This is a genomic window from Shewanella sp. AC34-MNA-CIBAN-0136, assembly GCF_040309945.1.
Taxonomy (GTDB): Bacteria; Pseudomonadota; Gammaproteobacteria; order Enterobacterales; family Shewanellaceae; genus Shewanella.
The window spans coordinates 1-95,350 of the sequence record NZ_JBEOPJ010000020.1; the positions used below are offsets into that span (position 1 = coordinate 1).

A 95,350-nucleotide genomic window follows, 5' to 3' on the forward strand; every position below is an offset into this window, starting at 1 on the left:
CCAAAACATGACAGCAGTTTGTCGAATATGCCCATGCGTCCCCTTCGGGGATAAAAGAGTAGGTCATTTCCAGGCGCTTAATTGATTTGAGAGAGTCGCGAAACAGCCCGCTATGATGTAGCGGGTTTTTTGTGTTCAAAATTTGAGGGTATGGTGATTGATAGCATCCATCATAATGCAAACGATATACCCATGCGTCCCCTTCGGGGATAATCAAGAGTAGGTCATTTCCAGGCGCCTAATTGACTTGAAAGAGTCGTGACCTGGCGTGATAATCAGGTATTTTTACTTCTGCCATTTACTGACATGCAGGTCTATAACAATATTTACTTCAGTAAACAAGATGCAAATTTTTTTCACCAGAGTCATTACTGCTAATTCATGGTGACAATGTAAAATATTGTGGAAGATATCATCATTTTTTACATGATATGTAGTAGGTATAAGGCTTTATTGTTTTTTTGCGAGCAATTATTAATCTTGAAACCAAATTTCGGTATCTGAAAATTGATATAATCTATTGTTAACATAAGTTGATTTCGTCTGCTGTATATTCCTACCACTTTAACCTTATTGATAATATGCTAGTGGTTTGAGCTGTGTGCCATACTTCATCTGTGTAAATAAAATAACACTTATCCGTTAAACAAGTTAAAGTGTGTAGATCTATTTAAAGTGTTTAATAAATAAAAAGTTTTTATGTCGTATATGCTATTAGGATTCATAACTATTTCTTTACTTATTGATAAGATTACCGCTAGCATATCTTCATATATTTAATTGGGTGGGTCTATTTTGCCTCGGTTGCCAAAACTTTCTCTGTCTCTACTTGTTCCTGCATGTATCTTTATCCTTTACCTTGGCTTGGTATGTGGGGAGTATTTCTATGAGCATGCAGAGCTAAATGATCAGCTTGCATTAAGACAGTCAGAGCAAATACAGAAAGATTTATTTCGAATGCGGCATGTCGTTGAATCATCGCTGTTGACGCATGATTTAGAACGAATAGAGCAGGAGGTTGCTTTAGTTTCAACAGATCAAAACATGATGGTGTATGTGATACTTGATTCGAGTAGTGAAATTCAATTCGCTAATCATATTATTTGGCGAGAAAGTAATGCCACTAACGTGCTAGAAGGTTATTCTGTTGATTTACATAGAATTGTTATCACCAATAATAAACCTTATTTAAAGGTGAATTTGGACCGTTTATCGATTCAGGCTTACTATCCTCTTAATGCTAATTCTCGTTATAGTTATTCAAATTCTGTAGAGCTTATTTATCTAGAATATGACATTGCCAATATTTTATCAGAAGCGGTTGATAGTCTGTTAAAGCGCTTTATAGAGATATGGGGGATTGGTGCTCTATTGTTGTCTTTATTCTGTGTCATGTTGCATTATTTACTGATTAGACCGTTAACTCAATTAAGCCAAGCCGCTAAAAACCTCGACTCTCCTGATTTCAATACTGATATCGTGTGCACATCGACCGAACTAGTTAACTTACGCGATTATTTGAATCAGGTTAATGGCCGGTTATCTCGCAGTAAAAAACGCCTCAATGATGCAGAGCAACGTTGGCTTTTTGTGGTTGAGGGTGCTCGTAATGGTATTTGGGATTGGTGTATTGCTACTGGCGATGTGTTTGTTTCTGATCGTTGGAAAGATATCCTAGGTTATCAACCTTATGAGCTCGATAATGATTATTCTGTTTGGGAGTCGCGTTTACATCGTGATGATAAGGCGCAGGTATTAAATACCTTACAGAATTACATCAGTAATCAACATGAATATTATGAAAGTGTGCATCGTTTACGTCATAAAGATGGCCGATATATTTGGATTCTAGATCGTGGCAAAATAGTTGAGTGGGATGAATTAGGACGGCCATTACGAATTATCGGCACAATAACAGATGTTTCTGGTGATGTAAAAAGCCAACATATTACAACCGATAAACAGGGTCATAGTGGTCTTACGGATTTAATTAATCGTGATGTATTAGCCGATCAGCTCTATGATTTACAGGTTCTTAGCCGCAAGACTGGTCAGTTTTCTGCACTGCTTATGATTAATTTAGATAATTTTAAATTAATTAATGATGCTTTGGGTCATCAACTTGGTGATAGATTATTAATGCAGATAGCAGCACGCTTATCTGGCACATTTTCTAGTGCTGGTTTGGTTGCTCGACTTGGCGCGGACGAGTTCGTTATTCTAGCCAAAAATTTTGGTAATGAAATTGATCAAGCAAGTAAACGTGCATTAGCATTGGCAAGTGAAGTGAGGCAGTTAATTGGCCGCGGTTACACCATTTCAGATCAAAACTTATCAATTTCAGCTCGGATCGGATTAGTTGTTTTTGATGGTATTGAGTCATTAGAACCTCAAATATTATTGGCCCGTGCAGATAGCGCTCTGGAGCAAGCAAAAGATAGTCGCTCTAATGGTTGCGCTATTTATCAACCGGAATTAGACCAGAATCAAGTGCAACCATTCAAATTACAAAACGAGTTGAAACTGGCTATCCAGAACAAGCAGATGTCATTGGTTTATCAACCCGTTGTTGATCAGGCCGGGCAGCTCAATAGCATTGAAGTACTAATGCGTTGGTATCACCCACAGTACGGATATATTAGCCCGCGTAAGTTTATTGCGTCAGCTGAACTGTCTGATTGTATCTTTGAATTAGAGCTGTGGGCATTAGATCAAGTCTGTGAACTTATTCAAACACTGCAACAGGCAAATGCGACAGTTCCTTTAATGTCATTAAATGTATCTTCACGTCACTTTCATCAAGATCATTTTGTAAACGTAGTGATGAACCGAATCAATGCAGCACATGTCTCTCCTACATTGTTTCAGTTCGAATTATCTGAAGATGTATTCGTGGTGAACGCTAATGTTGCCAGAAACAAAATAGCTGAGTTACAACGATTTGGTGTCAACATTGCGATGGATAATTTTGGTGGAGGTTCTTGCGCGGTCCATTTATTACAAGGTATTCGTTTTTCACAAGTGAAGTTAGCAGCTGTTTATATTGAGGACATCGAATATAACCCTGAAACCTTTAACATAGTGAATGCCATTGTTGAGTTTGCCACTAAGTTAAACTTCCCTGTAGTGGCTAAACAAGTCGAAAATAAGCAGCAACTCAATTTACTGACCCATGCAAAATGTACTTGGTTTCAAGGCTATATTATCAGCCGCCCATTAGCACATGACGACATTATTCAATTAATTAAGACACAGTTATCTTTGAGTGTTGTGCAATAAAGTCAATGGTATGAGATAGGGCGATATTACGCATGTTATCTTTTTCGATGAACACTTCGTGATATGCGCCTTCAATAATGACTTTATGGCAATGAGTACTTAGTGATAAGTTTTGCGCCTCATTGCAGACAATAGTGTCTCTTTCAGCTTGCAAAATTAGTATCGGAGTTTGGCTGTGCTTAGCGTAGTCGATGCATTTCTCCGCTGCATCCATTGCCTCTAGTAACCAATGGTTAGTCGGTGAGCCTAACTGTGCTTTAGTGGTTTCTTCAAAGATGTTGCGATAGTGCTTATAGCGTTGTTGGCTATGAGTGAGTCGGTTGCGTTTAAAGCTGTCTGGTTTGTAATGAGTTCCCCCTATTACAAATGTACTGTGTACTTTATTTGCTTCCAGACGATTATTATCAAGCTTTTGTGCTAGCCACCGAATGATGGGTTTTGTAAACGGTAATCGAATACCAAACATTGGAGCGGAGAAGATTGCTGCCGTAAACGTATTTGGGTGTTGATTAATGTAATCGCTGGCAATGGTGCATCCCATTGAGTGAGCGATGATAAATAGCTCATCATGCTGTTGTTGGCGTACTATCTGATTAATAAATTGAGTTAAGTCTTCGGTATAATCAGTAAAGCTAGCAACATAACCTTGATGTGGATTGTGTGTCAGCCGGTCTGATAACCCTTGTCCTCGATGATCTAAAGCGTAAACGCTAAATCCTTGTTGGTATAAATCAAACATCAATTCTTGATATTTTATATAGGATTCAACTCTGCCATTGCTTATCACGATTGCGCGCTGATTGTTTGGATGTTGGATCATCGCATAGGCAATATTTATACCGTCATCAGTACAGAAACTCGATTGGTGTACTTGTTGCCAAAAGTGTCGTTGCTCACTGGTATCGAGCTTTAGTTCTGATGAAAATTTCATGTAATGCATAGTTATTAAGCCAGCTCATTTATATCTAAAGTATTGTGTGTTCGATGTATTTATCTGTCTGATTATCAGGTACTTTCTTGTTTTATTATCGCCTTTTGGCTAGCAATAAACTCATCAACCATTTGTTCTAATACCGACATTGGGATAGAACCATTTTCTAAAATGGCATCATGAAACTTTCGGATATCAAAGTTTTTTCCTAATGCCTTTTCAGCCTTAGCCCGTAACCGTTTTATGGTTAATTCACCAATTTTGTATGACAACGCTTGGCCAGGCCAGGAAATATAGCGATCTATTTCAGTGGTAACGTTGTGCATTGAAAGTGCAGTATTACCGGCCATAAAATCTATCGCTTGTTGGCGGCTCCAACCTTTAGCATGCATGCCGGTGTCGACGACTAAACGCGCCGCACGCCACATCTCATAGGTTAGCCGGCCAAAGTTACTGTATGGGTCTTGATAAAACCCAGCTTCTACGCCTAAATATTCTGAATATAAGCCCCAACCCTCACCAAATGCAGAGATGTAACTGTAACGTCTAAAATTAGGTAAGTTAGTGAGTTCTTTATTGAGTGATATTTGTAAATGGTGCCCTGGTACTGCTTCGTGTAGGGTTAGAGCTTCAAGCTCATAGAGTGGTCGCTTGTCTAAGGCGTAGGTATTTACCCAATAATAGCCAGGCTCGTCGTCACGGTTTGAACCCGAGTAGCGCCCTGTGGTGTATTTAGGCGCAATTTCAGCAGGTACCGGTGCAATACCATAAGGTGTGCGCGGTAATTTGCCGAAATACTTAGGCAACATGGCATCTGCTTTTTTGGCAATAAATGCTGCTTCTTTAAGTAACTCATCAGCGGTTTTAGGATAAAACTGTGGATCCGTGCGTAAAAACATTAAAAAATCAGCAAAACTGCCTTTAAAGCCAACATCTTTAATTACCTGCTCCATTTCTGATCTTATACGAGCAACTTCTTGTAATCCAAGTTGATGGACTTGTTCAGCTGTCATTGGCAGCGTGGTGTAATACTCAACTCTGTTTTGATAAAACGTAGCGCCATCTGGTAAAGCCGAGGCCGCGATGTCTATTCGTGCGTTGGGAATATATTCTTGAGTCATGAAATCATAAAACTGTTGGTACAGAGGAAGCACGATTTGTTCTACGATTGTTCTACCTTGCTGGGTCAGCATATTTTTTTCTGCTGCGCTAAAATGGTCAGGATAGTGGGTAAACGGAGTAAAGTAGCCGCTGCTCTCAACCGGAACAATAAACGCGCTAATACTGTCTTCGAACCCATTCAGGGTGATTTTTGCTGGGGTAATACCGCTGGCTAAGCCTTGTTTGAGCCAATATGTTTGTTGGGCGAAATAGCGTGGTAATTGCTTAAGTTTAGCTAAATAGTGCTGATAATCTTCAATACTATTGAAGCGAGCTTTAGCAATAGACGCAATATAAGCATGAAAACCACTTTCAGCTGTTATCGGTAAATAGTGGTCATGAAACCGATACATGTCGACTTCGTTTTGTAGCTGGTCTTGTAAAATCTTAGCATTGATGACATCTGATTTGGATAAGTTTTTCCGGTCAAGCTGCTTAAGTGTATGGAGAATTTTGAGCGTCTGTTGGTTCTTTTCTGCTAATGTTTCTGCAGATAAATCGTCAAGCTTTGCAGCTACTGATGCATCTCCTAAACTGGCGGCTAACTCCGGTGAGTAAGCTAAATTAACCGCCCAACTCTGGTCTATAATCGCTTGTAAATCTCTATCTATCTGCGTTTGTTGGCCAGTGATTGGGGTATCAACCTGAGTCGTGGTTGAATGGCTACTACAACCCAATAAACTTAACATTATCAGTGCAGGTAGGATCAGCAAGCGCATCTATAGTCCTTTATGGTTTAATCTGTTTGTTAGCATTAGAGTATGCCCGATTTAAGTATAAAAAACACATTCCAAATTAGCGTTTGCTTTTTAGTGTGGTAGATTCCAGAAAAAAACATTGGCCATCAGAATTTGTATAAATACATGTTAAACTGAATACGATTCTCTGACCGACAAAATTAAACTAATGGCAGGGTAAGTTTATAGGGGTTAATTATGATAGATAAAACCATTCCGTTGGTTGATTTGCATCGACATTTAGACGGTAATGTTAATGTAAAAACTATTTGGGAATTAGGCCACCAACACGGTATTCAGTTACCCGCTAATTCGCTAGAAGAGCTTGCGCCATTTGTGCAAATCCAAGGGAAAGAGAACAACCTAGTCGATTTTTTGAAGAAACTAGATTGGATGGTCGCGGTATTAGCTGATCTAGATGCTGTAAAGCGTGTTGCTTATGAAAATGTTATTGATGCAGCATCGCAAGGGTTAGATTACGCTGAATTGCGCTTTAGCCCTTATTACATGGCGATGAATCATAATCTGCCCATTGAAGGTGTCGTTGAAGCCGTTATCGATGGTGTACGTGCTGGTGTAAAAGAGCAGGATATTAGCGTTAACCTCATTGGTATTATGTCGCGTTCTTTTGGACAAGAGAAATGCCGCTTAGAACTTGAAGGCATACTTGCTCATCGTGACAGCATTGTGGCGATGGACTTAGCCGGCGATGAACTTGGTTTCCCAGGCGATTTGTTTACTGAGCACTTTAAGCGTGTTCGAGATGCAGGGCTACAAGTTACCGCCCATGCTGGTGAAGCCGCGGGTGCTGAAAGTATGTGGCAAGCCATTAACGTACTGGGTGCAACCCGAATTGGGCATGGCGTGAATGCGATTCATGATCCGAAGTTGATGGAGTATTTGGCCAAGCATCGTATTGGTATTGAATCATGTCCAACTAGCAACTTACATACGTCTACCGTTCAAGATTACGATGTTCATCCACTGCGTAAATTTATGGATGCTGGTGTATTAATTGGTCTTAATACCGATGACCCAGGAGTGAGTGCTATTGATATCGCTCATGAATATCGTGTGGTTAAATCTGAAATGGGTTTCAGTGATAGTCAACTGGCGACATTGCAACGTAATGGGGTTGAAATGGCCTTTATGTCTGACAGTGACCGCAAAGCGTTATACGCTAAAAAAGCGAAGTAAATGGCGAATGTGAGTAAAAAAATAGCCAGCAAATACTGGCTATTTTTGTATTCTACTTTGCATAAATAGTGAGTTAAATAACCCTTGAAAACTGTTGCTGACGAGCTTTTTGACGATAATATACATCAAAGCACATACAGATATTTCGAATAAGTAGACGACCGGTCGTGCTAACGGTAAGTTTGCGGTCTGTGATATCAACCAATTTATCATTAATGAATGTTCGCAACAGTTTTAGATCTTCAGCAAAATATTCATCAAAGTTAATAGCAAACTTTTGTTCAATTTTATCCATGTCTAAATCAAAATGACAGATAATCTGTTTAATGACCGCGCGACGAATTTCATCATCGTGATTTAAGCTACAGCCTTTCCATAATGCATGACCATTAGCATCAATAGATTCGTAGTATGGACGAATATCTTTTTGATTTTGGGCATAGCAGTCGCCAATTTGGCTGATAGATGATACCCCTAACCCAAGCAAGTCACATTCTTCTTGGGTGGTGTACCCTTGGAAATTACGATGTAATTTGCCGGCATTTTGTAACTTTGCCAACTCATCATTGGGTTTGGCAAAATGGTCCATACCAATAAATTGATAACCCGCATCTGTTAACGATTCTATCGTTTGGCGAAGCATATCTAATTTCTGTTGTGGAGCAGGCATATCATGTTCTTTAATTTTACGTTGTGCAGCAAAACGCGATGGTAAATGTGCATAGTTAAAGACAGATAGACGATCAGGCGATAGCTCAATAATGCGTGCAATGGTTTTTGCAAAGGTTTCTGGCGTTTGCAGCGGTAAACCGTAAATTAAATCAACGTTAGTGGACACGAAACCGAGTTCTTTAGCTCTGGCAATTAAGTCGAAAATAAATTGTTCATCTTGCTCACGGTTAACGGCAATTTGTACTTCTTTATTAAAGTCTTGAACACCAATAGACACCCGGTTAAACCCAGCTTCTTTTAAAGTGTCTAACATGCTGAGTTCTATCTCTCGCGGGTCAACTTCAATTGAGTATTCACCCACGTCAGCAAAATTAAAGTGTTGTTTAATTAGTGCGGTCAGTTTAAGAATTTGTTCAGGGCTTAAAAATGTCGGTGTTCCGCCACCCCAATGCATTTGGGTTACGGTATAATTTTTGAATAATGGGGCGCGTTTAATAATTTCAGTGGCCAGATATTCAATGTATTGATCTGCTTTATGAGCATGGCGAGTAATAATTTTATTACAACCACAGTAGTAGCAAAGCTTGGCGCAAAAAGGAATATGCACATATAGCGACAGTTTGTCTGACTTACTGTTTTTAATAGATGTCAGTAGATTTTGCTCAGTAAAGGCATCGTCAAACTCTAGTGCGGTCGGGTAAGAAGTATAACGGGGACCGCTGTAATTGTACTTTTCGATCATCGACTGATCCCAACTAATCTGAGTGGGCTGCTTCAAGGCGTGTCCTCCGGGAGTAAATTAGCAACAGGCGAAGTATGCAATGTTCGTGATCAAATAACCTTGATCTAGGTTGTAAAAATGAATGTTGCCTATGGTGATTAGTGAGGTTTAGCGATAGCTGATATGAAATAATGACCAGACTGTGCAGCAGGTCACAGTTTGTGTTTGGCGATTATTTAAGTAAGGCTGGTTTCTAGCCAAGGTTAAAACGTTGAGAGCCTAAATTGCGCGCCTTACCATCGTATCTCACTTCAGTAAGTTGTACTTTACCGCTGCGGTGTTTCAACACAATGCTCGTTGAACGAGTGCCGTATTCCTCATGTTCGATAAAAATAGATGATAGACGCCGTTCCCACTCAAGACTAATGCCTGTTTGAGGTAAATCTTGATCTTTGGGTTGAGAAGTATCGCGCATGATATTGAGTAATTGGTCTATGCAAGGTGATTGCATTTGTTTGATATAGCTTTGCAGCTGTTGCTGACCTTTAGCCATTTTAGGCCATATATCATCCAGCGCACCGTTACTCACAGCATGAAAACCAGGCTTAAGCAAAGTGGTCGTTAAGGTTTTACTGTTAAAGCAATGGAGTTGATTGTGCTGTTCGAAGACTAAATTAAACGGATTGTAGTTTATCGAGTGTTCAGTTAACCATTGGCTATTGATGTGTTGTTTGGTTAGCGCGTCAACGACTAACTCTCCACGACTGCGAACGCCATCTTGCTGTTCGATTGCTCGAATATTGGTTAGCCCAGCAAATTGACCCTGTTCATTAATTCCTAACCAAGTACCGCCGGCTTGTTTATCTTGCCCAGCGATAATGATTGGTGTTGTTGCCCAACGATAGGCGGGTTCGGTTGCTCTGTGATGAAATTCATCGCGGTTAGCACAGACAATTAAGGGGTAATCTGGATGCGCCTCAACGGCAATAAATAAAATACACATGACTGCCCCTTAAAAGTATCGACACCGCCATCATAACCTAATAAATCGATTATGATTAATGATGATGCTTATGTGTCGAAGCTGACTCGTGATGATGTGCAGCTTTGGTGTCTGAATGATGGCCGTGGTCATGGCTATGTGGTGCTGATTTTAGGTTGATCATCAAACGGCTTAAAAATTTTCGAGGTCCAAGTCGCAATAAGCTGGCGCCAAACAATAAAACGATTGCCACTAGACCAAGTATATTGGCCGCCTCAGGTAACTGTAATGTTAATGATGAGCTCAGAGTGAGTTGATCTGCCACCATTAATCCTACCAGTAAAATCCCGCCTAACATGAGTCCTTGTTTCCAATTCATTAACTTCAACTGGCCGATGCTGAGTACCGGCGCAGCGAGTAAAGTAAATGCCACTGCAATTTGGCTCCAACCACTGTAAGCCAAGGCAAGCGCCAAAATTACCGTGCCTAAATTACAAAAACGCATCGGTAAAAAGACTAATAGCAAAATAAATACCTGTAATGCGGGGTTCTCAAGCGGAACAGAGGGATGACCTATTAGGTTTGCTAATACTAAGCTAAGGATAATCCAGGGGGCACTTCGGTCGACTAATTGGCTAAAGCCAAAGCGCCAAGGTGACTCAGAAAGTGTTGGGTGCGGATCTGTTATATCAACTTTTGTCAGCGTCATTAGTGCCCCAATAGCTAATAGCCCCAATATTTGGTAAAGCGCAAACCAAGGGCCCAATAGTAATAAGGTAATTAACAATGCTTCAGGACCCGCTAGACGCTGCAACCAACGTAACCCTAGGGAAGGATGAGATGGGCGTAATCCAGCAGCAAACCTAGCGGTGGCGATAAAATAACTGCCTAATAAAATAGGAGAAATAGTCAGCAACCAACTAACGAATTGCTCTGAACCATGGTCTTTATGAGCGTGTTCATGGCCACCAGTATCCATCAGTAGCAGTAGGGCTAATAACCCTAAACCTAATAGGCTGCCAATGCCTGCTTGGTATTGATATTGACCTTGCTTGTCTTCTTGTTGATGACCATGAGGTTGATGTAATACCACGTGTAAAATAGAACCGGTAACAAAGGCTTGCAAGTAAACCGTGTTTTCAAGACTTAATTGAGTTAACAAATGTTCGCCAGCAAAGTAGCCGACGCTGGTTAATACCATCATTGCAGCTAAAACGGCGCTAGCCCATCGAGTGCCGACTTGAGGTTTGAGTAACCACCAAATAGCGACGCCAACAGGTAGGCGGTGCATGATCACGCCTAAGGCTAGAAGTGTCGAATTACCCTCTTGTTGTGCCAATACCATCGCTCCACCGTCTGTAATGGTGTGTAGTAATAGTCCGCCAATGCCGAGTGTGAGGGTGATGTTGTGGGTGATTTCTGAATATCGATGAAACAGTTTTTCACTGGCTGTCGGGCCCCAAACGCCAAGCATGACAAACAATAGCGTGATAAACCCACCATGCTCCAACAGTTCTGGCAAAATATGAATGAGCACCAATCCGCCAAGGGAGACGAATATAAATCCATCTAGGCCTTTTTGTAATCCGCTACCTGATGAAAAGAAGCGATAAAAAAGTGGCCCAAACAGCAGTGCAATACAGCTAGCGATTAGATAGAGCATGTTATCCAGAAATAAATCGAAAAAAACAACGCAGTATACCATTTTAAACCAGTATTGTAGCGTGTGAATATCTCAAGCTGAAAAATTTACTTAGAACCTATAGAGAATGCAGATCTAGTCATTGACGTTAAAGCCAAAAACCTTTTTCAGGTCATCACTTTGGTAAGTGTATGTGGCTATTTCTGATGAGGCATTATTCACTATTATTAACAACTAACGCCTTGTAATCATCAATAAACTGGCTGTTTTCATCGCTTATGTTACTGCGTTGGGTATACAATGTAGCCCATATTTTGTTAATTAAAAGATTGTTGTCCATGGATATTTTTTCTGCAGCCGTCATGTTGTTCCTGATTATGGATCCGCTGGGTAATTTACCTATATTCGCTTCCATATTGCGGCATATTGATCCCAAAAAACGCCGTAAAGTCTTAATCCGCGAACTGCTGTTTGCGTTGGTTATCATGTTGTCGTTTTTGTATGCTGGTGAAGCTATTCTTAACTTTCTGAACTTACGTTCTGAATCCGTTAGCATTGCGGGCGGCATTATCTTGTTCTTAATCGCGATTAAAATGATCTTTCCTTCGCCGGGGGGCGTGGCTGGATTAGCCGCTGGTGAAGAGCCTTTTATTGTTCCGATGGCTATCCCGCTAATGGCTGGTCCATCTATTCTAGCGGCCTTGATACTATTGGCGCACACAGATAGCAGCCGCATGACCGATTGGACTATTGCGTTGGTCTCAGCATGGGGGATGAGTGCCGTTATTTTAATGTTCTATAAGTTGTTTACTCGTATCCTTGGTGAGAAAGGCTTAATCGCGGTAGAGCGACTCATGGGGATGGTATTGGTGATGATATCAGTACAAATGTTACTGGATGGAATATCAAATTATATCAACTCCACGGTAAATTAAGCTAAATTGTTATAGATAAACATGGTGCCAAGTAACTGCAGCAAGCCGACTCAACAGAGTCGGCTTGCTGCTTTTAGGCGCTGGGTTAATAGCCATTTGTATTAATTTTTAATCGAATAGATTTATTTACATTAAAGAATGTCTAATTTAATTGTAACCCCGTGGTTGCAACTGTTAATGTCATGTAATTATTGTTTGGGGTGAATTATGAAATATATTATCGTAATGTTGGGGCTTGTTTTTATGACCTTGCAAGGGTGTCAAAATCAGTCAGCAGCATCAAAGGTAGACGAACAAGCAACCACTGTAGTGGTAACCAAACCATTAATTAAAGATTGTGGTCCAAGTGCGATGCCACCTTTACGTGATCGCACCAAATTAACTGAAAATTTGCGCAAGAAAGGACTCATCACCGCGGACATGGATCAAGCACAAATAGATAAAATTGTTGCTGATTATATAACTAAACGCCAAAAAGCATTTGAAAAATGCCATAAACCAACACCAAATACAGGTAAGTCGTAATGAGTAAGTTGACTAAATATCAAGGGTTAGCCGTTTCATCTTTATTGCTTGCATGTAGCAGCATGGCTGTTGCTGCTCCACAAACAGGTACACCTGCAGATGCAGGGCTAATTAATGAACAACAAGTATTGTATTGGTTAATTAAACGTGGCGAAGTGAGTGTTGATGCCAGCGAAGCTGAAAAACAAGCTGCTGTAGATGCTTTTGTAAGCCGTGGTCGAAATGCTACTTTTAAACCTGCTGCCATTGAAGTGAAAGCGGAACAATTACGCATTAAACGCTCAGCGCAAAAAAACACTAAAAGTGTTCAATATGCCGCAGCAAATAACAAAGTTTTAGCCGATCAAGATATTACTAAAACGGTAAAGGTGTTAGCTGTGCTGGTGGACTTTCCTGATTTACCTCACGATGCTAACCAGCTTGAGGTGGGTGATACTGACATGTATTACAGCAGTTATCCTGCATCACATTATCAGCAACTGCTATTTTCAAAAACCGGTTTTACAGGCCCAAGTAATCAAACGCTGCAATCGGCACATCAGTATTTTCAGGCGGTGTCCGGCAATAGTTTTTATTTTACCGGTCAAGTACAAGACTGGGTTACCGCAGACAATAATGCCGCTTATTATGGTGGCAATGACTCCGATGACAATGATAATGCGGTACCCGAGCTAGTAAAAGAAGCCGTCACCAAAGCAGTAAGCGGTATGAGTGATACTGAACTTGAAAGCTATGATATTGAAGACCCTTTCGATATCGATGGCGACGGTAATTATGATGAAGCAGACGGTATTATCGATCACGTGATGCTGTTTCATTCAAGCATCGGTGAAGAAGCTGGTGGTGGAGTATTGGGTGAGGATGCCATTTGGTCGCATCGTTTTTATGTCGATTCAAATACCAATGGTTATATTATTCCTGGTCGCTCCCTTAAGGTATTCGGTTACACCGTGCAGCCAATCGATGCAGCGGCTGGAGTATGCACCCACGAGTTTGGTCATGACTTAGGCTTACCAGATGAGTACGACACCACTAATAGTGGTGATGGTTCACCTGTAGGTGCTTGGTCGTTGATGTCTGGCGGTAGCTGGACGGGTAGCATTGCTGGCGCTCAACCAAGTGGATTCAGCCCGTATGCAAAATCTTTCTTACAGCAAAAATACAAGGGTAAGTGGGTTAATGAGCAGCATATATCTCTGGCCGATTTAACCAGTAGCGGTACCGCTGTGCAACTTAACCATGCCGTCAATACTGATGCCGTAAACCAGCTATCTATAGCACTACCCGCTGAGGCTGTTGCTTTTAAAGCACCACTAACGGGTCAATATCAGTATTATTCGGGTCAGGGTAATATGATCAATAATGCCATGTCTTTTGATGTGACCTTACCATTAGATACGCCATTAGCATTATCATTTCAAGCCCATTGGGATATTGAAGACGATTATGATTATGTGCAGGTGTTGGTTGATAGCGTTGCTATAGAAGGTAACTACACAAATAGTACAAATTCAATTTACCCTACGGTAAAACACTCTATTAGCGGTAAATCGAGCGATATTGGTACCGCGTATGGAAGCGATGCCTGGGTTGATCTAATATTTGATTTGAGTGCATATGCCGGTCGTGATGTGCAAATCAGTGTGGTCTATAAAACCGATGAGGCCGTTGGTGATTATGGTATGGCGATTGATGATATTCAATTAACTAATCAAGGCACGGCATTTTATATCGATGGCGCCGAATCAAGCGGCATTGCAACGCTATCCGGTTTTAGCCGAATTGAAGACAGTCTTGCTGGTAAAGCGAGACGTTACATTGTGCAATTACGCAGCCACCAAGGTGTAGACGCTGGGCTGGTTTATGACAAATACGAACCCGGTGTATTGTTATGGTTAGAAAACTTTAATCAAACCGATAACAATGTGTCAGAACATCCTGGGAAAGGGTTAATTGGCGTGGTCGATGCAGACCAAAATTTGATTGGCAGTCAATCTACTGATGTGCAAATTCGCGATGCAGCATTTAGCTTATTTGCTCAAAGTACATACAGTGGTGATAGCCACTTAGCCGCCGAGCCGCTATTTGACGACAATCGTGATTACAGCGCGCCGCTAAAACCACAGGCTGGGCTGATATTGCCTGAGTTAGGCCTAACCATGCAAGTCACAGAGCAAGCAACAGACAGCAGTACTGCAACCGTTGAATTTGCTTTGTCTGACAGCAGCGTGCTACCACCGGTGACACTTGTCGCCGACATTAATGCACAAGCAACCGGTGCAGATGTTAGTTTTAATGTGGTCGTGAGTGGCGGCACTGATTACACTTATACATGGTCGTTTGGCGTGAATAATGCCACCAGTACCGATACTGCCCCTAGCTATACTTATTCCACATCGGGTGATTATAACGTCAGTGTGATTGTTACCGATGGCGCGGGTAATACCGTGACAGCAACTGAAGTCGTCCGAGTGGTTATTCTGCCAATAGCTGCTTTTACTTTATTACCGACTAACTTAACTGTGGCTCTGACAAACACCTCCAGCCAAGGTTTTGGTAACTTGACTTATCAATGGAATTTTGGCGATAGCAATACTAGTACCGCTCAAAACCCAAGTCATACCTATACAGCCGCTGGCAGTTATACTATTACCTTAAAGACCACAGATTCTCAGGGTAACGAGTCGACAGCCAGTCAAACAATCACAGTATCGTCGCCAATAGTGGCAGTGACTACCCCAACCACAACCACAACCACAACAGATAGTAGCGGTGGTAGTTTGGGTTGGTTAAGTGTATTAATGCTCGGTCTATTGGGCTATCAGCGCAAACGAGTTTAATCTCTCGTAGCAAACAACAGAAACGCCCATAAGGGCGTTTTTTATTTTGATTACTGAGTTAGGTTTACAAGATGCTGAGTAGCGTTAACCTTAAGTGCTTTGATTGATATAATCGACAGCCGCAGGCAGAAATATTTCGCTGACAATAAGCTGTGAACCGTGCAAGTTAAAGTAACGTCTACGCCCCCATAAACTACTGTTAACCTGTTGATTTAAGCTGGTGGCTAGTGCAGCTAAACGGCCACAGGTTTCAAACTGAGCGACTTCAATATTGCCGGGAGTAATGTCTGGGCTATTAAACAATAACTCACCTAAAGGTCGGGTGCCAAGGCGAGTAAAATCATTCTGTTGATTGCGAATCTGTTTATCATCAGCATTTTGATTATTAGGGGATTGAGTGCCTAAAATAGTCTGTGGGATCAGTGTGCGGGCAAATACCCAAGGGGTGCCGTCAAGACACAATAATACTTCGCGGACCCAAACAGGGTTAGTTTGAGCAGGAAATTCATCTGCTAGAGGCTCAAGTAAATGCTCGCCTAACACTTTCACTTCAAAGTGTTTGCAGTGTGTCTTGAGGCGCTGGGTCAAACTTCCGGTTGCTAATAGCCACTCTTTAAGTTGGCTATGAGGCAATGAATCGATCTTTTGTGGCGAAAACCAATGAATTGATTCACCATAAGGAAAGCTAATACTGGTCACGTTCATCTAAAACTCGTTACAATATATCTCAACGGCAGTAGTCTATCATGTCAAAGATGAGCAAACACTCTTAGGGAGTGGGCACGATGGCTTATTTAATTAACGTTCCACATTGAAAGGGTGTCTCTCACTATGAAAAAATTGGTTTCAACGTTAGTTATGCTGTGTTGTTTCGCATTTAATGTCCATGCAGCTGATGAACCAGCCCTCGAAGATTATGCTTATTACGGTTTTGAGCCTGATATTGTAACTAACTATATTTCTAACCGTAAAAAGTTAGGCTTTGTTAAAATCAGTGTCGAATTGATGGTAAAAGATCCGAACGATTTAATGAGCTTAGAACATCATGATCCTTTATTACGCTCGGCCATTGTTGAAATTTTGGGTAATCAGTCAGAAGAAAAGGTTAAATCCTTATCTGGTCGTGAAGAGATCCGCCGTGAATGCTATGAGACAGTCAACCGCCTTATGGAACAAGAAGTCGGTCGCTCTATTGTGGTTAACTTATTATTTACTAAATATTTATACGATTAATGACCCGTTCAACGACTCCTCCGATGCGAGCCAAGCATAATGCAGCTAAGCGCTCGCCAAGCCGATCCGCTACCAAGGTTAATCCTGTTTCTGTGAAGCCTAACAAGCCAGTGTTATCAAAATCATTGCATCCGCGTAATGCCCATCTACAGGGTTATGACTTTGCTGCATTGATCGTTGCTATGCCAGCACTAGCCGCTTTTGTTCGACCAAATCCTTATGGTAATCCTTCCATTGATTTTGCTGACCCAAAAGCGGTAAAAAGCCTCAATGCAGCATTATTGCTGAGCGAATATCATATTAACGGTTGGGATATTCCTGAAGGATATTTATGCCCTCCAGTACCTGGGCGTGTGGACTATTTGCATTACATTGCTGATTTATTAGCGGTTAAAGGCAAAGTAGTCAAAGGGGCAAGTATTCGAGGGTTAGATATCGGCACTGGTGCCAATGGAATTTATCCATTGCTGGGTATTCAAACCTACGGTTGGCAATTTGTGGCGTCGGATATTGATCCTGTGTCTATCGACAATGTTGCTAAAATTGCTCAGCAAAACGCCCAGATTACCACACATTTAAAGTTGAGATTACAGCCGCAACCTGAGCATATATTTAAGAATATCATCGCTGCAGATGAACGGTTTGATGTCACCATGTGTAATCCACCGTTTCATCGCTCACTCGCTGAAGCTTCCGAAGGTTCATTACGGAAAGTCAAAAATTTAGCCAAAAGCCAGCAACAAAAACATGGTCAACAATCGCGTAAGTTAGCGGTTAGTCAGGCTAAACCGACGCTTAATTTCGGCGGTCAAAAAGCCGAGTTATGGTGTGATGGTGGTGAGCAAAAATTCTTAGCCAACATGATCAAGCAAAGCCATGATTATGCCAACCAAGTGCTATGGTTTACGTCACTCGTGTCAAAGTCGGACAATCTCAAACCTTGTTATCAACTACTTAAACAGCTTAATGCTGTGGAAGTAAAAACTATCGAGATGACACAAGGTAATAAAGCGACCCGTATTTTAGCGTGGAGCTTTTTAGCCCCAGCAATACGCCAACAATGGGCCACATTACGTGCTTAATCTTTAGTGGCATCAAACTCAATCGTTTCACTGCCGTGATACACCAAAAAATGTCGCCCTTTAGCACGAGCTATCAAGGTAATGCCCATTTGTTTGGCCAAATCTAGGCCCATTTGGGTAACGCCACTGCGTGACAACAATACTGGTATGCCCATTTTGGCGACTTTGATGACCATTTCTGATGTTAATCTGCCTGTAGTGTAGAAAATCTTATCGTGTCCCGTTTGCTGATCTAACCACATATCTCCCGCCAACGTATCAACGGCATTGTGGCGGCCAACATCTTCAACAAATGCTAAAATTTGTTCGTCTTGGCATATTCCGCAACCATGCACAGCGCCGGCATTTTTGTAGGTTTCATTATAAGCATTGATATTGCCGAGTAAGGCATAAATAGTCGATTGTTTGAGTGATGGAGTAGGTAAATTAATCTCATCCAAGCCTTGTAAAAATCCACCGTAAACAGTGCCTTGGCCACAACCGGACGTCACTGTTTTTTCAGACAATTTCTGCTCAATATCTTCAGATATCTCTTGGGTTATCACCGCCGCTGAACTGACTTCCCAATCAACGATAACCGACTCTAATAGACTTAACTCGCTAATAAACCCCTGGTTTTTTAAGTAGCCAATAGTGAGTGACTCTGGTTTAGCCCCCAATGTCATTAAGGTTACGATAGGACGCCAATTTAAATATACGGTTAATGGTCGTTCGCAAGCGACAAATTTATCGACGACCTGGCCTTGTTCGTTGATGGCTTTAACTGCAATGGTGAGCGGAACCTGCGTGTTGGTTTTAACAAACTTTATTGCATTGCGCTGCAAAGATGTGGCTGAAACAGATTGAGTCATAAGCGAGATAGCCTCTTAGTGGGTCATTCATAGATTGAAAGAATAGGCAGAGTTTGCCTGCTTCAACACCTGATGATCATAGCAATTATTATTCCTTAAACTGAAAACAACTTGTCTAAGCGTGATCTGGCGCAAATCTTCACAAATTCAATGAATTTGGCGCGTATTAATGTCCCACCTAAAATTGCACTGTGGACATATTGTCCTATTCTTAGGAGGGATTTCGGGATCTAGTTCAAAGTTAATTTTACTTTTTAGTTGGCATCATTTTTGCTCCTATTTTAGTTATAAACAAATCAATCAAGTGTATTTCAATACACATATTCATGTCAGAGGTAAGCATTACCATGCAACACACCGACACGATTTGGCCAATGTATGTTTCATTGAAAAAGGTTCAAACCCAAGTAGGGCGCTGGACATCTGTTCGCTGGGAGCTAGATCAAATGGTTCCAGCAACAGAGCAGCAACCAGACAATTCTGTTTTGGTGCCACTGGAATTGTACAAAGATCAACGTGGTAGTTATCGCATCAATCTCGATATGGATAATGCAACACTCTTTATTGTGTGCGATGAATTGATTGATGGCACATGGGTGCCTGCGATGATCTCTGCCGATCAACACGTGAGTGCCGGTTGCCTAGAATCAGATACTCCAGTGCTTAATATTCCCATGCCTAGCGCCATTGCCTGTTGGATAGAGGCATTCATCACTCGTCACGGCGAAGTGGAAATCAGCGCTCATAGACGCAAGCATGTTAACCGCCGTAAAAATGAAGGGCCGAGCGCGAATCGCTCTGGAAATATGCAATGAGCGATAAAGCAGAAGGTCTTCTTAACCGTTGGGAAATTAGGCGTCAGCGGGTTGCTGAAGAGGCTAAACAAGAAGAGTTGTTGCAACAGGCACAAGAAAAGCCTGATGACTTCAACATACTAACAGCTGAACCAATCGAAGACGTTAGCGCTATAGATGCGGATGAGGTGGCAGAGCCAGAAGCATTACCAGACCCAAACTCGATTGAAGTAGGTGGCAGTTTTGCCCGCTTTATGGCCAAAAGTGTCGACCCAACGACTAAAGCTGCTGCGCTACGAGCATTATGGAAACAGCCACAATATGGTCATATCGATGGGCTGCTTGAATATGCATTGGATTATACCAATCAACCGCTATTGTCAGCGGATGTATCTGCAGAGTTGGCCAGTAAAGTGTTTCGATATGTCATTGAAAAAGAAAAGCCTGAGCCAGAATTAGATGCTGACTTAGCGCCAACTGACTTAGCTGACCCCGCTGAATTAGCACCAAACGAATTAGCCGAACAAACCGACTCGATAGCCGAAGAGGACTCAATCGATTTAGCCGATAATGATGCAACAACGATTGCGGCGTTATCGCAAGCAGAACAACCGCTTTACCAGGATGATGATCTGCTAAAGCAAGCTGTCGCCAATGATGAGGCGAAAGCGTAATAACGACACCGTCACAAGATGAATATGACATAAATAAAAGTCGTTAGTTACAGATTTAGAACAAGTTAATGTCAATCTATTACGTGCAATAAGCGTGAACAGTGAACTGAGCTATCACTGTTAATGAGGTATAAAAACCGATAATTGGGAACGCAATGAGTATAAGAAAAAACCAGCCACAGCTGAAACAAGCACGACAACAGGTGATGGCGAATACGCAGATTTTGCAAAATTTAATTCCGCCCACTGTTAGCTATATCACCCAGGGGCATGTGCTTATTATTGGGCCTGAAGATCTCGCGCGTTTAGCTGCGGACAAATTGTCCACAATGGCAAGCCGAGTCATTTTAGCCAATGAAGCGATCACTAACCAAGATGAAACTCACCTTGAAGCGGTGATGAATGCAGCCACTGATGTTGAAAGTTATTACAATAAATTGGCCAGCGTAAAAGGTTTTTTAGGCCAGTTTCAGGTCAAAGTTGATGGTGAAAGCGGTATTAGCGAACTAAGTGTGGTGGCCATACGCCAAGCGCACTTTGATATTGTGCTCGATTTAAGCCACAGCCCATGCATTAACCTTGAAATGCTTCCTCCTGGTTACTTTTATGTCGGCCAAGACAGCGATTTACTTGCCGATGCGATTGCCAGTATTCCAGAGTTAATCGGTGAGTTTGATAAACCGCGCTATGTCCGAGTTAACAGCGATATTTGCGCTCATGATAAACACGGTTTAAACGGTTGTAATCGTTGTTTAAACTTTTGCCCTGCTGATGCCATTAGTAGCGTTGCACATAAAATTGAAATTGACCCTTATCTTTGTCATGGCGCAGGCAGCTGTACTAATGCATGCCCAACTGGGGCGCTAAGCTATGATTTACCAACCCCAGCCTCACTGCATACTTACCTCGAAAAGTTAATTAGTCGTTATCGTCAAGAAGCGCAAACTGCCCCAGTAATATTATTTCATGACAATGAAGCTGGCGCAGAATGGATTAACGAGCAGCTAAGCGGTGACGTGTTACCTGTTGCAATGGAAGAGATCACTGTAGCAAGTATTGATCATTGGTTGGCTGCATTAGCCAATGGTGCACGCGAAATTTTAATTCTACACACTCCGGTTACGGCACCAACATTACTGCAAATGCTTAAAGGTGAGTCTACATTAGCCAATCGCATACTCGACCAAATGGGACAGCCACAACGGATTCGTTTAATTACCCCGTCAGAGCTAACCCAGTTAGATGAGGCGCTAGCCATTAGTTTAGCTTGGCCAGTGATAATGCCGATGACCTTGAACGCTATCGAACCTAATACCAATGTAAAACGCAATATTATGTTCCAAGCGATTGACCACCTAAATGGTCAAGCTGCAGGTGTTGATGACGTGTTAACCATGGCGAATATTCCCTACGGTATGGTTAGCATTAACAGTGACAAGTGCACATTATGTTTGTCGTGTGTGTCAACGTGTCCAACCCAAGCGTTAAAGGATGGCGGCGACGCTCCTGCTCTTAAATTTGTTGAGCAAGATTGCGTCCAATGCGGTTTATGTGAAGCGGCCTGTCCCGAAAACGTCATTAGTTTACTACCTCAAATCAACTTCAATCAGTCTACAAGACAACAAGTTCAAGTATTAAAACATGAGCCTCCGTTTGAATGTATTCGATGTGGTAGTGAATTTGCCACCCAATCTATGGTGAAAAAAATAATTGAGATGGTAGGTGAACATAGTGCGTTTAGCGCCAATATTGAACGTTTGAAAATGTGTGGCGATTGCCGTGTAAAAGACATGTTTGAAGACATCCTTGACGATCCAGAAAAGCAATTGCAATAAGAGATCTCCTATGACAGAAACAGGAAGACAAGTAAGTGAAAATGATCAGTTAAGAGCCGATATATATCAGTTGCTGGCTGCGTTATTTCGTCGCCAACCCAATACTGAGTTATTACAGTTTTTAGCTGGTTTAGAGGTAGAGGCCGAGGATGGCAATACCATGAGTCAAGCATGGAATGCGTTAAAACTGGCAGCAGAAAATAGTGATACCAACACCCTAGAAGATGAATACTTTGCCATTTTCTTAGGCGTAGGCAGTGGTGAGATTATGCCTTATGGCAGCTGGTTTATGACTGGCTCTTTAATGGATAAACCCTTAGCGGCATTGCGGAGTGACTTGATGCTACTAGGCTTTGAACGTGAAGAGAATGTTAAAGAACCAGAAGATCATGTCGCTGCATTATGCGAAGTCATGGGCTGCTTAATTTTAGAAGCACCAGGTTACCGTCAATTAGCGTTTTATCAACGCCATATTGGCAGTTGGATTATACGTTTTTGCGATAATTTGGCTAAAACACCTAGTGCTAATTTTTACCTAAACGTCGCGCAATTAGCTAAAGCATTTTTTACCGCTGAAGCCAATGAATTTGAACAACTGAGTTTGGATATTCCGGTGAATTGTCCAGGTAGTGCTGACTTAGATCCGCTTGAAGAAGAGGTTGTACAAATTAACTAAACTGGATGACGGCTTATTTAGCCCCATCTTTATTTTAACAAGGAGACCATATGAAAAAGCAAGCTTCCGACATGGGTCGTCGCCAAATGCTCAAAGCATTAGCGCTCGGCAGTGCGGCAGGTGCTGTGGCCAGTGTCAGTGCACCCGCACTTGCTCAAGTCACTAAACCGTCTACAGAAGAGCCTACGGGCAATAACTATCGCGAAACTGAGCATATTCGCAATTACTATGCTTCGTTAAGCAAATAACAAAGGAGAGTGTGTGATGCGATTAACCCGCAAAACAGACACGGCCACTAAAGCTGAAAAGTCAGGCCTAGGTCTTAACCGACGTCAATTCCTCAAGTCTGCCAGTTTGGCGACCGGTGGTATTGCAGCGGCTTCAATGCTTGGCGCAGGTATGATGCGTAAAGCAGAAGCTAAAGATGTACCGCACAATGCACCTACCGAAATAAAACGAACTATTTGTTCACATTGTTCAGTAGGTTGTGGTGTGTATGCTGAAGTTCAAAATGGTGTGTGGACAGGGCAAGAGCCTGCGTTCGATCATCCATTTAACCAAGGTGGACATTGTGCTAAAGGCGCAGCATTACGTGAGCATGGTCACGGTGAAAAACGCTTAAAATACCCAATGAAGCTAGAAGGTGGTAAATGGAAGCGTCTATCATGGGATCAAGCCATAAATGAAGTAGGCGACAAAATGGAGTCGATTCGTCAAGAGTCTGGTCCTGATTCAGTTTACTTTATGGGTAGTGCTAAATTTTCAAACGAACAAGCTTATATGTATCGCAAATTAGCAGCAATGTGGGGCACTAACAACGTCGATCACTCTGCTCGTATTTGTCACTCTACCACGGTAGCCGGTGTTGCAAACACTTGGGGCTACGGTGCGCAAACTAACTCGTTTAACGACATTCGCAATTCAAAATGCATGATGTTTATTGGATCTAACCCATGTGAAGCTCACCCAGTGGCGATGCAACACATTTTGATTGGTAAAGAACGCGGTGCCAAAATCATCGTAGTTGATCCACGTTTTACCCGTACAGCGGCTAAGTCTGATGAATATGTCCATATTCGTCCAGGTACTGACATTCCATTTATTTATGGTCTGCTATGGCACATTTTCGAAAACGACTGGCAAGATGATTCGTTCATTTCTCAACGTGTATACGGCATGGAACGTATCCGAGAAGAAGTGAAAAAATACACTCCAGAAGAAGTCGAACACATTGCCGGTGTGCCAAAAGCACAAATGTACCGTGTCGCTAAAATGATGGCAGAAACTAAGCCTGGCACTATCGTTTGGTGTATGGGTGGTACTCAGCATCACATTGGTAATGCTAACACTCGTGCTTACTGTATTTTACAGCTTGCCCTTGGCAACATGGGTATCGAAGGCGGCGGAACTAACATTTTCCGTGGTCACGATAACGTACAGGGTGCGACTGACTTTGGTTTGTTATTTGATAACTTACCTGGTTATTACGGCTTAACGTCTGGCGCATGGGACCATTGGGCTAATGTGTGGGACCTTGAACCAAAGTGGATCACCGAGCGTTTTGACCAAGGTGAATACTTAGGTCAATCGCCACAAACATCTGCGGGTATTCCTTGTTCGCGTTGGCATGATGGTGTGTTAGAAGACAAAACCAAGATTGCTCAACGAGACAATATTCGTCTGGGGTTCTTTTGGGGTCAGTCAGTTAACACCGAAACTCGCGGTCGTGAAATCCGTGAAGCACTGAATAAAATGGATACCATTGTGGTCGTTGATCCATTCCCAACCATGGCGGGTGTTATGCACGAACGCCAAGATGGAGTGTATTTATTACCTGCGGCAACTCAGTTTGAAACCTACGGTTCGGTTTCAGCCTCCAACCGTTCACTGCAGTGGCGTACGCAAGTTATCGAACCATTATTTGAGTCATTACCTGATCACACCATCATGTATAAACTGGCCAAAAAATGGGGCGTTGCGGATCAATTCTGTAAGCACATCAAGGTTAATGGCGATGAGCCATTAGTGGAAGACATTACCCGTGAATTTAACACCGGTATGTGGACTATTGGTTATACAGGCCAAAGCCCTGAGCGTTTGAAAATGCACCAAGAAAACTGGGGCACATTCGACGTTAACTCACTTGAAGCACCCGGCGGCCCAGCTAAAGGCGAAACCTATGGTTTACCTTGGCCATGTTGGGGTACACCAGAGCAGAAACACCCTGGTTCTCAAATCTTGTACCGCACCGGACGTGAAGTTAAAGACGGTGGTGGTAACTTCCGTGCACGTTATGGTGTTGAACACGAAGGCAATAACATTCTGGCTGAAGGCTCTTTCTCAAAAGGCTCTGAAATTGAAGATGGTTACCCAGAGTTTACCGCCGACATGCTTAAGCAGCTTGGCTGGTGGGACGACCTAACAGCAGAAGAAAAAGTCAAAGCTGAAGGTAAAAACTGGAAAACTGATATCTCTGGCGGTATTCAACGTGTGGCAATTAAGCATGGTTGTATTCCTTACGGTAACGCTAAAGCGCGTTGTATTGTGTGGAACTTCCCTGACGATATTCCATTGCATCGAGAACCGTTATACACCCCTCGTCGTGACTTAGTGGCTAAATACCCTACTTATGAAGACCGTATGGTGGCTCGTCTACCAACGCTTTATAAAACAATTCAAGACAAGGATTTTGCTACCGACTATCCACTTGCCGTAACAACCGGACGTTTGGTTGAATACGAAGGTGGTGGTGAAGAAACCCGTTGTAACCCTTGGCTTGCTGAATTGCAGCAAGAAATGTTTATCGAGATCAATCCAGCAGACGCTGCAGATCGCGGTTTACGTGATGGCGATGACGTATTTGTTCACAGTCCAGAAGGTGCAAAAATTACTGTTAAGGCAATGGTTACACCACGTGTTATTGCAGGTGAATGTTTTATGCCATACCACTTTGCAGGCGTATTTGAAGGCAAGAGTTTAGCCAAAAACTACCCTGAAGGAACCGTGCCTTATGTGATTGGCGAATCTGCCAATACCGTAATGACCTATGGTTATGATGTCGTAACGCAAATGCAAGAGACCAAGTCTAGCTTGTGTCAAATAAGCAAAGCCTAAACACTTGATGAGGAGATAAGCCATTATGGCAGTCATGAAATTTCTGTGTGACACCAAACGCTGCATCGAGTGTAACGGTTGCGTCACAGCATGTAAAAACGAAAACGACTCTGCTTTAGAGTGGGGTATTCAGCGTCGCCGCGTGGTAACGCTTAATGATGGTGAACCAGGAGAAGCGTCAATCTCAGTAGCATGTATGCATTGTACCGATGCACCATGTATGGCTGTATGTCCGGCCGACTGTTTCTACCGTACCGAAGACGGCATTGTGCTACATAACAAAGATACGTGTATCGGTTGTGGCTATTGCTTCTATGCCTGCCCATTTGGTGCACCGCAGTTCCCTAAGAAGTCTGCATTTGGTAGCCGTGGCAAAATGGATAAGTGTACTTTCTGTGCTGGTGGCCCAGAAGAAGATCATTCAGAAGCCGAGCGTCTAAAATACGGTTCAAACCGTATTGCAGAAGGCAAATTACCAATGTGTGCAGAGCTTTGTTCAACCAAAGCATTGTTAGCCGGCGATGCAGGCATAGTGTCTGACATTTACCGTCAACGTATGGCTGCACGCGGTAATCCAAATGTAATTTGGGGCTACAATCCTAAAACAGGCGAAATGATCTAACCCAGAGCAATGGCTGCGATAATTTTCGCAGTCATATAAGGAGTGACAATGTTAACTTTAACGTTAAACAAATCACTGCGCAGGATGTTTGCTCTGTTGGTTCTGTGTATGGGATTGGGGTTGGTTACATCAATGGTGTATGCCGCCGATGAACAATCAAGTCAGCAACAAGCAAAGTCTAAAACCAGTGATGCAGATCTCTGGCGCGCAGTAAAAGCCGGCGAACCGGGATACAGTACAGACAAAGGCCTTGATGCTGATGTTCTGATAAATGTATCGGGTAATGAAGGCAAGATATTGCGAAATACCTACCTGAAACCCGCACTCGGCTTAGCCGTTGTCGGTGTTTTTGCAGCCTTTTTAGTGTTTTACTTCGTTAATGGTCCATCTAAACTGAGTAAAGGCTTTTCGGGCAAAATGGTACTTCGTTGGAGTAAAAGTGATCTCTGGTTACATTGGACTATGGCAGTTTCATGCTTAATCATGATGTTAACCGGTATAATCATTATGCTCGGACGCCATTTCTTAGCCCCTTATGTCGGTGACGGTATTTGGGCGGGGATCATCGCCTTTAGCAAGTTTGCCCATGACTGGTCTAGCCCCATTTTTATGGTGTCTTGGCTGTTGTGTGTTATCAAATGGATGCCACTACAAACCTTCAAAATGTATGACTTGAAATGGTTTTTAGTGGTGGGTGGCTACATTAATTTTGGTCCGTTTAAAGGCAAACATCCAGACAGTGGATTTGCTAACGCGGGTGAAAAAATGTGGTTTTGGACCTTAGCTATTTTTGGTCTAAGCATCAGCATAACAGGCATAATGTTAGTGTTTCCAACACTGGATTTACCGCGCGAACTGTCAATGCTCGCCTTACTTGTACATGGCTTAAGTGCGACGATTCTAATCGCATTTACCATAGTACATATTTGGATGGCGACCGTACTCAGTGAAGGCGGTATGGAGTGTATGGTATCTGGCTATTGTGACGAAAACTGGGCTTCGCAGCACCACAATGTGTGGTACGACGAAATCAAAGCCGATGGCAGTTTAAAATACAAAGAGTAGCCCTGCTTTCTGGTGTTAATGCACCAGGTTGATGGCAGAGATAAAACACCTTGTTGGGTAACTAACAAGGTGTTTTTTATTGCTGCAGGTACATTAATAAGTTTTGGGATGCAGGTAATGAATCGAATTGATTGCAGTAGATGATGGCGGTTTAATTTGAATCACTGTTCAAACTCAGTTAGTGTGCAGGATATTATTAAATCACTAGAAAACGAGTCGCTCTATAGGCTTGTTGTGTGACCAAACTAAAAGACAAACAATGATAGCCATTTCTCGAAATATTCAATTTTTACTCTTTGCCTTTATATTGGCAGGTTGTTCTACTATCCAATCAGGTAGTGGAGATATGATAGGTTTCACTGAGTCAGGTAAAGCCTCGTACTATAGTGATATACATCAAAACAACAAGACTGCAAGCGGTGATATCTATCAGCATAATCAAAAAACCGCTGCGCATAAAACGCTACCATTTGGCTCTAATGTCAAAGTGACTAATACCCATAATGGTAAAAGTGTTATCGTTAAAATTAATGACCGTGGTCCGTTTGTTAGAGGGCGCATCATTGATCTTTCAAAGTCTGCCTTCAGCAGTATTGGCAATATATCTAGTGGTTTAATTGACGTTAACATTGAAGTCGTTCGTTAGCACTTTTCTATGGCGCAATATGTCTTGCTGACCTGGCATCGAAGATAATCCAGCTTGCTAATCAACTGGCCGTATGGTCGGTTTCGTAGGCGAACGTTTAACATATGGTTTGGTTTCGCTTTCTTTAGCTGAGCTTTTATAAGAGTCGGTTTAACAGTAAGTCATTATTTAAATTGTAATGTAATAGGCTGCGAAATTAACCAGATTAAAAAACTATGTGGAAGTGTTGCAGAAGATATGATCGAGATTGAATATTCTATAGGTGAATTAAAAACGTCGATGCTTGTTGTCGAAGCACATCGTTTTTACCTTATTACAAAGGAATGGATAAAGGCTGTAGATCTGAATGTGAGTGACCAAATATTAGCCTGCAGTGATGCAGTAGCTAAGATAGAAAGCATAAATAAAGTTGAAAGTTCAGCCCATTGCCGCGATTTAAAAATAAGCCATAATCATAATTATTTTGTCACCACAGCGCGTCCTGCGTTTCATGACACTCTCTGTGATAGAGCCCCAGCCGATAAGCTTGAACGTATTGCATACGAGCTGGCCAATAGGCCCTCAAATTTTCCCGATGGTAAACCAACCGGTCACCACGGTGGCCCTTGGGCCGCGGCTAAATATTTACACCGCGATCCCAGCAAAGAAGTCATCGGCTGGGGCTGTGCCAATGACAACATGTGCGCAGAAGATGCAGCTATAAGTGATTTAAGACAAAAAGTGGGTAATGTCGTTGAATTACATCGAGGTAATGTAGATATTTCACACGCATATTTGAGGAAATATACCAAAAAGGGTCGTTTTGTGAATAAAATGAGCCCTTGTGTTTACTGTCGTGATAATTATGGCAGCGCGCTAAATGACACCACTGAAGGCGTGAGTAATTTGCCTAAAGAAGGTCGTGGCTATTTACCCGCGTTAGATAAATAATTCCTAGCAACATTTTTCCCATCATTTATGAAGTCCACAACACTATTTGTTTACCAAATTAACCTGAGCTGTCTAAGGCTAAAGCCGTGTCCGCTGTTTTGAATACAATGGCGCAGTGGGAATATTGTCGAATAAGCGCGTTAAGTTGATTTGCAACCAATGTCCTTTTACTTCAAATTGGTGATAAGCGCTTCTTGAGGTGCAAAACACAATCGCAGCACTACGTTACTTCACAACTAAGGGGGTTATTTGAATATTTCAGAATCACATAAAAAAGAGCTTTTAGTTGCTAAATCACTATTAGAAAATCCTGGTCTAGCGGTAAAAATAACTAATTTAATCGGTACCCCTATTGAGAAAGGGTTAGCGCTTCTACCGGATAACTGGAATAAAAATATCGCTAAAGTGACCGAAAAGTCGCTAATTAAAGCGTCTGAAGCGGCAATATTTACCATGAAAGATATTCCCGGAGAAGAATCGTCCAATCTTTGGCATAAATTAGGCGTTGCTGCGAGTGGTGGTGTGGGCGGTTTCTTTGGATTAGCTGCGATAGCGGTTGAACTTCCTATTTCGACATCAATCATGCTGCGTTCTATAGCTGATATTGCTCGTAGTGAAGGTGAGTTTATTACTACTCTAGAAACAAAAATGGCTTGTTTGGAGGTGTTCGCGCTGGGTGGCGAAAGTGATTTAGATGATGGTAGTGAATCGGGATATTTTGCAGTAAGAGCCGCCCTAGCAAAATCAGTATCTGAAGCCGCTGAGTTTATGGTCAAAAAAGGTATTACCGATGAAGCCGCGCCTATTTTAGTCAAACTTATTACTAAAATCGCTGAAAAATTTGGTGTTCAAGTGACTCAAAAAGCAGCGGCACAAGCTGTACCTGCTATCGGTGCGGCAGGCGGTGCCATAATCAATACTTTGTTTATTGATCACTTTCAAGATATGGCCCGAGGTCATTTTATTGTGCGAAAATTAGAGCGTATATATGGGTATGAAACTGTAAAAAGTGCTTATCAGTCGTTACCTAAAAATGGTAATCAATAACCATAATTCGTGAAATTAACCCGTTTTTATTCGGCTAGTAAATGACAAGTGTGCTTTGAATTTTGGCAATAATTTTGATTTGGATTTACTTATTCCATCGGTTAATCCTAGTAGAGGTTCAATAAGCATCGCAGTAGACCATCAATACATGACTTATTAATAATGTATTGATGGTCATTTGTGAGGCGGCAACGTTTGTTGAATTGATGATATAAAGCATCTATTCTTTATGTACTTAAATGGGACCTCAAGCTAAATTTAAGCCAGAAAAGGATATCAATATGACACTGCACGGACCGGAACAGACCGAAAATACCCAATCGACAATAACCAGTGATTCAAAGTGTGGCGACAAGGTTGAGAAGCGTGAAGTACGCGAGAGTCAGCCGACGCAACCAGAGATATCGCTGACAGGATCTGAGCGTGATGCAGTGATTGAACATGGCAGTCTTTCATCGCTTACGGTTTATTCTATTATTTTGCGTGAAGGCCAGGAAGAACTCGATCGACCGTTGATGTCGTTGTGGTGGTCAGGAATAGCGGCTGGTATCGGCATTTCAGCGTCTGTTTTGGCCGAAGGTATTATCCGCAGCAACATAGGCTCCGATCATCCTTATTTGTCTATCATCGAAAGCCTTGGCTACACTTTTGGTTTTGTCTTAGTCATTCTCGCAAGGCTGCAACTTTTTACTGAGAACACCATCACCGTGGTGCTGCCGCTACTCGCTAACACCACAAAGCATCTTCTTGTTTGCACCGCTCGCTTATGGGGAATTGTGTTAGCAGCAAATTTTGTTGGCACGTTTTTCACGGCGGCAATTGTCGTGCACGGTAACATACTGACAGAAGACATCCTTACCGCTATCCTCCAGATATCTCGCCATGTTGCAGAGTTAACGCCTTCAGAGACATTAATGCGCGGCATACCAGCGGGCTTTTTTATTGCCGCACTGGTGTGGATGCTACCCTCGGCAAAAGGGTCTGAAGTGTTGGTCATTATTATGTTTACATGGCTCATTGCTGCTGGAGAATTTACTCACGTTATTGCCGGGTCTAATGAAATATTTAGTTTGGTACTTAATGGTGAAATGAATTTTTTTACTGCGTTGTCGCACCATATTGGCCCTATGTTAGTGGGTAACATCATTGGCGGTACAGGGCTGTTTGCGATGTTAGCTTATGGCCAAGTTCGACAAGAGATGTAGGTTTACGGTTGAAAAAAGCGAGGTTGTTTTCAATCAAAATGGCTGTCATGGTGCGTTTTGTTGTTTGTGAATGATTTATTTGAATGAGGGTAATATGAAGAAATTTTGTTTGGTATTAATGACGCTATTTGCGGTGGTATCACAGGCATTGGCTGCAAGTCCGGTTAAGTATAATAAAGAGTTAGATGGGTTTGATTATCCCTTTGAAGTTAAAACATTTAATGTTAACTCGCAAAATAAAGATTTAAAAATGCGTTATATGGATATTGGTGATAAAAATGCAGACAAAGTCATCGTGTTGTTGCATGGTAAAAATTTCTCAGGCTATTACTGGGAAAGGATTGCCAATGACTTGCTAAAAAGAAAATACCGAGTCGTTATTCCAGATCAAATCGGTTTTGGTAAATCTTCAAAACCAAATGCTTATCAGTATAGTTTCGGCCAATTAGCTTTAAATACCAAGTTATTATTGGACAGTTTAGATGTCAAAAAATTTGATCTTGTTGGTCACTCAATGGGCGGGATGTTAGCGACTACATTTGCGGTTAATTATTCTAGTGCGGTTAATAAATTGATTCTGATTAACCCTATTGGTTTAGAAGATTACGGCAAATATGTGCAGTTTAAAGATGTTAACTTTTTTTATAAAAATGAGCTCGCTAAAACACTCGATAAAGCGAGAAACTATCAGAAGAAAAATTATTATGATGGCAAATGGTCAAGCGAATACGAGAAGCTGTTAGAGCCTGTGAGAGGAATGCTTGCTGGGGATGATTGGCAAGTTGTTGCTTGGAATAATGCCTTAACTTACGGCCCGATTTTTTCAGAAAACATTGTCGATAGGTTTTCACAAATTAACAATGAAACAGTGCTTATTATTGGCACCAGAGATAAAACCGGCCCAGGTAGAGGGTGGTTAAAAGAAGGTGTAACCAGAACATTAGGCGACTATAAAAATCTGGGTATTAATACTCAGAAATTGATTAAAGGTTCAAAACTGATTGAGTTGGATGGGTTGGGTCATATGCCCCAGTTTGAAGACTATGATGTTTTCATAAAAGCATTTCATCAGGCTCTTGAGCAATAATAAACATAAAACCTGGCTTAAATCTCTAGCATTTTTTGTGTATTCGCTGCACTTATTATGGCCAAAAATGGTTCCATAATTGTATGGCTTAAACCGATTATGGCAAATTACTGCGGCGTTATACCTTTTAAAGGATTAAAACATGTCTTTGCTGCTAACTGTTTTAGCAACCACACTGCTTGCTGGTTTGGCTATGCCATTAGGCGCTTTAATTGCCCATTTTGAGAACGTGAGCAGTGAGTGGCTCGAACAGGAATTTAGGCACAGTGTCATGGCTTTTGGCGGCGGTGCTTTATTGTCAGCGGTTGCTTTGGTTTTGGTGCCAGAGGGCATAGCGAGTCTTAAGCCATTACCTGCTTGTATGTGGCTTATGGCTGGTGGACTGAGTTTTATGGCCCTTGATATTTACCTTAACAAAATAGATACCCCAGCCTCTCAACTAGCAGCCATGCTGGCAGATTTTATTCCAGAATCAATCGCTTTGGGTGCTGCATTTGCGACAGGAAGTAACAACGCGTTCTTATTGGCAGCGTTAATCGCGTTACAAAATGTGCCAGAAGGATTTAGTGCCTACCGTGAATTAAATGCATCTTCTGCGTATAAACCCCAAAAAATAATCATCATGTTTTGTTTAATGGCAATGCTGGGTCCCATAGCTGCAATGTGTGGTTATTTGTGGTTATCAGAGTCACCAGAAATTATTGCGGCAGTGATGCTTTTCGCATCAGGCGGTATTCTCTACTCCATATTTCAAGATTTGGCTCCTCAGGTAAAACTTGAAAAACGTTGGGCACCGCCAATGGGAGCTGTATTTGGTTTTGGTCTTGGTATGTTGGGATTAATGTTAACCACGTCATGATCTCTGTGCTACATAGTCGTGCTAAATAATTCTGCAAGCATCAACGTAATGAACTGGGAATAAAAACAAATGGATTACATCAATTTATCTTATCTGCATTTAGTCACTGTAGTGCCGGCATTTTTCATTGGCACTTATTTACTTATTGTTAGAAAAGGTACACCTAAACACAAAGCATTAGGCAAAATTTATATGGTGTTGATGTTGTTCACTGCCATCGTGTCACTGTTTATGCCTGCTCAACTCGGAAGTCGCTTTTTGAATCACTTTGGCTATATTCATTTGTTAAGTCTTCTAACGCTTTACGCTGTTCCTGCTGGCTATTTTTATATTAAAAAAGGCAATGTTCGGGGACACAAACGAAGCATGATTATATTGTATTGTGGTGGTCTCATTGTCGCGGGTACCTTTGCTTTTATGCCTGGTAGATTATTGAATGATTGGATTTTTAGCTAACCAGTTGATTAACTGTAATACGCTTTTAAACTTTATTATCCATGATGAGTTTAACGATGAAAGTGGATGACATGGTTAAACATAAACGGGTGGACTCATGAAATACCAGTTTGGCTCAGGCACTGTATCAGATATTTTGGCGGTATTAGCGCAAATTCCAGAGTTTGAAAAAGCAATGTCTGTGGACCTTATCGAAAACCGATTAGCAGGCAAAAACTATCTGATTTTAGTGGCAGGATTAGATAACAAGCCTGTGGGGTTTAAAGTGGGCTATACGTTATCTGATGGTCAGTTTTACAGCTGGTTAGGCGGTGTAGTTCCTGAGCATCGCAACATGAAAGTTGCTTCTCAGCTGCGACTTATTCAAGAGTCTTGGGCGATTGATAATGGCTTTAAATCTATTAGTGTTAAATCGATGAATCAATTTCCTGCCATGTTACAGATGCTTATCGCGAGTGGTTATCAAATCTGCGGTTATGAGGATAATGGGTCAATAACCGACAGTAAGATCGAGTTTATTAAATTTTTACAAACACCGTAAAATAAATAACCCCGCGTAAAGCTCGAGCCTTCCTTATGTTGCCTGTTATCGCGACTTACTATTAGTAAATGAACAGATAAACGCCCTATGAAAGCTCTGAAGCTATGAGAGATTACCGCGATTCACTCAATGGTATGACTTGTGTGTATGATGATAATAAATACTGCAGGGTTTGACGTGGCTCAGGTAGAATGCCGGCACTTAGCTTTTTCATTTTTAGGCGTATTGTAGATGCAAATCAATCGTGTACTTCTGACCGCAGTTGGTAGTGTTTTACTGGCTATGGTGACCATTCAATCCGGCGCTTCTTTAGCAAAGCAACTTTTTCCCTTGGTTGGGCCTGAAGGTACTACTGCATTACGTTTAGGTTTTGCGGCTGCCGTACTTTGGTTGGTGTTTCGTCCATGGAGAGCATTACCCCAAGGCCGTGATTGGCGGAGTATTATTATTTATGGCCTGTGTTTAGGCGGGATGAATATCCTGTTTTACTTAGCCATTGAACGGATTCCACTTGGCATAGCTGTAGCATTAGAGTTTACCGGCCCTTTGGCGGTGGCTTTATTTAGCTCTAAGCGAAAAAGCGATCTGTTTTGGGTTGCCTGCGCCATAGCGGGAATTTTACTGTTGATGCCTGATTTATCGAGTGCACAAGGGCTTGATCTTGTTGGTGCATTAATGGCATTAGGTGCAGGCGCGTGTTGGGCTGGTTATATCTTATTTGGTACTCGTACAGGCAAGCAAGCTTCTGGTGGTATTACTGTAGCGCTGGGGATGACAGTGGCTGCCATTGTGCTTGTGCCTGTTGGCGCAATAAGCCAAGGCTTAGCGTTGATTAGCTGGGAAGTGTTGCCTCTTGGCTTATTGGTAGGGGTGCTTTCTAGCGCCTTACCTTATTCTTTGGAAATGATAGCCCTTAGAAACATGCCAACACAAGCCTTTAGCGTGCTAATGAGTTTAGAACCTGCGATTGCTGCATTGGCTGGATTTATTATTTTAAGTGAGCAATTAACCTTGCTACAGTGGTCTGCCATTGGTTTGGTGATTATTGCCTCAATAGGCAGTAGTTTCACGCCTAAAAAAGCCGTTGAGATGGGCGTATAAGACTGAGCCGTCGTTTCGTTTTAACTTCTATTTATTGATATTATTAGAAAAGTCAGTGGAGTTATCCACTGACTTTTTTATCCCTTGTTAACGGCTATTTTATTGCTGCTTCAATGGCTTCATTTCCGCTCTTTGCATTTCTCTTGGGATCGGCTTACCGGGTTTTCCTGGCTTGACTGGCTTTAAGTGTTTTTTACTCGACGGTACACAGAACAGCTCTCGTTGATCATTGACTATCTGATCCGGTGCAAATTGGTTATTGATTTCTAGATTGTAGTTTCTCACTTTGCTTTGCTTGATTAAGTCATAACAAACCATATGGCGCTTTTCATTTCGAATTTTATACATCTTGTCGTTGTGGATCTTGCTTGAAGGATTACATAACAATACTGGCTTACCCAAAACCGCACGCGTTTTACCAAACTGATCTTCTATCATGATGGTTTCTTCACGAAGAGCATCTCCTTTCTGCACGCCATAACATTGGAAGTGCTCACCAGGCATATCAACAGCAACAGGGATCTCTTTAACGATATCACCACAGGCAGCGGTAAAAACCGAATATGTTTTTTTGGCTAAATTACTTGTCGACCAAGCCCAGCGGAAATTATTCGCATTGACATTACTGGCTAGAGGGAAGTTCATTGTTCCCCAGGGTGAGGTGCCTCCTGCGACAGAGCCGGGGAATAAATAGGGAGACGGAGCATTAGATAACGATCCTGCTATCAACGTATTAATTTGGCTCGTATTAGGCCCGCCGGTTTGTGCCCAACCAGACGATGGGATCGTTGATTGATATGCTTTAAAGTGGCCAGAACCAGTATAAATAGTATTGTCACCTTTGAATATGGCTGCCATGCCTTGTGAAACCTGACCATCTCCCCAAGCAATAACGCTCACCGAACAGGTCTCTAACGACTGCGGGCTGCTATCGATGTCAAACTTGAATGATTCGATTTTTTTCCAATTACTGCCATTGGCACCACGGTAAACCACCGTAGGTGTACTACCATTACCTGGTGAATGTACCACAATGAAATCATTGTCTGCGGTGACGTTAGCGGTTATTGGGGTTGCTGCGACCATAGTTGATGCACTCATTAGGCACATACTGATTAATGTTTTTTTGAGTATACTCATCCTGACTTTCCTTATTCTGGTTTAGTAAATGTTTGAATCATGCTTAATGACTTAAGCTGAATTAAAACTAACAGTTAAGATGAAAAAGTCAGTAAAGTTAGAGGGTTAAAAAGGGGGTGTTTTGTGTTTTACCCAAATTTACCCTAGTATTTAGTGGACTATAAAAATGGAAATGCATAGCGTCTAAGATGATGCATTCATTCTAAAAAGGATATTTTATGAAATACATATTACCCCTAGTCACTTTGCTTAGTTGTGTTGGTAGCGCATCTGCACACCAACTTGCATTTAATGAGCTCACACCAGTCAGCACGGCGATTAAAACCGAAATCACTTTTGAATTGAGCGAGATGGATATGATTAAACAGTATCATTACCGTGCTCAGTACTTTGATATTGAAAAGTGGATGATGAGTAAACAACTGACATTACACAATGATCATGCAGTTGCAACACATGGTGCACCGCAGTCGATGAATACTCGTCAGATGCAGCAACCGGAAGTCGAAATAGATGAGTTAGGTGGCTTTCATGGTGTGATAGACCCATTCACTAAGTTACAAGGCAATAATGTTAATTCACCAGATCTTAATAGCGTGACAAATCGAATCAACATAGCAGGGCTTGTGGCTGTGTCGATGTGTAATGCTTATGCTTCGATTAATATCAAAGATCAAAACAATAATCTAATGCCTAAGTTTATTGCACCCAATAGCTTTTTAGTGGGGATCAACCCTGCGACAGCACAGCAAAGTGATTATTCGTTATCCGAAGGAATAAAATTTAGTTGTGTGTATAAAAATGTACTCAAGCCAGCAGTCAGAGACAGTGTGCACGACATTAAATTACAGCAACCATTACTCAAAAAAGGCGGGTAAGCCCGAAAGTAACAGATTACGTTGTTTCTAAAGACTCGCTCTTGATCACTTGCATTATTCGGTCAAGGTGCGAGGTCAGTAATGTTCTATCATCGTTAGACAAATTGCATTCAGATAAAATGAAGTGACATGTTTTAACCACATTACGCCAGCGTGGATTAGCGGGTAATTTTTTTACCTGTAGGTATTTATCTAAAGAACGTGTTCTTAGACGGCCAGAATCGATAGATATAGTCCAAATTTGGCTTCTATCGGCTAATTCTACTTTATTCGTTTTAGTGCTTTTCTCCCAAATACTGATGCAATCAATCATAGTATTTACTAATAACTCCGCAAAAGAAGCTGTCAATTCAGAAGGCGATAATGGCGTAGATTCCTGTTGCTGGGCGTCGTCTTGCTCTGCTGTATCGTCATTAGATAATAAAAACAATTGCTGCTTATGTGACTCTATTATGGTCATTAAATGCTGCTGGGCTTTACGTTTTCTATAAATATAAAAGCTCACAATAAAGCCGACTAACAAGCCAACACTGGTGATGCCAAGGATTAAATTAAGTAATTTATCAATTTTTTGGCTCTTCTGTTGGCTGACAATTTGCTCTTCTGCTAACGCTCGTTGCACGCGTTCATTCTCTATATCGCTTTGAATGACTTTAATGTTCTCACTGTATTTTTTCTCCAATAAGGTCTCATGCAACTGTTGATATTTCTTTAGATAAACCAGGGACTCATAAGGGCGGCCATTGTCATAATATAACTCGCTTGCGTAGTGATAAATGTTCATTTTTTGCAATGAATCTTGTTTGGTGTCGCTATAGTCCATTGCGCTTTCAATAAATTTTATTGCCTGAGTCGCATCTTTTTGATGTGTGGCTATTTGGGCTTTTAAATAGAAAATTACGTCATGAAACGAATGGTCATCGCGGGTTAAATATTCCGATAATGTGTTGGCGACATCTAGAGCGGGCGTAAATTCATTAGCATTGATATGGATGGTGGCTACATTAATGAGCGCAGAAAGCCTGTCGTCACCGACAAGGTTATCGTTGTAGGCTTCGATGACCTTATTACTGTAGAAGTTTTTCTTATTAAACTGGTTGTTTATATTATATATCTCAGCAAGGTTTCCGTAGAGATGCGACATATAACCGATAACATGAATATCTACATTATGACTGGTGTAGCGTAAGTAATGCTCCAGTGAGAGTTCAAAATAGCGCTGGGATTCTTTAAATTTTTCGAGTTTTTTATAAATTAGACCAAGGTTGTTGAGGGTTATCGCAGTATTAAAGTCATTACCTAGAGCCTCTTTAATCGCTAAACTCTTCTGGTAGTAACTCAATGCTTTGTCATATTGATTCAAATACTGTTCAGTTAGTGCTAAATCGTTATAGCTTTTAGCCAACCAAATATCTGACTCTTGGGTTTTAGCAATGCTAAAAGCTTGTTCAAATAAGGTTTTAGCTTCTTGATAGGACTTTCTATAAAGTTTTTCCGCGGCTTTCTTACGTAACCAAAGATATTGAATATCGACATTTTGAGTAAATGCAGCGCTGTTTTTAACCTCATCAAGCATTTGTTCCGCAGCTACCTTATCACCTAACTCTTGGTAAATATCATATAAGGTTAGTTGTAACTTGGCGGCAACGATGGGGTATTTATCAATGTCTAATATTTTGAATTGTTGGCTGCAAAAGCCCAAGCTGGCTTGGGGGGGCACCTGTTTTATACGGGCTTTACATTGCTCTAATGCTGAACTGGTTTGTTGTTTCGTTTCTTCTTGGGCTGTTAACTTAGCCGCCGTTGCAGGTATATGCATCGAGCATAACGATAACAATACACATAGAAAAACTGCTGTAAGTCCCTTCACTCAACCACCAAGTCCAATCATTAATATTGTTTAAGTCTTATTACACCGTCAAATAGGTGTAATGTCAGTTAACATATTAACAACATAAACCGATAGCCAACGTAAATACAAGAGATAGTAGCGATTGACCATGTGCAGAGCTAAGTAACAGATCTAAAATCGAAGACTGTTTTTTTATTGTTTAGTCTTTATACTTGCCGGCTGTTTTGTCTTGGTAAAATGTGAAAAATGAAAAGTTGGATATTTTTGAGTGTGGCCATTTTAACTGAAGTTGTGGCAACTTCTGCGCTTAAAGCCAGTGATGGATTTTCAAAATTGGCGCCTTCAATCGTAGTTATTGTGGGCTACGTGTTGTCTTTTTATTTTTTATCCTTAGCACTAAAAGGTATTCCTGTTGGTATTGCTTATGCGACGTGGGCTGGGTTGGGTATTGTGTTAATTACAGCTATCGCTTGGGTGATGTATGGGCAAAAACTCGATTTAGGTGCGCTGGTGGGTATGACGTTCATTTTAATTGGTGTCGTTGTGATGAATTTATTCTCAAACGTTACGCCGCATTAGTATTAGCGTTAGTACATCACAAATAACATAGACATTGCGTAGCCGAATCCTTGTGTTTTTCTCCACTTTTTCCCCCACTTTTCGAGCCGACGGTACCCATTTCTCGTTAATAGTGCTAATGCGCAGCGTTTTTAGGCACAACAAAAAGGGGCTTAACAATGATAGTCATTGTTAAGCCCCTTTTTGTTTAGTGTTAGTCATAGTCTTGGATGTAGCCGCTCAAGCCTAAGCGATGAATGGGTTGATCGCCTAGGTTGTAAGCACTACTACCACGCCATATCTAAAATCTTACGGCTGGTAGCTAAATCGACTTGGCCGCTTTCAGATAATGCCGTCATACCGTGTGCTTCTAAAGCATCTACTACTAGGCTAAGTTGTTCTTGCGTTACACCGTGATCGCGTAAACGTACTGGTAACCCCACTTGCTTGAAGAAAGCCTCTGTTTTATCAATGGCTTGATCTACACGGCTAGCCTCATCACCTTCAGTGATATCCCAAACACGTGCTGCGTATTGCACTAATTTAGCGTGTTTTTGCTCTTTCAGCACACGCCATAGTGATGGCAATACAACGGCTAACGTTTGTGCGTGGTCGATATGGAATAGCGCAGTTAGCTCATGTCCAATCATGTGAGTAGACCAATCTAATGGCACGCCAGTGCCTATCATGCCGTTTAGGGCAGATGTTGCACTCCACATTAAGTTAGCGCGGGCATCGTAGTTCGTAGGCTCTTCAACAGTGATAGGACCAATTTCAATGAGGGTACGCATAATACCTTCTGCCATGCGGTCTTGTACGCGGGCATCAACTGGGTAAGTCGCATATTGCTCAAGCACATGCACAAATGCATCGACAACACCGTTTGCAACTTGAATTTTTGGTAAGCTGAACGTTAATTCAGGATCAAGCATGGCAAATGTTGGGTAGGCACATGGGTGATTTACTGGGAACTTACCACCTTGATAGCTTACGACTGCAAAGGCGTTCATTTCTGAACCCGTAGCCGGCAGGGTAGCAATAACGCCAAGTGGAATAACCTTGTCATTCGCCACTGGAACTGGTGTAAAGCCGTGATGTAATAAGCTTGCCGTGTCGCCATCAAACTGAGTTGCAAGGGCGATAAATTTGGTGCCGTCCATCACTGAACCACCACCAACAGCGAGTAAGAAGTCGATGTTTTCTTTACGGGCAACGTCAACTGCTTTAATCAGTGTGTCGTACTTAGGATTAGCTTCAATACCGCCAAATTCAAATACTGTGCGGTTACCTAATGCTGCTTTGACTTTATCTAGTGTGCCGAAACGTTGTACGCTGCCGCCACCGTAAGTGATTAATACTCGCGCATTGGCTGGGACAAGTTGGTCTAACTCTGCAATACGGTCTTTACCGAAAACAACATGAGTAGGGTTACGATAATCAAAATTAAGCATAATTGGTGCCTTTTGGTTTAGCGATGAAACAAATAAGTGACTGATTATGTAAATAGATTGATGATACACAACAGCAACGATAAATCATGTGGCTATGATAGCCTTTTGAGTCAAAATAAACATACACAGAACTGTCGTGTTCATGCCTATTCCTATCTTTATTGTGTGCATATGGTTATTTATTGATAATTTTAATACCTTTTACTGCTTTTTTGGTAGTATCGATACCATAGGTTTTTCTAAGGGGAAGGGTATGAGTGAGATAGCAACATTAATGGCACTTTTGGCCCCAAAAGAAGGGGTCAATGATACGCATTTATCTGGCGTGCATGTGTTTCGCAGCTCACAATATGGTGCGCGCGGGCCAATGTGCTATTCGCAAGGGGTGCTTATTGTCGGCCAAGGCAAAAAGCGGGTTTATTTAGACAATCAAACCTTTGAATACGATCGCCAACGCTCATTAGTGATGACAGTGCCATTGCCAGTAGAATGTGAAACCTTTGCCAGTATTGAAGAACCTGTGTTGGTGTTGATGGTTGATATTGATTTAGTACAACTCAATTACATTATCCGGTTAATGGATGAGCATCATCAAATCCCTAAAGATTTAAACGAATCGCGTCAGAGCGGCTTTTTTGTTGCTGATAACACTGAAGATATGGATTGCAGTGTTATTCGGTTATTACAAGCGTTGCAGTCGCCGTTAGAAGCAAAAGTAATGGGCGAGGCGTTAGTGCTTGAGTTGTTATATCGCCTATTGGATTCCCCCAATGCAGCACCGCTTTATGCGTTGTCGTTAAGTCATACCCGTTTATCGAGGGTAGAAAAAGCCCTTAACTACATTCATAAACATTATGGTGAGTCAGTTGAAGTAGACACATTAGCAAGCTTGGTGAATATGAGCCCGTCGGCATTCCATCGTAGCTTTAAAGAAGTTACCGCTTCATCACCAATACAATATTTAAAAAAGATTCGCCTTAATAAAGCCAAAGCGTTGTTACAGTTGCAAAATCTCAAAGTAAAAGAGGTATCAACTCAGGTGGGTTATGAAAGTACGGCTCAATTTAGTCGCGAGTTTAAACGCTACTTTGATCAAAGCCCTGGCGAGTGCGCTAGGTTATAATTTGGATTTGAGCTTAACGAATGTGCTCCTAGAGGGCACGTCATAGTGTGAATGAAGGTTACCAATGATGACAGCCCCCATACATATTACTTTTTTTGAGTTTTTAACGCCGTTAGTCGCATCAGGGCAGAAGACGATTACTATTCGTGATGCCAGCGAAAATGATTATCGGCCTGGCAGCCAGGTTGAAGTGTTTACGCTCGAAAACCATATTAAGGTGTGCGATATCATTATTTTGGCTGTGGAGCCATTAGCATTTGATGATATTAACGAGTTTCATGCTACTCAAGAAAGCTTGCCATTGGTTGAGTTAAAACAGCTTATTCAAACGGTGTACCCTAATCAGCAAGCCCTGTTTATGATTTCATTTAAATTAGTTGATGCGTAATACTCGTGACTCTTTAATAAACGCTAGTTAATATTTCTAATGCTGTTTATTGTTGTTTTATTCCCGTGATAATCCTTTCATCATTGCTAAACAGCAATGTCTAAAACATGATCTGCTTAACAAATGAGCGATGATAACCGTGCTAGTTTGCATATCTATTAGCTACCTCACATTTTAGCCATCTCTAAAGTGATATTTTGTTTTTCTGCTTACGGTATGCGTGTTTTATTAGCGCTTGTTATTCAATGGTTTTGCTCTCAGGGCTCATTCAGTTAGGATTTTTTATGTCTTCAATAATTCAGTCAGCCAGCCAGGAGTTGATTAAACCTTATCAATCTAATATTACCGTCCCCAATTGGATGATTAGCTCTATGGAGCGGGTCATGCAGTATTATGTGGATAAAAATTTACGTTTAGACACTATTTCTACAGACCGCATGCCTAAGCCTGTTGAAGGTAAAAAGTACATGTTGTATGCGCACATTCCGTTTTGCCATACCTTGTGTTCGTTTTGTACTTTCCACCGTTTTTTATTCCGCGAAGATAAAGCACGCGAATACTTTGTCGCGCTGCGCAAAGAGATTCAAATGGCCAAAGATTTAGGCTATGAGTTTGAGTCAATGTACATTGGCGGTGGCACGACCACCGTGCTTGAAGATGAGTTAGCTCGTACCATCGAACATGCAAAAAATCTGTTTCCTGGCATTAAAGAAGTGTCTTGTGAGTCTGATCCGCAGCATTTGGCTAATCCTGAATTTAAGCAATTAAAAGGCCTAGTAGATAGAATGTCAATTGGGGTACAGAGCTTCGATGATGGCATTTTAAAAATGACCGACCGCTTAGATAAATTTGGCTCAGGTCAGCAAACTTTTGACAATATTATGGCGGCTAAAGAGCTATTTCCGATCATTAACGTGGATTTGATTTTTGGTTTTCGTGGCCAAACCAAGGAGATTATCCAGTCCGATCTGGATATGGCGTCTAAACTCGACCCGCGCCAAATTACCACTTATCCATTGATGATCACCCATCAAACTCGTAAGAGTGTTAAAGGTACGTTAGCTGCCCCTCAGGGCGAAATGATGGATCAGTATCGCCAAATTTTAAATACTTTAACCGGACAATATACCCAATTATCAGCATGGGCGTTTGGTAAAACCAATGACGAAGGTTTTGATGAGTATGTTATTGATTATGATGAATACCTCGGTGTAGGTTCTGGCTCATTTAGCTTTTTAAATGACACGCTATATGTGAATACCTTTTCACTGAAAAAATACCAACAACGTATTGCTGAAGGCCGTATGGCAGTTGAGCAACAGAAAAAATACCAGCTAAAAGAAGTGATGCAATATCGCTTTTTGCTGGGTATGTTTTCGGGGCGTTTATCGCGTAAATATTTCCGTGACACTTTTAACGTTAATTTAGACACTGCGTTGTTTAAAGAAATGACCTCAATGAAAGCTATGGGAGCCATTAAAAATGACCCAGTTAATCCAGACGAATTAATCGTAACTGATAATGGCAAAATGTTGGGGTTATTGATGATGAAGGAGTTTTACTCCGGTATGGACAATGTGCGCGCCCAATTACGACAACCACTTGGCGCAACGGATATGTAATCTCGTTTAGATTAGCAAAGGCCGTGATTATCACGGCCTTTTTGTTATACTCAAGGCTCTTTTTATCTACGCTTTTTTAGGTGAGTTGCATGGCCAATATTCTTTTGCTTGCCAATATCAATTGTGATCGCATTTTAATGCTTGATAAGCCCTTACAAACGGGTGGTCGATTTCATTATCAGGATGGTGGATTGCGTTTAGGTGGTGGCGGCGCAAACACGGGATTAGGTTTAGTGTGGGCTCAACATAATGTTTCACTAGTAAGTGAAGTCGGTAGTGATGACATAGGCGACTGGATTTTAGCTAAAGCCAGTACCTTAGGGCTTGATTGTCGTTTGGTACATCGTTTTGTTGGTAATACGTGTGAGATGTTACTGGTGATGACGCCTGATGGTGAACGAACCATTATTCGACCTCAGCGACCTGTTTTTGAACTTCCTGCGCCACCAGATTGGCAACATTGGGATGCTTTTTATATTAATTCATCGGCCAAAGGTGCTGGCGCTTGGGCGGCGGATGCGATGGCGTGTAACCCTAACTGTAAAGTGATATCGCAATTAGCCAAGGATGAACGTAATCGTCCTTGTCATGTGTTGATCGCTTCAATTACCGATATGCAAGGTCGTTGCAATCAGGACCCATGGCGGTTTGCTCAGGCTATTGCTGGTGATGCATTGGAACACTTTATTGTGACAGATGGCGACCAAGGGGCGATGGTGTACAGTAATGCTGGAGAACAACATGTGCCAGCCGTTATTGCCAATGTGGTTGACACGACTGGTGCTGGCGATGCCTATGCCGCAGGCGTTATTCATGGTTTATGTCAGCAAATGTCTATTACTGATGCTATGCATGAAGGTGCGTTGTGGGCATCATTTGCGGTAGCCACAAAAAGCTCTATTCCTGGTAAGGCACTTAAGCAGTATCTAACCTAAGCCCAACACGGGTTAAGTTAAGGTTTGCAGGTGAACATTGTGCATTTGTTAAGTGTGTGCGGATAACTCAAATAATATTGCTTTGTCATTTTAGTGTCATTGTTGGCCTATATGATGAGCCCGTCTAAACAACTTTTATAGCGTCGAATGGTTCAGACCATTTTTAGCTATTATTTTTGCTATATTATCTCCCATTTTATTTATGGCCTTACTCTTCCCCAGTAAGGCTTTTTTTTGTCTGAAAATTGGGTATATTGGCACTCTATAATCATGCTTAAGCAAGGGTATGCTGGATGAGTAAGCTATTGGTAAAGAGTATTTCTGGGCTGTATTTAGGCGACCAAGTGCAAATGCATAACGGTGTTGCCAGTTGTATTAACCAAAAACATGCCGCTAAGCAGTTGACCGTGCAATTTGATCACGTAATAGGCAATCGTGAGGCCGACCCTAAACATCACGGCGGCCTCGATAGAGTGTTGCATCATTTTCCGCGTGAGCATTATGGCCAATATCGCCGCTGGGATTTAATGACTACGTTTCGTGATGCACCTTCAATGGGTGAAAATATCAGTACCGTTGGCCTTAATGAAGCACAGGTTAATATTGGTGACATCATCCAAATTGGTGATGTCACCTTGCAAGTTACACAACCTCGTTCACCGTGTTTCAAACTCAACCTACAGTTTGGTCATCCTAAATTTGCCTTAGCCATGCAAGAAAGCCGTATGTGCGGCTGGTTTTATCGAGTGTTGTCTGAAGGTGACATTCGTCCGAGTGACAGTATCTGTTTGCTAGAAAGAAAAACGGATATCAGTGTGGCTAAAGCGATGCAGATGTATTTTTTAGCTGAATTTGATGCAGAGCAATATCAGACATTGCTTGAGTGCGAAGGCTTAGCGCAAAGTTGGGTTAATTCATTGCAACGCCGGTTGGATCAGCAAAGTATAGAAGATTGGGCAATGCGCTTATATGGCAACGCCAGTTAATGTCTCCCGGTATGATAAGAACAATATGATAAAAACAACATGATAAGGAATATCAAATGAATGAACCGATGGTCGAAGTTAGCAAGCAAGCCAAAGATATGGGGTTATTGATCCATGCTGCCAGTTTTGCCGGTTATGTGTTTCCGCTAGGAAGTGTTTTAGGCCCTTTAATTGTCTGGTTAATGAAGCGTGATGAATTTGAGTTTGCCAATCAATGCGGCAAGAACTGTCTTAATTTTAAATTGAGCTTAATGATATATGCCATGGTGTCAGCAATATTAATTTTGATTGGCGTGGGAGTAATACTATTAGCCGCTCTAGCATTGCTTGATATTATTTGTACTATTATCGCTATTGTTAAAGCCAACGATGGCATAGCTTACCAATATCCGCTCACTATCCGGTTTATTAAGTAACCCGAACTCGAAATAAAAACGCCACTCAAATGTGTGGCGTTTTTGTTAAAGCGATTTCTAAAGATATTACACTTTAAAGCGGGCTACTAAGACATCTAGTCGACTGGCTAACTGATTCAATGATTTACTCGCATTTGCAGCCGCGTGAGCGGTATCTGCTGTTCGTAGAGTGATATCGTTGATTTCAGTCACATTACGATTAATGTCTTCAACCACGGTAGATTGCTCTTCAGTGGCGGCAGCAACTTGAATGTTCATATCGCTAATTAGCGCAATACGTTCGCTAATACCACTTAACGACTGGCTTGCTTCATCGACAGCTGTAACACCTTCGAGTGAGCGGCTACGAGATTGCTCCATAGCATTAACTGCGCGACTGGTTTCTGATTGAAGCTTATCAATCATATTTTGCACTTGGTTGGTTGATGCAGCGGTGCGAGAAGCTAAGTTACGTACTTCATCTGCAACCACAGCAAAGCCTCGTCCAGCTTCTCCAGCGCGAGCGGCTTCAATCGCTGCGTTCAGTGCCAGTAAGTTGGTTTGCTCTGAAATGGCACGAATAACATCTAAAATACTGCCAATCGATTTAGTGTGTGTCGCTAACGACTCAATCACTTCACCGACTTGTTCAACGTCTTTAGACAATTGATTAATAGTCGAACGCGCTCGAGTGACCACTTTTTGGCCATCAACGGATTCAGTATCAGCATCACGAGCGGTGACAGCGGCTTGAGCTGCATTGCTAGCTATTTCGTTAACCGTAGCGCCCATTTCGTTAATGGCAGTAACAACCATGATGGTACGGTCTTTTTGTAACTGACTATCCGCTAATGTTTGATTAGATTGGTTTGATACATCAAGTGCCGATAAACCTAGTTGTTCGCTGGTTTTGGCAACTTCGACTACAGTATCTTGGATTTTGCTGATGAAGCTATTAAAGCCTCGGGCAAGCTGGGCAATTTCGTCATCGCCATTAACGGGTAATCTTTGGCGTAAATCACCTTCACCTTCACCAATGTTACGAAATAGCTCGGCAATATGTGCAATCGGACGGCTAACCGAACCCGCGACGGCAATTGAAATGGCAATAAATACCGCAGCGATCAGTACGGTCCATAATAATATCTGATAAGCCGACTCTTGTAGCAGGGCAAATACTTCTGCTTCAGGTACTTGAGCGACCAAGTACCAATCCATTGATTTAATGTAGCTACTGGCAATTAACATGTGCTGACCATCTACTTCTGCTTTAACTAAGTTAAAGTCATTTTTGTTTAGTAGCTGGTTAGTATTAGCGTTAGGGTAAAGGTTACTGAGTTTGCTTTTACCGATCTTACTCGTGTCTTGGTGCAGTTTGACGTCACCTTTAGTATCAACTAAATATACAAATCCGCTGTCTTCAATTTTAAATGAAGCCAGTAAATTAACCATATCATCTAACGATTTTGCTAGGCCTACCAAACCTCGACCATCAGGTTGTTGATAATTAATGTAAAGCTTAACATCACCGTTACTAGGCTCTGTGAATACATTCAGCATTCGCTCTTGCTTACTATCGCGATAGTCAAAAAACCAAGCATCTTGTTGTTGGTTTAATATGCGTAAAAACCCATCTTGGTTGTAGTAGGCCGCGGTTTCACGGTCGGCATAAGATGCTTGAGCTAAATCATATTGATTTTTTATGCTATTAAGTTCAGCTATAACAATTTTTTCTTGGTCTGCAGGTCGGCCATTTTCAAGCCATTCAAGCAACATTTTACTATTAGCTAGCTGTTCGCCTGCATTCATTAGGCTACTGATTTCGAGATCGATCTCGTTGCGAATTTGCATGAGCAAACTCGGCATTTCCGAGTTTAGCATCCGCTGCTCAACAACTTGTTTTGCACTTCGTTGACTTAATAATCCGACTAAGATCGTGGATAGCAATACAGCAACCGTCACGGTCAGTAATATTTTTTGCTTAATGGTAAGTGTATTCATCTACAACAGCCTCTTGGGAGTATCTCTATGGTATATCGGACACAATGGCAATAAATTGATAGTTATTTTGCTGCTAAGTTGATTCAGTCAGCAAAATAGCCTTTTGGTGTAGGTTGTTTTGATTTTATGTGGGTAATGATAGTCGATAAAACAAAAAAAACGCACCTATATTTAAGTGCGTTTTATTGACTGTGCCAATATTTTAACTATTGGTTCGCTTACATATTTGGATAGTTTGGCCCGCCGCCGCCTTCTGGTGTGACCCAGGTAATGTTTTGGCTTGGGTCTTTAATGTCACAAGTTTTACAGTGAATGCAATTTTGACCATTAATGACAAACTTTTTGTCGCCGGCTGCTTCAACAACTTCATAAACCCCGGCAGGACAGTAACGTTGCGCGGGTTCATCAAATTTAACTAAGTTAACCGATATTGGGATGCTTTGGTCTTTTAGATGTAAATGACACAGCTGATCTTCTTCATGAAAAGTATTCGACAGATATACCGACGATAACTTATCAAAACTCAACTTGCCGTCAGGTTTAGGATAGTCAATTTTATTGTAATCGCTAGCTAAGCCCATCGTGGCGTAATCTGGGGTCATGTCTCTAAACGTCACCGGAAACTTGCCACCAAACCAATTTTGGTCGATATAGTTAAAGGCGCCACCGATTAGCGTGCCAAACTTATGCATAGCAGGACCAAAGTTGCGCGAGCTATAAAGCTCTTCATGTAGCCAGCTTTTTTCGAAGCGGTCTTGGAAACAGTCGAGATCTTTGCCGCCTTCAAGCCCGGCAATTAAGCCTTCGCCTAAGGTTTTTGCCGCGATGATACCGCTTTTAATTGCCGTATGCGTGCCTTTGATTTTGGCAAAGTTAAGCGTACCCGCATTACAGCCAATGATTAAACCACCAGGAAAACTCATTTTAGGTAATGAATTTAAGCCGCCTTTGGCAAGGGCGCGAGCACCATAGGATAAGCGCTCACCGCCAGTTAATGTTTCGGCAATCACTGGGTGTGTTTTATAGCGTTGAAACTCATCAAATGGACTGAGATGAGGGTTTTTATAGTTTAAATCAATAATTAACCCTACAGCAACTTGGTTGTCTTCCATGTGGTACAGGAATCCACCACCAGATGAGCCATCCACGAGAGGCCAGCCACCGGTATGAACCACTTTACCCTGTTGATGTTGCTCTGCAGGGATTTTCCAAATTTCTTTAAAGCCTAAGCCATAATGCTGTGGCGTTTTACCATTGTCTAAATGGTATTTTTGGATCAGTTGCTTACCTAAATGGCCACGGCAGCCTTCTGAAAATACGGTGTATTTGGCATGCAATTCCATACCCGGCATATAGCTGTCTTTATGTTGACCATTTTCGCCAACACCCATATCACCGATTAAAATGCCTTTAACGCTGTTATCTTCATTAAACAGTAATTCACTGGCTGCAAAACCTGGGAAAATCTCTACGCCCATGGCTTCAGCTCGGTTGGCTAACCAGCGAGCTAAGTTACCCACACTAATAATGTAGTTACCATCATTGTGCATTGTTTTAGGCACTAAACTGTTGGGCATTAAGCGAGATTTTGTCTCTGAGTTTAGCAGGTAGATTTCGTCATGAGTGACTTTGGTAGTCAGCGGGATGTCTGAATCACGCCAATCATTAAATAATTCGTCCAGTACATCGGGTTCAAATACGGCACCCGATAAAATATGAGCACCAACCTCAGAGCCTTTTTCTACCACGCAAACAGTGATTTCTTTATCGGCATCTTTAGATATTTGCATTAAACGACAAGCGGTCGCCAAACCTGCAGGGCCAGCACCGACAATTACTACGTCGAACTCCATTGACTCGCGTTCCATCTTCTCACCTTTCAAAGTTTCCCGTTCATTGCGGGTTTATTGTTTTTTATAACGATTAAAATAAGTAAACGATCGTTTATCCTTTACTCACCTTACCGCAAAATGAACGTTTGTCACAGTGGCAAACTCAATCTTGTTAGCGTGAGTCGAGTCACAAATAGATAACGATATAGTCTTTCAAGCTAAGATATTCACCTAAAGGGGTATTTGTAAAACGGTATTTAGGCCTATAATTGGATCTGACGGTTCTCCGAGCTTTTTGCCCTACGTCAATGATATGGGCAGTTAGCCGTGGTAATTTTGCCACCGGGGTGAGTAAAGAAATGCACTCACCTCCCACACTTGGAAAGGTTAACATGTCCCAACTACAAGACAGCTTTGGTCGACGATTTCACTATTTGCGGATGTCAGTTACTGATGTTTGCAATTTCAAATGCACTTATTGTTTACCCGACGGTTATCGTCCGGATGGTAAACCTACCTTCTTAACCCTCAACGAGATTGAAAATCTGGTTGCCGGTTTCGGTGAGGTAGGCACACAAAAAGTTCGTATCACTGGTGGCGAGCCCACTCTACGCAAGGATTTCACAGATATTGTGCGGATCGTTGCCGACAATCCCAATATTAATACCGTAGCGATGACCACCAATGGGTACCGTTTACAGCAACATGCCAAAGAATGGTATGACGCAGGTTTACGGCGCATTAATGTGTCTGTTGATAGCTTAGATCCTAAAATGTTTTATCAAATTACTGGCGAAAATAAGTTCGACCAAGTAATGCGCGGTATTGACGCGGCTCTTGAAGCGGGTTTTGAGCGAGTTAAAGTCAATGCCGTATTATTGAAAGGCTTAAACGACAAAGATTTACCGCGTTTTTTACAGTGGATTAAAAACACGCCTATTGATTTACGTTTTATTGAATTAATGGAAACCGGTTTAGGTCACGACTACTTCAATGCGCATCATTTGGCGGGTGTAGACATTAAAAAACAACTTGAGCGAGAAGGCTGGTTATATGACTTGCCAAGTGTTGATGATGGTCCTGCGCAAAACTTCAGCCATGCAGATTATCAAGGTCGTATTGGATTAATTATGCCTTACGCCAAGAATTTCTGTGCCAGCTGTAACCGCTTACGAGTTTCTGCAAAGGGTAAATTACATTTATGTTTGTTTACTGAAAATGGCGTCGATTTACGCGATTTAATACAAAACCCTTCGCAGCGAGATGAATTAATTAGCCGCTTACACGGTCAATTAGCGCAGAAAAAAGAAACCCACTTTTTACATCAAGGCATTACAGGTGTGACTCAACACCTTGCCTCTATTGGTGGTTAAGCCGTTATTGAGTTAAACCGACTGACGCGGCAATACTTGTGACGCTCAGTCGATGGACATTGAATTTGATTAAGGCAGTAAAAAAGCATGAGCAATTGTTTTACCCATATTAACGCCGATGGCAATGCCCATATGGTCGATGTGACTGAAAAAGCCGTCACTGAGCGCGAAGCCCGCGCTGAAGCTTTTATTGATATGGCACCAGATACCTTAGCCATGATCATGAATGGCAGCCATCACAAAGGTGATGTATTTGCTACCGCACGTATTGCCGGTATTCAAGCGGCTAAGAAAACATCTGATTTGATCCCATTATGTCATCCTTTGATGCTGACTAAGGTGGAGGTGGAGCTTGAAGCTCAGCCTGAGCATAACCGCGTGCGCATTACCAGTTTGTGCAAGTTGTCGGGTAAAACCGGTGTTGAAATGGAAGCGCTAACCGCAGCTTCTGTGGCAGCCTTAACCATTTACGACATGTGTAAAGCCGTACAAAAAGACATGATTATTTCTCAAGTTCGTTTGCTTGAAAAACGCGGCGGGAAATCGGGTCATTTTAAAGTCTAATTCGGCCATTACGAACTAACATAAACCCAATATTTGTTATGAATAAATGCATTGAGAGACCACTATGATCCAAGTGTTATTTTTTGCGCAAATCCGTGAGTTATTAGGCACCGCTAAAGTTGAACACAGTGGCGATAATATTGATACTGCAGAAGCATTACGTGCAGCGCTTGCCGCTACTGATGATAAATGGGCCAAAGTGTTGGCATCAGACAAATTGCTGGTGGCGATTAATCAAACCATGAGTCAGTGGGATTCACCGGTAAATGATGGCGATGAAGTGGCCTTTTTCCCTCCAGTCACAGGGGGATAACATGGAACATCATAGCAACCAAATTGTTGTACGAGTCCATACGGAAGACTTTAGTGTCGCTGATGAATACGCCTTACTTGCCTGTGATAATCAGGACGGTGCCGTGGTTAATTTTGTTGGCAAAGTACGAGACTTTAATGATGGCAGCGCTGTAACTGACTTAACCCTCGAACATTATCCTGGTATGACTGAATCAGTATTACTGCAGATTAGCCAACAGGCTTGTGAACGTTGGCCTTTAAATAAAGTGACGATTATTCATCGAGTGGGTACGTTGTCGCTTGGTGAGCAAATTGTGTTTATTGGTGTGACTAGCGCTCATCGTAAAGCGGCTTTTGCGGCATGTGAGTTTTTAATCGATTTTTTAAAAACGAAAGCGCCTTTTTGGAAGCTTGAAGCAGGTGATACTGGCGCTAAGTGGGTTGAAGCGCGTGATAGCGATCAGCAAGCAGCCAAAATGTGGCAAAAGTAATCGTCTATATGGCTCGTACATAGCAAGGATAAACCCTCAATGTCTTTCATTAACGCCAACATTACTCAGCGTTCATACTCATATCTGCCCCGATTCCGGGCTGGCGCTATCGCATTATTCTTTGCCATTGTTAGTACTGTAGGGTTTAGTTCTTTAAGTGTCGCGAGTGATGCTCCTGCGATTGCTGCGGCTGCCAACATAAAATTTGCAGTAGACGAGATAGCGATACGTTTTCAGCAGCAAACCGGTTTGGCTCTGCGGATCAGTTATGGTTCTTCGGGTAATTTTGTCACCCAAATTCAGCATGGTGCACCGTTTGAGATGATGCTCAGTGCCGATGAAGATTATATTGAGCGGTTACATCAAGCGGGCTTTACCCAAAATGATGGCGTTGTTTATGCCATCGGTCGGCTTGCTCTTGCTGCACCTAAGAAGTCGCCGTTAATTTTAGATCCTGAGTTAGTTGGGTTAGCGCAATTAATCGCCGATGGAAAGGTGTCTCGTTTTGCAATAGCAAATCCTGATCATGCTCCCTATGGTGAACGTGCGCGTGAAGTCCTTAAAGCGAAAGGTTTGTGGGACGCACTGCAACCTAAACTGATTTTAGGTGAAAATGCTTCACAAGCTGCCCAATTTACCATTAGTGGATCGACTCAAGGTGGTATTGTGCCGTTATCATTGGTGCTATCTCCTGAATTTACCAAGCGTGGTAACTATGTGGTTATCCCTGATTCGCTATATCAACCGCTTAATCAACGGATGGCATTAATGCCTAATGCATCTGAAACTGCGGAGCGATTTTATCAATACATGCAATCAGCAGATGCACAGGAAGTATTAACTCAATTTGGGTTTAATTTACCCAAACCTGCTGTTAAGAAGGCTGATTAATGGATTGGCAAGCTCTGTGGCTGTCGGTCAAACTGAGTTGTTTTACCGTAGTATTGTTAATTCCGTTGGCCATTATTGTCGGGCGGGCGTTGGCATATCGCCAATTTAAAGGTAAATCATGGCTTGAAGCTTTGATCATGGTGCCGTTAGTGTTACCGCCAACAGTCATTGGTTATTACCTGCTAGTAGGGTTAGGTAATCAGAGCATGATTGGTCAATGGGTTGAGCAGTTAACCGGCCAACAATTGGTGTTTCATTTCTCAGGATTGGTAATCGCTTCCATTATCGTCAATATTCCCTTTGCGGTTCAGCCTATTCAACGTGCTTTTGAAACCATTCCTATCGATATTCGTGATGCCGCAGCTTGCTGTGGCATGAGTCGATTACGGATATTTTTTCGAATAGAATTACCTATGATATGGCCTGGTGTATTAACGGCCGTTGTACTGTGTTTTTCCCATGTATTGGGCGAATTTGGTGTGGTGTTGATGTTGGGCGGTAACATTGCCGGTGAAACCAAAACCATTTCAATAGCGATTTATGATAGTGTGCAGGCATTCGATTTCGATTCTGCAGGAATGATGTCTTTGGTATTATTGTTGTTTGCGGTGAGTGCGTTAGCGCTCACTACAAGTATGTCGAAGCGCTTAGGAGGGCATCGTGGTGCCTCACAACGCTGACCTTATATGTGATATTTCACAAACATTGCCCATTCCATTGGAAGCTCACTTCAGTTGTCGGGCTGGTGAAGTGCTAGCCGTAGTTGGCCCTTCTGGTGGCGGTAAAACCACCTTACTGAGAATGATTGCCGGTTTGAGTCTACCTCAACGGGGCCACATTCATTGTGGTGATAGATTATGGTTTGATGCAGAGCAGTCTATTTCGTTAACTCCCCAGCAGCGACACATCGGTTATATGCCACAGCATTTTGGCCTGTTTCCACATTTATCGGCACTCGACAATGTTATTTCTGGGCTCGATCATGTGCCGAAAGAATTACGAAAGCAACGAGCGTTAGATTGGCTAGAACGTGTCAATTTACATGGGTTGCCTGATCGCTTACCCGCACAATTGTCTGGTGGACAACGTCAACGAGTTGCGCTTGCCCGTGCTCTCGCGCGTGAGCCGGCGATCCTACTGTTAGATGAACCCTTTTCTGCGGTAGACCGAGAAACCCGCGAACGCTTGTATATTGAGTTAGCTCGCTTAAAGCAGCAATTGTCTATTCCCGTGGTCATGGTAACGCATGACATCCATGAGGCATTGTTACTGGCCGATAAGATGATACTGATCAGTCAGGGGCAAATGCTGCAACAAGGCAAACCATTTGAGGTACTATCTCATCCTAATAACGAAGCGGTTGCACGGCAAATGGGCTTGAGGAATATTTTTGACGGTCAAGTCGTATCGCAAGATATTGAACGTAATATGACCCAATTTACACTAGGTGATGAATTGATTGTCAGCGACAGTGCACCAACATTAACTGTCGGCCAATCTATCCGTTGGGTTATTCCAAATCAAGGTATTCGCTTTAACGCCATTAGCAGCGGTCGTCTGTGTAAAAGCTTAAATAAATTAGAAGTACTAATTGAATCTGTGTTGGTGATGGGTGAATCATCACGAGTGATAGCGTCAGTTGTAGGCATTGGATCCATTATCAATGCAGACGTGCCGACACATTTAGTGCATAAGTTAGCCTTAGCGCCAGGGGTGCAAACGACTATTGCGCTTAAGTCCGATCAAATTCATATTTTAAGTGCACAGTCTGAACTCGGATAACCAAGGTTAAATAATCATTTTTACTGCTCAGAATGTCAGATTTCTGATAATAAACCGGTGATTGATGTTTGAATAAGGCCATTTAGCGACCTAAATAGCGCATTTGATATAAAACCTTCCCATTTGTGCTGATTTGTATAGGTTTACCCGCTCTCACATTTCTAAAAAATGTTGTGTCATGACAGCCCATCTCACTGAAAAATGGTATTTATGATCAATTATTAATCTTAGATTTCTTGGGACTTTGGCTGCTCTTAGGTAGAGTAGGCGTGTGATAGAATTTTCAATTATATAGAGGCTTGTGATGGTTCGGTTGCTGCTAGCAATATGCTTTCTTCCTTGTGCCGTGATGGCCACACCATCTATGCACTCTTTATTGATCAATGGCGACTTTTTAAAGCCAATAACGGTCATGGAACAATTAGAGCAACAAGACGAAGGCACCATATGTGACTTTGATGTTGATGTTGAAGAAGGTTTGTTGGTGTATAAGATTTCTATGGTTAACGTAGAGACTCACCGAATCAATAAATACGAATACCGAGCCTTAGACGGTACATTATTAACTGAAAAATCGTCTGCTTATGCCTCTGATGATATTGGCCAAGTTAATGCGGCAAAAATGCTGCAAGCTAAGCATATGAAGTTTTCAGAATTAGTGACCCTCGCGATTGAAAACCAACAAGGATATTTAACACAGGCGGAATTGGACCACGATTTATCAATTAGTTATCTCGAACTAAAGTTACTCAATCAAGATAGTAGAAATACTATTGCTTTCGATATTGAGACTCTACGTCCACTACCTTTGCTCAAATGGGATTAAAGACTCTATGACTATGCGTATTTTATTGGTTGAAGATGATGCTACTACGTTAAAGTATGTAGCCGACGGATTTACGGCTCAGAAATATCAAGTTGATAGCGCGACTGATGGTCAAGAAGGCCTCACGTTAGCCAAGCATAACCAATATGATTTACTGATCCTCGATCGCATGTTACCAAAGCTAGACGGCTTAACATTATTGTCTGCTCTGCGTACCAGTGGTAATAAAACACCAGTACTTATTTTATCGGCATTAAGTCATGTTGACGAGCGTGTAAAAGGTTTACGTGCGGGCGGTGATGACTACATGACCAAGCCATTTGCCTTTGCAGAATTGTTAGTCCGTGCAGAAAAACTTGCGCAACGTAACGTGGTTGAACCGGCTGCCACCGAAATTGAAGTGGGCAGTTTAAAGATGGAATTATTAACCCGTAAAGTCACCCTTGACGATAGCGAGTTAATGCTACAACCAAAAGAATTTCAATTGCTTAAGTATTTGATGGAGCATCCTAATCAAGTGATTAGCCGCACATTATTATTTGAAGCTGTATGGGACTACCATTTTGATCCTCGCACCAATGTGATTGATGTGCATATTGCCAAGTTACGTCGCAAGTTTGAAGAGCTTGGGCATGGTGAGTTAATTGAAACCGTTAGAGGGGCTGGATATCGCCTTTGTAAAAGGCATTAAGCCTTACCAAAGTAGTGCGTGGCGGATCACGCTGATCTTCTCGACATTAGTAACCATACTCATTGTTATGTTGGTGCTTAGTCTCTATAGACAGTTAGTGATCGAGCAACAAAATCAAGTAGATAAACATCTAGCTGCAGAAATGCAGCGCTATCAACAGTTAGCATTAACGGTTAACCGTCGCAGTTTTGCGGCTCAAATTCGTGCTGCCGATCCTAAAACTGCACTGATTGCCTGGCGCAACAGTGTAGATATGGTGGGCGCATTGACTTTCTTACCCGAAAATATGCCACAACTGCCTGAAACGAAAGATTTCCCTATCTTTACTGGTGGTCCAGATAAACTGCATATTCTTACTGGTGGCTTAGTTATCACCCGTTATGGCCCAGTATTAATTGCTACACGTACCGATCAACTCGCGGCTTTAATCGAGAAGTTTATTAACGCTGCATTTTGGGCCGTTGCATTCACTTTAGGGCTCACGCTAGCGTTAGGGTATATTTTCTCAAAAGCCATTTTGAGACGACTGGTCGAATACAACCGTTTGAGTGAACAGATTGAAGCTGGACACTATGAAACCCGTCTGCCAGTAAGCGAAAGCCAAGATGAATTTGACATGCTGGCACGGCAATTTAATTTAGTACTCGACACCTTAGAGCAAAACTTACGAGCCGTTCGCGGGGTGACCGATAACATTGCCCATGATTTACGCACGCCATTATCGCATTTGCGCATTGGTATTGAGCTATTGTCGCAAAAACCTACAGCTGAACTTGCCGATGCCACTGCTGAGTTACTCGAAGAGTTAGATCACTGTTTGGGAACTTTCGATGCCATGTTATCGTTAACGCGCATCGAAGAAGGTCAGCAAACGCTTGATTTACAGCCGGTGAGTTTACAGCAAATCTGCCAAGATTTATTTGAAATGGCTGAGGTGATTGCCGAGAGTCACGACCAAGTATTGAGTATTAGTCTAGCAGATGATGTTCACGTGAATGGCGATAAGTATTTGTTGTTTCAGGCATTATTTAATCTAGTGGATAACGCGATAAAGTATTCACCTAATGGCGCCACGATTAATATTATTCAACACGGTAAACACATTCAAATTAGTGATAATGGACCGGGTATTATTGACGAGGATAAAGAGCGTGTATTCGATCGCTTAGTGCGTTTAGACCCTAGCCGCCATTACAAAGGCACTGGTTTAGGATTATCGATGGTAAAGGCTATTCTATCGCGTCACAAAGCGACGATTTCACTACTCGATAATAACCCTGGTTTACTCGTGAGTATTCACTTTAAATAACCTCGCAAGCCTCCCATTTAATCGTTGTTGGATAATATATGTACCAAGTGATCAGTGATCAAACAGACTTTATTGTCATCAGTAAATCCGTGAATGTTCATTTTCATAGCCAAGATGGCAATGCTGGAGTGATTGCACAGGCTGAGGCTGATTTAGGTTATAAGCTTTACCCTGTTCATCGGCTCGATACACCGACTTCCGGTTTACTGATTGTGGCTAAATCCCCTCAGGCTGCAAATGTGTTTACCAAAATGTTTACTGAGCATAAAGTTCAAAAATATTATTTGGCGATAGCTTGTGGTAAACCTAAAAAGAAACAAGGCTTGATTATTGGCGATATGGCTAAGTCGCGTCGCAGTATGTATAAGTTACTGCGAACCACAGAAAACCCTGCAGTGACACAGTTTTTTAGTCAGAGTATTGCCTCTGGTATGCGGATGTATTTACTAAAACCGCTGAGTGGCAAAACCCATCAATTAAGAGTGGCCTTAGCCAGTATTGGTGTGCCTATTTTAGGCGATAAACTCTATGGTGATGAGCTGAGCGATAGATGTTATTTACATGCCTATAGTTTGCATTTTACCTTTCTAGAGCAGGTTTATTGTTTCCAGCAACTGCCTCAGTTTGGTAAGCAGTTTTTGTTACCTGAGTGCCAACAACTTATGATGAACCAATGGCAATCACCGAATGACTTATCGTGGCCTAGTAAAGACTAATCTCTGCCTATTACTCCTATCAGAGGTAAACTTAAGCTGCTGTCTCAATGCAATTACGGCCCGCTTTTTTTGCGCTATACATGGCTTTGTCGGCTCGCGCTAGAATATGCTTAATTGGTGTGTCTGGTGTGACAATCGCACAACCGATACTAGCAGTAATGGCAAGTTTATTTTCCCCTGTATCAATAATAAGGTCGGCAAGTACTTGCTGGCATCGTGAAGCCATTTGATGAGCTTGTTCTAGAGTGCAGTTTGGTAATAAAATCAGAAACTCTTCGCCGCCATAACGGCATAAAAAATCGTCATTCCGAATAACATTATTAATAGCATTCGCTGATTTCTCCAGCACAATATCCCCCATAGCATGACCCCAATTATCATTAATCGCTTTAAAGTGGTCTAAATCGATTAAGAGGATGCAGTAAGGTATGTTGGAAGTGTGCCAACTACTGTGGATGTGTTGTAATTGCTTATCAAGAGAATGACGATTCCAAATACCGGTAAGAGCATCACGGTTGGCAAGGGTGAGGATTTTTGTCACGAGCTTGTTGATGGAGTTACCCACAATTAAAATGTTAACAAGTAATATCAGTATGATATATACCCATAGTGTCGGTTTAGCATCAGCCGTGTTTAAGGTGGCAAAAACAGTGATTTTGTCTGGAAAAAATAACAGTATGATGGGCCTTAGTAGAAATAAACAGCCAATTAATGCTATTGGGATAACTAACCAGTTGGTAGCAAAAGCCGTAAATGTATCTCTAAATGCGTGTAAATGATCTCGAGCTAGCCCAAAAAATAATATTGATGCCGCTAAAGATAAAATAGAGACCAAATAAACGGCTTCTGTGCGCTGTGGTGTGACCAAAAGCATCAATATCGCCGCCATAGTGATGACGGTTAAATCGAATAATTTGCTACTGGGTAATCTGTATAGTCTTTGTGCACCCCAGCGAAGAGTACTCAGTCCAAGTAAGATCATTACATCAGCCGTGAACCAATAAAGGTAACTAGGTTGGTCTGTTCGTTGGGTGTAAAGCAACATGCCAATCAGTACGCATAAATTTGCTAATGAAAAATGAATACTTGCCTTAGGTGCAACTCTCATTGGATAAGCCATAACCCACCAAGAGGCGGTTGCTGCAGCTGCGAGTAAACACAATACTTGCATTAATATTTGTGTGGATTCATGTTCCGTCATAAAGATGCATATAAAGGTAATTTCTTATTAAATATGCCATTGAGGCTAGTGTAAAAATTTTTTAATGGCAATATTTTAGTTTAATGTTTTCTATTTAACGTTAATTTAATTAACTGATGGTGGAAATCAATAAGATGGATTTACTTAAAATTTATGATGGCCAATGCTATTTTTTGTAACAAGCCTCTCTGGCAAGCCCTGGTCACTAGATAGCTAAATAAAAGCGTTTATTATCTAGAATAGATTTTTAGGCTGTTATTGGTTAAAGATGATGATGTGCATTATGAATTCTATGTTTGAGTTGATTACAGTTGCTGTGTTGACTTAACAGTTGATTCTTCCATTGAATCCATTGAGCAAATTGTATTGCGGCCTTTACTTTTAGCAAGGTACATAGCGTCGTCAGCGAGTTGTAATAATTGTTCAATACTGAGGTGGGTTTTACAGGTAGCATAACCAATGCTGAGAGTGGTATTGATATGGGTCTTCTGCCATAAAACCGTATTTTCATTGATTTTTTGCTGTACTTTTTCGGCCACTATTTGAGCTTCTTTTTTATTGGTTAATGGCAGTATGATTAAAAACTCCTCACCACCATAACGGCAAATGAAATCAATTTTCCTCAATGATTGTTGTAATATGTCGGCGGTATTCTTGAGCACCAAGTCACCCGCTAAATGACCGTAGGTGTCGTTAATGCGTTTGAAGTGGTCTAAGTCGAGTACCATTAAACTATATGCCAACCCATTTCGAAGCCATAGGGCGTCAACTTCTTCGAGCTTGTTCAATAAAGAGTGCCTGTTCCATAAGCCCGTTAGCTGATCTTTATTGGCTAATCTGGCGACCTTGTAAACTAAGCGCGTCAGCGCATTACCAAACAATACTAGGTTAGTGAGTAGCAGTAATATGATGTAGCTCCACATGACTAACGATGAGTTAAGCTTGTCTGCTGCTGAAATGTTGGCAAGTTCATCGGGAAAAAGCAATAAAACCCCTGCGCGAATGATAAACAGTAAGCCAATGGTGAAAAAAGGCACGTTAATCAACGCCGCATAATACAGCGGTAAGTGTTTTTTTACCGCCCGAAAATTATCAATACCACTAAGGGTGATGAACGTTGCTGCGGTAATACTCATTACAATAACTAAGTAGACTGCATAGGTCAGGGATGGTGGGACCAACAGCATTAATAATGCGGTGGTTGCCAGCAATATCAGATCAAATCGGTAAGATAAAGGCTGTTTAAATAAATGTTGGCAGCCCCAACGCACTAGAGCAAACCCCACAAGTATTGTCATGTCTGCCACAAACCAGTATAAATAGTTAATTGCTTCAGTACGTTGGGTATAAAGCAAAATGCCAATAAGAGTACAAATATTGGTAGCGGCGAAACACCAACTGGCTTTAGGTGCGATGCGTAATAGACTGGCAAGCAATGTCCAAGCTATGGCGCAACTTACTGCGATTAAGCTAAAGAATTGAACAAAAATAATACTTTGGTTATGTTCCATATGACTCATTAGTATCGTGAATAAGACTATTCCATAATTTGATATCAAAAGTGTAGCTAGAATAATAGGCTAATTGTCCTAGTTAACAAATTGTATCGTATACTATTTTTATAATAACTTTAGCTAAATTAATCAACTTAAATAAGGTAACTAAAATGGATTCTAATAAATTATTACTGGTGATTATTGCGATTTTACTGCCGCCTGTAGCAGTTTTGCTCAAAAAAGGCATGGGTAAAGACTTATTAATAAATATCTTATTATGTATTTTCTTTTTTGTACCAGGGCTTGTTCATGCTTTGTGGGTAGTCTTACAAGAATAATGTTTAATACCCTATGCTATTGATGTTGTTTGGTCACTGATAAGCTGGAATCTATAGGGTTTTAATCAGTTTGAGATTATAATTACCTCGTAGAAATGCTATCAAGTGACCAATATGAACCGTAAAAAGAAAATTAATCAAACTCTGAAAGCTAAAGCAAAAAAAGCCAATGCTAAGCTGCATGCTGCTAATAAATCGCCTTATATTGCCAAAGCAGAACGTGCACAGCTTGCCCAAGCTCAATTGGTTATAGCGCCAACAGCCGATTTAGCTGATAGCGCATTAAGCGACTCTGGCGCTGTACATTCGCCAGCACTGTAACACTATAGCGATGACCCTAGAGATGATTTTATCTACGGATTAACACCGCATACTTTACAATGTGGTTGTTTAGGTAAACGCATTTGCCTAAACTCCATGGTCATCGCATCAATCATTAACAACTTCCCCGTTAATGGCTCGCCGATAGCCGTGATGACTTTGATTGCTTCTGTTGCTTGAATGCAGCCAATCATGCCGACCACAGGCGCAAGAATACCTGCCTCAACACACGTTAATTGTTGTTCACCAAATAAAGCACTAAAGCATTGATAGCAAGGGCTGTCTTGTTGGTAGTCAAATACTGTAACAGTGCCTTCCATTCTAATAGCCGCGGCCGACACTAAAGGCACTTGGTGCTCAAAACAGCTTTTATTAAGCTGTTCACGCACTAACATATTGTCTGTGCAATCCAGAATTAAGCTATGTTGACTCACCAACACGTTTATCTCATCATCATCTAATAGCGCATTAATAGTCTTGATATTAATCAATGGATTTAGCTGCATCAGTGTTTGTTTAGCCGATTCAACTTTTGCTTGACCAATATTAGCGTCATAGTGCAATACTTGGCGCTGCAAATTAGACAGCTCTACGGTATCAAAATCAACTAAGGTGATTTCACCAACCCCAGCCACAGCAAGGTATTGACTTGCTGCACAGCCTAGACCACCAGCACCAATAATTAATACTTTGGCAAGCTTGAGCTTTTCTTGGCCATCGATATCGATAGCCTTAATAGAGATCTGCCGGCTATAGCGCAGCATTTCATTATCAGTGAGTATCTCTTGATCAAGTGAATCCATACTATTCCTAACACAACACGTTATTAAAAGGCTCTACGGTGACTTGTGCGCCTGTTGGCGTGTCGCCTTGGAATTGATCTAATATCACAAAACAATTAGCTAAACTCATTGATGTGAGCATGCCTGAGCCCTGGCCGCCAGTAATCGCTACTTCAAGTTCGCCCAATTCATTTCGACTGAGTATGCCGCGTTGATATTCGACTCTACCAGGGTATTTACGTATATCGGTCAGTAACTTTGCTTGGCAAAATAACGGTTTAACAGGCTTAAGTCCCTGCATTTTATGTAAAATGGGCAACACGAGTTTATAAAACGTTACCATCGAAGAAACGGGATTACCGGGCAAACCGCAAAAAATAGCGTTATCTATTTTACCAAATGCGAATGGCTTGCCTGGTTTAATAGCGAGCTTCCAAAAGGTAATCTGGCCTTCTTCAGACAAAATTTGTTTAGTAAAGTCAGCTTCACCCACTGAGACTCCGCCAGATGTTAATACCATATCAGCCTTGCTGGCTGCTTCTTTAAATGCACCACGAATGGCTTCTTTATTGTCGGCTATTACGCCTAAATCAACCCAGTCAACATGGCTTTTACTGAGTAAGCCTTGGATTGAATAACGGTTAGAATCATAAATTTGTCCGGGAGCCAGTTCACTTCCTACAGGGCGTAACTCATCACCAGTGGAAAAGAAGGCGACTTTTAGTTTACGTGTCACTCTAACTTGGCTAATACCGATAGTGGCGAGTACGCCCATTTCAGCTGCGCGGATAGTGATGCCTTTGTGCAATACTTTGGCACCTGCAAGCAGCTCTTCACCGCGACGGCGGACATTAGCGCCTAATCGATGTGGGTGCTCGATGGTAATTTGATTATCGTCGGCTTGGACTTTTTCTTGCATTTGCACGGTATCAAAACCCACAGGTACAGGGGCGCCGGTCATAATACGAATACAGCTATTGGGTGATACTTGGCCATCGAAAGGGTGGCCTGCAAAAGAACTACCCACGAGGGTAAGGGTTGTTTTATCCTGTGATGCGGCTAAATCGGTAAAACGAAATGCATAACCGTCCATTGCCGAGTTATCAAATGGGGGTAAATCAATACTCGATGCTAGATCTTCCGCTAGCACTCTATCGATAGCCTGGGTTAATGTGACGAGCTCGGTATCTTGGGTTGCTTCAACTTGAGCTAAAAGTTGCTCAATTGCTTGATCGGGATGAAGCAATGTTGGTTGAGCGCAAGGGTCTTGATTACTGGACATCAGAACTTCCTTAATGAATCGCTAAAATACTATCAACTGTATCTTGGCTGAAATAGGTCTTTGCTTTTAATGGTGCTTAGTATGCCATGATGGCACAAGAGTTTTATGATCACACTTAAGGTTTTATATTTTATGTCGAAAAATAACCCCAATACCGATTGGTACTTATACATTATTCGCTGTGCAAACTCGCATTTATACACCGGTATCACCACGGATATTGCTCGTCGTTTTGGCGAGCATCAAGCCAGTGGTCCTAAAGCGGCTAAATATTTAAGAGGGAAAGGCCCGTTAACCCTAGTTTATCAAGAATCATTAGCTGATCGAAGTGAAGCGTCAAAACGCGAAATTGCTGTTAAAAAATATACTCGCCAGCAAAAATTATTATTGATTGAACAGTATGAGTTAACCCGTCCACGGTAACGATAAGTTACCTATATTTATAAGTTTTTCATATCAAAATTTTGGTTTACAGTTTTTTTACGACTAGACTGAAATGATGGAATCTCAATGGTTAATCCACAATGGTCAAGTCGTTAATGAGTGTTGCGCTGATCATGTGTTGCACTGCATTTCCTTCAGCGGTACAACAAGTACGCATTCAACCAGCTCAATCTTCAGAAAATACCACTTACCAATATTATTACGACTTGTTATAGCTGCTATTAACCCAAACCGCTGACGATTATGGCTCGGCGGATATTGTTGTTAGCAATGACCATCCACGCTTAGCGCAACGCATTACTCAAGGTTTAGAGGCATTCATTGCGACAGGTCAGCTACATGAGTTTATTGAGCAGTATGAAACAACTCGAGATATGTTCCCACTGAGTCGATATTGCCACAGTCGAATTTTTGACTTAACTAATTCACCGTTAGCGCCACAAACACCTTTTCAAAATCAAGATTTATGGATTGATTTACCTTATCCCACAAAAAACGCCGCAGCACTTATGGAGTGATACGGCGTTATTTAATCTCATTGTCTATATAGCGTTGAAGCTTATTTAGACGCCCGCAACACCGGATACTTCATGTATTCATTGTCATAATATGGGCTGCGTTGGTAAAACCAGCGTAATCTTGCTTGGCTATCTTTAGCAAAATCAGGATCTTTAAGCGCTTGATCAAACTCAGCTTGTAGAGCTGGGTTGTCGAGTAACATTTTTGCTGCTAAAGGCTCCACGGCATAGTCTTCAATGTATTCAGTGCGGGTAAAAATGGTATTGAACATTCCCCAATAAAACAATGAATCCTCAGCCTGAGGTTCAAGTAATAGCATTGCTAAGTCACCCAAAGGTTGGTCGGTTGGAATACGCATGCTACCCGCTGGCAGGAGGGTATTTATTTTGTGAATAGTCGTTGTTGCCGTTACCGTTTGATGACCTTCATAATCAGCACTTGAGAATAGTGGGTCGCTGAATTGATATTGCTGCGCGGTTATCGACGTTGGCTTATTCAGTTGTGTCATTCTAATGCCATGCAAAGATAAACGCTCAATAACGTTTGTCCATTGTGGCGGAATATAATAAGCCACAGGCCGAGTTACCGTGATATCTGCTTTTGTGTTAGCCACAATCGGTAAGTTTTCATATAACTTAGGCTCTCCAGTCCAGCGGACAACTTTGTCACCACTGATTGGGCTTTGCTCAACACGGTAATCAATCCCTTTAAAGTCTTTTCCTTCAGCTAAGGTTTCATTTTGCCAGTTGATGGTTAACTTACTTGGGTTACGATATTTGTCTTCATTAATCGCAGACTTTAGCTTGGTGCTATTTTTTGCCACCGTTTTAAGAGTTTGTTCAAGTGTAACGTAGGTACCAAGAACGCGTTGCTTATAAGGTTTAAGGCTATGGTTCTCTATTAGAATAGTCGGTAAATGACGAGCATCACCGTAACCATTGGAAAAACGTGGGCTAGGGTTCCACAATGACAAGCCTTTAGTCATGTCTGTATTATCGTTAGCAAATACCAACTGGCCCGGAATGTGGCCTTGCTCTGTTAATGCATGTTCAACCGCGGGGCGGTAAATAGACTCTAACCATGTAAAAATACTTGGGCTATAGCCTTGTGCAACGTTGTAGCCAAAGGTGACATCGTATTGGTAGTCAATACCATCGGTCACATGGATATCAATGTATAAGTCTGGCTGCCATATATTAATCGCTTGAATGAGGTGCTGCATTTCTAGAGTGTCAGCTTTAGCATAATCACGGTTTAAATTAAGATTGTTAGCAGTAGTGCGCCAGCCCATATTAACCGGCCCGCGTTGATTTACTCGATTGAATTTGCTGCTACGCTCGTGGGCATCGACACTGAAAATAGGAATAAATAGTAAATTAACGTTTTCAAGCAAATCGCGTTTGTTACGATGACTGATATCTCGCAGCAGCATCATACCTGCATCTTTACCGTCAATTTCACCAGAATGAATACCTGCTTGCACTAATACCGTTGCTTTACCGTTGTCACTTAATGCTTGTGCCGTTGATACCCCATCTTGTGACGCGATAATCATCCATATATCTCGCCCTTGGGGGCTTTTACCAATGCTGACTTTTTGCAAAACGTCAGTGCTGTCGACGAGTTTGTCTAACCATTCCATGGTGTCGTGATAGTTCGGGCTTGAAACATAACCTTGTTGCTCAAAAGGGGTTGCCCATGGTTGATCTGCACTTAACAGTAAGCTTTCACTGGCGCCTGACCAAGGATGAATTGGCGGTAGTATACTGTCGTTTTCGAGATGCGTTATTTGCTCTGCCGTTACTTGAGGAGCAGACACAGCATTGTTAGCATGAGTGAAAGTGGAACAGATGAGTAACGGACTAACCATTAAGCTAGCAAGCAAAAAGCGGCGCATGAATATCCCTGTGAATGGTGATGGTGTCGAAATACGGTAATAGCATCATAACACTGCCTATCAACAGTTTCAGTTGCTTTTACCCTTATAAATGAACTGGAACAGTGCCGATAAAAAATCCCAACCGAAGTTGGGATTTTTAAATTACATCGCATTAAATAAAGCGTTGCGAATAATGGGTAGCTTGTTTACACGTTAGGGCCAGCATTTTTGATGGCTTCAGACACTTTATATTTTGCAAAGTTATCACTGAACTCTTGTGCTAGTTGTTGTGCATATTTGTCATACTCAGCTTTATCTGCCCAAGTGTTGACTGGGTTTAACAAAGCAGTATCAACACCCGATACACTAACAGGCACGTTTAAATTCAGTTTATCGATATAAACGGTTTCAACATCTTTTAGCTCACCACTGACAATAGCATCCACAATGGCGCGAGTTGTCGGGATATCAAAACGTTTACCTACACCATGTGGACCACCGGTCCAGCCAGTGTTAACAAGGTAAACTTGGCTGCCAAACGACTCAATACGTTTCATGAGTAGTTCAGCATACACTCCTGCTGGACGTGGGAAGAATGGTGCACCAAAACACGTCGAGAAAGTTGACTGAATTGCAGACGTTGAGCCCATTTCTGTCGAGCCAACTTTCGCGGTGTAACCCGATAAGAAATGATATGCAGCTTGTTCTTTGCTTAATATCGACACAGGCGGTAATACACCTGATACATCGCAGGTTAAAAACACTACTGCATGAGGTTCTGCACCACGGTTATCTTCTTTACGTTGAGCGATATGCTCTAAAGGATAAGCGGCACGGCTGTTTTCAGTCAGGCTAGTATCTTTATAATCAGGTACTCGATGTTCATCAAGCACCACATTTTCGAGTACGGTACCGAAACGAATCGCATCCCAAATCACAGGTTCATTTTTTTGGCTAAGGTCGATACATTTTGCATAGCAACCACCTTCGATATTAAATACGCCACCAGGTGCCCAGCCGTGCTCATCATCACCGATCAGGAAACGTTTTGGATCAGCTGAAAGAGTGGTTTTACCGGTACCCGATAAGCCGAAGAATAATGTGGTATCACTATCGTGGCCGACGTTGGCCGAACAATGCATGGGTAACACACCTTTAGCGGGTAATAAGAAGTTTTGCACCGAGAACATCGACTTCTTCATTTCACCTGCATATTTCAACCCTACAAGCAGTACTTTTCGCTCGGCAAAGTTCAGAATAACAGCGGCTTCAGAGTTTGTACCATCACGTTCAGGTTCGCAGACAAAACCTGGCGCATTGATGATTTGCCAGGTGTCTTTATTACCACGATTAAAGGTTTCTGGAGCGATAAATAAATTACGAGCAAACAATTGATGCCACGCGAACTCAGTGGTTACACGTACAGGAATGTAATGTTCATCATCAGCGCCAACTTCGAGTTCTGACGTAAACAGTTCTTTGTCTGCAAGGTAGGCTTCTACCCGGCCCCATAACGCATCAAATTTGCCAGCATCAAACGGACGGTTTACTTTGCCCCATTCAATATCGGCTTCAGTGTTTGCCTCTTTGACGATAAACCGGTCATTAGGTGAACGACCCGTTCTTTCCCCTGTCTTGGCCACTAAGGCACCATTTGCGGTCAGCTGACCTTCTCCACGAAGAAGCGCGATTTCTACTAACTGTGCTGTCGTAGGGTTGAGGTGAACGCGGTTAGATACATCCGCCATAGTGTTGATCTCCATGTCTTTTAGGTCGTGTTTCGCAGTGAAAAGCTATTGGGGGTTAGGTATTCAAACTTAGCTTGTTATTATTTTTGCGCGATGGCTATAAGCTAGTGTAGGGATTGTAACGTAAGTTAATGCCGCGGTAACGAACAGTTTGGTAATTTTTTTGAAAGTTTTTGGCGTTTGATGTTTTCTTTAGACGGTTAAGGCATAAAAAAAGCGCATTGCGCGCTTTTTCTGTAAGTGGTTACGTTGTGGGTAACGACATTGATTACTGCTGTGACTGGCTGCTATGACTACCAGAATATAACGCTGCAATATCTATCGCATCAAAAGAGTACTTTGCTGTGCAATACTCACAATCCATCTCGATTTTCCCTTCCTCAGCTAGAATCTCTTCAACTTCAGTTTGGGGTAACGTTTTGATTGCTGCAGCACTGCGATCACGAGAACAGCTACATTTAAACGTAACATCAACAGGATCAAATAAGCGTACTTCTTCTTGATGATACAAGCGATGTAATACCTGTTCAGCATCAAGAGTGAATAACTCTTCTGCTTTAATGGTCGAGGTCAATGCTGAGAGATGTTCAAAGTCGTCAGTATTACCCGATTTTGCTGGTAATACTTGCAACAACATTCCTGCCGCTTGTTTGCCGTTAGCAAATAACTGTATTTGGGTAGGTAGCTGCTCTGATTGATTAAAATACTCTTCTAAGCAAGCTGCTAGATTGACATGGTCTAATGATACAATACCTTGATAACGTTCACCTTCATCAGGCGTTAACGTAATGACCATGTAACCTTTACCGAACATTTGTTGCAAGCTTGCATTGGCAGCAATATCACCGTTCCAACGTGCTACACCGCGTAATACTTGCTTATTGTTACCATTAATTACCGCTAAAGAAACCGGGCCATCGCCTTGTAACTGCACGCTAATGTCACCGCTAAACTTGATCGTTGCCGTGAGTAATGATGTTGCGGCCATTAACTCGCCGATTAGGGCTTGTAAGGCAACCGGATAGATATGTGCAGAAAGCACTTCTTGGTAACTGCTTTCTAATTGGACTATCTCGCCTCGCACATCGGCATTATCAAAAATGTAGCGATGTAAAATATCGTTGTTCATTTGCATTCTCTTACTTTTTGGGCGCCTAGTAATCTTTTAAGCGCATAATCTGTCGTCGTTGTTTTTTATCCGGTTTATGGTCTGGTGCCGGATTGTTCAAAATATTTAGCCGTCGGGCTTCAGCGTTTATAATCCGTTTGCTAATACTCTCTGGTGTTTCTTCGTATAGGGTTTGCGCTACATTAGCACTTTGTCTATGGCCAGATAATTGAAGGACAATAATCTCTTTATCATCATTACCTTGGCGAAGGCGGATTTTTGCACCCGCTTCAGCATTCTTACTGGATTTAGTCCGTTGACCGTTGTAATGTACTTTACCGCCATTGATCATGTCTTTTGCGATAGCGCGGGTTTTATAAAAACGTGCCGCCCATAACCATTTGTCGAGCCGAATAAAGCTTTTGTCGGGCTGATTTTGAGTCACATGACCTCCAAAACAGGGATGATTTCACAGACTGAGTAACCTAACTGCCATACAATGTGTGTATTATCGTAATAGAGGGCAATATTATGGCTCTTTTTATGGGCGCAAAGTTAGCATATTTGATGGAGATTCGCCAATCGATATGCTCTGGGGTTGTTGCTTTATCCTGTGTGGGTTAGCATGACGGCTACACATATATTTTCGCATTTTATTAACAATTAGAACAGAGACCTGTACCAAGTCGTATAGAGGGTCCAATAACATATGGATTTATTAGATAAACTGATCACCAACGCTGCAAAAATACCACATAAGCTATTGAGTATAATTGTATTTTGGCTTGGACTGGTCATCGTGTTGCTACTCGCTGCACAGATCACATGGAAGTTGATGCCAATATCGTCGCAATCTGCGGTGTGGCAACCATCCCCCATCTCAGCAGGCACTGCAAAGCGTATTGAGCTTGCCGGTGTACGTAACCTATTGCTTTTTGGTCGCTTAGACAACAATAGCAATAAACCCAAAGCTGAAGTCGTAGAGCAAATCACCGATGCGCCTAAAACAAACTTGTCTATTCAATTGACGGGAGTTGTTGCATCCACCGAGGAAGCTCAAGGTTTAGCGGTTATTGAATCAAGTGGGCAACAAGAAACTTATGGTTTAGGCGATAAAATCAAAGGGACTTCTGCTTCTTTAAAAGAGGTTTATGCTGACCGGATTATTATCAGTAATGGTGGTCGTTACGAAACCTTAATGCTTGATGGTCTTCAATACACCACACAAGGTGCAGCAAACTCACAGCTACAACAAGCCAAGGTCGATCAACAGGTAACCCGAGTTGATCGTCGTGATAATCAACGTTTTTCTGAAGATTTGTCTAATTCTCGTGATGAGTTGTTAGCAGACCCAAGTAAAATTACAGACTTTTTAGCTATTTCACCGGTACGTAATGGCGATGAATTAGCGGGTTACCGTTTAAATCCTGGTAAAGATGTCGCGTTGTTTAAGCAAGCGGGTTTTCAGGCTAATGATTTAGCAAAATCAATAAATGGATTTGATCTGACCGATATGGGTCAGGCATTAGAAGTGATGGCACAACTGCCTGAGCTCACCGAAATGGCTGTCATGGTTGAGCGTGAAGGGCAGTTGGTCGAAATCATGTTTAGTTTGCCAGAATAATTTGGCGTTAGAGGATTGAGTAGAATGAATAATAAAGGGATCCGACATAACATTATTGCTGGAATGCTTATGGGCGCTGCAATGATAGCGGCACCGAGTGCTTGGTCGGAACAATATGCCGCCAATTTTAAAGGCACTGACATTCAAGAATTTATTAATATTGTCGGTAAAAACCTCAATAAAACCATTATTGTAGATCCAACAGTACGTGGCAAAATTAATGTCCGTAGTTACGATTTACTCAATGATGATCAATATTACCAATTCTTCCTTAACGTACTTCAAGTGTATGGTTATGCAGTGGTTGAAATGGAAAATCACGTCATTAAAGTCATTAAAGACAAAGACGCCAAAATGGCTTCTATTCGTGTCGCCGATGACAAAGCACCTGGTGTTGGTGACGAAATGGTCACCCGAATTGTTCCTTTATACAATTCTGAAGCGAAACAACTTGCTCCATTACTTCGCCAGTTAAATGATAATGCTGGTGGCGGTAACGTTGTTAACTATGACCAATCAAACGTGTTAATGATTTCTGGTCGTGCAGCGGTAGTGAACAAATTGGTAGAGATTGTCCGCCGAGTTGATAAGCAAGGCGACACCGACGTACAAGTCGTGGCCTTAGATTATGCCTCTGCAGGAGAAATTGTTCGCATAGTCGATACCTTATATCGCTCAAGTGCTAACCAATCACAGCTGCCTGGCCAAGCACCTAAAGTGGTGGCTGATGAACGCATGAATGCGGTTATTGTCAGTGGCGATGAAAAAAGCCGTCAACGTGTAATCGAACTCATTAAACGCCTCGATGCTGAACAGGCGAGTACGGGTAACACCAAAGTACGTTATTTACGTTACGCCAAAGCAGAAGACTTAGTTGAAGTATTAACTGGGTTTGCACAAAACTTACAAGATAATAAAGAGGGTGCCAGTACTCAGCAAGGCAACTCAAGTAAGCGTCGTAGTGATATCAATATTATGGCCCACAGCGACACTAACTCACTGGTCATTAGTGCTGAACCAGATCAACTGCGTACCATTGAAAGCGTCATTAATCAGCTTGATATTCGCCGTGCTCAAGTGCTCGTTGAAGCCATTATTGTTGAAATCGCTGAAGGCGATAATGTTGGTTTTGGAGTGCAATGGGGCAGCGAAGCGGGTGGCTTAACGCAGTTTAACAACATTGGCCCAACCATTGGTGAAGTCGGTGCCGGTGTGTGGTCTGCACGCGAAACTGATGGCACTACAGTAACAGTAGGCAATTCAGATGGCGGCTCTACTACCACTACCAATCCAACCTCTGATGGGGATTACACTTTAATCGCGCAAGCATTAGGTAAAGTGAATGGTATGGCGTGGGGCGTGACCACAGGTAACTTTGCGGCGTTAATCCAAGCTGTGTCGAGTGATACAAATTCAAACGTACTCGCAACACCGTCTATTACCACACTAGATAACCAAGAAGCGTCGTTTATTGTTGGTGATGAAGTGCCGATTATTACCGGTTCAACTTCAAGCTCTAACAATGATAATCCATTCCAAACGGTAGAACGTAAGGAAGTCGGAGTTAAGCTAAAAGTGGTACCGCAAATTAACGAAGGTTCGTCAGTTAAATTAACTATCGAACAAGAAGTGTCGGGTGTTAATGGTAACACTGGTGTCGACATCAGTTTCTCTACTCGTCGTTTAACGACCACGGTTATGGCAGATTCTGGCCAAATTGTAGTGCTGGGTGGATTAATTAACGAAGAAGTACAAGAAAGTATTCAAAAAGTCCCAATTCTTGGCGATATTCCTTTTATAGGTCATTTATTCAAGTCTTCTTCTAGTAAGAAAACGAAAAAGAATTTAATGATTTTCATTAAGCCCACCATTATTCGTGACGGTATGACAATGGAAGGGATTGCCGGTCGTAAATATAATTATTTCAGAGCATTACAGCTGGAACAACAAGCTCGTGGTATTAATTTAATGCCAAATACTCAAGTCCCGGTTCTTGAAGAATGGGATCAAGAGGCTTACTTGCCAGATGACGTGAATGACATGCTTGATCGCTATAAAAGCGGCAAAGGGCTGAGCACCGATATACGTGATTCAGATCCAGCCTTGCGCACTATCGATGAAAACATGCAAAAGGACAAGGCTCAAAACAATGACTGATAGCGTGATGACAGAACCATTAGCCCAAGTATCTAGTGAAGTTGCCATGGAAGTTGTTGAAGGTGATGAGGTTTTTCATTCGACGAGTAAAGAGCGCTTGCCGTTTGCCTTCTCGCACCGCTTTCAATTGGTGTTAGCGAAAGAAAACGAGCAGCTTTGTCTCTTCTACACTGATAACACACCGCTTAGTGCCATGTTAGAAGTACGACGCTACTCGGGTGTTGAGTTACCGTTAATTAAGCTAGAAGTGGCAAAGTTTGAAGCTAAACTGACGCAAGCATATCAAGCTAATTCTTCAGAAGCCCAACAGCTTATGGAAGATATTGGTAACGAAATGGACTTGTTTACCCTAGCTGAAGAACTGCCACAAACGGAAGACTTGCTTGAAGGCGATGATGACGCGCCGATTATTAAGTTAATTAATGCGCTGTTATCGGAAGCGATTAAAGAAGAAGCCTCAGATATTCACGTCGAAACCTACGAGAAACAATTAATTGTTCGTTTCCGTATTGATGGCGTGTTGAAAGAAGTATTAAAGCCAAATCGTAAATTATCGTCTTTATTGGTGTCGCGTATTAAAGTGATGGCACGTTTGGACATCGCCGAAAAACGCCTACCACAAGATGGGCGTATTTCGTTACGTATTGCGGGTCGTGCTGTCGATGTGCGGGTATCAACTATGCCATCAAGTCATGGTGAGCGTGTGGTAATGCGTTTATTAGATAAAAATACCGGCAACTTAGACTTACAACAACTGGGTATGACACCTGGCATTCGTGAAAAATTCGATGAATTAATTCGTAAGCCACACGGCATTATTCTTGTAACAGGGCCGACAGGTTCTGGTAAAAGTACTACCTTGTATGCCGGGTTAACGGAAATCAATTCTAAAGATACCAATATTTTAACCGTTGAAGATCCTATTGAATATGAGTTAGAAGGCGTTGGTCAAACTCAGGTAAACACTAAGGTCGACATGACTTTTGCGCGTGGATTACGCGCAATTTTACGTCAAGATCCAGATGTGGTGATGATTGGTGAAATTCGTGATTTGGAAACGGCGCAAATTGCAGTGCAAGCATCATTAACCGGTCACTTAGTGATTTCAACCTTACATACCAATACCGCATCAGGGGCAATAACCCGCTTGCAAGACATGGGCGTAGAACCCTTTTTAGTGTCATCAAGTTTGCTTGGCGTGCTTGCACAACGCTTAATTCGGACATTATGCCCACAGTGTAAAGAAGCACATGAGCCTGATGAGCGTGAACGCGAGTTGCTGGGTATTACCGCAAACGACACACGTATTATTTATCGCGCTAAAGGTTGTAAGGCCTGTGGTCAAAATGGTTATCGTGGTCGAACAGGTATTCATGAGTTACTTACCGTTGATGACAATGTCCGTGAGTTAATTCATGGAGGCAGGGGCGAATTAGCCATTGAAAAATATGTACGTAAATCGATTCCAAGTATTCGTCATGACGGCATGAGTAAAGTACTCACAGGTGTGACAACGCTAGAAGAAGTATTGCGCGTTACGCGCGAGGAGTAATCAATGGCGGCGTTTGAATACAAAGCCCTTGATAGTAAAGGCAAGCAACAAAAAGGTGTGATAGAAGCTGATACTGCGCGTCATGCAAGAAGCCAGCTGCGTGAGCAGCGCCTTATGCCGCTAGAACTTCAGCCTGTCAGTGAGAAAGAAGCCCGTTCACAGCGTGGCGGTTTTAATTTAGCCTCCCTATTTAAAAAGCGTATTTCTGTTGCCGAATTGGCATTGATCACGCGCCAAATAGCGACATTAGTGGCCGCAGGCTTACCCATTGAAGAAGCGTTAAAAGCGGTGGGGCAACAGTCTGAGAAAGATCGCTTAGGTAGCATGATTATGGCGGTGCGTTCTCGGGTGGTTGAAGGTTACAGCTTAGCTGACTCAATGGCCGAATTTCCGCATGTGTTTGATGACTTATACCGCGCAATGGTAGCCTCGGGTGAGAAATCAGGCCATTTAGAAGTGGTACTTAATCGACTTGCCGATTATACCGAGCGTCGTCAGCAACTCAAATCCAAGCTTACTCAAGCAATGATTTACCCTATTGTATTAACCGTGGTCGCTATTGGTGTTATTGCGGTGTTATTGGCAGCTGTGGTGCCAAAGGTTGTTGGGCAGTTTGAACACATGGGCCAAGAATTACCCGGTACAACTCAGTTCTTGATTCTCGCCTCTGATTTTGTACAACATTGGGGGGTTGTGGTCGTACTGCTTATCTTTGCTGCTATGGTGATGTTTCAGCGACTGCTGACTAATCCGATTATGCGGATGAAATATGACACAGCCCTTTTGAAAATGCCCGTTATTGGCAAAGTAAGTAAAGGGCTGAATACCGCCCGATTTGCGCGAACATTAAGTATTTTGTCAGCCAGCTCGGTACCATTACTTGATGGGATGCGTATTGCCAGCGAAGTTTTGCAAAATGTTAAGGTGCGTGCTGCTGTTGATGAGGCTACGGCGCGAGTCCGTGAGGGAACTAGTTTAGGCACGGCGTTGACTAATACTAAGCTATTCCCGGCAATGATGTTGTATATGATTGCATCGGGTGAAAAAAGTGGCCAGCTAGAAAACATGCTAGAACGCGCAGCAGACAACCAAGACCGAGAGTTTGAGTCGAACGTAAATATTGCATTAGGAGTATTTGAACCAATGCTAGTCGTGAGTATGGCATCGGTTGTATTATTTATTGTAATGGCCATTTTACAGCCTATTTTAGAGTTAAATAACTTGATCAGCGGTTAGGTTTGAAGTTATGGATTTTTGTAGGGTAAGCGTAAACCAAGATTTATAGCTGATTTTACGCATGAATATATAGACAATTTTTAGAGGAAGTAATTAATGCAACATAATAATAAACAACGTGGTTTCACCTTACTCGAAGTAATGGTGGTGATTGTTATTTTAGGTATTTTAGCGTCAATGGTTGTGCCCAATTTGATGGGTAACAAGGACAAAGCCGATCAACAAAAAGCGGTATCAGATATTGTGGCGTTAGAAAATGCATTGGATATGTATAAGTTAGATAACAGTATTTATCCAACCACAGAACAAGGTCTTGATGCGTTGGTGCAAAAGCCTAACTCGTCACCAGAGCCGCGTAATTTCCGTGAAGGTGGGTATGTTAAGCGTTTACCACAAGATCCATGGCGCAGTGACTATTTACTATTAAGCCCTGGTGAAAATGGCAAAATTGACATCTTCAGTGCAGGACCAGATGGACAACCAGGTTCTGAAGACGATATCGGAAGCTGGAATTTACAAGATTTCCAATAAGATGATTCATCATCGTCAAGCCGGTTTCACTTTATTAGAGGTGTTAATTGTGGCATTGCTAATGGGTTTGGTTGCCTCTGCGGTAACCATGTCTATTAGTGTTGCTGGGCCGGAACAAATGCTCAAAAAACAGGCGCAACGTTTTATGACTGCCACTGAGATGGTGCTTGATGAAAGCGTCTTAAGCGGTCAGTTTATTGGCATTGTGATTGACGAAGATCAATATCAGTTTGTGTTTTATAAAGAAGGCAAATGGATGCCAGTTGATCAAGACCGGCTATTATCGGCCAAAAAAATGGATGCAGGTATTACTTTAGATATTGTGATCGATGGCATGCCATTAGTTCAAGAAGACGAGCAAAATGAATCTTGGTTTGATGAACCTTTTATCGACGAAGAGAGCGAAGAAGAAAAAAAGAAACATCCTGAACCGCAAATTTTATTGTTTCCCAGCGGAGAAATGACTCCCTTTGAGTTGGGTTTTAATACGATTAATGACGACCGTCAGCCAGTCAATGTGCTGGTTGTGGGTGACGCGTTAGGCCGTTTAACATTAGGGCGTGTAGATGAATAAACTCACATCACATCGACGCCCTCAATACGGGAAAGTTAACCGCTCAGGTATTAACAACTTAGGTATTAGTCGCTCATTTGTTAGTCACTCTGGCGTTAAAAGCTTACGCGGTAAGAATCGTGGTATGACCTTACTTGAAGTTATCGTTGCTTTAGCGGTGTTTTCCATTGCAGCGGTATCGGTTACTAAAAGTTTGGGTGAACAAATGGCGAACATGCCCATTTTAGAAGAACGAACGTTAGCCCAATGGGTGGCCAGTAACCAAATGGTCGACGTGCGATTACCTGGTACCTTTCCTGATATAGGCCAAAAAACGGGTCAGTCAGAACTTGCTGGCCGTGAATGGTATTGGCGCCAAGAAGTGATTAAAACCACCGATGATAAATTTAGAATGATCCGTATTAGCGTCAGTGACGACGACAAATTTAAACGCGTAGTGGCTCAGGTAAGCAGTTATGTCCATAACAAAGCCTAGGTATTTCAGCGGCTTTACCTTACTCGAAATGCTTATCGCGATTGCGATTTTTGCCATGTTGGGTATCGCGGCAAACTCAGTATTGTCGACGGTAATGAAAAATGATGAAGTGACCAAAGAGTTTGCTACTCGGCTTAAGTTATTACAGCAAGGTTTTGGTGCGTTAGAACGTGATTTGGGCCAAATGGTAGCGCGTAGCCCTAGATTATTTGAAGGTGATCGTGGCAGCCGTTTTTTTCAGGCTGGCGATAATATCCTCGACTCTGAAACCGAAGCACTGGTATTTTACCGTTTGGGCTGGTTAAACCCCGATGGCATGTTACCTAGAGGCAGCCTGCAATCGGTTGCCTATGTGGTTCAAAATGGCCGTCTTGAGCGTTGGTATTATCCTTATCCTGAACCTGTATCAGGTGCTGAGCCATTAAAAAGCATGGTTATTGACCATGTGCTGTCAATTGAGTATTCGTTTTATATGGATGATAAATGGCAGAAGCAAGTTGATGGAACCGTGATGCCAAAAGGGATTGCGATGGAAATAGAATTAGAAGGTTTGGGTAAAATTCAGCGTCGTTTTTTACTGCCTAAAGGTGCATCAGCAACTAAGTCTGACAAAGACAGTGGCAACAACCGTAACGGTTCAAATAGTAAAGATGAAAATGAAACCGATGATGGGAAATCCTCATAATGGGCGGCCAAAAGCAACGCGGGGTTGCATTAATAGTCGTGATGCTAATTGTTGCTATGGTGGTGATTATTGCCACCAACATTAGTAGTCGCAATCAGCTTTCAATGCGTCGAACGCTTAATTTAGCCCAATACGACCAGGCTTATTGGTATGCCCTTTCTGCTGAAGAGCTGGCGATGAAAGTGCTCAAGCAAGATTTTGAAGATTCAGAAGGAACCGTACATTTACAACAGTATTGGGCCTTGGCCAATGTGGCTTTTCCAGCTGAATACGGTGAAATTGTCGGTGAAATACAAGATATGCGATCATGCTTTAATGTTAATGCCGTCGGTCAAGCATCGAATGAAATTGAAAATGGTCAGCCCAAAATGACCGTAGCAGCTATACAGTTTCAATCGCTGTTGATCAGTTTAGGCGTTGATGATTTTGGCGCCGAGCAATTAACGTCAACCCTTAAAGATTATATCGACGAAGATACGTTATCGGGCCCATATGGTGCTGAAGATGCCGAATATGAATCGCGTAATGTGCCATATCGTGCGGCCAATACCTTGATGCAGCATCGCAGTGAGTTACGTGCAGTGTTAGGGTTCAACCAAGATGTTTACCTGAATCTTTTACCTTATGTATGTGCAATACCTGGTGAAGACAGTCAGCTATTAAATGTAAATACCATTAAGGTTGAGCAAGCAGCTTTACTGACAGCAATGTTAGAAAATAAAATATCAGTCGGCGAAGCTGAAAATGTTATTAACAATCGTCCAGCGGATGGATATGAAAAAATTGAAGAGTTTTGGGAAGGTTCATCACTCAGTGGTATAAAGATTGAAGCAAATGTAAAGTCGAGTTTTGTGGTTGATAGTCAGTACTTTTTATTGAAGGCTGGTGCCAAAGTCGATACTGCAATATTTCGAATGGATAGTGTCCTGAAGCGTAATGGTAAAGATTTAGATGTGCTCACCCGTCAGTATGGTGGCCAACAATAATAACAAATTCATTGCGTAACAATGCGTATTGAGATCGGTGGAGAATAAACAGTGTCTGAACGGCTATTTATCCGGTTAGGAAAATCATCAGAACACCCATGTTCGTGGCTAGTATGGTCAGAACAAGAGCAAGAGATCATCGCTTCTGGTGAATTATCTGATGCCGCCAGTCTCAGCACTTTAGCTGAGCGTGCGGGTAATCGTCCTGTTGATGTACTTGTGCCTGCGGCCAACATGACATTGACACAAATTATGTTGCCCGAAAAAGGTCAACGCCAAGCATTAAAGGCGTTGCCATACATGTTAGAGGAATCATTAGCGACGAATGTAGACAATATGCATTTTGTTGTTGGGCCTCGTGAAGGTGAGCAGCTTAATGTGGCTGCGGTGGCGCATGAGCAAATGCAAATATGGCTTGAATGGCTCCATCATGCAGGCTTAAAAGTAAAACGTATCGTGCCAGATTGTTTAGCGTTGCCGTTAGAGCAATGTCGCTGGGCGGCAATGAGTGTTGGTAGTGAGTATTTAATCCGAACGTCTGAAGGTGGCGGCGTTAGCGTGCCTAAAGCATGGTCTGCATTTGCACTTCCACACCTATTAACAGCTGCAAAACCTAATGATAATGAGTCAATTAGTGTTGCAAGCTACAGTGACGATATTGTATTTGAAGGCGTGGAAATTAATAACAAGCCACTCGATTTACCGATGATGGTATTAGCAAAAGGCATTTTGAACGCCCCAATCAATTTGCTAAGTGGCATTTATAAACCTAAGCATGAATACAGTAAACAGTTACTCACCTGGAAAAACACGGCGATTGTAGTGATGATTGCGATTGTTTTAGCCTTAGCGAATAAAGGCATCGCCATTCATCAACTGAATAACCAGACCGCAGAGCTGCAAGCTCAAAGCGAAATGATTTTTAAACAAGCTGTACCGGGTGTAAACCGTATTGTTAATATGCGCTCACAAATGGGCAGTGAATTACGCAGCATGCAAGGCCAAGGTGGCGGTGCAGTATTTTTTGAAATGCTAGATGGTTTAAAGCCAGCGTTTAGTAAGGTGCCAGAACTTAAACCGAACACTTTGCGTTACGAAGCCAATCGTAATGAGCTACGAATGCAAGTGACAGCAAAAACGTACGGCCAAATAGATACATTTAAAGAGCTTGTTAGCAAAGACTACCTTCTCGAAGGTGGTGCCATGAACAGTAGCGAAGAAAGCGTTACCAGTACGCTGACGTTAAGGAATAAATAACATGGAAAACATGCGTAGTTGGTGGCAAGGTTTAGCCATTAGAGAACAACAACTTGTTGGTTTTTGTGCTGCAATCTTGGCGATAGGCATCATTTATTGGGGCATTTGGACACCGATATCGAATGCTCAAGAAACTGCCCAACGTGATAACAGCGCAGCGCAGCAAACGTTAAATTATGTTAAACAAACCGCCAATAAAATAGCGGGTCTGAAACAAGCGGGTGCGCAAGCTAAAGTTCGTGGCAGTTTAAGTTCTTTGGTAAATCAAACAGCTGGACAATATAAGTTAGAGATCACTCGCATGCAGCCGCAAGGCGATAAAATTCAGCTATGGATGGATGACGTGCCATTTGATGCGTTACTAGGTTACTTGCATGACTTAGTAGAGCAAAAGGGCTTAACGTTAGACAGCGTAGATCTAACCGAATCAGACGTTGCTGGCTTTGTAAAAGTAAGACGTATTCAGCTTTCTCAGTAAGGATTTTTTGTGAGCTTATTTTCAAAAATAGTCATTGGCGTCATTATTTACCTCGCGTTTTTATTGGTGTATTTACCAGCGAACTGGTTAGTCAGTATTGCTCCGTTACCTAATAATGTGGTTATCACAGGTGCCGAAGGTACGCTTTGGCAAGGAAAGGCGGCGTTAATTACCATTGATCAACGCCAAATAGAACACGTTAGTTGGCAGTTAAGTCCATGGGGATTACTGCTTGGTAAAGCCGATATCGATTTTAATATCGGTAATCGAGCGACGGCAGTTAGTGGTAAAGGTAGTGTGAGTTGGTCGTTATCTGGGCTGAGTGCGAAAAATATTCGCCTTGATTTACCTGATAGTTTTTTACTAGCGGGAGCCCGTTTACCTTTTAAAACCCAAATTGATGGCGATGTGAGTTTAATGGTTGCAGTGCTAGAGCAAGGTAAACCATGGTGTGAACAATTAAACGGTAAATTATTTTTAAATAATACTAACGTTAAAAATCAATATGGCGTGTACCCTTTAGGTAACATTTCATTGGGGCTCAGTTGCCTTGATGGGCAATTACAAATTGCCACTGATGAAACCCAAAACGTATTAGGCTTAACGGGAACCGTTATTTTAGGCGAGTCAAACTTGGTTAAAGTGAGTGCTAAAATTAAACCGACCGATGCCCAACCTAAAGATTTACGTGATTCGTTATCCTTTTTAGGTCGACAAGACAGCCAAGGGTATTACCCTATTAACTATCAAGGCGTTGTGCCTGGCTTGTAAAATCGGTTGATATTTGAATAACTAATGCCTTGATATCACTATCAAGGCATTTTCATATCGGCAATAATTTATCGAATAACCTTATCAACTACCTTATTAACTATGTTCAGACATCAGCCGCTATTTAACGATCAATCACTACTTGAATCGTTTATATAGTGATATTGCTTATACCGATTGAAGTGCCAATGATAGCGGTTGGTAATCTGTAATCGCTGGGAAGTCGGTAAATTCAATATGAGGCTTTTGGCTATCGGGGTTTTTAATCCCGAGTTGATAACCTATGCCAGCCTTTTTCGATGCCGCTAATATCACTTCGCTGTCATCAATAAATAAACACCGTGACGGATCTAAGTTGAACTTAGTCAGTGCATACTGCCAAAATTGCGGATGTTCTTTGGGATAACCGCTTTCATGGCTCGATAACATTTCATCTAAACCATGGCCTAAATTGGTATGAGTTAACTTAAGCGCTAAGCTTTGTGGGTGAGCATTAGTAAACAAAATGCGTTGTTTACTTGCCCCTGCTAATGCCTGTAAAAAAGGCATGCTGTCTTGGCGAAGTTTAATTCTATCAGCCGATGCATGGTGTAATGCCAAAATATCGAGTTGTAAATAGCGTTGCCAGTAATCAAGACAATACCAATCTAAGGTGCCAACGACATCATAGTAAGCTTGTTTAACGAGTGTATTGGCTTCATCCAAACTTATTTGACGCTGCATGCTTAATTGTTGTGGCACTAAATGTAACCAAAAGTGGTTATCAAAATGCAGATCAAGCAAGGTACCATCCATGTCGAGCAGCACTGTATCTATTTTATACCAAGGAAACATGTAAATTCCGGTTGTAGAATATACCCATAATAGTAAGATTGTACCCTGTATATATTAATTCGTCACACGAGGCTTCAATGACACAGCGGCATAAAAAGCCGGAAATCCTGCATACCGAAATTGTTGCCAAAAGCAGACTGTTTCAAATCGAGCAGGTACACCTTAAGTTTTCTAATGGCGTAGAGCGTCAATATGAAAGAATGAAGGGCGGTAGCAGAGGGGCGGTGATGATCGTGCCTATTCATCAAGGTAATTTATTATTAGCGAGTGAATACGCCGCTGGCACTGATAATTATGAACTCGGTTTTCCGAAAGGGTTGATAGATCCAGGCGAAACGGCAGTTGAAGCCGCCAATCGAGAGCTCCAAGAAGAAATTGGTTTTGGCAGTTATCAATTGACCTATCTAAAAGAGCTATCGCTTGCGCCAGGCTACTTTTCCAGCAAAATGCATATTTTTGTTGCTGAAAAACTGTACCCTAGCCGTTTAGAAGGGGATGAGCCTGAGCCAATAGACGTGATCCCTTGGCCATTATCTGATTGGCAGTTATTACTCGAGAATGTTGATTTTTCAGAATCTCGTAGTGTTAGTGCGCTTTTTTTAACTCAGCAATATCTCAATACACCAACAGATAATCTTGCAAGTGCAGTCAACGCCGTAAAATAGGTTATTCACAAGTAGTATTGAGTTAGTCATTGAACAGCAACATCGAATAGGCAATAGCCTTATTTATTGATGTCCTTGTGAGGTCATCCTTATCGAATCCAGCAATTGGAGTAATAATGAAGCCAGAAGATGTAATTGAGCAAGTTATAGACATCGCAACGGAAGCTGGGCAAAAAATTCGTGATATTTACCTTAAAGGTAACTTCAAACGCGAAATTAAGTCCGATAATACTCCTGTCACGTCTGCCGATTTAGCCGCGCACGATATTATTTGCCGTCAGTTAGCGGAACTCACGCCCGACATTCCTATTTTAAGTGAGGAAGCTGCAGATATTCCACTAAGTGTGCGTGAAACATGGAAACGCTATTGGCTAGTCGATCCATTAGATGGCACGGGTGAGTTTATTGCGGGTAGTGGTGATTTTTCAGTGATCATTGCCTTAGTTGAGCATAACCGTCCTATCATGGGAGTGGTTTATGTGCCGATGACTAAGGTGTGTTATTACGCAATAGCCGGGCTAGGTGCTTATAAGCGTGATGGTAAGAACGAGATACGTATCACCAGTAAACAATTAACCGGTGATGAACCAGAGCATTTACGTTTAGCCGTCAGTCGTCGTCAAGATCCGCAATCGGTTTTAAAGTTACTCAATAAACCCAATCATTGTGAGTTAGTGGTGATGGGTGGTGCAGCATTAAAAAGTTGTTTGGTGGCCGAGGGACGTGCTGATTGCTATGTCCGTTTAGGACCCACTGGTGAATGGGATACTGGTGCTGCGCAGATTATTATTGAAGAAGCAGGTGGTGCACTGATTGATATTAATTTACAGCCTATGACCTACAATGAGCGTGAAACACTCGAAAACCCAAATTTTATTGTGGTAGGTAGTGCTAACCTCCCGTGGGATATATTGTTAACTAATTAATTTGTTTATATTTTAATGGACATAAACTAATATTTTGGATGTGTTGCTTTTTCGAACAGAGATTAATTTATTAATCATATGATGGCAACGACATGAGTAACGATATGGCAACAGTCGCCACTAGAAACCATCAACACTATATCGTGCATCGTGGTTAAATAACGATGGCAGTGTGCAGTTTTATCCGTTAATAACAGTGAGTCTTGAACTACTGTGACCAGATTTATGTTGATTTCAATACTGAATTTGGTGAGATACACATAAAAATGCCCTCATCATGAGGGCATTTTTGCTTAAATAACTTATGACTTATGACTATCTAACCATTGATGTATCGCTTTTCTGTCGCCTTGAAAGATAACTCTGTCCTGTTTCTTTTCAAGTTGATACAGATACATCGGGTCATAATAAATATCGAGTAACAGGCTTATCCAGTCTAAATGCTTACTGGTATCATTTTGGCTTTGTTGTACGTTAAGCGCATTATCAACCAAGTCTTGCAATTCTTGATGTTGCTTACCGCCTAAGCGTTTACGAATGCCCAATAAACTTTGAGTCAAATATGCTTTAAATGCATCGAAACCCGCTTGCTCACCTAATCCAGACACATAATCAGCCAGTTTTTGCTCAACATAGTCATTTAATAAACGCGGTAAACGCGCGTCTAATGGCTCGTCGAGTACGATAATATCAGCTTCTTGCATGGCGCTGTAAAAATGCTTTGGCAGGGCTGAACGACCAATTAGCATACTTTCATCTTCTAACAGCAAATGGTTATGTTGCTGTTGTTGATGCTGCAGCAATGCCACGGCTAAATTATTTTCGAAGTTGATTTGACTGGGTTGCGGATCGATATTTTTGCCAAAGCTCGACCCTTTATGGTTGGCAAGGCCTTCAAGGTCGACTGATTCATTCCGTTGATGGATAACTTCCGTTTTACCACTACCTGTTATGCCACTTAAAATCAGTACTTTAGATTGGCTTGGCGCTTGCTCGATAGTATTAATTAAAAAACTACGTATGGCTTTATAACCCCCTTCAATATAAGGGATGTTCATGCCTGATTCTTTAATCCATTGCTGTGATAGCTTTGAGCGCAAACCGCCACGAAAACAATATAAATAGCTGTCAGGATGTTGTGACAATTGAGCAAGCCAAGCATCTATACGTTGCTGTTTAATTTTACCTTTCACCAGCTCATGACCTAATGCTATAGCAGCCTCTTGGCCACGTCTTTTATAGCATGTACCCACTTTTTCGCGTTCACCATCTTGCATTAATGGTAAATTAATCGAGTGGCCAAAAGCACCTTTAATGAATTCGATAGGCGCTCTTACGTCAATTAATGGACGGTTTTCTAATAGAAGTCTGCCATATTCTGAGCTGGGGATGACCTCGCTCATTAGTTTAATTCCACAAGGATATCGTGTCCGTCAACGCGTGGCTCATAAGTATTGAGCATACCGATACAAATAGCGTCAATTCCATTGGCTTCTAATAGTGTTTTAAGTTCCTGTTCAGCCTCTGCACTCACGGCAACTAATAGTCCTCCACTGGTTTGTGGATCGCAAATAATCGCTTTCTGGTCATCTGTTAATGGCGGCAAATGTTCGCTATAACTGTCAAAATTGCGATGGGTACCGCCTGGAATACAACCTTGAGCGAGGTAATCACTGACTTTAGGGAGTAAAGGGACTTGGGATAAAACGATATTAGCTTTAAGTTGTGCACCTTGGCAGACTTCAATTAGGTGACCCGCTAGTCCAAATCCTGTTACGTCCGTTAATGCATTAACCCCCGTGATTTTAGCGATATCAATACCTATCGTGTTGAGCTGGCACATCGCATTTGGGGCAATTTGACTGTCTTCATCACGCAGCTTTTTCTGTTTCTGTGCTGTAGTCAGAATGCCAATACCAATTGGCTTGGTGAGATATAGACGATCATTCGCTTTGGCAGTGTTGTTCTGTTTTACTCGCTCAAGCGGGATTTGCCCTGTAACCGCTAAACCAAAAATAGGTTCAGGAGCATCAATACTGTGACCTCCAGCCAACATAATACCTGCATCGGCACAAGCTTGGCGTCCGCCATCAACCACTTGCTGTGCCACTTCTGGTGGTAATACATTAATCGGCCAGCCTAAAATGGCAATAGCCATAATTGGCGTGCCGCCCATGGCATAAATATCGCTGATGGCATTGGTTGCGGCAATTCTTCCAAAGGTAAATGGATCATCTACAATGGGCATAAAAAAGTCGGTGGTACTGATAATGCCGGTTTGCTCATTGAGTTTATAAACTGCAGCATCGTCACGGGTTTGATTACCGACTAATAAATTGGGGTCAGTAAATACTGGAAGTTGTGACGCAAGAATGGTGCTTAAGACTTTAGGAGAGATCTTACAGCCGCAGCCTGCGCCATGGCTATATTCGGTTAGTTTTATATCGGTATGAGGCATGGTTGTGTTTCTGTCGCTGGCTTATTGATGAGCAATTATAATGTTTCTCAAGGATTATTTCTTGGTTATTCGCGGTATATCAAACCTAGTCGTGTATTTTAAATTAAAAAAATTATTATTATGAACGTTGTTTTTTATTTTGTTTGCTGTTAATTTATCAACTTAATAAGGTGCATATCATTTTTAGGTTGGTATTGTGGCGAGACGAAAAGAGCATACGCATGAGCAGATCCGCCATATGGCTATTAGTGCTGTGGTTGAGCATTTACAATGCCATGGTGTCGATAACCTAAGTTTGCGAAAAGTTGCAACCACCATTGGTTACGTGCCAAGCACGTTAATCAATATTTTTGGTAGTTACCAATATTTATTACTCGCGGTATCTGAACAAACATTGTTACAGCTAGCTGCGCAGTTACAGTTAATTAAACCGACCACCCCAACAAAAACCATTGAGCAAATGGCAATCGTTTATAGTCAGTTTGCTTTAGCTAATCGACGCTGTTTCCGATTGGTATTTGAATTAACAATGACAGATGACCAGCCTTTACCTGCAGCTCACCTCGGGTTGATTAAGTCATTATTTTCTGATGTTGAGTCCCAACTAAGTCAATACTTTCCTTCTGCATGTGAGCAAGAGGTGGAAATGATGAGCCGCGTACTTTGGGGGGGAATACATGGGTTAACGTGTTTGTCATTGGATGGAAAACTATTTGAGACACAATCCTGTTTACAAGACATGTTGACGAGTCATGTAAACAGTTATATTGATGGAATGAGCATAAAAAGGAATTCAAATGCTGCTAACTAAACGATTTTTTCCCTATTTTGCGACCTTATGTCTAGGGGCGCTTAATGACAATTTTTATAAAAATGTGTTGCTCTTACTGGTAACGTACAGCCAATTAAATGCATTACCGATTGACGTTAACTTGTTTGTTAATTTGGCCGCTGGCGTATTCATTTTACCTTTTTTCTTGTTTTCTGCTCATGCTGGTATCGTGGCTGACAATATGAATAAGGCAAAATTGATTCGACGGTTAAAGTTGTTAGAGCTGATTATCATGTCAACAGCGGCTATCGCGATTATCAGTCAGAGTTATATGGTGATGTTGCTGCTGCTATTTTTAACCGGCAGCCAGTCTGCATACTTTGGCCCAGTAAAATACTCATTATTACCTCAAGCCCTAAGCGAAGCAGAGTTAGTAAAAGGTAATGCTCTGGTTGAAATGGGCACTTTTTTGTCGATTCTTGTCGGTACCCTAAGCGCCGGTTTGGTGGTGTCTAATGAAAATGGTTTAACGTGGGCTGCAATCATTGTCTGTGTGTTGGCTATTTGTGGTTATCTTGCCAGCCGTGCGATTCCTTCATTGCCTGCCCAAGGTGATTTAAACCCTAGTAAATTTTCGTTATTTTCTGGTACTTGGCGTTGTATTAATAAAGCGCGACAAACCAAGACTATTTGGATGGCCATTCTCGCCATTAGCTGGTTTTGGTTCTTGGGTGCCACCTATTTAACTCAATTCCCTAACTTTGCCAAGCTGCACTTACATGCCGATGCCACCGTCGTGTCATTGTTACTGGCGCTATTTTCTGTCGGTATTGCGGTTGGGTCATACGTGTGTGAGCGTTTTTCGTTTGGGCATGTTGAGTTAGGCTTATTACCATTTGGGGTCTTAGGCTTAAGCGTATTTAGTTTTGACATGATAGCGGCTATTCCGCTAGAGCTTGTTGAGCCAGGTTTTGTGTATAGCTTCGAGTCATTTATCGCTAACGCGCAGCATTATCGTGTGATGATCGATTTGTTTCTTGTCGGCCTAAGTGGCGGGATATTCATTGTGCCTCTGTATGCGTTTATTCAAACTCGTGCAGAAAAACAAGAATGTGCTCAAGCTATTGCGGCGAATAACATCATTAATGCCTTCTTTATGGTGGGCTCTGCAGTATTATCGATAGTGTTGCTTGGGGTATTTCAATGGAGTATCCCTGAATTATTTATGCTTGTCGGGGTGCTTAATTTGGTTGTGCTGTTATATGTCTACTCACAAGTGCCAGAGTTTACTCAACGCTTTATCAGTTATTTGCTGAGCCATGTTATGTATCGGGTGAATGTACATGGTAGAGAACATATTCCGGCACAAGGGGCAGGAATTATTGTCAGTAATCATGTGAGTTACGTTGATGCGTTAGTCATTATGGGCGCATCGACTCGACCTATTCGGTTTGTAATGGATAAGTCGATTAGCGAAATTCCATTATTAAAGTACTTGTTTCGGCACGCTGGCGTTATCCCAATCTGTTCACCGAAGAAGTGCGAGTCGACATATCTAAATGCATTCGAACAGATACACCAAGCATTAGCTAATGATGAGTTAGTGTGTATTTTTCCGGAAGGGAAGTTAACTCCAAACGGTGAAATTGGTGAGTTTAGGCCTGGTATTGACAAAATTTTACAACGGGATCCTGTGACAGTAATACCGTTAGCGTTAACAGGGTTATGGGGATCTTACTTTAGCCATAAAAGTGGGCATGCACTGACCACTTTGCCTAAACGTTTCTGGTCTAAAGTATCGGTGAGTATTGCACCTTCAGTTGACGGAGCTACGACCAATTGCAAAGCGTTACAGCAACAGGTGACTCAGCAATTTAATTAGCTCATGATGTACTAGTGAAGCTGCTCAAAACAAAAAAGGTCACGCGTGGGCGTGACCTTTTAAATGATTAAGCATTAGCTTTACTGTGCGTAGGCAGCTGTTAGGCTTTTCCAATTACGTTGTTGTTCAAGAAATTGGTTACGCAATAATTGCACTTGTTGCTTCAGATTGTGATCTGTAAGTTGCTTACGCTTCGCCTCTAACAAACTCTTTTTGGCTTGATAATAGTCAACTAAGTGTTGCTTCATCAGCTCATACTCTGCTTGAAACTTTTCTATAATTTCATCGCAGTTAGGTAAGTGAGCAACCTGATTCTGAGCTTGTAAAAGTTGCATCTGCAAACGTGCACTTTCAATACGTTCTTGTGGCACTTTACGTAAATCACTCGCTAAACCAAACCAGTTCATCAGTTTGATTAACCATTTGGTTGGATCGTAGTCCCACCATTTGATGCCATTGCGATAATCGTTTTCAAAAATATGATGGAAGTTGTGATAGCCCTCACCGTATGTAAGTAACGCTAAAAATGCATTATCTCGGGCTGAGTTTTTATCTGTGTACGGTTGTTTACCCCAAATATGGGCTAATGAGTTAATAAAGAAAGTACAGTGATGCACTACCACTAAGCGTAATAAACCTGCCATAAGTACCATTGATAAAATATCGCCATTTAGCCAGCCTATAAATGCCGGTAAACCAATATTCATTAAGATCACTAAGGCTAAGTAGTGCTTGTGCTGCCACATAACGATACGATCGTTTTGTAAGTCGCGCACGTTGTTGTAGTCACTGTAACGACTCGCTTGATACTCGCGCAGCATCCAACCTATGTGGCTGTACCAAAATCCCATTTGAGCTGAGTACGGGTCTTTATCATTATTATCAACATGTTTGTGATGAATGCGGTGATCACTACACCAATGTAATGCGCTATTCTGTAGCGCCAATGCCCCGCCTAGTGCGTATAAAAAACGAACTGAAGAGTGAGCTTTATAGGCTTTGTGTGACCATAATCTGTGGTAACCCGCAGTAATCGATAGACCACTTGCGTAAGCGAAAACAACAAATGCAATCCATTCAATGCCATCAAAGCCATGGGTAAAACCACGCCAAGGGATTAATACCACCGCGCCGATAAAAGTAATGGCAAATAACAAGGTATTAAGCCAAATGATTGGAGGTTTTTTCATTTAGTAGGGTTCCAATAATAGGTTTAAATAAGTTGAGCGTACAATTGTACGCTAATTTTACTTAGGGAACTAGTCATGGTCAACTTTAACAGTGCTGTGTTTCTGTTTTAAAAACGGTATTATCGGTGAATTAATATTGACTGAATGGATTAGTAAATGGGTGTTAGAGCACAACAAAAGGAAAAAACCCGCCGTGCATTAGTGGATGCTGCATTTAATCAACTCAGTGCTGAACGCAGTTTTTCCAGTCTAAGCTTACGTGAAGTTGCTCGTGAAGCTGGTATTGCACCCACATCATTCTATCGCCATTTTAAAGACATGAACGAACTTGGCTTGACCATGGTCGATGAAGGTGGATTAACCTTACGTCAAATGATGCGTAAAGGTCGTCAACGTGCAGAAGCCGGTGGGAGTGTGATCCGTATTTCTGTCGACACGTTTATGGAAGTATTGGAGTCAAACCCGAACGTATTTCGAATACTACTTCACGAACGTTCAGGTACCTCAGCGGCATTTAGAGCCGCAGTTGAGCGCGAAATTGAACATTTTATTTCTGAACTTGCTCATTACACCGAGGCCCAGGCAAATCGTACTCCTGTGTTAGCGCGTGCTCAAGCTGAAGCATTAGTTATTTTAGTCTTTAATGCCGGAGCATCAGCGTTGGATTCCAAGCGTAGTGAGCGTAAGTCATTAGCCGATCAGTTAGTACTACAACTGCGTATGGTGGCTACAGGCGCTGAAGCGTTACAGCATAAAATTGACAACCGTGCTTAATTTATCGCGATTATAACCAAACAGGGCGCTAATCATTAGCGCCCTGTTTGTTCGTTAAGCTGTATTACTTACGTTCTAGTAATACTCCTGATTCCATATGATCGGTATATGGGAATTGGTCAAATAGCGCAAAGCGAGTTATTTTATGTGTTTGACCTAAGGTTAACAAATTGTCATTCAGTGTTTCTGGATTACATGAAATATACAAAATCCGCTCGTAACCTTGGATAAGCTTTAATGTTTCAGGATCAATGCCTGCACGAGGCGGGTCAACAAAGATAGTATTGCAATCGTAACTGTCTAAGTCGATGCCTTCTAAACGTCTAAATTGACGCTTTTTCGCCATGGCATCACTAAAGTCTTCAGCTGACATGCGAATAATTTGAACATTATCAACGTGATTAATATCTATGTTGTATTGCGCAGCATCAACTGAAGGCTTGGCCAGCTCTGTTGCTAATACACGATTGAAGTTTTGCGCCAATGCAATCGTAAAATTACCATTACCACAGTACAACTCTAGTAAATCACCCTGACTGTTTTTAGTTGCATCAATAGCCCACTCCAGCATTTTTACAGAGACTTTCGCATTAGGCTGAGTAAAACTGTTTTCAATTTGCTTGTAATGCAATACCTGTTCATTAACCGTTAAGGTCTCAACAACGAAATCTTTGTCTAAATCGATTTTTTGCTTACGCGCACGACCTATAATGTTGACATTGAATTGAGCAGATAACTTTGCTTTTAATAGAGTCGCGTGTTCACGCCACTCTTCATCGAGCTGGCGGTGGTACAACAAAGACACTAAAATTTCGCCGCTTAATGTCGACAAGAAATCTACTTGAAACAATCGATAACGCAATGCAGGATTAGGTGTTAACTCTGCTATTAATGCGGCCATCATTTGATTAATAATCAAACCAGCGGGTAAATATTGATCGCAACGCACTTTTGCATTCAGTGCTTTATCAAACATGTAGTAATATAAGTCATCATCTTGATGCCACATTCTAAATTCAGCACGCATACGATAATGCATAGGCTCAGAAGCAAAGACTTCAAGCGCCGGTGGATTGAAATCGGCAAAGGCCTGTTCTAGCTTGATGCGCTTTCGTTGTAATTGTGCATCGTAGTTTTTAGGATCCATTGCAGCTAAATTCATATCGTCCACCTAATACTGTAAAAAAGGGCGCAAATATTATACTAAATGACGCTGATGTCTAGTATTACGCACCTAAGTATAAAGTGGCCCGACGATTAATGCTGAGCATATACATATTTGGAGACCATATTGTCTGGACCTATTTTAGTGTTTGATTCTGGTATCGGCGGATTGTCGGTAATGAACCAAATTAGAAAACAGTTACCACAACATGATTATTGTTACTTATTTGACAATGCACGCTTACCTTATGGCAACTTATCAGAGCAAGAGTTAATAACTGGATGTGTTGCACTTATTACTCATCATGCACGACGTTTGAACGCCAGTATTGTGGTGGTTGCCTGTAATACCGCCAGTACTTTGGTATTGCCTCTATTACGCCAGCAATTAACCATTCCTATCGTGGGAGTTGTTCCTGCTATTAAACCTGCAGCCATGTTATCGAAGAAAAAGCACATTGGTTTATTGGCTACGCCTGGGACAGTGAAACGAGATTACACTCAAGCATTAATCAATCAGTTTGCCGGAAACTGTAAGGTTGAATTATTTGGGACTTCAGATTTAGTGTTACTTGCGGAGCAGTATGTAGCTCAACAGCCAATCGATATGGATAAGCTAAACGATATCTTAGCACCCATCGCGGCAACTAATATTGATGTACTGGTGCTGGGCTGTACTCATTTCCCAATGATAGCGACAGAAATAAGTCATTATCTTGGCGAAGGAGTAACACTATTAGATTCAGGGGAGGCGGTAGCAAAACGGGTAAGGTTTTTACTGAGTAAAGAAAGTAATGGCAATAAGCAATTACAAGCATGTTATACCAAAGATATTAGCCAAGGGCTTAAAGCAACATTAGTCGATTATGGTTTTAGTGATTTTTCGCTGGTAACCATAACCGACTAACAACACTATTAATTTACTATAGTGCTAAGAACCTAGTTCAATAACGATTAGCTATTTTCCGAATCAGATTCTTGTGATTTGGCTTCTCTTACCTTTAACGTGCGCTCTTGAAAGCTATAGTCGTTTAATTTCGACATTGCTTTTTGTGCGCCCGCTTCAGACATCTCAACAAATCCAAATCCTTTGCGACGTCCAGTTTTACGGTCTCGTACTAAACGAACTGAGTTAACAGGCCCGTACTCACCAAACAATGCCTTTACTTCTCCCTCATGAACACGATAAGGCAAGTTGCCAACATATAGTGTCATTGTAGGACCAACATAAGGTTCGTCAGAAGAGCTTGAACCACTTGTTGGTATAAAGGTGAAAATTAACGTCGCAACGACTACACCAGCAATAAACGCTACCGAAGATGATGTGCCGCCAAACTGAGAAAAAACAAAAGCGCCAAGAAGCGCCGCAATCAAAACAATCACGAATGATTTCTGCATAAAATAATCTCTAATGAATATAAAAATGATAAATAACTGTTAAATACTATTACATACTAATTAAAAATTACCAGATAAACCAGACCACTGTTGAAAAATTGAGCTCAAAAGCGACTTAAATATCAAAAACAAGTAATTTACTAATTAGCCAAAGGTGGTTATTTAATCAAAAAAGCTAAAAAAAGAACGATCTGCATAAAAGTTCAACGCTCGAAACATATCTTGAATAAAAGCGCTTGCACTAAATCTTAAGCTGCCTATAATGCGCATCCACTGACACGGCATACAGCGAAAGCGAAAACCGG

90 protein-coding genes, 1 pseudogene and 1 riboswitch are annotated in these 95,350 nt (G+C 41.8%); of the genes and pseudogenes, 65 read left to right on the forward strand and 26 right to left on the reverse strand.

Annotated elements, in window-relative coordinates:
• Nucleotides 1-957: 957 nt before the first annotated feature.
• Entirely contained in the window at nucleotides 958-3,279 is a 2,322-nt protein-coding gene (locus AAEY94_RS17235; RefSeq protein ID WP_242445171.1) for a putative bifunctional diguanylate cyclase/phosphodiesterase, read from the forward strand.
• Here AAEY94_RS17235 and AAEY94_RS17240 read toward each other — a convergent pair.
• Together AAEY94_RS17240 and AAEY94_RS17245 are read right to left on the reverse strand one after the other, a co-directional pair.
• Nucleotides 3,245-4,219, reverse strand: coding sequence for an alpha/beta fold hydrolase (locus AAEY94_RS17240; protein ID WP_101087465.1), 975 nt, complete (start codon nucleotides 4,217-4,219; stop codon nucleotides 3,245-3,247). The two genes, AAEY94_RS17235 and AAEY94_RS17240, sit on opposite strands and share 35 nt — an antisense overlap.
• 65 nt (nucleotides 4,220-4,284) lie before the next feature.
• Nucleotides 4,285-6,090: a DUF885 domain-containing protein gene (locus AAEY94_RS17245; protein WP_101087464.1), complete on the reverse strand. Its 1,806-nt coding sequence runs from the start codon at nucleotides 6,088-6,090 to the stop codon at nucleotides 4,285-4,287.
• A 216-nt stretch (nucleotides 6,091-6,306) separates the two neighbouring features.
• Here AAEY94_RS17245 and add point away from each other — a divergent pair, with 216 nt between their 5' ends.
• Nucleotides 6,307-7,305, forward strand: a complete 999-nt coding sequence (add, locus tag AAEY94_RS17250; protein WP_101087463.1) for an adenosine deaminase — start codon at nucleotides 6,307-6,309, stop codon at nucleotides 7,303-7,305.
• 73 nt (nucleotides 7,306-7,378) lie between these two features.
• On the opposite strand, the gene hemN is transcribed toward add, so the two are convergent.
• The 3 genes from hemN to AAEY94_RS17265 all read right to left on the reverse strand — a co-directional run bounded on the left by hemN (nucleotide 7,379) and on the right by AAEY94_RS17265 (nucleotide 11,343).
• A complete protein-coding gene (gene hemN / locus AAEY94_RS17255; protein WP_101087462.1) occupies nucleotides 7,379-8,755 on the reverse strand; it encodes an oxygen-independent coproporphyrinogen III oxidase in 1,377 nt (458 codons plus the stop codon).
• A gap of 196 nt (nucleotides 8,756-8,951) precedes the next feature.
• Nucleotides 8,952-9,701 (reverse strand): NRDE family protein, encoded by a 750-nt coding sequence (locus AAEY94_RS17260; protein ID WP_059745304.1) that lies wholly within the window; start codon nucleotides 9,699-9,701, stop codon nucleotides 8,952-8,954.
• Nucleotides 9,702-9,756: 55 nt separating this feature from the next.
• Complete coding sequence (locus AAEY94_RS17265; protein WP_242445170.1) at nucleotides 9,757-11,343, reverse strand: ZIP family metal transporter; 1,587 nt, start codon at nucleotides 11,341-11,343, stop codon at nucleotides 9,757-9,759.
• Between the two features lie 317 nt (nucleotides 11,344-11,660).
• Here AAEY94_RS17265 and AAEY94_RS17270 point away from each other — a divergent pair, with 317 nt between their 5' ends.
• The 3 genes from AAEY94_RS17270 (at nucleotide 11,661) to AAEY94_RS17280 (ending at nucleotide 15,622) form a co-directional block, all read left to right on the forward strand.
• Nucleotides 11,661-12,257, forward strand: coding sequence for a YhgN family NAAT transporter (locus AAEY94_RS17270; RefSeq protein ID WP_041412685.1), 597 nt, complete (start codon nucleotides 11,661-11,663; stop codon nucleotides 12,255-12,257).
• A gap of 207 nt (nucleotides 12,258-12,464) precedes the next feature.
• Nucleotides 12,465-12,782, forward strand: coding sequence for a hypothetical protein (locus AAEY94_RS17275; RefSeq protein ID WP_101087460.1), 318 nt, complete (start codon nucleotides 12,465-12,467; stop codon nucleotides 12,780-12,782).
• The gene (locus AAEY94_RS17280) at nucleotides 12,782-15,622 is read left to right on the forward strand and encodes an immune inhibitor A domain-containing protein (RefSeq protein WP_101087459.1); all 2,841 of its coding nucleotides are present in this window, start codon (nucleotides 12,782-12,784) and stop codon (nucleotides 15,620-15,622) included. Before AAEY94_RS17275 ends, AAEY94_RS17280 begins: the two co-directional genes overlap by 1 nt.
• Nucleotides 15,623-15,712: 90 nt before the next feature.
• Here the strand turns inward: AAEY94_RS17280 and AAEY94_RS17285 are convergent, their stop codons facing one another.
• The gene (locus tag AAEY94_RS17285; protein WP_101087458.1) at nucleotides 15,713-16,327 is read right to left on the reverse strand and encodes a chorismate--pyruvate lyase family protein; all 615 of its coding nucleotides are present in this window, start codon (nucleotides 16,325-16,327) and stop codon (nucleotides 15,713-15,715) included.
• 126 nt (nucleotides 16,328-16,453) lie between these two features.
• Between AAEY94_RS17285 and AAEY94_RS17290 the strand changes: the two genes are divergently transcribed.
• Together AAEY94_RS17290 and rlmF are read left to right on the forward strand one after the other, a co-directional pair.
• Nucleotides 16,454-16,855: a flagellar basal body-associated protein FliL gene (locus AAEY94_RS17290; protein ID WP_101087457.1), complete on the forward strand. Its 402-nt coding sequence runs from the start codon at nucleotides 16,454-16,456 to the stop codon at nucleotides 16,853-16,855.
• Nucleotides 16,855-17,937 (forward strand): 23S rRNA (adenine(1618)-N(6))-methyltransferase RlmF, encoded by a 1,083-nt coding sequence (gene rlmF / locus AAEY94_RS17295; protein WP_101087456.1) that lies wholly within the window; start codon nucleotides 16,855-16,857, stop codon nucleotides 17,935-17,937. Before AAEY94_RS17290 ends, rlmF begins: the two co-directional genes overlap by 1 nt.
• Here rlmF and AAEY94_RS17300 read toward each other — a convergent pair.
• Nucleotides 17,934-18,788 carry a formate dehydrogenase accessory sulfurtransferase FdhD gene (locus AAEY94_RS17300; protein ID WP_101087455.1) on the reverse strand — a complete coding sequence of 285 codons (855 nt, stop codon included), beginning with the start codon at nucleotides 18,786-18,788 and terminating at the stop codon, nucleotides 17,934-17,936. The genes rlmF and AAEY94_RS17300 overlap by 4 nt on opposite strands.
• A 347-nt stretch (nucleotides 18,789-19,135) precedes the next feature.
• Here AAEY94_RS17300 and AAEY94_RS17305 point away from each other — a divergent pair, with 347 nt between their 5' ends.
• The 17 genes from AAEY94_RS17305 (at nucleotide 19,136) to AAEY94_RS17385 (ending at nucleotide 35,440) form a co-directional block, all read left to right on the forward strand.
• Entirely contained in the window at nucleotides 19,136-19,603 is a 468-nt protein-coding gene (locus AAEY94_RS17305) for a DUF3305 domain-containing protein (RefSeq protein WP_059745292.1), read from the forward strand.
• Nucleotides 19,600-20,256 carry a DUF3306 domain-containing protein gene (locus AAEY94_RS17310; RefSeq protein ID WP_101087454.1) on the forward strand — a complete coding sequence of 219 codons (657 nt, stop codon included), beginning with the start codon at nucleotides 19,600-19,602 and terminating at the stop codon, nucleotides 20,254-20,256. The genes AAEY94_RS17305 and AAEY94_RS17310 overlap by 4 nt, the downstream gene beginning before the upstream one ends.
• A 155-nt stretch (nucleotides 20,257-20,411) precedes the next feature.
• Entirely contained in the window at nucleotides 20,412-22,091 is a 1,680-nt protein-coding gene (locus tag AAEY94_RS17315) for a 4Fe-4S binding protein (RefSeq protein WP_350979348.1), read from the forward strand.
• Nucleotides 22,092-22,101: 10 nt separating this feature from the next.
• Nucleotides 22,102-22,767, forward strand: coding sequence for a TorD/DmsD family molecular chaperone (locus tag AAEY94_RS17320; protein WP_011635547.1), 666 nt, complete (start codon nucleotides 22,102-22,104; stop codon nucleotides 22,765-22,767).
• Nucleotides 22,768-22,817: 50 nt separating this feature from the next.
• A complete protein-coding gene (locus tag AAEY94_RS17325) occupies nucleotides 22,818-23,015 on the forward strand; it encodes a twin-arginine translocation pathway signal (RefSeq protein WP_011635548.1) in 198 nt (65 codons plus the stop codon).
• Nucleotides 23,016-23,031: 16 nt separating this feature from the next.
• Nucleotides 23,032-25,881 (forward strand): formate dehydrogenase subunit alpha, encoded by a 2,850-nt coding sequence (locus tag AAEY94_RS17330; protein ID WP_101087452.1) that lies wholly within the window; start codon nucleotides 23,032-23,034, stop codon nucleotides 25,879-25,881.
• 25 nt (nucleotides 25,882-25,906) lie between these two features.
• On the forward strand, nucleotides 25,907-26,503 hold the full coding sequence (gene fdh3B / locus AAEY94_RS17335) for a formate dehydrogenase FDH3 subunit beta (RefSeq protein ID WP_101087451.1): 597 nt from the start codon (nucleotides 25,907-25,909) through the stop codon (nucleotides 26,501-26,503).
• 48 nt (nucleotides 26,504-26,551) lie between these two features.
• Nucleotides 26,552-27,568 carry a formate dehydrogenase subunit gamma gene (locus AAEY94_RS17340; RefSeq protein WP_101087450.1) on the forward strand — a complete coding sequence of 339 codons (1,017 nt, stop codon included), beginning with the start codon at nucleotides 26,552-26,554 and terminating at the stop codon, nucleotides 27,566-27,568.
• A 259-nt stretch (nucleotides 27,569-27,827) separates the two neighbouring features.
• Nucleotides 27,828-28,214: a septal ring lytic transglycosylase RlpA family protein gene (locus AAEY94_RS17345; RefSeq protein WP_101087449.1), complete on the forward strand. Its 387-nt coding sequence runs from the start codon at nucleotides 27,828-27,830 to the stop codon at nucleotides 28,212-28,214.
• 237 nt (nucleotides 28,215-28,451) lie between these two features.
• Nucleotides 28,452-29,144: a hypothetical protein gene (locus AAEY94_RS17350; RefSeq protein WP_101087448.1), complete on the forward strand. Its 693-nt coding sequence runs from the start codon at nucleotides 28,452-28,454 to the stop codon at nucleotides 29,142-29,144.
• Nucleotides 29,145-29,393: 249 nt separating this feature from the next.
• The gene (locus AAEY94_RS17355; protein ID WP_101087447.1) at nucleotides 29,394-30,191 is read left to right on the forward strand and encodes an EcsC family protein; all 798 of its coding nucleotides are present in this window, start codon (nucleotides 29,394-29,396) and stop codon (nucleotides 30,189-30,191) included.
• A 281-nt stretch (nucleotides 30,192-30,472) separates the two neighbouring features.
• Nucleotides 30,473-31,396 (forward strand): formate/nitrite transporter family protein, encoded by a 924-nt coding sequence (locus AAEY94_RS17360; protein WP_101087446.1) that lies wholly within the window; start codon nucleotides 30,473-30,475, stop codon nucleotides 31,394-31,396.
• 94 nt (nucleotides 31,397-31,490) lie between these two features.
• Nucleotides 31,491-32,483, forward strand: coding sequence for an alpha/beta fold hydrolase (locus AAEY94_RS17365; protein ID WP_350979353.1), 993 nt, complete (start codon nucleotides 31,491-31,493; stop codon nucleotides 32,481-32,483).
• Nucleotides 32,484-32,625: 142 nt separating this feature from the next.
• Complete coding sequence (locus AAEY94_RS17370) at nucleotides 32,626-33,342, forward strand: ZIP family metal transporter (protein WP_101087445.1); 717 nt, start codon at nucleotides 32,626-32,628, stop codon at nucleotides 33,340-33,342.
• 69 nt (nucleotides 33,343-33,411) lie between these two features.
• Nucleotides 33,412-33,798, forward strand: coding sequence for a DUF2306 domain-containing protein (locus AAEY94_RS17375; protein WP_101087444.1), 387 nt, complete (start codon nucleotides 33,412-33,414; stop codon nucleotides 33,796-33,798).
• Nucleotides 33,799-33,895: 97 nt separating this feature from the next.
• Complete coding sequence (locus AAEY94_RS17380) at nucleotides 33,896-34,339, forward strand: GNAT family N-acetyltransferase (RefSeq protein WP_101087443.1); 444 nt, start codon at nucleotides 33,896-33,898, stop codon at nucleotides 34,337-34,339.
• A 231-nt stretch (nucleotides 34,340-34,570) separates the two neighbouring features.
• A complete protein-coding gene (locus AAEY94_RS17385; protein ID WP_182744142.1) occupies nucleotides 34,571-35,440 on the forward strand; it encodes an EamA family transporter in 870 nt (289 codons plus the stop codon).
• A gap of 99 nt (nucleotides 35,441-35,539) precedes the next feature.
• On the opposite strand, the gene AAEY94_RS17390 is transcribed toward AAEY94_RS17385, so the two are convergent.
• Nucleotides 35,540-36,580 (reverse strand): DUF7450 family protein, encoded by a 1,041-nt coding sequence (locus tag AAEY94_RS17390; RefSeq protein ID WP_101087441.1) that lies wholly within the window; start codon nucleotides 36,578-36,580, stop codon nucleotides 35,540-35,542.
• A gap of 218 nt (nucleotides 36,581-36,798) precedes the next feature.
• Between AAEY94_RS17390 and AAEY94_RS17395 the strand changes: the two genes are divergently transcribed.
• A complete protein-coding gene (locus tag AAEY94_RS17395; protein ID WP_101087440.1) occupies nucleotides 36,799-37,458 on the forward strand; it encodes a hypothetical protein in 660 nt (219 codons plus the stop codon).
• Between the two features lie 16 nt (nucleotides 37,459-37,474).
• Here the strand turns inward: AAEY94_RS17395 and AAEY94_RS17400 are convergent, their stop codons facing one another.
• The gene (locus AAEY94_RS17400) at nucleotides 37,475-39,328 is read right to left on the reverse strand and encodes a tetratricopeptide repeat protein (protein ID WP_101087439.1); all 1,854 of its coding nucleotides are present in this window, start codon (nucleotides 39,326-39,328) and stop codon (nucleotides 37,475-37,477) included.
• A 228-nt stretch (nucleotides 39,329-39,556) separates the two neighbouring features.
• Between AAEY94_RS17400 and AAEY94_RS17405 the strand changes: the two genes are divergently transcribed.
• Nucleotides 39,557-39,889, forward strand: coding sequence for a DMT family transporter (locus AAEY94_RS17405; protein WP_350979358.1), 333 nt, complete (start codon nucleotides 39,557-39,559; stop codon nucleotides 39,887-39,889).
• 266 nt (nucleotides 39,890-40,155) lie between these two features.
• On the opposite strand, the gene AAEY94_RS17410 is transcribed toward AAEY94_RS17405, so the two are convergent.
• On the reverse strand, nucleotides 40,156-41,319 hold the full coding sequence (locus tag AAEY94_RS17410; RefSeq protein ID WP_101087438.1) for an iron-containing alcohol dehydrogenase: 1,164 nt from the start codon (nucleotides 41,317-41,319) through the stop codon (nucleotides 40,156-40,158).
• Nucleotides 41,320-41,572: 253 nt separating this feature from the next.
• On the opposite strand from AAEY94_RS17410, the gene AAEY94_RS17415 reads away from it, so the two are divergent.
• The 6 genes from AAEY94_RS17415 (at nucleotide 41,573) to AAEY94_RS17440 (ending at nucleotide 46,789) form a co-directional block, all read left to right on the forward strand.
• A complete protein-coding gene (locus tag AAEY94_RS17415) occupies nucleotides 41,573-42,442 on the forward strand; it encodes an AraC family transcriptional regulator (protein ID WP_101087437.1) in 870 nt (289 codons plus the stop codon).
• Nucleotides 42,443-42,509: 67 nt separating this feature from the next.
• The gene (gene yqfB, locus AAEY94_RS17420) at nucleotides 42,510-42,830 is read left to right on the forward strand and encodes a N(4)-acetylcytidine aminohydrolase (protein WP_350979403.1); all 321 of its coding nucleotides are present in this window, start codon (nucleotides 42,510-42,512) and stop codon (nucleotides 42,828-42,830) included.
• A 284-nt stretch (nucleotides 42,831-43,114) separates the two neighbouring features.
• Nucleotides 43,115-44,452, forward strand: coding sequence for a coproporphyrinogen III oxidase family protein (locus AAEY94_RS17425; protein WP_162022000.1), 1,338 nt, complete (start codon nucleotides 43,115-43,117; stop codon nucleotides 44,450-44,452).
• Between the two features lie 89 nt (nucleotides 44,453-44,541).
• Nucleotides 44,542-45,387: a PfkB family carbohydrate kinase gene (locus AAEY94_RS17430; protein WP_101087434.1), complete on the forward strand. Its 846-nt coding sequence runs from the start codon at nucleotides 44,542-44,544 to the stop codon at nucleotides 45,385-45,387.
• A gap of 293 nt (nucleotides 45,388-45,680) precedes the next feature.
• Nucleotides 45,681-46,373 carry an MOSC domain-containing protein gene (locus AAEY94_RS17435; RefSeq protein WP_350979361.1) on the forward strand — a complete coding sequence of 231 codons (693 nt, stop codon included), beginning with the start codon at nucleotides 45,681-45,683 and terminating at the stop codon, nucleotides 46,371-46,373.
• 68 nt (nucleotides 46,374-46,441) lie between these two features.
• Nucleotides 46,442-46,789 carry a DUF4870 domain-containing protein gene (locus AAEY94_RS17440; protein WP_350979405.1) on the forward strand — a complete coding sequence of 116 codons (348 nt, stop codon included), beginning with the start codon at nucleotides 46,442-46,444 and terminating at the stop codon, nucleotides 46,787-46,789.
• Nucleotides 46,790-46,855: 66 nt separating this feature from the next.
• Here AAEY94_RS17440 and AAEY94_RS17445 read toward each other — a convergent pair whose 3' ends face one another.
• Both AAEY94_RS17445 and AAEY94_RS17450 read right to left on the reverse strand, forming a co-directional pair.
• Nucleotides 46,856-48,769: a methyl-accepting chemotaxis protein gene (locus tag AAEY94_RS17445; protein ID WP_162022001.1), complete on the reverse strand. Its 1,914-nt coding sequence runs from the start codon at nucleotides 48,767-48,769 to the stop codon at nucleotides 46,856-46,858.
• 218 nt (nucleotides 48,770-48,987) lie between these two features.
• Nucleotides 48,988-50,637 (reverse strand): electron transfer flavoprotein-ubiquinone oxidoreductase, encoded by a 1,650-nt coding sequence (locus AAEY94_RS17450; protein WP_350979364.1) that lies wholly within the window; start codon nucleotides 50,635-50,637, stop codon nucleotides 48,988-48,990.
• A gap of 236 nt (nucleotides 50,638-50,873) precedes the next feature.
• Nucleotides 50,874-51,006: riboswitch (molybdenum cofactor riboswitch) on the forward strand.
• On the opposite strand from AAEY94_RS17450, the gene moaA reads away from it, so the two are divergent.
• From moaA to AAEY94_RS17505, 11 genes are all read left to right on the forward strand, one after another.
• Complete coding sequence (gene moaA, locus AAEY94_RS17455; RefSeq protein ID WP_101087429.1) at nucleotides 50,994-51,974, forward strand: GTP 3',8-cyclase MoaA; 981 nt, start codon at nucleotides 50,994-50,996, stop codon at nucleotides 51,972-51,974. (Overlaps the previous riboswitch by 13 nt.)
• A gap of 87 nt (nucleotides 51,975-52,061) precedes the next feature.
• Entirely contained in the window at nucleotides 52,062-52,538 is a 477-nt protein-coding gene (gene moaC, locus AAEY94_RS17460; RefSeq protein WP_101087428.1) for a cyclic pyranopterin monophosphate synthase MoaC, read from the forward strand.
• A 64-nt stretch (nucleotides 52,539-52,602) separates the two neighbouring features.
• Entirely contained in the window at nucleotides 52,603-52,851 is a 249-nt protein-coding gene (gene moaD / locus AAEY94_RS17465) for a molybdopterin synthase sulfur carrier subunit (protein WP_011635576.1), read from the forward strand.
• 1 nt (nucleotide 52,852) lies between these two features.
• Complete coding sequence (moaE, locus tag AAEY94_RS17470; RefSeq protein WP_101087427.1) at nucleotides 52,853-53,323, forward strand: molybdopterin synthase catalytic subunit MoaE; 471 nt, start codon at nucleotides 52,853-52,855, stop codon at nucleotides 53,321-53,323.
• 39 nt (nucleotides 53,324-53,362) lie between these two features.
• On the forward strand, nucleotides 53,363-54,214 hold the full coding sequence (modA, locus tag AAEY94_RS17475; protein WP_350979367.1) for a molybdate ABC transporter substrate-binding protein: 852 nt from the start codon (nucleotides 53,363-53,365) through the stop codon (nucleotides 54,212-54,214).
• Complete coding sequence (gene modB / locus AAEY94_RS17480) at nucleotides 54,214-54,894, forward strand: molybdate ABC transporter permease subunit (protein ID WP_101087425.1); 681 nt, start codon at nucleotides 54,214-54,216, stop codon at nucleotides 54,892-54,894. The genes modA and modB overlap by 1 nt, the downstream gene beginning before the upstream one ends.
• Nucleotides 54,875-55,996: an ABC transporter ATP-binding protein gene (locus AAEY94_RS17485; RefSeq protein ID WP_101087424.1), complete on the forward strand. Its 1,122-nt coding sequence runs from the start codon at nucleotides 54,875-54,877 to the stop codon at nucleotides 55,994-55,996. Before modB ends, AAEY94_RS17485 begins: the two co-directional genes overlap by 20 nt.
• A 349-nt stretch (nucleotides 55,997-56,345) precedes the next feature.
• A complete protein-coding gene (locus AAEY94_RS17490; protein WP_242445167.1) occupies nucleotides 56,346-56,822 on the forward strand; it encodes a hypothetical protein in 477 nt (158 codons plus the stop codon).
• Between the two features lie 13 nt (nucleotides 56,823-56,835).
• Nucleotides 56,836-57,513 carry a response regulator transcription factor gene (locus AAEY94_RS17495; protein ID WP_041413271.1) on the forward strand — a complete coding sequence of 226 codons (678 nt, stop codon included), beginning with the start codon at nucleotides 56,836-56,838 and terminating at the stop codon, nucleotides 57,511-57,513.
• A 67-nt stretch (nucleotides 57,514-57,580) separates the two neighbouring features.
• Nucleotides 57,581-58,822 (forward strand): sensor histidine kinase, encoded by a 1,242-nt coding sequence (locus AAEY94_RS17500; protein WP_101087467.1) that lies wholly within the window; start codon nucleotides 57,581-57,583, stop codon nucleotides 58,820-58,822.
• Between the two features lie 38 nt (nucleotides 58,823-58,860).
• Nucleotides 58,861-59,538, forward strand: coding sequence for a TIGR01621 family pseudouridine synthase (locus AAEY94_RS17505; RefSeq protein ID WP_350979370.1), 678 nt, complete (start codon nucleotides 58,861-58,863; stop codon nucleotides 59,536-59,538).
• A gap of 31 nt (nucleotides 59,539-59,569) precedes the next feature.
• Here the strand turns inward: AAEY94_RS17505 and AAEY94_RS17510 are convergent, their stop codons facing one another.
• Both AAEY94_RS17510 and AAEY94_RS17515 read right to left on the reverse strand, forming a co-directional pair.
• Nucleotides 59,570-60,739, reverse strand: a complete 1,170-nt coding sequence (locus AAEY94_RS17510) for a GGDEF domain-containing protein (protein WP_182744151.1) — start codon at nucleotides 60,737-60,739, stop codon at nucleotides 59,570-59,572.
• A 305-nt stretch (nucleotides 60,740-61,044) separates the two neighbouring features.
• Nucleotides 61,045-62,250 (reverse strand): GGDEF domain-containing protein, encoded by a 1,206-nt coding sequence (locus AAEY94_RS17515; protein WP_157822802.1) that lies wholly within the window; start codon nucleotides 62,248-62,250, stop codon nucleotides 61,045-61,047.
• A gap of 155 nt (nucleotides 62,251-62,405) precedes the next feature.
• Between AAEY94_RS17515 and AAEY94_RS17520 the strand changes: the two genes are divergently transcribed.
• Together AAEY94_RS17520 and AAEY94_RS17525 are read left to right on the forward strand one after the other, a co-directional pair.
• Complete coding sequence (locus AAEY94_RS17520) at nucleotides 62,406-62,573, forward strand: YqaE/Pmp3 family membrane protein (RefSeq protein WP_011635586.1); 168 nt, start codon at nucleotides 62,406-62,408, stop codon at nucleotides 62,571-62,573.
• Nucleotides 62,574-62,687: 114 nt separating this feature from the next.
• The gene (locus tag AAEY94_RS17525; protein ID WP_101087419.1) at nucleotides 62,688-62,894 is read left to right on the forward strand and encodes a DUF2986 domain-containing protein; all 207 of its coding nucleotides are present in this window, start codon (nucleotides 62,688-62,690) and stop codon (nucleotides 62,892-62,894) included.
• A 32-nt stretch (nucleotides 62,895-62,926) separates the two neighbouring features.
• On the opposite strand, the gene moeB is transcribed toward AAEY94_RS17525, so the two are convergent.
• Nucleotides 62,927-63,697: a molybdopterin-synthase adenylyltransferase MoeB gene (gene moeB, locus AAEY94_RS17530; RefSeq protein WP_350979374.1), complete on the reverse strand. Its 771-nt coding sequence runs from the start codon at nucleotides 63,695-63,697 to the stop codon at nucleotides 62,927-62,929.
• A gap of 7 nt (nucleotides 63,698-63,704) precedes the next feature.
• Complete coding sequence (gene moeA / locus AAEY94_RS17535) at nucleotides 63,705-64,958, reverse strand: molybdopterin molybdotransferase MoeA (RefSeq protein WP_350979376.1); 1,254 nt, start codon at nucleotides 64,956-64,958, stop codon at nucleotides 63,705-63,707.
• A gap of 159 nt (nucleotides 64,959-65,117) precedes the next feature.
• Here moeA and AAEY94_RS17540 point away from each other — a divergent pair.
• Nucleotides 65,118-65,381 (forward strand): annotated as a pseudogene (locus AAEY94_RS17540) (GIY-YIG nuclease family protein); the annotation flags it as partial.
• A 101-nt stretch (nucleotides 65,382-65,482) separates the two neighbouring features.
• Nucleotides 65,483-65,617, forward strand: coding sequence for a hypothetical protein (locus AAEY94_RS17545; RefSeq protein ID WP_259395433.1), 135 nt, complete (start codon nucleotides 65,483-65,485; stop codon nucleotides 65,615-65,617).
• A 344-nt stretch (nucleotides 65,618-65,961) separates the two neighbouring features.
• Here the strand turns inward: AAEY94_RS17545 and AAEY94_RS17550 are convergent, their stop codons facing one another.
• The 4 genes from AAEY94_RS17550 to hslR all read right to left on the reverse strand — a co-directional run bounded on the left by AAEY94_RS17550 (nucleotide 65,962) and on the right by hslR (nucleotide 71,101).
• Nucleotides 65,962-67,818, reverse strand: a complete 1,857-nt coding sequence (locus AAEY94_RS17550; RefSeq protein WP_350979380.1) for a M14 family metallopeptidase — start codon at nucleotides 67,816-67,818, stop codon at nucleotides 65,962-65,964.
• A gap of 188 nt (nucleotides 67,819-68,006) precedes the next feature.
• Nucleotides 68,007-69,563: a phosphoenolpyruvate carboxykinase gene (locus AAEY94_RS17555; protein WP_350979382.1), complete on the reverse strand. Its 1,557-nt coding sequence runs from the start codon at nucleotides 69,561-69,563 to the stop codon at nucleotides 68,007-68,009.
• A gap of 253 nt (nucleotides 69,564-69,816) precedes the next feature.
• Nucleotides 69,817-70,677 (reverse strand): Hsp33 family molecular chaperone HslO, encoded by an 861-nt coding sequence (hslO, locus tag AAEY94_RS17560; protein WP_162022010.1) that lies wholly within the window; start codon nucleotides 70,675-70,677, stop codon nucleotides 69,817-69,819.
• A gap of 25 nt (nucleotides 70,678-70,702) precedes the next feature.
• Nucleotides 70,703-71,101, reverse strand: a complete 399-nt coding sequence (gene hslR / locus AAEY94_RS17565) for a ribosome-associated heat shock protein Hsp15 (RefSeq protein ID WP_162022011.1) — start codon at nucleotides 71,099-71,101, stop codon at nucleotides 70,703-70,705.
• Nucleotides 71,102-71,365: 264 nt separating this feature from the next.
• On the opposite strand from hslR, the gene gspC reads away from it, so the two are divergent.
• From gspC to AAEY94_RS17625, 12 genes are all read left to right on the forward strand, one after another.
• Complete coding sequence (gene gspC / locus AAEY94_RS17570; protein WP_350979385.1) at nucleotides 71,366-72,280, forward strand: type II secretion system protein GspC; 915 nt, start codon at nucleotides 71,366-71,368, stop codon at nucleotides 72,278-72,280.
• Nucleotides 72,281-72,304: 24 nt separating this feature from the next.
• Nucleotides 72,305-74,437, forward strand: a complete 2,133-nt coding sequence (gspD, locus tag AAEY94_RS17575) for a type II secretion system secretin GspD (RefSeq protein WP_101087411.1) — start codon at nucleotides 72,305-72,307, stop codon at nucleotides 74,435-74,437.
• 7 nt (nucleotides 74,438-74,444) lie between these two features.
• Nucleotides 74,445-75,989 carry a type II secretion system ATPase GspE gene (gene gspE / locus AAEY94_RS17580; protein ID WP_409085815.1) on the forward strand — a complete coding sequence of 515 codons (1,545 nt, stop codon included), beginning with the start codon at nucleotides 74,445-74,447 and terminating at the stop codon, nucleotides 75,987-75,989.
• 3 nt (nucleotides 75,990-75,992) lie between these two features.
• A complete protein-coding gene (gene gspF, locus AAEY94_RS17585) occupies nucleotides 75,993-77,225 on the forward strand; it encodes a type II secretion system inner membrane protein GspF (RefSeq protein WP_101087409.1) in 1,233 nt (410 codons plus the stop codon).
• A 96-nt stretch (nucleotides 77,226-77,321) separates the two neighbouring features.
• A complete protein-coding gene (gene gspG, locus AAEY94_RS17590) occupies nucleotides 77,322-77,756 on the forward strand; it encodes a type II secretion system major pseudopilin GspG (protein WP_059745209.1) in 435 nt (144 codons plus the stop codon).
• Between the two features lies 1 nt (nucleotide 77,757).
• A complete protein-coding gene (gene gspH, locus AAEY94_RS17595; protein WP_101087408.1) occupies nucleotides 77,758-78,330 on the forward strand; it encodes a type II secretion system minor pseudopilin GspH in 573 nt (190 codons plus the stop codon).
• 64 nt (nucleotides 78,331-78,394) lie between these two features.
• Complete coding sequence (gene gspI, locus AAEY94_RS17600) at nucleotides 78,395-78,805, forward strand: type II secretion system minor pseudopilin GspI (protein ID WP_277949094.1); 411 nt, start codon at nucleotides 78,395-78,397, stop codon at nucleotides 78,803-78,805.
• The gene (gene gspJ, locus AAEY94_RS17605) at nucleotides 78,786-79,490 is read left to right on the forward strand and encodes a type II secretion system minor pseudopilin GspJ (RefSeq protein WP_350979390.1); all 705 of its coding nucleotides are present in this window, start codon (nucleotides 78,786-78,788) and stop codon (nucleotides 79,488-79,490) included. Before gspI ends, gspJ begins: the two co-directional genes overlap by 20 nt.
• A complete protein-coding gene (gspK, locus tag AAEY94_RS17610; protein ID WP_162022014.1) occupies nucleotides 79,490-80,476 on the forward strand; it encodes a type II secretion system minor pseudopilin GspK in 987 nt (328 codons plus the stop codon). Before gspJ ends, gspK begins: the two co-directional genes overlap by 1 nt.
• A gap of 51 nt (nucleotides 80,477-80,527) precedes the next feature.
• Nucleotides 80,528-81,733 (forward strand): type II secretion system protein GspL, encoded by a 1,206-nt coding sequence (gene gspL / locus AAEY94_RS17615; RefSeq protein WP_192116490.1) that lies wholly within the window; start codon nucleotides 80,528-80,530, stop codon nucleotides 81,731-81,733.
• Between the two features lies 1 nt (nucleotide 81,734).
• The gene (locus tag AAEY94_RS17620) at nucleotides 81,735-82,211 is read left to right on the forward strand and encodes a type II secretion system protein M (protein ID WP_350979392.1); all 477 of its coding nucleotides are present in this window, start codon (nucleotides 81,735-81,737) and stop codon (nucleotides 82,209-82,211) included.
• 9 nt (nucleotides 82,212-82,220) lie between these two features.
• Nucleotides 82,221-82,982 carry a type II secretion system protein N gene (locus AAEY94_RS17625; protein WP_162022016.1) on the forward strand — a complete coding sequence of 254 codons (762 nt, stop codon included), beginning with the start codon at nucleotides 82,221-82,223 and terminating at the stop codon, nucleotides 82,980-82,982.
• A 168-nt stretch (nucleotides 82,983-83,150) separates the two neighbouring features.
• Here AAEY94_RS17625 and yrfG read toward each other — a convergent pair whose 3' ends face one another.
• Nucleotides 83,151-83,816 (reverse strand): GMP/IMP nucleotidase, encoded by a 666-nt coding sequence (gene yrfG, locus AAEY94_RS17630; RefSeq protein WP_335692592.1) that lies wholly within the window; start codon nucleotides 83,814-83,816, stop codon nucleotides 83,151-83,153.
• A gap of 77 nt (nucleotides 83,817-83,893) precedes the next feature.
• Here yrfG and nudE point away from each other — a divergent pair, with 77 nt between their 5' ends.
• Nucleotides 83,894-84,481 carry an ADP compounds hydrolase NudE gene (gene nudE / locus AAEY94_RS17635; RefSeq protein ID WP_335692590.1) on the forward strand — a complete coding sequence of 196 codons (588 nt, stop codon included), beginning with the start codon at nucleotides 83,894-83,896 and terminating at the stop codon, nucleotides 84,479-84,481.
• A 116-nt stretch (nucleotides 84,482-84,597) separates the two neighbouring features.
• Nucleotides 84,598-85,407: a 3'(2'),5'-bisphosphate nucleotidase CysQ gene (gene cysQ, locus AAEY94_RS17640; protein WP_101087400.1), complete on the forward strand. Its 810-nt coding sequence runs from the start codon at nucleotides 84,598-84,600 to the stop codon at nucleotides 85,405-85,407.
• Nucleotides 85,408-85,709: 302 nt separating this feature from the next.
• On the opposite strand, the gene mnmH is transcribed toward cysQ, so the two are convergent.
• A complete protein-coding gene (gene mnmH / locus AAEY94_RS17645) occupies nucleotides 85,710-86,810 on the reverse strand; it encodes a tRNA 2-selenouridine(34) synthase MnmH (protein WP_350979396.1) in 1,101 nt (366 codons plus the stop codon).
• Nucleotides 86,810-87,865, reverse strand: a complete 1,056-nt coding sequence (selD, locus tag AAEY94_RS17650) for a selenide, water dikinase SelD (protein ID WP_350979398.1) — start codon at nucleotides 87,863-87,865, stop codon at nucleotides 86,810-86,812. The genes mnmH and selD overlap by 1 nt, the downstream gene beginning before the upstream one ends.
• 196 nt (nucleotides 87,866-88,061) lie before the next feature.
• On the opposite strand from selD, the gene AAEY94_RS17655 reads away from it, so the two are divergent.
• Together AAEY94_RS17655 and AAEY94_RS17660 are read left to right on the forward strand one after the other, a co-directional pair.
• Nucleotides 88,062-88,676, forward strand: coding sequence for a TetR/AcrR family transcriptional regulator (locus AAEY94_RS17655; RefSeq protein WP_182744162.1), 615 nt, complete (start codon nucleotides 88,062-88,064; stop codon nucleotides 88,674-88,676).
• A complete protein-coding gene (locus tag AAEY94_RS17660; RefSeq protein ID WP_101087397.1) occupies nucleotides 88,663-90,519 on the forward strand; it encodes an MFS transporter in 1,857 nt (618 codons plus the stop codon). Before AAEY94_RS17655 ends, AAEY94_RS17660 begins: the two co-directional genes overlap by 14 nt.
• 80 nt (nucleotides 90,520-90,599) lie before the next feature.
• Here the strand turns inward: AAEY94_RS17660 and AAEY94_RS17665 are convergent, their stop codons facing one another.
• On the reverse strand, nucleotides 90,600-91,709 hold the full coding sequence (locus AAEY94_RS17665) for an acyl-CoA desaturase (RefSeq protein ID WP_101087396.1): 1,110 nt from the start codon (nucleotides 91,707-91,709) through the stop codon (nucleotides 90,600-90,602).
• A 156-nt stretch (nucleotides 91,710-91,865) separates the two neighbouring features.
• On the opposite strand from AAEY94_RS17665, the gene fabR reads away from it, so the two are divergent.
• Complete coding sequence (gene fabR, locus AAEY94_RS17670; protein WP_011635616.1) at nucleotides 91,866-92,483, forward strand: HTH-type transcriptional repressor FabR; 618 nt, start codon at nucleotides 91,866-91,868, stop codon at nucleotides 92,481-92,483.
• A gap of 64 nt (nucleotides 92,484-92,547) precedes the next feature.
• On the opposite strand, the gene trmA is transcribed toward fabR, so the two are convergent.
• Nucleotides 92,548-93,645, reverse strand: coding sequence for a tRNA (uridine(54)-C5)-methyltransferase TrmA (gene trmA, locus AAEY94_RS17675; RefSeq protein WP_101087395.1), 1,098 nt, complete (start codon nucleotides 93,643-93,645; stop codon nucleotides 92,548-92,550).
• 129 nt (nucleotides 93,646-93,774) lie between these two features.
• On the opposite strand from trmA, the gene murI reads away from it, so the two are divergent.
• A complete protein-coding gene (murI, locus tag AAEY94_RS17680; RefSeq protein WP_101087394.1) occupies nucleotides 93,775-94,554 on the forward strand; it encodes a glutamate racemase in 780 nt (259 codons plus the stop codon).
• A gap of 47 nt (nucleotides 94,555-94,601) precedes the next feature.
• On the opposite strand, the gene AAEY94_RS17685 is transcribed toward murI, so the two are convergent.
• Nucleotides 94,602-95,045 carry an RNA recognition motif domain-containing protein gene (locus AAEY94_RS17685; protein WP_101087393.1) on the reverse strand — a complete coding sequence of 148 codons (444 nt, stop codon included), beginning with the start codon at nucleotides 95,043-95,045 and terminating at the stop codon, nucleotides 94,602-94,604.
• Nucleotides 95,046-95,350 lie beyond the last annotated feature (305 nt).

Excerpts from the sequence above, each read along its gene's own strand:
- AAEY94_RS17235 (WP_242445171.1), top strand. The coding sequence starts at position 958 with ATGCGGCATGTCGTTGAATCATCGCTGTTGACGCATGATTTAGAACGA.
- AAEY94_RS17240 (WP_101087465.1), bottom strand. The coding sequence starts at position 4,219 with ATGCATTACATGAAATTTTCATCAGAACTAAAGCTCGATACCAGTGAG.
- AAEY94_RS17245 (WP_101087464.1), bottom strand. The coding sequence starts at position 6,090 with ATGCGCTTGCTGATCCTACCTGCACTGATAATGTTAAGTTTATTGGGT.
- add (WP_101087463.1), top strand. The coding sequence starts at position 6,307 with ATGATAGATAAAACCATTCCGTTGGTTGATTTGCATCGACATTTAGAC.
- AAEY94_RS17260 (WP_059745304.1), bottom strand. The coding sequence starts at position 9,701 with ATGTGTATTTTATTTATTGCCGTTGAGGCGCATCCAGATTACCCCTTA.
- AAEY94_RS17265 (WP_242445170.1), bottom strand. The coding sequence starts at position 11,343 with ATGCTCTATCTAATCGCTAGCTGTATTGCACTGCTGTTTGGGCCACTT.
- AAEY94_RS17270 (WP_041412685.1), top strand. The coding sequence starts at position 11,661 with ATGGATATTTTTTCTGCAGCCGTCATGTTGTTCCTGATTATGGATCCG.
- AAEY94_RS17275 (WP_101087460.1), top strand. The coding sequence starts at position 12,465 with ATGAAATATATTATCGTAATGTTGGGGCTTGTTTTTATGACCTTGCAA.
- AAEY94_RS17280 (WP_101087459.1), top strand. The coding sequence starts at position 12,782 with ATGAGTAAGTTGACTAAATATCAAGGGTTAGCCGTTTCATCTTTATTG.
- AAEY94_RS17285 (WP_101087458.1), bottom strand. The coding sequence starts at position 16,327 with ATGAACGTGACCAGTATTAGCTTTCCTTATGGTGAATCAATTCATTGG.
- AAEY94_RS17290 (WP_101087457.1), top strand. The coding sequence starts at position 16,454 with ATGAAAAAATTGGTTTCAACGTTAGTTATGCTGTGTTGTTTCGCATTT.
- rlmF (WP_101087456.1), top strand. The coding sequence starts at position 16,855 with ATGACCCGTTCAACGACTCCTCCGATGCGAGCCAAGCATAATGCAGCT.
- AAEY94_RS17300 (WP_101087455.1), bottom strand. The coding sequence starts at position 18,788 with ATGACTCAATCTGTTTCAGCCACATCTTTGCAGCGCAATGCAATAAAG.
- AAEY94_RS17305 (WP_059745292.1), top strand. The coding sequence starts at position 19,136 with ATGCAACACACCGACACGATTTGGCCAATGTATGTTTCATTGAAAAAG.
- AAEY94_RS17310 (WP_101087454.1), top strand. The coding sequence starts at position 19,600 with ATGAGCGATAAAGCAGAAGGTCTTCTTAACCGTTGGGAAATTAGGCGT.
- AAEY94_RS17315 (WP_350979348.1), top strand. The coding sequence starts at position 20,412 with ATGAGTATAAGAAAAAACCAGCCACAGCTGAAACAAGCACGACAACAG.
- AAEY94_RS17320 (WP_011635547.1), top strand. The coding sequence starts at position 22,102 with ATGACAGAAACAGGAAGACAAGTAAGTGAAAATGATCAGTTAAGAGCC.
- AAEY94_RS17325 (WP_011635548.1), top strand. The coding sequence starts at position 22,818 with ATGAAAAAGCAAGCTTCCGACATGGGTCGTCGCCAAATGCTCAAAGCA.
- AAEY94_RS17330 (WP_101087452.1), top strand. The coding sequence starts at position 23,032 with ATGCGATTAACCCGCAAAACAGACACGGCCACTAAAGCTGAAAAGTCA.
- fdh3B (WP_101087451.1), top strand. The coding sequence starts at position 25,907 with ATGGCAGTCATGAAATTTCTGTGTGACACCAAACGCTGCATCGAGTGT.
- AAEY94_RS17340 (WP_101087450.1), top strand. The coding sequence starts at position 26,552 with ATGTTAACTTTAACGTTAAACAAATCACTGCGCAGGATGTTTGCTCTG.
- AAEY94_RS17345 (WP_101087449.1), top strand. The coding sequence starts at position 27,828 with ATGATAGCCATTTCTCGAAATATTCAATTTTTACTCTTTGCCTTTATA.
- AAEY94_RS17350 (WP_101087448.1), top strand. The coding sequence starts at position 28,452 with ATGATCGAGATTGAATATTCTATAGGTGAATTAAAAACGTCGATGCTT.
- AAEY94_RS17360 (WP_101087446.1), top strand. The coding sequence starts at position 30,473 with ATGACACTGCACGGACCGGAACAGACCGAAAATACCCAATCGACAATA.
- AAEY94_RS17365 (WP_350979353.1), top strand. The coding sequence starts at position 31,491 with ATGAAGAAATTTTGTTTGGTATTAATGACGCTATTTGCGGTGGTATCA.
- AAEY94_RS17370 (WP_101087445.1), top strand. The coding sequence starts at position 32,626 with ATGTCTTTGCTGCTAACTGTTTTAGCAACCACACTGCTTGCTGGTTTG.
- AAEY94_RS17375 (WP_101087444.1), top strand. The coding sequence starts at position 33,412 with ATGGATTACATCAATTTATCTTATCTGCATTTAGTCACTGTAGTGCCG.
- AAEY94_RS17380 (WP_101087443.1), top strand. The coding sequence starts at position 33,896 with ATGAAATACCAGTTTGGCTCAGGCACTGTATCAGATATTTTGGCGGTA.
- AAEY94_RS17385 (WP_182744142.1), top strand. The coding sequence starts at position 34,571 with ATGCAAATCAATCGTGTACTTCTGACCGCAGTTGGTAGTGTTTTACTG.
- AAEY94_RS17390 (WP_101087441.1), bottom strand. The coding sequence starts at position 36,580 with ATGAGTATACTCAAAAAAACATTAATCAGTATGTGCCTAATGAGTGCA.
- AAEY94_RS17395 (WP_101087440.1), top strand. The coding sequence starts at position 36,799 with ATGAAATACATATTACCCCTAGTCACTTTGCTTAGTTGTGTTGGTAGC.
- AAEY94_RS17405 (WP_350979358.1), top strand. The coding sequence starts at position 39,557 with ATGAAAAGTTGGATATTTTTGAGTGTGGCCATTTTAACTGAAGTTGTG.
- AAEY94_RS17410 (WP_101087438.1), bottom strand. The coding sequence starts at position 41,319 with ATGCTTAATTTTGATTATCGTAACCCTACTCATGTTGTTTTCGGTAAA.
- AAEY94_RS17415 (WP_101087437.1), top strand. The coding sequence starts at position 41,573 with ATGAGTGAGATAGCAACATTAATGGCACTTTTGGCCCCAAAAGAAGGG.
- yqfB (WP_350979403.1), top strand. The coding sequence starts at position 42,510 with ATGACAGCCCCCATACATATTACTTTTTTTGAGTTTTTAACGCCGTTA.
- AAEY94_RS17425 (WP_162022000.1), top strand. The coding sequence starts at position 43,115 with ATGTCTTCAATAATTCAGTCAGCCAGCCAGGAGTTGATTAAACCTTAT.
- AAEY94_RS17430 (WP_101087434.1), top strand. The coding sequence starts at position 44,542 with ATGGCCAATATTCTTTTGCTTGCCAATATCAATTGTGATCGCATTTTA.
- AAEY94_RS17435 (WP_350979361.1), top strand. The coding sequence starts at position 45,681 with ATGAGTAAGCTATTGGTAAAGAGTATTTCTGGGCTGTATTTAGGCGAC.
- AAEY94_RS17440 (WP_350979405.1), top strand. The coding sequence starts at position 46,442 with ATGGTCGAAGTTAGCAAGCAAGCCAAAGATATGGGGTTATTGATCCAT.
- AAEY94_RS17445 (WP_162022001.1), bottom strand. The coding sequence starts at position 48,769 with ATGAATACACTTACCATTAAGCAAAAAATATTACTGACCGTGACGGTT.
- AAEY94_RS17450 (WP_350979364.1), bottom strand. The coding sequence starts at position 50,637 with ATGGAACGCGAGTCAATGGAGTTCGACGTAGTAATTGTCGGTGCTGGC.
- moaA (WP_101087429.1), top strand. The coding sequence starts at position 50,994 with ATGTCCCAACTACAAGACAGCTTTGGTCGACGATTTCACTATTTGCGG.
- moaC (WP_101087428.1), top strand. The coding sequence starts at position 52,062 with ATGAGCAATTGTTTTACCCATATTAACGCCGATGGCAATGCCCATATG.
- moaD (WP_011635576.1), top strand. The coding sequence starts at position 52,603 with ATGATCCAAGTGTTATTTTTTGCGCAAATCCGTGAGTTATTAGGCACC.
- moaE (WP_101087427.1), top strand. The coding sequence starts at position 52,853 with ATGGAACATCATAGCAACCAAATTGTTGTACGAGTCCATACGGAAGAC.
- modA (WP_350979367.1), top strand. The coding sequence starts at position 53,363 with ATGTCTTTCATTAACGCCAACATTACTCAGCGTTCATACTCATATCTG.
- modB (WP_101087425.1), top strand. The coding sequence starts at position 54,214 with ATGGATTGGCAAGCTCTGTGGCTGTCGGTCAAACTGAGTTGTTTTACC.
- AAEY94_RS17490 (WP_242445167.1), top strand. The coding sequence starts at position 56,346 with ATGGCCACACCATCTATGCACTCTTTATTGATCAATGGCGACTTTTTA.
- AAEY94_RS17495 (WP_041413271.1), top strand. The coding sequence starts at position 56,836 with ATGCGTATTTTATTGGTTGAAGATGATGCTACTACGTTAAAGTATGTA.
- AAEY94_RS17500 (WP_101087467.1), top strand. The coding sequence starts at position 57,581 with ATGTTGGTGCTTAGTCTCTATAGACAGTTAGTGATCGAGCAACAAAAT.
- AAEY94_RS17505 (WP_350979370.1), top strand. The coding sequence starts at position 58,861 with ATGTACCAAGTGATCAGTGATCAAACAGACTTTATTGTCATCAGTAAA.
- AAEY94_RS17510 (WP_182744151.1), bottom strand. The coding sequence starts at position 60,739 with ATGACGGAACATGAATCCACACAAATATTAATGCAAGTATTGTGTTTA.
- AAEY94_RS17515 (WP_157822802.1), bottom strand. The coding sequence starts at position 62,250 with ATGGAACATAACCAAAGTATTATTTTTGTTCAATTCTTTAGCTTAATC.
- AAEY94_RS17520 (WP_011635586.1), top strand. The coding sequence starts at position 62,406 with ATGGATTCTAATAAATTATTACTGGTGATTATTGCGATTTTACTGCCG.
- AAEY94_RS17525 (WP_101087419.1), top strand. The coding sequence starts at position 62,688 with ATGAACCGTAAAAAGAAAATTAATCAAACTCTGAAAGCTAAAGCAAAA.
- moeB (WP_350979374.1), bottom strand. The coding sequence starts at position 63,697 with ATGGATTCACTTGATCAAGAGATACTCACTGATAATGAAATGCTGCGC.
- moeA (WP_350979376.1), bottom strand. The coding sequence starts at position 64,958 with ATGTCCAGTAATCAAGACCCTTGCGCTCAACCAACATTGCTTCATCCC.
- AAEY94_RS17545 (WP_259395433.1), top strand. The coding sequence starts at position 65,483 with ATGGTCAAGTCGTTAATGAGTGTTGCGCTGATCATGTGTTGCACTGCA.
- AAEY94_RS17550 (WP_350979380.1), bottom strand. The coding sequence starts at position 67,818 with ATGCGCCGCTTTTTGCTTGCTAGCTTAATGGTTAGTCCGTTACTCATC.
- AAEY94_RS17555 (WP_350979382.1), bottom strand. The coding sequence starts at position 69,563 with ATGGAGATCAACACTATGGCGGATGTATCTAACCGCGTTCACCTCAAC.
- hslO (WP_162022010.1), bottom strand. The coding sequence starts at position 70,677 with ATGAACAACGATATTTTACATCGCTACATTTTTGATAATGCCGATGTG.
- gspC (WP_350979385.1), top strand. The coding sequence starts at position 71,366 with ATGGATTTATTAGATAAACTGATCACCAACGCTGCAAAAATACCACAT.
- gspD (WP_101087411.1), top strand. The coding sequence starts at position 72,305 with ATGAATAATAAAGGGATCCGACATAACATTATTGCTGGAATGCTTATG.
- gspE (WP_409085815.1), top strand. The coding sequence starts at position 74,445 with ATGACAGAACCATTAGCCCAAGTATCTAGTGAAGTTGCCATGGAAGTT.
- gspF (WP_101087409.1), top strand. The coding sequence starts at position 75,993 with ATGGCGGCGTTTGAATACAAAGCCCTTGATAGTAAAGGCAAGCAACAA.
- gspG (WP_059745209.1), top strand. The coding sequence starts at position 77,322 with ATGCAACATAATAATAAACAACGTGGTTTCACCTTACTCGAAGTAATG.
- gspH (WP_101087408.1), top strand. The coding sequence starts at position 77,758 with ATGATTCATCATCGTCAAGCCGGTTTCACTTTATTAGAGGTGTTAATT.
- gspJ (WP_350979390.1), top strand. The coding sequence starts at position 78,786 with ATGTCCATAACAAAGCCTAGGTATTTCAGCGGCTTTACCTTACTCGAA.
- gspK (WP_162022014.1), top strand. The coding sequence starts at position 79,490 with ATGGGCGGCCAAAAGCAACGCGGGGTTGCATTAATAGTCGTGATGCTA.
- AAEY94_RS17620 (WP_350979392.1), top strand. The coding sequence starts at position 81,735 with ATGGAAAACATGCGTAGTTGGTGGCAAGGTTTAGCCATTAGAGAACAA.
- yrfG (WP_335692592.1), bottom strand. The coding sequence starts at position 83,816 with ATGTTTCCTTGGTATAAAATAGATACAGTGCTGCTCGACATGGATGGT.
- nudE (WP_335692590.1), top strand. The coding sequence starts at position 83,894 with ATGACACAGCGGCATAAAAAGCCGGAAATCCTGCATACCGAAATTGTT.
- cysQ (WP_101087400.1), top strand. The coding sequence starts at position 84,598 with ATGAAGCCAGAAGATGTAATTGAGCAAGTTATAGACATCGCAACGGAA.
- mnmH (WP_350979396.1), bottom strand. The coding sequence starts at position 86,810 with ATGAGCGAGGTCATCCCCAGCTCAGAATATGGCAGACTTCTATTAGAA.
- selD (WP_350979398.1), bottom strand. The coding sequence starts at position 87,865 with ATGCCTCATACCGATATAAAACTAACCGAATATAGCCATGGCGCAGGC.
- AAEY94_RS17660 (WP_101087397.1), top strand. The coding sequence starts at position 88,663 with ATGCTGCTAACTAAACGATTTTTTCCCTATTTTGCGACCTTATGTCTA.
- AAEY94_RS17665 (WP_101087396.1), bottom strand. The coding sequence starts at position 91,709 with ATGAAAAAACCTCCAATCATTTGGCTTAATACCTTGTTATTTGCCATT.
- fabR (WP_011635616.1), top strand. The coding sequence starts at position 91,866 with ATGGGTGTTAGAGCACAACAAAAGGAAAAAACCCGCCGTGCATTAGTG.
- trmA (WP_101087395.1), bottom strand. The coding sequence starts at position 93,645 with ATGAATTTAGCTGCAATGGATCCTAAAAACTACGATGCACAATTACAA.
- AAEY94_RS17685 (WP_101087393.1), bottom strand. The coding sequence starts at position 95,045 with ATGCAGAAATCATTCGTGATTGTTTTGATTGCGGCGCTTCTTGGCGCT.